A 115,343-nucleotide genomic window follows, 5' to 3' on the forward strand; every position below is an offset into this window, starting at 1 on the left:
CGATCGCCCTGGACCCCGACGCCGACCGGTGCGCGGTGGGCATCCCCGGCGCGACCGGATGGCGAATGCTGTCCGGCGACGAAACCGGTTGGCTGCTAGGTGATTACATCCTGTCTCACGAACGATCGGACAACGCGGTGGTCGCCAGCACCATCGTGTCCTCCCGGATGCTGGCAAGCATCGCCGCCCACCACGGCGCCGCGCACGTCGAGACACTCACCGGGTTCAAATGGCTGGCGCGCGCCGATTCACAGGTGCCCGGCGGCCACCTGGTCTACGCCTACGAGGAAGCGATCGGCCACTGCGTCGACCCGGCCGCGGTGCGGGACAAGGACGGCATCAGCGCCGCGGTGCTGGTGTGCGACATGATGGCCGCACTCAAACAGCAGGGTCGTTCGATACCCGACGCGCTCGACGACCTGGCCCGGCGCTACGGCGTGCACACGGTCGCGGCGGTCCCGCGACGGGTCGCCGACGCGGACGAGGCCGCCGCGCTCATGCGGCGGCTGCGCAACGATCCGCCCAGCCAACTGGCCGGGTTCGCGACAACCGTCACCGACATCGCCGACGCGCTGATCTTCACCGCCGGCGACGCCGACACCTCGATCAGGGTGGTGGTACGGCCTAGCGGGACCGAGCCGAAACTGAAGTGCTACTTGGAGATTCGCCGAGCGACTTCCGACGATCTGACTTCTTCCCGGACTTACTCCGACGCGCTGCGAGCGGAGCTGGTCGCTGCGATGGAACGCTGGTGAATGCGCGGGGCCCGAACTGGCGGTCCCCCGCATCGCCGAGGCCCGGCACGATGAACGCCGCCTTGTTGAGCCCCTTGTCCACCGCGGCGGTGAACACTCGAGCGTCGGGCGCTATTTTCTCCACCGCCGCAAGGCCTTCCGGCGCGGCGACCACGCACAGCACGCTGATGTCCGTCGCGCCGCGGCGCTGCAGCAGTTCGATGGTGTACGTCATCGAGCCACCGGTGGCCAGCATCGGGTCGAGCACCATCACCGGCCGGTGTTTGAGCTTGGGGGGCAGCGACTCCATGTACGGGAAGGGCAGATGGGTTTCCTCGTCGCGGGCGACACCGACGAAGCCGACCTCGGCCTCCGGAATCGCGGCATGCGCCTCGTCGATCATCCCGAGCCCGGCCCGCAACACCGGCACCAGCAGCGGCGGGTCGACCAGCCGTCGCCCGAATGTCTCGGCCAGGGGCGTGCGGATCCTGACCGGCGCGGTCGGCACGTCCCGGGTGGCCTCGTACACCAGCACCAGCGTCAGCGCCCGCAACGCGGCCCGAAAGCCGGCGGCATCGGTGCGTTCGTCGCGCAGCGCCGTCAGCCGGGCCGCGGCCAACGGGTGATCGATTACTCGCACATCCATGCGTTCGAGGGTATATAACGATCGGACCTCGGTTGGCTAAAGTGCCGCTCACACCCATGCGTGCCTGCCGTCGATCCCGCGCGTCGGCTCATATGCTCCCCGGGTGTTTCACGCGATTCGACGTCCCCTGATCTTGGTCGCCGCGGCGGCGCTGACGTGGTTGGCGGCGACCCCGTTGGCTCCCCGCGTGACCGCGGCGGCCGCGCTTCCCCGGCCCGCGCACATCGTAATTGTGGTGGAGGAGAACCGTTCTGAAGGACACATCATCGGCCACCCGCAGAACCCGTTCATCAACGCCCTTGCCAGCCACGGCGCCAATATGGTCGCGTCGTTCGCCGAAACGCATCCGAGCGAACCGAACTACTTGGCGCTCTTTGCCGGCAATACCTTTGGGGTGACCAAGGATTCGTGCCCGATCAACGCCGGCAACGCGCCCAACCTGGGATCCGAATTGCTCGGTGCCGGCTACACGTTCATCGGCTACTCCGAGGACCTACCCGCCGTCGGCTCGCCCGTGTGCAGCGCCGGCAAGTACGCGCGCAAGCATGTGCCGTGGGCCAACTTCACCAACGTGCCGCCCACGAGTTCGGTGCCGTTCTCCGCGTTTCCGCAAGGGAACTACGAAAGCCTGCCGACGGTGTCGTTCGTCATCCCCAACAACGACAACAACATGCACGACGGCTCGATCGCCCAGGGCGACGCCTGGCTGAATCGCCAGCTGTCGGGCTACGCCAACTGGGCGATCGCCAACAACAGCCTGCTGATCGTGACCTGGGATGAGGACGACGGCGGCAAGAACAACCAGATCCCGACGATCATCTACGGCGCGCACGTCCAACCGGGCAACTACAGCGAGCAGATGAGCCACTACAACCTGCTGTCCACGATCGAGCAGATGTACGCGTTGCCCAAGACGGGCAACGCGGCCAACGCTCCGGCGATCGCCAGCATCTGGGCGGGATAGGCCCGCTTCCCCGGCCGTCGCTATTCTGTGCCGCATGGCTGCTGACCTCGTACCCATCCGGCTAAGCGTGTCCGACGGTGACCGCTACACGGTGTGGGCACCGCGCTGGCGCGACTCAGGCGACGAGTGGGAGGCGTTCCTGGGCAACGAGGACGACCTGTACGTCTTCGAGAGCGTCGCCGATCTCGTCGCGTTCGTGCGATCCGGCGCCGAGAACGACCTCACCGACCACCCGGCATGGAAGGAGCTGACCACGGCGCACGCGCACAGCTTCGAACCCGCCGAGGCCAAGCAATTCGACCTGGTCGCGGTCGAGGAGCTGGTGGCCGAGAAGCCGACCGAGGAGTCGGTGGCGGCGCTGGCCGGCGCCCTGGCGATCGTGTCGTCGATCGGATCGGTGTGTGAGCTGACGGCGGTGTCGAAGTTCTTCAACGGCAACCCCAGCCTCGGCACCGTCTCCGGCGGAATCGACCACTTCACCGGCAAAGCCGGCGCCAAGCGCTGGAATTCGATCGGCGAGGTGATCGGGCGCAGCTGGGACGACGTGCTCGGCGCGATCGAGGAGATCATCAGCACTCCCGAGGTCGACGAGGCCGCGTCGGAGAAAGCCGCCGCGGAACTGGCCGAAGAACGCCCCGAAGAATCCGAGGACGAGCTCGACGGTGAGGCCGTCGATGAGTCCGAGGACGAGTCCGACGACGAGGCGACCGAAGCCGAAGACGAGGTCGACGAGGAAGACGACGACGAGGACCGCGCGCCCGGCGACACCGTCGTACTCGGCAGCGACGAGGACTTCTGGGCGGAGGTGGGTATCGACCCGGTTCGCATCATGACGAATTCGGGCACGTTCTACACACTGCGCTGCTACCTGGACGACCGCCCGATCTTCCTAGGCCGCAACGGGCGCATCAGTGTGTTCACCTCCGAGCGGAGCCTGGCTCGCTACCTGGCCGACGAGCACGACCACGACCTATCCGATCTGAGCACCTACGACGACATCCGGACCGCCGCGACCGATGGCTCGCTGGCCGTGGAGGTCACCGACGAGAACATCTACGTGCTGTCCGGGCTGGCCGAAGACTTTGCCGACGGACCCGACGCCGTGGATCGTGAGCAACTCGACCTGGCCGTCGAACTGCTCCGTGATATCGGTGACTACTCCGAGGAAACCACCGTCGACAAGGCTTTGGAACCGGGCAACCCGCTGGGCAAGCTCATCGCTCATGTGTTGGAGCCCGGCTCGGTGAGCAAGCCCGCGTCGCCGTATTCGGCGGCGGTGCGGGAATGGGAGGAACTGGAGAAGTTCGTCGATTCGCGCCTCCGACGTGAATAGGCCGCGATTAGCGTTCGTTTGACGGGTCCGTGCGTCTCCTCTTTACTGGCGTGTGTCGCTTCCCGTGATTGGACCATTGCCGCTCTACGGATTTCAGCGTCCTTGGCTGTTGCTGTTCGGGCTGATCCCGCTGGCCCTGCTGGCCGTGTACGTCGTCGTCCAGGCCCGGCGCCGACACCGCCTGCGCCGCTATACCGACGCCGAGGTGCCGCAGTCGCTGTGGCGGCATCTGCCGATAGCCGTATCGCTGCTCAGCCTGGCGCTGCTGACCATCGCGTTGGCTACCCCCACCCACGACATGCGCATACCGCGCAACCGCGCCGTCGTGATGCTGGTGATCGACATGTCGCAGTCGATGCGGGCGACCGACGTCGAACCCGATCGCCTGCGCGCCGCCGAGCAAGCCGCCGGCAAGTTCGCCGCTCAACTGACGCCAGGCATCAACCTCGGGCTGGTCGGGTTCGCGGGCACGCCGTATCTGCTGGTGCCGCCCACACCCCAGCACCAGGCCACCATCGATGCCCTGCCGAAGCTGCAATTCGGCGACGGCACGGCGACCGGCGAAGCCATCTTCACCGCCCTGCACGCGATCGACGCGAGCAACACGACCGGCGGGGACACCCCGCCGCCGGCCCGCATCGTGCTGCTGTCCGACGGCGGTGAGAACAGGCCGACCGATCCCGGCGATCCGCATGACGGCGTCTACACGGCGTCGCGGCTGGCCAAGGATCAGGGCGTGCCCATCTCGACGATCTCGTTCGGCACCAAGAGCGGCAGCATCACCCTGGACGGGGCTCAGGTGAATGTCCCCGTGTCGACCGACCAGATGAAGAAGATCGCGCAGCTGGCCGGCGGGCAGGCCTACATGGCAACCAACCTCGACGAGCTCGTCAAGGACTACCAGGCCATCCAGCAGGAGATCGGGTATCGCACCGTGCCCGGGCCCGGCGGGGCCGGGTGGTTGCGCCTCGGGGTGCTCACCGCGTTGATCGCCACGGTGCTGGCGCTGGTGATCAACAGGCGTTTGCCTACTTAGCAGCTCAGGCGGGCAGCCTGCGGTTGAGGAACAGGCCGGCGAGTACGGCGCCGGCCATCACGACGGAGCCGAGCAGCATCCAGGCCAGGCTGGCATCGCCCTTGACGGTCTCGTAGCCGATCTGGCGCTGCAGCGTCCCGTAGACCTCCTTCAGCGACGCCAGGCTGTCGGCATGGAAGGCCTGACCGTCGGTGATCTTGGTGATCTCCTGCAGGGTCTGATCGTCGACCGGAACCGGAATCGTCGCGCCCTGATAGACGACGGTGCCGTCGGGCGTCCCGAAGGAGATCGTCGATATCTGGACGCCCTCGGCCTTGGCCGCGCGGGCCGCGGTGAACGCGCCCTGCGGGGCGTTCGGGTCCAGCGGCACGTTCTCGGCGCCGTCGGACTCCAGCACGATGCGCGCCGGCGGCGGGCCGTCGCCGCCGCCCATCACCGCACCGACCGTCGCGATCGCCTGCAGCGCGGTGAAGATGCCCTCGCCGGTGGCGGTTTTCGGCGCCGCTTGCAGGCCGTCGATCGCCGCCTTGACGGCCCCGCGGTTCGTCGTCGGCGAAACCAACAGGGTCGCGTTGGCCGCGAACGCCACCAACCCCAAGTTGATCGCCGGGGTCAACTCGTCGGCGAATTGCTTACCGGCCTCCTGCGCGGCGGCCAGCCGGTTAGGGGCCACGTCGGTGGCGGCCATCGACTCCGAGACGTCGATGACCAACATCACCACCGCGCGGTTGAGCGGAATTCGCACATCGGTCGTCGGCCCCGCCATCGCCGTCGTCAGCAGCACCAGCGACACCGCGAGCAGGATGGTCGGGATGTGGCGCCACCGGGACAGCCGCGCCGGCGCGACGCGCTCCAGCACTTCCATGTTGGCAAACCGCAGCACGCGTCGCCGCCGGGCGAATTGCTGCAGGACGTAAAGCCCTATCACCAGCAGCACGGCCAGCAGCAGCAGGAAGAACCATCCGTGCTGAAAACCCGTGAGCGACACCGGACCCAGCAGCGGCAACTTCATGCCACGTCACATTACGTGGCGGCGCAGCGACCCCGCTCAACCAGCGACTTACCCCGCCACGAGGTCGCGCCGCTGGGTGAATTTGATGTCGAGACTGCGCAGGTGGGTCTGCAGCCCGGCGTCCTGAACGGGAATCAGATGAGCGGGCTGATCGGTCTCGTTGAAGTGGGCGTGCCACATGCCCGGCGGAGTGGTGAACGCCCCGCCGGCCTGCCAGTCCACCCGGATCGGGTCGACGATGTTGCCGCGCTCGTCGAGGCGCGTACCCAGCAGTGAGTGGCAGCCGGCCGGCGGGGCATCGAGAATGAGATCCAATGCGACCGACTGGTGCCGGTGCGGACGCTGCTCCTGGTTGGGGGGCAGCACGCCGAACATGGCCCACAGGACGTGGGTGATGGTCAGCGTCTGCTCCTGGTTCTCGTTGGCCAGCAGCACGCTCACCCGGCTCTTGTCGTTGGCACCGGGACGCGAGGCGATCTCCTCGAGCTTGGCCACCGCGTCGGTGCGGCAGAACTTGGTCGCGGAGAACCTCGGCTCACGCGCCTCGGCGCCCAGGTAGCGCAGTAGCGGCTCGTCGTGCACCCAGTACATGGCCGCCTCGGAGTCGGCGTAGAACACCGAGCGGGCGCCCGCGGGCAGGGTCAAGAAGTCACCCTTCTCCCACTTGACCAGCTGGCCGTTGACCGCGGCGAAGCCGTGCCCGAACAGCACGTAATACAGCTGCGAGGTGGCGTTGGGGCTGGTGTCGATCTGCTCGCCGGCGCGGATGCGCACGAAGTTGGCCAGCAGCGCGGGGCTGGTCGCCGCGCCGGTGATGCCCAGGTCCGGCGACAGATCCAGGGGCACGATGCCGGTCGGCTGATCCATGCAGACGTCGGGTCCGAACTGGGTAACCGGCACCTGCGGCGCATATCCCGACCCGATCGGATTGGCGGCCTTGGAGTACTCGAAATAGCGGGCCTCGTCGGCCCAGTCGGCGAAACGGCCCTCGAATCCGTACTCGGCAACATTGGTCATCGGCGCGGGAATTGTCGGGTCCAAGTTCACGGACATTGCGCATCTCCTTAAAGCTTAAGTACGTCTTGTGTTTGAATCGTATCTATCTTGTATCTCAGTGCCAATTCCGGCTCCGGTATGGTCATGGACACACGTGAGATACGACTGAGCTACAAGGGGGTGCTATGGCGGTAAAGGGCGCACGGCCGGCCAAGGACCGCGCGCTGGAGTATGTCAAGACCCAGGTGCTCACCGGGGCGTTTCCCGGCGGAAAGCTGATCAGCGAGGGCGACATCGCCACCGCGCTGGGGATGTCGCGGACCCCGGTGCGCGAGGCCTTCCTGCGCATGGAGGCCGAGGGCCTGCTGCGGCTGTATCCGCAACGCGGGGCGCTCGTCGTCCCGGTCTCCCCCGACGAGGTCCGCTCGGTCATCGAGGCCCGGCTGGTGCTGGAGCACTACGCGGCCCGCAAGGTGGTCGGTCGTGGGCCCGCCGTGTGTGCGGCCGTGTTCGAGCGGTTGTCGGCCGAGCTGGGCCGGCAACGCGACACCGCGTCCGCGAGCGACTGGCGGGCATTCCTCGACTCCGACCGGGCCTTCCACGCCATCACCCTCGACGAGTCGCAGAACGCGATCTTGTCCGGCTTCTACTCGACGTTGCGCGATCGTCAGATGCGGATGATCGGCGAATCGGCGCAGCGCGAGCCGGATCGGGTCGCGACGATCCTGCACGAACACCTCGCGATCGCCGAGGCACTGCGCGACGGTGATCTGACCCGAGCGCAGCACGCCGTGCAGACCCACCTCGCCAGCACCGTGCGGGCGATTGGTCTCGCCGTCGACGAATCGTTGATCTGACACTCGGTCGACACGTTCTTCTGCACGCCCAAAACCGTCCAAACCCGAGGCCTGGCGTGCTAAAAATCCCTATTGGGTCAACCTCGTCGGGTGGGGGTTCAACCATTAGCTCGTGCTTACTGGGTCCTCGAAAGGCAACGACGCCATGGACTTCGGGTTACTCATGCCGGAAATCAACTCCGGCCGGATGTATGCCGGACCCGGGTCCGGGCCGATGCTGGCCGCCGCGGCGGCCTGGGATGAACTAGCCGCCCAGCTGGAATCGGCTGCCAGCGGCTACTTTTCGGAAGTCTCGGGTTTGACGGGCCAGACCTGGTTCGGCCCGTCGTCGATGCGAATGGCCGCCGCCGCCACACCGTATGTGGCATGGCTGCAGGCATCCGCCGCGCAGGCCGCCGCGACGTCGGCTCAGGCCTATGCGGCGGCCGCGGCCTACGAGGCGGCCTTTGCGATGACGGTGCCTCCGCCGGTGATCGCTGCCAACCGGGCCCAGCTGATGGCGCTCGTCGCGACCAACTTCTTTGGGCAGAACACCCCTGCGATCGCGGCGACCGAAGCCCAGTACGGCGAGATGTGGGTGCAAGACGCCACCGCCATGTACACCTACGCCGCCGACTCGATGACCGTGAGCACCCTGACGCCGTACGACGAGCCGCCGCAGACCACCAACCCGTCCGGGCAGGCCGATCAGGCCCGCGCGATGGCCCAGAGCGCGGGCAATCTCACCAGCGCCCGTACCCAATCCCTGGTGCAGCAGGTTTCGACCGACACCACCGGGCCCGGCGGCATCGACTACACGCCGGTCGGCGACGCCGACCCCCCGATTCCCCCCGGAACGTCGGCCAATGTGCCGCCGCTGAGCATCATCTCCGTCGGGACCAACAGCCACATGATCGTCGACGCCGGCTCGGTCACCATGGCACCCACTGGCGTCGCCGGTTTCGTCGAAGTCACGGCCCAGAGCGGTTCGACCATCACTCTCAACTCCAGCAGCGTCTTTACGGCCGGCGGGGTGGTCCCGCAGTGGGTAAACGTGGCCACCGGCGCCAACGTGAGCGGCGTCGTAAACGTCGGCGTTGGAGAAAGTCTCACTCTTACCCCCAAATTTGCCGCCGGGGCCTTTGGCTTCATCAACTCGGGCTCCGTCACGCTCGGTCCGGGAACCGGCCTAATCACGGTGAACGACACCGCCGTCGGCTTTGCCGGCCTCTCCGGCGCGACCCTCACCAACGCCGCGGGCAGCGTCTCCTACAGCGCCCCGGCACCCGCGTTGGCCACGGCGGCCAGCTCCCCCGGCCTGGCCGGAACCGCCGGAATCCAGCCTCAACTCAACGCCGAGGGCCTTGCGGACTGGGCCCGCCGCGTTGTTGCCCCCGCGGAAGAAGTCGCCGCGGCGGCCGCTTTGGGGTAAGCACGAACCATGAAGCACTGCATCGTCGGCGGATTCGCGGCCATGCTGATGGCCGGCGGGCTGATCGCCGCGGCGCCCCCGGCCAGCGCCGGCTGCCAGTACGGCGGAGCGATCATCAGTAAGTGCGACGGACCCATCCAGCCTGACGGCACCTGGCAGCGTTGCGTGGTCACGAAGAACTTGGTGGCCAACGGCGCCAGTTCCTTCTTCGTGCCCGAGCGGACCTGCAACGTGATGGGCCCCGGAGGATTTGACCCGCACATCGACGACTGAGGTTGTCGGAGTCGCTCGCTATACTCGAACACATGTTCGATGCGTCGCAGTTGCTGAACCGGATCGGGGATGCGGCGCGCGAGGAAGCTCGGGCCGCCGCGGCCCGGCTGCTCGCGATCGGCGAGCTGTTCAGGCTGCGGGAGGCACAGCACGGCGACCGCGCGGAATGGGCGGCCGATACCTCCGACGAGGTGGCCGCGGAGGTCGCCGCCAAGCTTGGCACCAGCGTGGCGATGGGCCACAGCAACCTGCGGTATGCCCGCGCCATGCAGGAACGGCTTCCGGCTGTGGCGGCGGTTTTTCAGAATGGCGACATCGACTTCCGCCTTTTCCGCACCATCGTGTTTCGCACCGACCTGATCGTCGACCCGGAGGCCCTTGCCGCCGTGGATGGCCAGCTGGCCGTCAAAGCGCCGCGCTGGCCGTCGATGACCAGCTGGAAGCTCGCGACTGAGGTCGATCGCGTGGTCGCCAGGATCGACCGCGATGCGGTGCGCCGTGCGCGCGAGTACGCGGCGGACCGCTATTTCAAGGTCAGCCCAATGGAAGCGGGCACGGCGCTGATCAACGGCACAGTTTTCGGGACGACGGGCCAAGCGCTCGATCGCCGGCTCGACGAACTCGCGCGGACAGTTTGCGACGACGATCCACGCACGATCGAGCAGCGCCGTGCCGACGCGTTGGGTGCGCTGGCGGCAGGTCAGGACCGACTGCCGTGCGGATGCGACGGCGCCGACTGCCCGGCCGGTTCCGCGCCCCGCCAACCCAATTCCGTGGTGATTCACGTGGTCGCCGACCGCGCCACCGTGGACGGGTCCGGTGCGGCTCCGGGATTTCTGTACGGCGATAGCATCATTCCTGCCGAGCTTGTCCGCGAGCTGACGAAAATAGCTAAGCTGCAACCGATTACGGTACCGTCTGCACCGGAGCGGGGTTACATTCCTTCTCGAGCGCTGACCGACTTCGTGCGGGCCCGCGACCTCACCTGCCGGGCCCCGGGCTGCGACCGCCCCGCCACCGAATGCGATGTCGACCACACCGTGCCGTACGGCGACGGCGGCGCCACCCACCCGTCGAACCTGAAATGCCTGTGTCGAAAACATCACCTGCTCAAGACTTTTTGGGGCTGGCATGACCAGCAGCTGGCCGACGGCACCGTGATCTGGACACTGCCCGGCGGGCAGACCCACGTCACCACACCCGGCAGCGCACTGCTCTTCCCCGCCCGGTGCGTCAGCGGGGATCCGCCGCCGACCGCGCCGATGCTAGACATTCAGTGCGACAACCGCGAAACGATGATGCCGACCCGTACCCACACTCGCGCGCAGAACCGCGCCGCTCGCATCGCCACCGAACGCCGGCACAACCGAGCCGCCCGGGAATCCCGAAAAACGGTGGGAATACGTCCGCGTCGGCCCGTCCGACGACGACGAACCGCCGCCGTTCTAGCCGATCAGCACCGCGTAGCGCGGCTTGATCACCTCGTCGATGATCGCGAGCCGCTCGTCGAACGGGATGAATGCCGACTTCATCGCGTTGATGGTGAACCGCTCGAGGTCACTCCACCCGTAGCCGAATGCCTCTACCAGCCGGTGCATTTCGAGGCTCATCGTGGTGTCGCTCATCAGGCGGTTGTCGGTGTTGACGGTGACTCGGAACCGTGCGCGGGCCAGCAGATCGAACGGGTGGTCGGCGATGCTCTTGACGGCGCCGGTCTGCACGTTCGAGCTCGGACACAGTTCCAGCGGAATCCGCTTGTCGCGCAAGATCGATGCCAGCCTGCCCAGCTCGACGCCGCCGCCCTCGACGATCTGGATATCGTCGACGATTCGCACCCCGTGGCCGAGCCGGTCGGCGGCACAGAACGCGATCGCCTCGTGGATGGACGGCAGCCCGAACGCCTCTCCCGCATGAATAGTGAATCGCGCATTGTGATCTCGCATGTATTCGAATGCATCCAAGTGACGAGTCGGCGGGTAGCCGGCCTCGGCACCGGCGATGTCGAACCCGACAACTCCCTTGTCCCGGAAGCGAATTGCCAGCTCGGCGATCTCCCGCGACATCGCGGCGTGACGCATCGCGGTGACCAGAAGACGTACCACGATCGGACGCCCGGCCGCGGCGGCGGCCTTCTCCCCCGCGGCGAAGCCCTCCAGCACGGCATCGACGATCTCGTCGAAGGACAGCCCGCGGTCGATGTGCAGCTCGGGCGCGAAACGGATCTCGGCGTACACCACGGAGTCGGCGGCCAGATCCTCGACGCACTCGTAGCCGACGCGGAACAGCGCCTCGGGCGTCTGTATCACCGCCACGGTGTGCGAGAACGGCTCCAGGTAGCGCTCCAACGAACCGCTGTGCGACCGGGTACGAAACCAGGTGGCCAGCTCGTCGGCATCCGTGGCGGGCAGTTCGTCGTAGCCGATCTCGCCCGCGATCTCCAGCACGGTCGACGGGCGCAACCCCCCGTCGAGGTGGTCGTGCAGCAGCGCCTTCGGCGCCTTCTGGATCTGCCCCAATTCCAGTGGGGCACTCACGACGCGACCCCGATGATCAGCGGCCGCGGTGCCGGCGCCGTGTCGCCCACCCTCCAGCCCCGGTCCAACTCGGCCATCGCGGCGACGAAGCGTTCGGGGCTGTCGCTGTAGAGGGTGAACAACGGCTCGCCGGCCGCCACCGGCTCCCCCGGACGCCGGTGAATCCTGACGCCGGCGCCGGGTTGCACCCGCCCACCCGGGCGTGATCGGCCCGCGCCGAGTCGCCAAGCTGCTAGCCCCACTGCCATAGCGTCGATGTTTCCCATTGTGCCGCTCCGCGTCGCGATCACGGTCTCCGAATGCGAACCGATTGCCAACGGTACCGACAAGTCGCCGCCCTGAGCCGCGACCAGCCGGCGAAAGCGGTCCATCGCGGTGCCGTCGCGCAGCGTCTGGATGGGATCGCGGCCGTCGATCCCGGCCAGCTCGAGCATCTCGACGGCCAGCCGCACCGTCAGCTCCACGACGTCGGGTGGCCCGCCACCGGCCAGCACCTCGAGCGCCTCGGCAACCTCGAGCGCATTGCCGACCGTGGCGCCCAGCGGGGAGTCCATACCCGTCAGCACCGCACGCGTCGGCACGCCGTACGCCGCGCCCAACCCGACCATGGTTTCGGCCAATTCGCGACACTGCACCTCTGAGGCCATCAACGCCCCGTCACCGACTTTCACATCGAGCACCAGCGCGCCGATACCCTCGGCCAGTTTCTTGCTCATGATCGAGCTGGCGATCAACGGCAAGGAGTCGACCGTGGCGGTGATGTCGCGCAGTCCATAGAGCTTCTTGTCGGCGGGCGCCAGCTCGCCGGCGGCGAAGATCGCCGCCCCGATATCGCAAAGTTGTTGGCGCACTTGCTGCTTGGAGATTTCCACACTGAAGCCCGCGATCGATTCCAGCTTGTCCAGGGTGCCGCCGGTATGGCCCAGCCCGCGGCCCGAGACCTTGGGCACCGCGCCGCCACAGGCGGCGACGACGGGCACCAACACCAGCGTGGTCTTATCGCCGACCCCGCCGGTCGAATGCTTGTCCACGGTGGCCAACGGCTTACCGTCACGCCGCAGATCGCTGAAATCAAGCCGGTCGCCCGACGCCAGCATCGCCGCCGTCCACCTGACGATCTCGCCGTGATCCATGCCGCGCCAGAAGATCGCCATCAACAGCGCCGCCATCTGTTCCTCGGCCACCCGCCCATCGGTATACGCGTCGATCACCCAGTCGATCGCGGCATCGGACAACCGAGTCCCATCGCGCTTGGTCCTGATGACCGTCGGGGCGTCGAATGCGAAGTCGGTCAACGACGTTCCCGGGCGAGATCATCGGCATCGAAAGGATCGGGCAGCAGTTCCTCGAGGCGGCGGGGACCGGCCGGATGCGCGATCAGCAGGTCGCGCCCGCCGTGCTCGAGCAGGACCTGGCGGCAGCGCCCGCACGGCATCAACAGCGCCCCCTGTGAGTCAACGCACACCAGGGCAACCAACCGGCCCCCACCGGTCGCACGCAGGGCAGACACCACACCGCATTCGGCACAGAGACCAAGGCCATATGAGACATTCTCCACATTGCAGCCGGTGACCACGCGACCGTCGTCCACCAAAGCCGCCGCACCCACCGGGAATCGCGAATATGGGGCATAAGCTCCCGCTGCCGCCTGTATTGCTTTGTCCCGCAGCAAATTCCAATCAATACCCGGCATACCGCAACCCCAATCACCGATGGGCTCAGTCCAAAAAGCCACCCTAACCCCGGCACGAAACCGCCGTTGGTGAATGGTGTCGGCTGGTTCCGGACGCATCGTTGCCGGGCTAAGCTCGGTTGCCCGGCTTTAGTTTCGCGGATCACATAAGGACCGGTTTGAGCACTGAGACCACCGAGCCATCACGCAAGCGGCGGCCACCACGGACCCTGTATCGGGGAGATCCGGGCATGTGGTCGTGGGTGCTGCATCGGATCACCGGCGCGACGATCTTCTTCTTCCTGTTCGTGCACGTCCTCGATACCGCCCTGGTCCGGGTGAGCCCGCAGACCTACAACGAAGTGATCGCGACCTACAAGACGCCGATCGTCGGCCTGATGGAGTTCGGCTTGGTCGCGGCCGTGGGATTCCACGCGCTCAACGGGATCCGGATCATCTTGATCGACTTCTGGTCGGAAGGGCCCCGCCACCAGAAGACGATGTTGTGGGTCATCGCCGTCGTCTATCTGTTGGTCATGGTGCCCGCGGCGGTGACCATCGGCATTCACATGATGGAGCACTTCCGATGAGCAGCCCCGACCTCCAGCTGGGCCGCGGCGACGTCGCGCCGGTTCTGCAGCGCAGCCACGACCGCCCGCCCAGCCTGGACAATCCGCGTTCACCGCGACGGCGCTCCGGCATCCCCAACTTCGAGAAATTCGCGTGGCTGTTCATGCGGTTTTCCGGCGTCGCGTTGGTGTTTCTGGCGATCGGACACCTGTTCATCATGCTGATGTGGGAAAACGGCGTGTACCGCATCGACTTCAACTACGTCGCGCAGCGCTGGGCGTCGCCGTTTTGGCAATTCTGGGACCTATCGCTGCTGTGGCTGGCGCAATTGCACGGCGGCAACGGTTTGCGCACCATCATCGACGACTACAGCCGGAAAAACAGCACCCGGTTCTGGCTGAACAGCCTGCTGCTTTTGTCGATGGGATTCACCTTGGTGCTGGGCACCTATGTGTTGATGACGTTCAACCCCGATGTCGGAGGCTGACGCATGATCCAGCATCACAAATACGACGTCGTGATCGTCGGCGCGGGCGGCGCCGGGATGCGTGCGGCCGTCGAGGCCGGCCCCCGAGTGCGCACCGCGGTGCTGACCAAGCTCTACCCCACCCGCAGCCACACCGGCGCCGCGCAGGGCGGCATGTGCGCCGCGCTGGCCAACGTCGAGGACGACAACTGGGAGTGGCACACCTTCGACACCGTCAAGGGCGGTGACTATCTCGCGGACCAGGACGCCGTCGAGATCATGTGCAAGGAAGCCATCGACGCGGTGCTCGACCTGGAGAAGATGGGGATGCCGTTCAACCGCACCCCCGAGGGCCGAATCGACCAGCGCCGCTTCGGCGGTCACACCCGCGACCACGGCAAGGCCCCGGTGCGCCGGGCCTGCTACGCGGCGGACCGCACCGGCCATATGATCCTGCAGACGCTCTACCAAAACTGCGTCCGCCACGACGTGCAGTTCTTCAACGAGTTCTACGCGCTCGACCTGGTGCTCACCCAGACGCCGAGCGGTCCGGTGGCCACCGGCGTGGTCGCCTACGAGCTGGCCACCGGACGCATCCACGTCTTCCACGCCAAGGCCGTCGTGCTCGCGACCGGCGGCTCGGGCCGCATGTACAAGACCACCTCCAACGCGCACACGCTGACCGGCGACGGCATCGGCATCGTGTTCCGCAAGGGACTTCCGTTGGAGGACATGGAGTTTCACCAGTTCCACCCGACGGGCCTGGCCGGGCTGGGCATCCTGATCTCCGAGGCGGTGCGTGGCGAGGGCGGCCGGTTGCTCAACGGCGAGGGTGAGCGCTTCATGGAGCGCTACGCGCCCACGATCGTCGACCTGGCGCCCCGCGACATCGTCGCCCGCTCGATGGTGCTGGAGGTTCTGGAGGGCCGCGGCGCCGGCCCGCACAAGGATTACGTCTACATCGACGTCCGTCACCTGGGCGAGGACGTGCTGGAATCCAAGCTGCCCGACATCACCGAGTTCGCCCGCACCTATCTGGGCGTGGACCCGGTCAAGGAGCTGGTGCCGGTCTACCCCACCTGTCACTACGTGATGGGCGGCATTCCCACCACGGTCACCGGACAAGTGTTGCGGGACAATACATCTACCGTCCCCGGCCTGTACGCGGCCGGCGAGTGCGCGTGCGTGTCCGTGCACGGCGCGAACCGGCTGGGCACCAACTCGCTGCTGGACATCAACGTCTTCGGCCGCCGCGCCGGCATCGCCGCGTCGGGCTACGCCCAGAGCCACGACTTCGTCGACATGCCACCGGAACCCGAGGCGATGGTGGTCGGCTGGGTGGCCGACATTCTGTCCGAGCACGGCAACGAGCGCGTCGCCGATATCCGCGGCGCCCTGCAGCAGACGATGGACAACAACGCCGCGGTGTTCCGCACCGAGGAAACCCTCAAGCAGGCGCTCACCGACATCCACGCGCTCAAGGAGCGCTACTCCCGAATCACCGTGCACGACAAGGGGAAGCGTTTCAACAGCGACCTGCTGGAAGCCATCGAGCTGGGCTTCCTGCTGGAGCTGGCCGAAGTCACCGTCGTCGGGGCCCTGAATCGCAAGGAGTCTCGCGGCGGCCACGCCCGGGAGGATTACCCGAACCGGGACGACGTCAACTACATGCGCCACACGATGGCCTACAAGCAGGGCAGCGAGCTGCTGAGTGACATCGCGCTCGACTTCAAACCCGTCGTGCAGACGCGCTACGAACCCAAGGAGCGTAAGTACTGATGTCTGAAGAGGTTGGGGAACCGCCCCTGCCGCGGGTCCCGGACGGCGCGGTGATGGTGACGCTCAAGATTGCCCGGTTCAATCCGGACGATCCGGATGCGTTCGCGAAAACCGGTGGCTAGCAAAGCTTTCGGGTCCCCTGCCTGCCGAGCGACCGGTTGCTCAACCTGCTGATCTACATCAAGGGCTACCTGGATGGCACGTTGACGTTCCGGCGATCCTGCGCGCACGGCGTGTGCGGGTCGGACGCGATGCGGATCAACGGTGTCAACCGGCTGGCCTGCAAGGTGCTGATGCGCGACCTGCTGCCAAAAAAACCTGGCAAGTCGCTCACCATCACGGTCGAACCGATCCGCGGGCTGCCGGTGGAGAAGGACCTGGTGGTCGACATGGAGCCCTTCTTCGACGCCTACCGCGCGGTGAAGCCATACCTGATCACCAGCGGCAACCCGCCGACCCGGGAGCGGATCCAAAGCCCGACCGACCGGGCCCGCTACGACGACACCACCAAGTGCATCCTGTGTGCGTGCTGCACCACCAGCTGCCCGGTGTTCTGGAGCGAGGGCACCTACTTCGGCCCCGCCGCGATCGTCAACGCCCATCGCTTCATCTTCGACAGTCGCGACGAGGCCGCCGGCGAGCGCCTCGACATCCTCAACGAGGTCGACGGCGTCTGGCGCTGCCGCACCACGTTCAACTGCACGGAGTCCTGCCCGCGCGGCATTCAGGTCACCAAGGCGATCCAAGAGGTCAAGCGCGCGCTGATGTTCTCGCGTTGATTCCGCGCCCGGCAAGTCATCGGGCCGGGCTCGGCGGAAGCTTCAGCACCCGGTTGTTGCCCGCGTCGGCGACATAGACATTCCCGGCGGTGTCGGCCGCGACGCCATCGGGATGGTTAAGGTCGTTGAACGGCAACGTGATTGACGCGTTCGAGGCATGAACCAACTGCACGACGCGATTGTCGCCGGTGTTGGTCACGTACACGTTGCCGGCGGTGTCGACCGCCACGTAATCCGGACGACCGATCACGTAGGGCAGGACAGTATCGACGGTCGCGGTCCGGGGCAGTTTCAGCACCCGCTCGTTCTCCCGATCGATGACGAAGACGGCACGGTCGCCGCCCACCGCCACCGCCGAGGGGCCGTCTAAGCCCCTGAACGGCAGCTCGGTCTGCTCGGTCGAATGCGCGAGCAGCTCCAGCACCCGGTTGCGCGCGGCGTCCGTGACAAAGACGACGCGGTCGGCGCGGGGGTCGCGCGAATTGAGTGCCACACCCGAGGGGTCCCCGAGGCCGCTGAACGGCAGCGCGGTCGGGTTGCTCGGCCCGGCCCTCAGCTCCAGCACCCGGTGATGCGCGGGCTCGGTGACCACTAGGTCACCCGCGTCGTCGACCGCTATGTCGTCGGGATGGTCCAGGCCGGTGAATGCCACGGTCTGGCTGGTCGACCCCGCGGCCAGCTCCAGCACCCGGCCGTTGCCGCTGTCGACGACGTAGACATCGCCTTTCGAGTCGACCGCTATGCCCGACGGTCGGTTGAGGCCGGTGAGCGGCAGCACGATCTGACCTCGCGCTTGCACCGAATGGAACGGGAAATGGTTGGTGAGCCACAAGGACATGGTGACGGCGATTACCGAAATCGCCGCGGCCGCAGCGATCGTCAGAGCTCGGGCGCGGCGACGCTGGCGTGGTGGGGCGTGCGGTGGCGACGGGGTCGCGGGTCCGGTGTCCTGCACCGCGATGGCGGCGGGGACGTCGGTGAGTGCGGTGCGGGCCGCCGCGGCCAGTTCCTTTGCCGACTGGTAGCGGTCATCGGGTTCCTTGGCCATGCCACGTGCGATCACGGCGTCGAAGCCGACGGGTATCTCGGGGTCGAGGCTGCTGGGTTTCGGAGGCTCTGCCGTGCGATGGGCGGCGGCCAAGCCCTCCACCCCGCCACCGCTGAACGGCAGCCGCCCGGTGAGGCACTCGTAAAGCACGACGGTCAGTGCGTACACATCGCCGCGAGCGTCGGCGGTAGTCGCGGCGTTGAAGCGCTCCGGGGCCATATACGCCGGACTTCCCGGGCAGACGTTGGTCAGGGTAAAGCGAGTGGCGCTGGCCTCGTGCACGAGCTCGAAGTCGATCAAATACACAAAGTCTTCGCCGACCATCAGCAGATTCGACGACTTCACATCGCGGTGCACCAGCCCGGACTTGTGCAGAGCGTCCAGCGCCCCGGCAACCTGTTCGACAACGCGGACCGCCTTCTGCGGCCGCAGCGGTCCATCCCCGCGCAGCACCTTCGTCAGATCGACACCGTCGATGATCGGCATCACCAGATACAGGCGCCCATCGATCTCCCCGGTCTCGTAGATCGGGATGATGTTCGGGTTGGCCAGTCGGCCCGCCGCATAGGCTTCCCGGCGAAACCTCTGCTGAAAGCCGGGCTCGGCAGCAAGTTCCGGCTGCAGCAACTTGACCGCCACATCCCGGCCCAACGCGGTGTCGTGAGCCCGATATACCGCGCCCATGCTGCCCTGACCGAGCTTTTCGAACAGCCGATAGCGACCGAACTCCACTTCTTTTGTCGATGTCGACACCACGATCGAAGCGGTCGCGGCGGGTATGACTGCCTCGTGCGCGGCGATGGCCAACTCGCGGGCCGTTTGATAACGGTCATCGGGGTCTTTGGCCATCCCACGGGCAATCACCTCGTCGAATTCCACCGGAATTCCCGCGTCGATGTCGGTGGGCTTGGGCGGCCCGTGCTCTCCGACAGTGGCGGGTTCAGAGGCAGGGTGACCGGTCAGACACTCGTAGAGCACGGAGGTCAACGCGTAGATGTCAGTGCGGGGATCGACGGCATCGGTGCCGATCGGGCCATCGGGCGTCATGTGGGCGACGGCCCCGAAATCGATCAGGTACACGAACGCGCCGCCCACCAGCAAGTTCGACGGCTTCACATCGCCGTGCACCAGCCCAGCTACGTGGGCGGATTCCAGCGCCGCGGCGGCCTGCACGATTACCCGCGCGGCCACCATCGGGTGCAGTGGCCCGTCGCGGCGGAGCAAATCCGCCAGACTGATGCCGTCGGCCAGCAAGGGCATCGTCAGATAGAGCCGCCCGTCGATCTCACCGGCCTCGTAGACCGGGATGATGTTCGGATTGTTCAGCTGGGCCGCAATGGAGATCTCACGCCGAAACCGCTCCCGGTGGCCGGGCATGGCGGCCAACTCCGCCGAAAGCACCTTGATGGCGACGTCGCGATTCATCGTCGTGTCGCGGGCGTGATACACCGCGCCCGTGCCGCCCTGGCGAAGCAACTCGAGCAGGCGGTAGCGCCCGAAAACCTCGCCTTCCACCTCGTCCACTGCGAAGCCTCCTAGCGCACGAAGTGGTGCCTGGATGCTACCAACGCATGCGGCGTCCATCGAGCGCAAACCTCTAGCTCAGGCCCGCGATCCCCGGCTGCGCGTCAGTCCCCGCGCGCCAGCACGTTTCCGCCGTAGGCCGCGACCAGATCGTCGCCCACGGTCCGCCACAAGGCGTGGTCGATGCAGAGCTGGCTGGCGGTGAGCGCCAGGCGGTCGGGTTCGCCCGGCAGCAGCGAAGCCGCGAACAACCGGCCGGTGTGCATGTCGAAGCTGGCCAAATGCCGCGCGACGACGTCGGTGATGTTTACGCCCGGGGGCTCCACTCCCCACGCCCAGCCGCCGCCCGGACGCGTCATCCAGATCTTCAATTTCGACTCGAACACGGTGCCGAGGTCCGGGTGAGCAGCGAAAACCGCGTCGACCGCGGCGCGCACCCGCGCCTGGTCCAGCCGCCGTTCGGCGACTAGCACCACTGTGTGGGTAGCGGGCTCGATGTCTTCCAGGCGGGGCGGCTCGTCGAAGAAGCAGTAAGTCATCGCCACAGACTTGCCGGGGATCCTTAATGGATTCTTGGGAAATTCTTGGGATCAAGATCACCTCGGTCGGTCACACTTGGCAGAGCTGCGTCGTCTTCAGCGGTATGACACAGAAAACACGGATCGCGCCCCTACCACCCAAGAGCGCCGGCCTGATGACCCGCGCCATGTACCGGATCGCCAAGCGCCGCTACGGCCAGGTTCCCGAACCGTTCGCGGTGGCCGCGCATCATCGGCGGCTGATGATCGCCGGTGCCGTGCACGAAACGTTGATCGACCGGGCGTCGCGCACGCTGCCGGTCAGCGTGCGCGAGCTTGCCGTGTACTGGACCGCCCGCGCGATCGGCTGCGCGTGGTGCGTCGACTTCGGGTCCATGCTGCAGCGCCTCGACGGCCTGGACATCAAGCGGCTCAAGGAGATCGACGACTACGCCACCTCGACGGCGTTCACCGACGACGAGCGCGCCGCGATCGCCTACGCCGGCGCGATCACCACCGACCCGCACACCGTCACCGACGAACAGGTGGCCGACCTGCGGGCCCGTTTCGGCGACGCCGGGGTGATCGAGTTGACCTATCAGATCGGGGCGGAGAACATGCGGGCCCGGATGAACTCCGCGCTGGGCATCACCGAGCAGGGCTTCAATTCCGGTGACAGCTGCCGCATTCCGTGGGCTACCGAAGACGCAGCGGGGACCCGGTGAACTTGTCGGGGTTGGCGATATCCCATAGCGCGCAAACCTTTCCGTCGCGCACCGTGATCGCCGTGATTCGGGGCAACATCTCCCGATAGCCGTCGCCGCCGGGGCAGCCCGGTGTGTACATCCCCAGCTCGCCATTGATCAGCCCGAACTGGTGGACGCTGTACATCGCCGGTCCGTAACGCTGCGCCAGACCCTGAATGAACCGGACCACCTTGTCCGCCCCGCGGATGACATGGATTGCCGTGGGCGCCTTGCCATTCGAATCGCCGATGAACGTCACGTCCGGATGTAACAGCGACACCACCGTTTCCAGGTCGCCCTCGGCCATCGCCGCCAGCAGCTTGCCGACCACCTCGGCATGCGACGGATCGGGTTCCGGCGGCGGCTGGCTCGCGACGGCCTTGCGGGCCCGCGACGCCAGCTGCCGGGCCGCGGGCTCGCTGGTGCCCAGTACCTCGGCCACTTCCGAGAACGGCATCGAGAATCCGTCGTGCAACACGAACGCGACCCGCTGATCCGGGGACAGCCGCTCCAGCACCACCATCGCCGCGAACCGGGCATCCTCGCGGGCCACCACGGCCGACAGCGGATCGGCCCCGTCGAAGCCGGTCACCACCGGCTCGGGCAGCCAGGTGCCGGTGTAGGTCTCCCGGCGGTGTGCGGCCGACCGCAACCGGTCCAGCCCCAGCCGGCTCACCACGGTGGTCAGCCAGGCGCGCAGGTCGGCGATCGTCCCATCTTGCTTGTCCCACCGCAGCCAGGCTTCCTGGACGATGTCTTCCGCGTCGGCCACGGTGTCCGTCACCCGGTAGGCCACCGCCATCAGATGCGGTCGCAGCGCCTCGAAATCGGTGACCTGCGTCGCGGTCATGTCCCGAGCCTATTCGCATCCTGACCAGAACTGTGCGCGCATTGGCTAATGCCTGGACGGTCTTCGACGCGACAGTGAAGGTGGAGGAAACGAGTCGAGTACCCAAGGGGAATCATGACGGGACGTTTGGAAGGCAAGGTCGCATTCATCACGGGTGCCGCGCGCGGGCAGGGCCGCGCGCACGCCGTGCGGTTCGCCGAAGAGGGCGCTGACATCATCGCCGTGGACATCTGCCGCCAGATCGACACCGTCGCCTACCCGCTGGGCTGCCCGGAGGATCTGGACGAAACGGTGAACCTGGTGGAGAAGACCGGGCGCAGCATTGTCGCCGAGCAGGCCGACGTCCGTGACTTCGCCCGTCTCGAGTCGGTCCTGGCCAACGGGGTGGGCGAGCTCGGCCGCCTCGACTTCGTCCTTGCCAACGCCGGCGTGGGGCCGGGCATCGGCCTCGCCGAGCCGACGGTGACTTCGTACCTCGATGCGATCGACATCATGCTCAACGGCGTCTACGGCACGATCGAGGCGGCGCTGCCCCATCTGCTCGCGCACGACGACGGCGGAGCGATCGTCATCACCAGCTCGGCGGCCGGATTCAAATCCGTCTCGCGCGATTTCGACACCCGCAACCCGGGCCTGGCCGGCTACACCGCGGCCAAGCACGGCGTCATCGGGTTGATGCGCTATTACGCCACCACCTTGGCGGAGAAGGAGATTCGAGTGAACTCCGTGCACCCGACCGGGGTGGGGACACCGATGATTACGAACGAGATAATGGACGACTACATGGCGAAGCACCCGACATTGGGTGCGGCCTTCACCAATCTGCTGCCCGTCTCGGTGATCGACGCCGAGGATGTCTCGGAGGCAATGCTCTACCTGTGCGCCAAGTCCGGCCGCTACATCACCGGCACGACGCTGTCGGTGGATGCCGGAATATTGCTCAAGTGATCGCCGGCCGCCGCGTTACGCTCACGGCACGATGACTGACAACCTGTGGCTGCACTTCGCCCGACACGGCGCCGGAATCACGCCGCCGATCATCACTCGCGGTGAGGGCGTCACGATCTACGACGACCGCGGCAAGAGCTACCTGGACGGACTGTCCGGCCTCTTCACCGTCCAGGTCGGCCACGGCCGCACCGAACTGGCCGAGGTCGCGGCCCGGCAAGCGAGCACGCTGGCGGTCTTCCCGCTATGGGGCTACGCCACCCCGACCGCGATCGAGCTGGCCGAGCGCCTGGCGCAGTACGCCCCGGGCGACCTGAACCGGGTCTTCTTCACCACCGGAGGCACCGAGGCCGTCGAGTCCGCGTGGAAAGTGGCCAAGCAGTATTTCAAGCTCACCGGCAAACCCGGGAAGCACAAGGTGATTTCGCGTGCGATCGCCTACCACGGCACCACCCAGGGTGCGCTGGCGATCACCGGGCTGCCGCGCTTCAAGGCGCCGTTCGAACCGGTCACGCCGGGCCGCTTCCGGGTGCCCAACACGAACTTCTACCGCGCCCCCGAACCGTTCCAGAACGACGCAAAAGCCTTCGGGCAGTGGGCAGCCGACCGGGTCGCCGAGGCGATCGAGTTCGAGGGGCCCGAGACCGTGGCGGCAGTGTTCCTGGAACCCGTGCAGAACGCCGGCGGCAGCATCCCCGCTCCCCCAGGCTATTTCGAGCGCGTCCGGGAGATCTGCGACGCCTACGACGTGCTGCTGGTCTCCGACGAGGTGATCTGCGCGTTCGGCCGGATCGGCTCGATGTTCGCCTGCTGCGACATGGGCTATGTGCCCGACATCATCACCTGCGCGAAGGGCATGACGTCGGGCTACTCGCCGATCGGCGCGATGATCGCCAGCGACCGGTTGTTCGAGCCGTTCAACGACGGCGAAATGATGTTCCCGCACGGGTATACCTTTGGCGGCCACCCGGTTTCGGCCGCCGTCGGGCTGGCCAACCTCGACATCTTCGAGCGCGAGGGTCTCAACGACCACGTCAAGACCAACGCGCCCGTCTTCCGCGCCACCCTGGAGAAGCTGAACGACCTGCCGATCGTCGGCGACGTCCGCGGCGAAGGCTTCTTCTACGGCGTCGAGCTGGTCAAGGACAAGGCGACCAAGCAGACCTTCACCGACACCGAGCGCCGGGCGCTGCTGGGTCACGTGGGCTCGGCGCTGTTCGAGGCCGGGTTGTATTGCCGCACCGACGATCGCGGCGATTCCGTTGTCCAGCTGGCGCCGCCGCTGATCAGCGGTCAGGCCGAGTTCGACACGATCGAATCGATTCTGCGCGGCGTGCTCAGCGAGGCTTGGAAGCGGTTCTAGACCCGGCGAAGCCGGGGCGCACAGGCCGCGACCTCAACGACCCACCGCGGCTCTAGCGGTACCGGTGGCCATCACCAGCTGGCGGGCGTGGGCCGCACTCGGGTTGCTCACGAACCGCGACAGCGAGTTGCACAACCAGGCGAGCGCGGACCGCGCCTCGGGATCGACCGTGGCGTCGCGATGCAGCTGCAGCTCGGCCAGCACCTCGTCCAGTCCGGTACGCCGCACCTGGGTCGACTTCTCCACCTGCTTGAGCAGCTGTTCCAGCGAGCGCGGCGAGGCGCCAGGCCCAGAGCCGTCTCGGCGCCGCCACTTTGACCACAATCGCTCGCTTGGAATGGCACACCCTTTTCGACGTCGACGGCTGCTGGCTCCTCACAGCGTAGTGCGTCGACCCGGGCGCCGCCCCGCGGATGAACTTGTCACATACGCCTCAGCAGTCACAGCGCGGCTCCCGCGGATCGGGCGCCCGATCGCCTAGTCTGCACACCAATGTCCCGCTCAAGAACTCTCGTACGTTCCGCATCCTGCCTGGCAGCAGCCGTTTTTATGATGGCCGCCCCGGCCGGCGCGGGAATGCCGGCCGCCCTCGCGGAGCCCAGCCCCGGCCCCAACGCCGGAGCGCCGAACTGCCCGTACAAGGTGAACACCCCGCCGGCGGTGGACTCGTCCGAAGTGCCGCAGGCCGGCGACCCGCCGATCCCGCTGGCGGTGCCCGCCAAGCCGGTCGGCGGCGAAGCGCTGAGCAGCTGCGGCATCGTCGCGGCGCCGGATACCCCCGCGCTGCCGACCGACGTCTCCGCCGATGCTTGGCTGGTCGCGGATCTGGACAGCGGCGCGGTGATCGCGGCCAAGGATCCGCACGCCCGTCACCGCCCGGCCAGCATCATCAAGGTCCTGGTCGCGATGGCGTCGCTCAACGCGCTGCCGCTCAACAAGTCCGTGACCGGGACGGCCGATGACGCTTCGGCCGAGGGCACCAAGGTCGGCGTGGACGACGGCGGCGTCTACACCGTCAACCAACTGCTGCACGGCCTGCTGATGCACTCCGGTAACGACGCCGCGCACGCGCTGGCCATGCAGCTGGGCGGGATGCAGCAGGCGGTGGAGAAGATCAACGTGCTGGCCGCCAAGCTCGGCGGCCAGGACACCCGGGTGGCGACACCGTCCGGACTCGACGGACCCGGCATGAGCACCTCGGCCTACGACATCGGCCTGTTCTACCGATACGCCTGGCAGAACCCGACTTTCGCCGATATCGTCGCCACCCGGACATTCGACTTCCCCGGCCACGGCGACCACCCCGGCTACGAGCTGGAAAACGACAACCAGTTGCTCTACAAATATCCGGGCGCGCTGGGCGGCAAGACCGGCTACACCGACGACGCCGGCCAGACGTTTGTGGGCGCCGCGAACCACGACGGCCGGCGGCTGGTGGCGATATTGCTGCACGGCACCCGGCAGCCGATCGCGCCCTGGGAGCAGGCGGCACACCTGCTGGACTACGGCTTCGCCACCGCACAGGGCACCCAGGTCGGCGCGCTGATCGCCCCCGACCCGTCGCTGGCGCCCAAGCAGGACCCCGCCGCGGACCGGCACGGCAACGGCGCCCAGGCCGCGGGATTGCTGCCGTCGGCCGACGCGTTGCCGGTGCGGGTGGGGGTGGGCATCATCGGAGCCATCGTCGTGTTCTCGCTGATCATGGTCGCGCGTTCGATGAACCGCCGGACCATATAACGATTAGCGGGAAAGTCTCGATGCTTTAGCGCATCGGCGGTAGCGTCTATCTCGCTAACGCAGCCAAACGGGGTAAAGATGATTTCGATTACCCGAGTCGTGAAGCGAATGTTGTTGCCGTTCGCCGCCATCCCCGTCGCCGCGAATTCAGGCCCGCCATTTATGCCCCGGATGATCGCCCGCTTTGCGGTACTGATCATTCTGTTATGGGTGGGACTGACCGCCGTAGTGAATCTCGCCATCCCCCAGCTGGAAGTGGTCGGCAAAGCACACTCGGTGTCGTTGAGCCCGAAAGACGCGACCGCGGTCCAGGCGATCAAACACGTGGGTCAGGTATTCCATGAGTTTGAATCCAACAGCTCGGTGACGATCGTGCTGGAAGGAGACAAGCCACTCGGTAGCGATGCGCACCGCTTCTACGACGAGCTGATGCGCAAGCTTTCGGCGGCACCCAGCACATCGCGCACATCCAGGACTTCTGGAGTGACCCGCTGACGGCGGCGGGATCGCAAAGCGTGGACGACAAGGCCGCCTACGTCGTGGTGTTCCTCGTCGGCGACAACGAAACACAGGCCTATAACTCGGTCCACGCCGTGCAGCACATCATGAACAACACCCCGGCGCCGCCCGGGGTCAAGGCGTATATCACTGGCCCGTAGGCGCTGATCGCCGACCAAACCGAGGCCGGCGACAAGAGCGTCGCGAAGGTCACCCTGATCACCAGCGTGGTGATCGCGGCGATGTTGCTGTTCATCTACCGGTCCGTCGTGACCATGATCCTCGTCCTCGTTCTGGTCGGGATCGAACTCGGGGCGATCCGCGGAACCGTCGCAATTCTCGCTTACCACAACGCTTTTGGTCTTTCGACGTTCGCGACAAACCTGGTCACCCTGCTCGCTATCGCCGCCAGCACGGACTACGCGATATTCATGCTCGGCCGTTACCATGAGGCCCGCTACGCCGGTGAAGACACTGAAACCGCCTTCTACACAATGTTTCGCGGGACCGCGCATGTGATTCTGGGCTCGGGCTTGACCATCGCCGGCGCCATGTATTGCCTGAGCCTTGCCCGGCTTCCGTATTTCAGGACGCTCGGCGCTCCCTGTGCCATCGGCATGTTGGTCGCGGTCCTGGCCGCCCTCACGCTCGGACCGGCGGTGCTGACCGTGGCCAGCTTCTTCAAGCTGTTCGAACCCAAGCGCAGGATGGCCACTCGCCGCTGGCGCCGGGTGGGAACCGCGATCGTCCGCTGGCCCGTCGCCGTGCTCGCCGCAACGTGCGCGGTCGCGTCCGTTGGCCTGATGGCGTTGCCGAATTACGAGACGACTTACGATTTGCGCAAATTCATGTCCGCCAGCATGCCGTCAATTGTCGGGGATGCGGCCGCGGGTCGACACTTTTCCCAGGCCCGGCTGAACCCCGAGGTGCTGTTGATCGAATCCGATCACGACATGCGCGATCCGGTGGACATGCTGGTACTGGACAAGGCCGCTAAAGCTATCTTTCACACCCCCGGAATCGCACAGGTGAAATCGATAACCCGACCCCTGGGAACGTCCATCAAACACACGTCGATTCCGTTCATCCTCAGCATGCGCGACGTGATGAATGCCGAACAAGTGGAATTCATCAGGGGCCGCGTGGACGACATGGTGGTCCAAGAGCAAGCGATGGACGTGTCGATCGAGACGATGCACCGGATGTACGACCTGATGGGTCAGCTCATTGACACCAACGTCGACATGGACCACCTGACACACGACCTGTCGAATATCACCGACACCATCAGGGACAATCTTGCGGACCTGTCGGATTTCCTCCGTCCGATCGGCAGCTACTTCTACTGGGAAAAACACTGTTTCGATATTCCGATCTGCTGGGCGACCAGATCGATATTCGACACGTTCGACAACGTGGATCAGCTGAGCGACAAGCTCGGGCATTTCGCCAAAGACATGGACGTGCTGATCGGGCTATTGCCGCAGATGCGGGCGCAACTCCTCCCGCTGATCTCCACGATGACGACAATGCGGGGCATGCTGGCCATTTCGCACAGCACCCTTGCGTCTCTGTATCAAGAGCAGGAGATGAACAGCAAAGACCCCGGCGCCATGGGCCGTGTCTTCGACGCGGCCCAGGTTGACGACTCGTTCTATCTGCCGCAGGCCGCCTTCGACAACCCGGGTTTCAAGCGAGTCCTGAGCATGTTCTTGTCGCCGGACGGTAAAGCGGCCCGCTTCATCATCGCCCTGGACGGAGCGCCCGCCACGCCCGAGGGCATCTCCCGCGTCGAGCCGATTCAGCAGGCGGCCAGGGAGGCCATCAAGGGAACCCCGTTGCAGGGCGCCGCGATCTCGATGGGCGGTGTCGCCGCGACGTTCAAAGACCTCCAACAGGGCGCCCTCTACGACCTGCTGATCGCCCTGGTGGCCGCGATCAGTCTCATTCTGATCATCATGATGATCGTCACCCGAAGCCCGGTCGCCGCCGTCGTCATCGTGGGGACGGTGCTGCTCTCGCTGGGCTCCTCTTTTGGCCTCTCCGTGCTCGTGTGGCAAGACCTGCTCGGCGTCGATCTGTACTGGCTGGTGTTGGCGATGTCGGTGATGCTGCTGTTGGCCGTGGGTTCGGATTACAACCTGTTGCTGATCTCCCGACTCAAGGAGGAAATCGGCGCCGGGCTCAACACGGGCATCATCCGCGCGATGGCCGGCACCGGAGGGGTCGTCACGGCGGCCGGCATGGTGTTCACCGTCACCATGTCGCTGTTCGTGTTCAGCGACCTGCAAATCATCGGCCAAATCGGCACCACGATCGGCTTGGGCCTGCTGTTCGACACCCTGATCGTGCGCTCGTTCATGACGCCGTCGATCGCCGCGCTGCTCGGACGCTGGTTCTGGTGGCCGCAACGCGTACGCCCCCGCCCGGCCAGCCGGATGCTCAGGTCGTCGGGACCCCGCCGCCTGGTGCGAGCCCTGCTGCTTCCGCCCTAAGCGGGGGCGGCGCGCCCAGTGACGCTACGGCGGCGGCGACGGCCAGGATCAGGACAATAACGATGGGCCAGATCGTGGAATGGTTTTGCGCGAGGCCGCCAAGCGCGCCACCCAGCGCTGTCGTTTCGATGGCAAGCAGCGTCGAGCAAAAGCCGATCAGCATCGCGCGGTGGGGTTCGGCGGCAACGACGCCGATCCACGCTATCGCCGCGGCGAAGACGGCCAGGGCGGCCACCGTCGCCAGCAAGAACACGGTGCCGTAGGCCCATATGTGAAACCACTGACCGCGGGACTCCGCCGCGATCGACAGCACGCCGGCGGCGGCGCTGAGCACTGCGCTGCCCAGCAACATGCCGCGCAGCCCGAACAGCTGATAGATCTTGCGCCACAGCGCGGAACCGATGACAAGCCCGACCGTGGACAGGAACACCAGCACATGCAACGTGCCGCTCTGGTGCGCGGACCGCAGGGCATAGAAGGTCGTGCCGAGGGTGACCGGGGCGAACAACAGGCACGTGATCACATACCGGCGAAACCACGGCTGGGACCGGGCGACCCCGAAGCCCTGCCGGCAGGTGTCGCGCACGGACATCCTCGGGGCGATCGACGTGGACCGCGCCGGGCCGACGAACAGTGCCGCGAAGCCGGCGGCAGCCAGCCCGAATGCGCCGAGACTCAGCAGATCGCGGTGCAACGCCATCCGGTCGGCGGTGGCCAGCACCGGCACGACGAACAGCGCGGCGATGGTGGCCGCCACCGACGCGATGGCGCCCTGCACCGACAGCAGCTTCAACGCGGACAGCCTGCCGGAGGTGATGTCGGGACAGGCGACGTTGGAGATCGCAACGATGACTCCGCCCCCGGCGCTCGTCAGCAGAAACACCGCCGCAGCGAGCAGGCCATTCCAGCGGATCACCGCGTCACACACGATCAGCGCGGCCCCAGTCGCCGCCATCGCCGCCAGCACCAGGTGGCGCATCTGGCCCACGCGCCGCAGCACCGCCGGAGACAGCGAATTTCCCACGATGGAGCCGACGCCGTAGGCCGGAAACAGGAACGCGGCCAACCAGGTGAGGCCCAGGTGCGCGCAGATGAACGGCAGCACCACGGCGCTATTGCTGAATTGCATCCCGGCCGTGTAGAACGCGCCCTGCGAAGGCAGGCGCGGGAACGGGTTGGTGTGTGCTGAAACCTCCGCCGATAATGCGGCCATGACGTAGACATTATGGGCACTGAGCAGGCAAAACTATCCACCGATCGGATACGGCCAGACGAGTTGTTGTCCCCCGGTTGGGGGAACCGCAGACCCATAGCGCAATTACGGAGCCATATGCCATATAACGATTGGCTGAAACGCTCGATGCTTTAGCTCATTGACGGTAGCGTAACCCGCTAACGCATTGACACATCAAATCGTTTTGCGACCCGGTGACAAAGCACGGGGGTAAAGATGGTTTCGGTTACCCGACTCGTGAAACGAATGTGGTTGCTGCTGGCCGTTATCGCGATCGCCAGCGTCGCGGCGCTCGGAATCTATCGCCTACACAGCATGTTCGGCGTTCATGGGCATCCCGTGGTCAGGGTCAAGGCTGATCTCGATGATCCGGTGTTCGACCCGAAGCGAGTGACCTATGAAGTCTTCGGCCCTGCCGTGGTCGCAAACGGTGTCCACGACGCTGACTTCGGTCACCGTCAACCTTTTGGCGCAAAGCAACGGCAGCGTCATCGGCTGCCGAATCAAGGTGAACGGCGCGACTAAGGACGAGCGATCCGAGACCGGACCGAAAGCCTTGACCTTCTGCCAGGTGAACGCCGGATGAGCCGGGCAGCACGGATCATCCGCCGGTTTGCGGTGCCTATCGTCCTGTTATGGCTGGGGCTCACCGCCATTCTCAATATCGCTATCCCGCAGCTGGAAGTGGTCGGCAAAGCACACTCGGTTTTGATGAGCCCCAAGGGCGGTGCATCGGTGCAGGCGCTCAAGCGGGTGGGACAGGTATTCGGCGAATCCGGTTCCGACAACGCGGCGACGATCGTGCTGGAAAGCGACAAACCTCTCGGCGACGACGCTCACCGTTTCTATAGCGAACTGGTGCGGCGGCTTTCGGCCGACACCCAGCACGTCGCGCACATCCAGGACTTCTGGAGTGACCCGCTGACCGCCGGGGGATCGCAAAGTGCGGACGATAAGGCGGCCTACGCGGTGGTCTACCTCGCCGGCAAGACCGAAACTGCGGCATACAACTCGGTTTACGCCGTGCGGCATATCGTGGACACCACTCCGGCGCCGCGCGGGCTCAAGGCGTACGTGACCGGCTCGATGGGGTTGATCGCCGACCAATCCGAGGCCGGCGACAAAAGCATCGAAAGGGTCACCCTGATTACCGGGGTGGTGATCGCGGCGATGTTGCTGTTTATCTACCGCTCCGTCGTGACCATGGTCCTCGTCGTCGTCCTGGTCGGGATCGAGCTGGGGGCAATTCGCGGAGTCGTCAGTTTTCTGGTCGATCACGGCGTTTTCGGCCTCTCGACCTTCGCGGTCAACCTGCTCACCCTGCTGGCCATTGCCGCCAGCACGGACTACGCGATATTCATGCTCGGCCGCTACCACGAGGCCCGTTACGCGGGTAAGGACCGAGAAGCCGCATTCTTTGCCATGTTTCACGGCACCGCCCATGTGATTCTGGGCTCCGGGTTGACCATCGCCGGCGCCATGTATTGCCTCAGTTTTGCCCGACTGCCGTACTTCAAGTCGATGGGCCCGCCGTGCGCGGTGGGCATGTTGGTCGCGGTCCTCGCCGCGCTCACGCTCGGCCCGGCGGTGCTGACCATCGCCAGCCTCTTCAAGTTGTTCGAACCCAAACGGAGGATGGCTACTCGACGCTGGCGCCGGGTGGGAACCGCGATCGTGCGCTGGCCCGGCCCGGTGCTCGCGGCGACCTGCGCGGTGGCCTTCGTCGGGCTGTTGGCCTTGCCGAATTACCGGACGACCTACGATCTGCGCAGGTTTGTGCCGGCCAGCATGCCGGCCGTAGTCGGGGATGCGGCCGCGGGTCGACACTTTTCGCAGTCCTGGCTCAACCCCGATGTGCTATTGCTCGAGACCGATCACGATATGCGTACGCCCGTCGACATGTTGATCCTGGACAAGGTCGCAAAAGCCATCTTCCACAGCCCCGGAATCTCGCAGGTGAAATCGATAACCCGGCCCCTGGGGACGCCCCTCAAACACACGCCGATTCCGTTCATCATGAGCATGCAGGGTGTCGGCCAGGCCGAAAACATGCAATTCATGAAGGACCGCCTGGACGACATGCTGATTCAGGTGCAGGCGATGACTGTCTCGATCGACACGATGAAGCACATGTATCAACTCATGGGCGAAATCGTCGACAACACCGTCGACATGGATCACCTCACGCATGACATGTCGAGCACCACCGACACCATCAGAGATCACCTCGCGGACCTGTCGGATTTCCTTCGTCCGGTTGGCAGTTACTTCTACTGGGAAAAGCACTGTTTCGATATCCCCGCCTGCTGGGCGGTGCGGTCGATATTCGAAACGTTTGACAACATCGATCAGCTCAGCGAGAAATTGGAATCGCTCGTCAAGGATATGGATGTCCTCATCCGGCTCTTACCCGAGATGCGAGCGCAAATGCTACCGATGATTTCGACGATGACCATCATGCGCGACATGATGGTCGTCTGGCACGGCACGCTGTTGTCGTTCTACAAAGAGCAGGAGATGAATACCAAAGACCCCGGCGCCATGGGTCGGGTGTTCGACGCCGCTCAGGTTGACGATTCGTTCTATCTGCCGCAGTCGGCTTTTGAAAATCCGGATTTCAAGCGGGGCCTGAAGATGTTCTTGTCTCCGGATGGCAAAGCGGCCCGCTTCATCATTGCGCTGGACGGAGATCCGTCGACGCCCGAGGGCATCTCCCGCGTCGAGCCGATCCAGCTGGCGGCCAAGGAGGCCATCAAGGGAACCCCGTTGCAGGGCGCCGCGATCTCGATGGGCGGCACCGCGTCGACGTACCGGGACATTCAAGAGGGCGCCTTCTACGACCTGCTGATCGCCGGAGTCGCCGCGATCAGTCTCATCTGATCATCATGATGATCGTCACCCGAAGCGTAATCGCCGCCGCCGTCATCGTCGGGACCGTGCTGGTTTCCTTGGGCTCCTCGTTCGGCCTGTCCGTTCTGCTCTGGCAGGACATTCTCGGCATCGACTTGTACTGGCTGGTGCTGGCGATGTCGGTGATCCTGCTCTTGGCCGTGGGGTCGGATTACAACCTGTTGCTGATCTCCCGACTCAAGGAGGAAATCGGCGCCGGACTGAACACGGGCATCATTCGCGCGATGGCCGGCACCGGAGGGGTCGTCACGGCGGCCGGCATGGTGTTCACCGTCACCATGTCGCTGTTCGTGTTCAGCGACCTGCAAATCATCGGCCAAATCGGCACCACGATCGGCTTGGGCCTGCTGTTCGACACCCTGATCGTGCGCTCGTTCATGACGCCGTCGATCGCCGCGTTACTCGGCCGCTGGTTCTGGTGGCCGCAACGCGTACGCCCCCGCCCGGCCAGCCGGATGCTCAGGTCGTCGGGACCCCGCCGCCTGGTGCGAGCCCTGCTGCTGCCGCCCGCCGAGAAACCGGCGGAGATAGCGCGGCCCTAGACGGCCTGCAGGGCCATGGCCGGTGATGCGGCCGGGAAGGACCGGACGCGAGGAGCGACCGCCCGCCGTGTTTCCGACGGCGGAGCGGTAAGCGACGCCAGCGCGGCACCGATGGCCAGGATCAGCACCACGACGTCGGGCCAAATGGTGGAGTGGTTCTGCGCCATGTTCCCGAGCACCGCCGCCAGTGCCATGGTTTCGACGGCAACCAGCGTCGAACTCAACGCGATCAGTGTGCCGCGGTGCGTCTCCTCGGCGACCACGCTGAGCCACGAGATCGCCTCGCGGCGAAGACGGCCTGGGCTGCCACCGTCGCCAACAGGAACACCGTGCCGTAGGCCCAGACGTGGGTCCATTGGCCGTAGACCTCGGCACCCAAAGTCAGCGTGGCGGCGGTGACACTGAGCAACGCGCTGCCCAGCATCATGCCGCGCACTCCGAACACGCGATAGACCTTGCGCCACAGCGGCGACCCGAAAACCAGGCCGATGCTGGACAGGATCACCAACACATGCAGGCTGCCGCTGTGGTGCGTGGTACGCAGGGCATAAAAGGTGGTCCCCAGGGTGACCGGACCGAACAACAGGCACGCGATCATGTACCGGCGAAACCACGGCTGCGACCGGGCGATCGCGATGCCCTCCCGATAGGTCTCCCGCATCGACATCCGGGGGGTGGTCGAGGTGGACCGCACCGGCCCGACGAACAGCGCCGCGATGGCCGAGCCCGCCAGCCCGACCGCACCCAGCCACAACAGGTCGCGGCGGTACGCCATCTCGTTGCCGTGGGCCAGCATCGGCACGACGAACAGCGTGACAACGGTGGCCAGCACCGACCCGATGGCGCTCTGGAACAAGAACAGCTCGCCGCGCCGCGCCCCGGACAGCTTGCTGGAAACCATATCGGGGTAGGCGACACCGGCGATTCCGAGCAGAACTCCGGCCGCCGCGCAGGTCAGCAGAAACACCACCGCGGTGGGGGCGCCGTGCCAGGGAACCAGTGCGTCGCACAGGGTCAGGGCGGCCACGCTGGCCGCGATCACGGCCAGCAGCCGGTGCCGCATCCGGCCCACTCGCTGCAGCACCAGCGGCGTCACCGAATTTCCGACGATATCGCCGAGGCAGAAGGCCGGAAAGAGCAGCGCGGCCACCCAGGTCAGACCCTGGTGTGCGCAGATCAACGGCAAGATCACGGTGCCATTGCTGAGCTGCATGCCCGCGGTGTAGAAAGTGCCCTGCGAAAGCAGCCGCCCGAACACGCGCGGCTGTGCCGCGGGGGCTGGCAGCAGTGTGACGGGCATAACAACAGAATCTAAGGTCGGTGACGAATGAATAACATCCTCCGATCGGACGCCGCGGGTGGAATTCCTTGTCCCCCCGTCGGAGGACACGCCCCGCGGCGTTGACCGCCAATGCCTGCCTGTGGCACCGTCTTGCGGATGACAGAAGCCCTGCATCGGGTGCCGATCGCTTGAGAGGTCCGCGCATCGGCCTCACCGGCGCCAGCGTGGGCCTCATCTACGGATACGACCTGTCCATCATCGCCGGCGCGCAGCTGTTCATCACCGAAGATTTCGCACTCTCCACCTCCCAACAAGAACTTCTCACGACGATGGCGGTGATCGGCCAGATCGCCGGAGCGCTCGGTGCCGGCGTGCTCGCCAATGCGATCGGCCGAAAACGATCGATCATGCTGATCCTGGGCGCTTACGCGGCGTTCGCGCTGCTGGGCGCATTCTCGGCGTCACTGCCGATGCTGCTGACGGCACGACTGTTGCTGGGTGTGACCATCGGCGTGATGGTGGTGGTCGTCCCGGTATACATAGCGGAATCGGCGCCCGCAGCGGTGCGCGGTGCGCTGCTGACCGCCTACCAACTGACGATCGTCTCCGGGCTCATCGTCGGCTACCTCGTCGGCTACCTGCTGGCCGATACCCACAGCTGGCGCTTGATGCTGGGGCTGGCCGCCGTGCCGGTGATGTTGTTGCTGCCGTTGGTGATTCGGCTGCCCGACACGGCACGGTGGTATTTGCTGAAGGGACGGGTCGACGACGCCCGGCGCGTGTTGCTGCGCGTGGAGCCCGCCGGCAACGCCGACGAGGAGCTCGCCGGGATCGGCCTCGCGTTGAGCGAAGGCTCCCCCGGTTTCAAAGGCGCCATCTCCGAGATGCTGCGACCACCGTACTTGCGGGCCACCATGTTCGTGATCGCGCTCGGCTTCCTGCTGCAGATCACCGGGATCAACGCGATCATCTACTACAGCCCCCGGATATTCGAGGCGATGGGATTCACCGGAAATTTCGCACTGCTGGGCCTGCCGGCCTTGGTTCAGGTAGCCGGCCTGGCAGCCGTGGGCGCCGCGTTGACACTGGTCGACCGGGTCGGCAGACGCCCAATCCTGTTGTGCGGCATCGCCATGATGATCGTGGCCGACATCGTGCTGACGGCGGTGTTCGGCCGGGGCATCGGCGGCGCGGCCCTCGGGTTCGCCGGCATCCTGTTGTACATCGTCGGCTACACCCTCGGTTTCGGTTCCCTGGGCTGGGTCTACGCCAGCGAGAGCTTCCCCACCCGGCTGCGGTCCATCGGGTCGAGCGTCATGCTGACCTCCAACCTGGTTGGTAACGCGATCGTCGCGGCGATTTTCCTGACCATGCTGCATACCCTCGGCGGCGCTGGCACCTTCGCGGTGTTCGGGGTGCTGGCCGTGGTGGCTTTCGGCTTCGTGTATCGGTATGCGCCGGAGACCAAGGGACGCCAGCTCGAGGAGATCCGGCACTTCTGGGAAAACGGCGGCCGCTGTTCGGACCCGTGCCGCTGATCCGCGCGGACGCCATCGTCCTCGATGGCCAGGTCTGCCGGCCGGGATGGCTGGAGATCGCCGGTGCACGGATCGCCGCCTGCGGGTCCGGCGCCCCGCCCGGGCAGCCCGACCGGGATTTCCTGGATTGCCTTGTGGTGCCCGGATTTATCGACATGCACGTACACGGAGGTGGCGGCAACTCGTACCTGGAGGCCGAACAGATCGCCGGAGCGGCGCTGTTCCACCGGCGCCACGGCACCACCACGACGCTGGCCAGTCTGGTCACCGCCGCGCCCGACGAGCTGATCGCGGGGGTGCGGGCGCTGGCCGACGCCACCCGATTCGGCGTCGTCGCCGGCATCCACCTGGAGGGGCCGTGGCTGTCCGTGGCACGCTGCGGGGCACACGATCCGGCCCAGCTGCGCGATCCCGAGCCCGCCGAGGTCGACGACGTCCTGGCCGCCGGCGATGGCACGATCCGGATGGTCACCCTGGCACCGGAGCGACCGGGAAGCAGCGAGGCGATCCGGCGCTTCGTGGACGCGGGTGTCGTTGTCGCCCTGGGACATACCGACGCGACCTATGAGCGGACCCAACAGGCGATCGCCCTGGGCGCCAGGGTCGGCACGCACCTGTTCAACGCGATGCGGCCGCTGCACCATCGCGAGCCCGGACCGGCGCTCGCGCTGCTGGAAAGCCCCGACGTGACCGTCGAGCTGATCCCCGACGGCGTCCACCTACACCCCGCCGCGGTGCACGCGGTGGTCCGGGCGGTCGGGCCCGACCGGGTCGCCGTCATCACCGACGCGATCGCCGCGGCCGGCCGCGAGGACGGCAGCTATCAGCTCGGGGCGGTGCAGGTCGACGTGGCGGCCGGGGTGGCCCGGGTGCATGCGACGTCGACGATCGCGGGCAGCACCGCCACGATGGACCAGCTGTTCCGCACGGTTTCGCGGCTCGGCCCGGACGCCGATGCCGCACTCGCCGCAGCGGTGCAGATGACCTCGACGACCCCGGCGCGGGCGCTGGGCCTGCGGGAGGTGGGCGCCCTGCAGGTCGGCTACGACGCCAATCTTGTTGTGCTGGACCGCGAGTTGCGGGTTACGGCCGTGATGGCGCAGGGCGCCTGGCGCTAACGCCGCCAGCGGGTCAGGCGGGAAAGGGCCAGCGCGCCAACGGCTCCCATCGCCATCGCGGTGAGCGTCTGCCGGGTGCTGATCCCCTCGTCCAGCAGGATCCGCGGCGCGATGATTGCGGGCGCCGGCGGCGGGGCGTACTTACTGCGCGGATCGTTGGAAAGCGTGGCGGCCCAGGCGGTAGCGAAGAGCACGAGATACCCGGTGATGTAGGAGAACACCATCAAGCCCAGCACCGGCCCGAACGTCGCGCCCGCCGGACTGCGCAACACGACCCGCAGGTAGATCGAGGCCACCTGTTTGAACAGCTCGAAGCCGATCGCCGCGAGCAGGCCGGCCCGCGCCGAGTCGGCGAGGCTGACCCGGTGTCGCGGCAGCCGGCCGATCATCCAGGTGAACAGCATCCACGACACCAGCAGCGACACCAATATCGAAAGACCCCGGAAGAGCTCGCCGAAGATCGAGAAATCCGGCACACCAGCCCATTTCAGCACCGCGCGCATCGGCGCCGCGTGCCCGAGTGCGGTGAGCGCGATGGTCGCGACGATGACCACGAACGTCCCCAACATCGCGACCAGATCGGACAGCTTCCCGCGCACGAAGCCCGGCGACTGTGGTGGCTCGTCCCACCACATCTCGGTTACGGCCCCGCGCATATGGGACATCCAGCCGAGACCGGCCCACGCCGAGGCGGCCAGGCCGATCACGCCGACCGACGTGCGCGCGTTGATCGCCGAATTCATCAAGTCGACCAGCTGCCGCCCGAGCTCGCCCGCGACCGCGTCGCGGATGTGGTCGTCGATGCTGGCGAGCAGTCTGGGATCCTGGGCCAGCATGAAGCCGACGACCGCGAAACTGACCATCAGCAAAGGGAATAGCGCGAAGATCGTGTAGTACGTCAGGCCGGCCGCCAAGAAGCCGCCGTTGCGCTCGTCGAAATGTTTGTAGGCGCGTAGCACGTGATCGAGCCATCCGAACCGGGCCCGCAACCGGTCAAGGATCCCTGGCTTGGCCGGCTCGTCCATGGTGAACGCACTACCTCCGTTGCGGTAGAAACCCCAGCCGATCGTAGACCCGCTGGACCGTTTTTCCGGCCACATCGTCGGCGCGCTCCGCGCCGTCCGCCAGCACGGCCTCCAATTCGGCCAGATCCGCGGTCAATTCGTCGACTCGGGCCTTGATCGGCGCGACGAATTCGACGACGGCTTCGGCGGTCTCCTTTTTCAAATCTCCGTATCCGCGTCCGGAGTAGCCGTCGACGAGCTTGTCGATACCGACTCCGGTGACCGCGGACTGGATGGTCAGCAGGTTCGAAACGCCCGGCTTGGCCTCGATGTCGAACCGGATCTCGCGCTCACTGTCAGTGACGGCCGAGCGAATCTTCTTGGCAGACAACGCCGGATCGTCGAGTAGGTTGATCAGGCCGGCATCGGTGGCCGCTGATTTGCTCATCTTCGACGTCGGGTCGGTCAAGTCGTAGATCTTGGCGGTGGCCTTGGGAATGAACATATCGGGGACGACGAACGTGTCCGGGAAGCGGCTGTTGAACCGCTCCGCGATGTCGCGGGCCAGCTCGAGATGCTGGCGCTGGTCCTCGCCCACGGGAACCAGATCGGTGTCGTACGCCAGCACGTCGGCGGCCTGCAACACCGGATAGGTGAACAGCCCGACGGTGGTGGAGTCAGTACCCTGCCGCTGCGACTTGTCCTTGAACTGCGTCATCCGGGCCGCCTGCCCGAAGCCGGTGAAGCAACCCAGCACCCACGCCAACTGCGTATGGGCGGGCACGTGGCTTTGCACGAAGACGGTGCTGCGGGCCGGGTCGATTCCCAGCGCCAGGTACTGCGCGGCGGTGACCAGGGTCCGGCGTCGCAGCGCCTCGGGATCCTGCGCGACGGTGATCGCGTGCAGGTCGACCACGCAGAAAAACGCGTCGCGGTCGTCTTGCAGCGCGACCCACTGGGTGACCGCGCCCAGCGCGTTACCGAGGTGAAGAGAATCAGACGTGGGCTGCACGCCGGAAAAAATCCGGCCGGGTCCGGTAGCGGTGCTCATGATGTTCCGATCTTTTCATGCGGCCCCGGCATCGTTCGACACGCTGTTTCGGTACCGCCGGTACTGGGTAAAGTCGAGGGCATGACGACTCGCACGCCGATCCACCAGGGCTCTGGGGAGCCGGTTCTGCTGCTGCACCCGTTCCTGCTATCCCAGGCGGTGTGGGACGACGTGGCGCGGCGGCTGGCCGACAGCGGCCGCTACGAGGTGTTCGCCCCGACCATGGCCGGTCACAACGGCGGTCGGTACGCCGGCACCTGGCTGCTCAGCTCGGCGGTGCTGGCCGACCACGTCGAGCGCCAGATGGACGAACTGGGCTGGGAGACCGCCCACATCGTGGGCAATTCGCTGGGCGGCTGGGTCGCGTTCGAGCTGGAGCGGCGCGGTCGGGCGCGCAGCATCACCGGCATCGCACCGGCGGGCGGATGGGCACGCTGGACCCCGGGCAAATTCCAGGTGATCTTAAAGTTCATCGCCCTGATGCCGGTCTTGTTGGCGGCCCGGCTGCTCGGACAACGGGCCCTGCGGCTGCCGTTCAGCCGTCAGCTGGCCACCCTGCCGCTGAGCGCGACGTCGGACGGGATCAGCGAGCGCCAGTTGTCCGGCATCATCGACGACGCCGCGCACTGCCCGGCCTACTTCCAGCTGATGGTCAAGGCGCTGCTGCAGCCCGGGCTCCTGGAGTTGGCCGAGACGGCCGTTCCGGCCCACCTGGTGCTGTGCGAGAAGGATCGAATTTTCCCCCCCAGGCGGTTCAGCGGGCATTTCACCGACTTCCTGCCCAAGGGGACGAGGGTGGCGACGCTCGACGGCGTCGGGCACGTCCCGATGCTCGAGGCGCCCGAGCGCCTGGCCGACGTGATCGGCGACTTCCTCGACAAGTGCACCAACGGCGACGCGAGCCACCGGGCGTCCACCGGCTAGCTGGCGAGCGCCTTCTGCAGGTTCTCGGCGATCGAGCCGAGGAACTCCTCGCTCTGCTGCCATTTCTGATCGGGGCCGATCAGAATGGCGAGGTCCTTGGTCATCTTCTCGCTCTCGACGGTGGCGATGACGACGGATTCCAGCGTCTGCGCGAAGTCGATGACCTCGGGCGTGTTGTCCAGCTTGCCGCGGTGCGCCAGACCGCGCGTCCAGGCGAAGATCGAGGCGATCGGGTTCGTCGACGTCGGCTTGCCGGCCTGATACTGCCGGAAGTGCCGGGTGACGGTGCCGTGAGCGGCCTCGGCCTCGACGGTCTTGCCGTCAGCCGTCATCAGCACCGAGGTCATCAGTCCCAGCGAGCCGTAGCCCTGCGCGACGAGGTCCGACTGGACGTCGCCGTCATAGTTCTTGCAGGCCCACACGTAGCCGCCCTCCCACTTCAGGCAGGCGGCCACCATGTCGTCGATCAGCCGGTGCTCGTAGGTCAGGCCCTCCGCCTCGAACTTGTCCTTGAACTCCTCGTCGTAGATGCGCTGGAATTCGTCTTTGAACATGCCGTCGTAGGACTTGAGGATGGTGTTCTTGGTGGACAGGTAGACCGGCCACTTGGCGTTCAAGCCGTACGCCAGCGAGGCGCGGGCGAAATCCCGGATGGAGTCCTTGAAGTTGTACATCCCCATCGCGACACCGCCGTGCTCGGGGATGTCTATCATCTCGTGCACGATCGGCTCACCGCCGTCGGCAGGCGTGAAAGTTATTGCGACAGTGCCGGGTTTGTCGACCTTGAAGTTCGTGGATCGGTACTGATCGCCGAATGCGTGACGGCCGATGACGATCGGCTTGGTCCAGCCCGGAACCAGTCGGGGCACGTTCGAGATCACAATCGGCTCGCGGAAGATGGTGCCGCCCAGGATGTTTCGGATCGTCCCGTTCGGCGAGAGCCACATCTTCTTCAGGTTGAACTCGGAGACGCGCGCCTCGTCGGGGGTGATCGTCGCGCACTTGACGCCCACGCCGTGCTTCTTTATCGCATACGCCGCGTCGATCGTCACCTGGTCGTCGGTGCGGTCGCGGTGCTCGATCCCCAGGTCGTAGTAGTCCAGGTTGATGTCGAGGTGCGGCAGGATCAGCATGTCCTTGATCAGCTTCCAGATGACACGCGTCATCTCGTCACCGTCAAGCTCGACTACGGGGCCCTGAACTTTGATCTTGGACATCGGTGTCCTCCCACGGGCTTAGTCCTGCGAAGCCGCAAGCGCCTCATTGAACGTCTTGCTCGGCCGCATCACTGCAGTCGTTTTCTCGCTGTCCGGCTGATAGTAGCCGCCGATGTCGACCGTTTCGCCCTGCACCTCGGCCATTTCGGCCACGATGGCTTCCTCATTCTCGCTCAACGAATCGGCCAGCGCGGCAAAGCGGTTCCGCAACTCTTCGTCGTCGTTTTGCGCGGCGAGTTCCTGGGCCCAGTACAACGCCAGATAGAACTGGCTGCCGCGGTTGTCGAGTTCACCGGTCTTGCGCGACGGACTCTTGTTGTTGTCCAACAACTTACCGATCGCGGCGTCCAGCGTCTTGGCCAGTATCTTGGCACGCTCATTGTCGGTCTTGATCCCCAGGTCTTCAAAACACGCTCCGAGAGCGAGGAATTCGCCGAGCGAATCCCAGCGCAGGTGGTTCTCCTCGACGAGCTGGTGGACGTGCTTGGGTGCCGAACCGCCCGCGCCGGTTTCGTACATTCCGCCGCCGGCCATCAACGGCACGATGGACAGCATCTTGGCGCTGGTACCCAGCTCCAGGATCGGGAACAGGTCGGTCAGGTAGTCGCGCAGGATGTTTCCGGTAGCCGCGATGGTGTCCTGACCGCGCATCGCTCGCTCGATCGTGTGCCGCATCGCCCGCTCCTGCGACATGATCTGGATGTCGAGGCCCTCGGTGTCGTGGTCGGCCAGGTACGTGTGAACCTTCTTGCGCAATTCGTTCTCGTGCGGACGCTCCTGGTCCAGCCAGAACACCACCGGCATACCCGAGTTGCGCGCCCGGGTCACGGCCAGTTTGACCCAGTCGCGGATCGGTTCGTCCCGAACGATCGGCATGCGCCAGATGTCGCCGGCCTCAACGTTTTGCGTCAGCAGCACGTCGCCGGTGTCGAGGTCGACGATGTTAGCGACGCCGTCCTCCGGGATCTCGAACGTCTTGTCGTGCGAGCCGTACTCTTCGGCCTGCTGCGCCATCAGCCCGACGTTGGGCACGGTACCCATCGTGGTCGGATCGAATTGCCCGTGGGTCTTACAGAAGTTGATGATCTCTTGGTAGATGCGGGCGAAAGTCGACTCCGGGTTGACTGCCTTGGTGTCCTTCTGCCGCCCGTCGGCGCCGTACATCTTGCCGCCGGCCCGGATCATCGCCGGCATCGACGCATCCACGATCACATCGCTGGGCGAGTGAAAGTTGCTGATGCCCTTGGCCGAATCGACCATGGCCAACTCGGGACGGTGTTCGTGGCAGGCGTGCAGATCACGGATGATCTCGTCGTGCTGCGACGCCGGCAGCACCTCGATCTTGTCGTACAGGTCGACCAATCCGTTGTTGACGTTGACGCCGAGTTCGTCGAACAGCGCCTGATGCTTAGCGAAGGCGTCCTTGTAGAAGACCTTCACGGCGTGGCCGAAGACAATCGGGTGGGAGACCTTCATCATCGTCGCCTTGACATGCAGCGAGAACATCACGCCAGTCTTGTAGGCGTCTTCGATCTCTGCTTCGTAGAACTCGCAGAGCGCCTTCTTGCTCATGAACATGCTGTCGATGATGTCGCCGTCGCGCAACGACACCGTGGGCTTGAGCACAATCTTCTTGCCGCTCTTGGTCTCCAGCTCCATCTTCACGCTGCGTCCGCGATCCACCGTCATCGACTTCTCGCCGTGGTAGAAGTCGCCGTGCTTCATGGTCGCGACGTGGGTGCGCGACGCCTGCGACCACTCCCCCATGCTGTGCGGGTGCTTGCGCGCGTACTCCTTGACCGCGTTGGGCGCACGGCGGTCCGAGTTGCCCTGGCGCAGCACCGGGTTGACCGCGCTACCAAGGCATTTCGAATAGCGGTCGCGAATTTCCTTGTCCTCGTCGGTCTTCGGGCTCTGCGGGTAGTCCGGAATCTTGTAGCCCTTGCCTTGCAGCTCCTTGACCGCGGCAACAAGCTGGGGCACCGAGGCGCTGACGTTGGGCAGCTTGATGATGTTGGTGTCGGGGAGCTTGGTCAGCCGGCCCAGCTCGGCCAGGTTGTCGGGCACCCGCTGTTCTTCGGTGAGGTCCTCGGGGAACTCGGCGAGGATGCGAGCGGCCACCGAGATGTCACTGGTCTTGATCTCGATGCCCGCGGGCTCGGCAAACGCCCGCACGATGGGCAGAAACGCGTAGGTCGCCAGCAACGGCGCCTCGTCGGTCAGCGTATAGATGACGGTCGGCTTTTCGGCGCTCACGGACGGTCCCTCTCCCGGTCGATTTTGGGGGGCTCAGCGTTGTCGTTTGCCACGTTATCAAGGGCGTTTAACCAGCTGTCGACCTGGCATTGGCACGGAGTCGGCGCAGTAAGATAGTCTTCGTATTGGTGATGAGCGCCAGCATCAAGCCCCGGCTTGCTGGCCGGCAACCCTCCAACCGCGGTGGGGTGCCCCGGGTGATGACCAGGTTGAGTAGCCAACAGCACCGGCTATCCGGCAAGCGCGGGTCCGCCATGACGGGCCCCTAAGCCAGACAGGGGAAGTTCGCCATGAGCGACGACAACAACACCAGCGACGATCCGTCTACCCACTGGTCTTTCGAAACCAAGCAGATTCACGCCGGTCAGCAGCCCGACGCGGCCACCAACGCGCGTGCCCTGCCCATCTACCAGACCACCTCTTACGTCTTCGACGACACCACCCACGCCGCGGCCTTGTTCGGGCTTGAGGTGCCGGGCAACATCTACACCCGGATCGGCAACCCGACCACCGATGTCGTCGAACAGCGGATCGCCGCGCTCGAGGGCGGCGTCGCGGCACTGTTCCTGAGCTCCGGCCAGGCCGCTGAGACATTCGCCATATTGAATCTCGCGAGTGCTGGAGATCACATCGCCTCCAGCCCGCGGCTGTACGGCGGCACGTACAACCTGCTCCACTATTCGCTGCCCAAGCTCGGCATCGAGGTCAGCTTCGTCGAGGATCCCGACGACCTGGACTCGTGGCAGTCGGCCGTCCGGCCCAACACCAAGGCCTTCTTCGCCGAGACGATCTCCAACCCGCAGATCGACATCCTGGACACCCCGGGGGTCGCCGGGGTTGCCCACGCCAACGGCGTACCGCTGATCGTCGACAACACCATTGCGACGCCGTACCTGATCCAGCCGTTCGCGCAGGGCGCGGACATCGTGGTGCACTCCGCGACCAAGTACCTGGGCGGGCACGGCTCCGCGATCGCCGGGGTCATCGTCGACGGCGGCACGTTCGACTGGACGCAGGGCCGCTTCCCCGGGTTCACCACACCCGACCCCAGCTACCACGGCGTGGTGTTCGCCGAGCTGGGACCGCCCGCGTACGCGCTGAAGGCCCGCGTGCAATTGCTTCGCGATCTCGGATCGGCGGCCTCACCATTCAACGCGTTCCTGGTGGCCCAGGGCCTCGAAACGCTGAGCCTGCGCATCGAACGTCACGTCGCCAATGCGCAACGGGTCGCCGAATTCCTCGAGGGTCACGATGGGGTGGTGTCGGTCAACTACGCGGGGCTGCCCAGCTCGCCGTGGCACGAACGGGCAAAGAAGTTGGCGCCCAAGGGAACCGGCGCCGTGCTGGCGTTCGAGCTGGCCGGCGGAATCGAGGCCGGCAAGGCGTTCGTGAACGCGCTGCAGCTGCACAGCCACGTCGCCAACATCGGCGACGTGCGGTCGCTGGTGATTCACCCGGCGTCGACCACCCACGCCCAGCTATCCCCCGAGGAGCAGCTGAGCACCGGCGTCACGCCGGGACTGGTGCGGCTGGCCGTCGGCATCGAGAACATCGACGACATCCTGGCCGACCTCGAGCTCGGGTTCGCGGCCGTCCCGAAAAGTTCTGACCCGCACTCGGTGGCGGCCTTCTGAGGGACTTGTCATGACGATCTCCGACGTCCCCACCCAAACGCTGCCCGCCGAAGGCGAGGTCGGCCTGGTCGACATCGGCTCGCTGACCACCGAGAGCGGCGCGGTCATCGACAACGTCTGCATCGCCGTGCAGCGCTGGGGCGAACTATCGCCGACGCGCGACAACGTGGTGGTGGTGCTGCACGCGCTCACCGGCGACTCCCACATCACCGGCCCCGCCGGGCCGGGACACCCCACGCCCGGCTGGTGGGACGGCATCGCGGGGCCTGGGGCACCGATCGACACCAACCGCTGGTGCGCGGTCGCCACCAATGTGCTGGGCGGTTGCCGTGGCTCCACCGGGCCGAGTTCGCTTGCCCGAGACGGAAAGCCATGGGGCTCCCGCTTTCCGCTGATCACGGTGCGCGACCAGGTGGAGGCGGACATCGCCGCGCTGGACGCGCTGGGAATAAACCAAGTCGCCGCCGTAGTTGGCGGATCCATGGGCGGCGCACGGGCTTTGGAATGGATGGTGGGACACCCGGAGCGGGTTCGGGCCGGATTGCTGCTGGCGGTCGGGGCGCGTGCCACCGCCGACCAGATCGGCACCCAGACCACCCAGATCGCGGCCATCAAGGCCGACCCGAATTGGCAGGGTGGCGACTACCACGGCACCGGGCGCACGCCGGATGCCGGACTCGCGATCGCGCGGCGCTTTGCCCATCTGACCTATCGCGGCGAGATCGAACTCGACGACAGGTTCGGCAACGACAGCCAGAGCGGCGAGGACCCGTCGGACGGCGGTCGCTACGCCGTGCAGAGCTACCTGGAACACCAGGGCGACAAGATCCTGGCCCGGTTCGACGCCGGCAGTTACGTGATCCTGACGGAGACGCTGAACAGCCACGACGTCGGCCGCGGCCGCGGCGGCGTCGAGAAAGCGCTGCGCCGGTGTCCGGTGCCGGCGGTGGTCGGCGGCATCACCTCCGACCGCCTCTATCCGCTGCGCTTGCAGCATGAGATGGCCGAATTGCTGCCCGGCTGTAACCGCCTCGCGGTTGTCGACTCGCTCTGCGGACATGACGGCTTCCTGGTGGAAACCGAGGCGGTGGGCGAATTGATCCGCGAGACACTGGATTTGGCCTCCGAGACTGTCCCTGCCGAAGGCGCGGGCCGACAGTGACGCGGTCGAGGAGCGAACAATCCCTGTCGTTCGGTTCGGCGGCCGCGGCCTATGAGCGTGGCCGGCCGTCGTATCCGCCCGAAGCCATCGACTGGCTGTTGCCCCGGGGTGCGCGTCAGGTGCTCGATCTGGGCGCGGGTACCGGCAAGCTGACCACCCGGCTGGTAGAACGTGGTCTCGACGTCGTGGCGGTGGACCCGATTCCGGACATGCTCGAAGTGCTGAGCGACTCGCTGCCGGAAACCCGCGCGGTGCTGGGCACCGCCGAGGAGATTCCGTTGGAGGACAACAGCGTCGACGCCGTGCTGGTCGCCCAGGCGTGGCACTGGGTGGACCCGGAACGGGCGATTCCCGAGGTGGCCCGCGTGCTGCGGCCCGGCGGGCGGCTGGGCCTTGTGTGGAACACCCGCGACGAGCGGCTCGGCTGGGTGCGCGAGCTCGGTCAGATCATCGGCAGCGACGGCGACGGCCGCCGTTTCGACGTACTGCTGCCCCCGCCGTTCGCCGAGCCCGAACGCCATCAGGTCGAGTGGACGAATTACATTACGCCACAAGCCTTAATCGATCTGGTGGCCTCGCGCAGCTACTGCATCACGTCGCCGGCCGAGGTCCGCACGCGAACCCTGGACCAGGTGCGCGAACTGCTGGCCACCCATCCGGCGCTGGCCAGTTCGACCGGGTTGGCGATGCCCTACGTCACCGTGTGCATCCGGGCGACACTGGCCGGCTGACGGTCCACGGGGTCGATGCCGTCCGGTGCGATCCGGGCGATCCGCGACTCGATGTCGTAGGGCACGATGATCGCGGTCGCATCCCGGATGCGACTCACCGCGCGGGCCATCTTGTCCGCGGTGCGGTCGTGCAAGAGCCGGCCGAGTAACGGGGCGTAGGTTCGACGCGGCAACAGCACCGTCACCCGGCTGTCCGGATGGTCGGTGAGCACTCGCCAGACCAGCTCGTGCGCGGCCCGGCTCAAGTGCCGATCCGGACAGTTGATCAGCCACAGCGGGGTGTCGTGATCGAAGCGCTCCCAGCGGTCGCGCAGCCGCATCGCACGGTCGGCGTCGATAACGAAGTGCACCGCCGTGAGTTCGTCGGCATGCAGGCCGTATCCCAGGCGCACGGCCTCGACCTCGGCGAGGTCGATGGTGTCCACGAACACCAGCACCTGCAGTCGCGGATGCCGTTCCAGATCGGGGATTTCCGTGTGCGACATCTCCAGGACGGCCGCCTCGTCCCGGTATTTCTGGTTGAGCCGAATCAGCCCCCACACCAGCAGCGGGAAGATGACGACGATCAACCACGCGCCCTCGGTGAACTTGGCCACCGCGAAGATACCCACCACGATCATCGACAAGATCCCCGCCGACAGGTTCACCGCGTACTTGCGCCGCCAGCCGGGCCCACGATGGGTCCGGTGGTGCTTGGCCATGCCGAAGCCGGCCATCGCAAAGCCGGTGAACACCCCGATCGCGAAGAACGGCACCAGCGCGGTCACTTTCGCTTCGGTGATGAGCAGCAGGGTCACCGCCAGCACGGTGAGCGCGATGATGCCGTTGGAGAAGACCAGACGGTGACCGCGCTTGGTCAGCGGGCGCGGCAAAAACCGGTCCTCGGCAACATAACTGGCCAGCGCGGGGAACCCGTTGAAGCTGGTGTTGCAGCCGGTGAACAGAATCGCCGCGGTCGATGCCTGGACCAAGAAGTACAGGATGTTGCCCAACACGCCATGGCCGAACACCGCGCGGGCGATCTCGGACAACATCGACGGGTATTCGTCGAGATACGGGGTGGCGTGGGTGACGTGCGCCAGCCAGGCCACCCCCGCCAGCAGGAACCCGAGGATGCACGTCATCACCGTAAGCACCCGACGGGCGTTGACCCCTTCGGGCTTCTGAAAGACGTCGACGGTATTCGACACGGCCTCGACGCCGGTCAGCGAGGTGCCACCATTGGCGAACGCGCGCAACACAATTAGGATCGTCGCGCCCATCACCAGTCCGCTACCCTGATGCACCGGCACCGCCCCGGCGATGTGTGCTGGATCGTATCTCGGCAATCCCCAAGCAATTTCGCGGATAAACCCGGTCAGGATCGTCGCCGTGATCATGGTGACGAAGGCGTAGGTGGTGATCGCGAACATCCGGCCCGACCGCCGCAGGCCGCGCAGGTTGACCAGTCCGATGAGAACCACTGCGGTCAAGGTGATTTCCAGGTGATAGGGACGTAGCGGAGGAATCGCCGTGACCAGCGCGACCGTCGCGGCAGCGGGCTGCACCGCCACGGTGACGACGTAATCGATCAGCAGCGCCGCCGCGGCGACCTGGGCCACCCGGGGTCCGAAGTTCTCCCGCGCGACCGAGTACGAACCGCCGGCCCGCGTGTAGACCATCACAACCTGACGGTACGACGCCGACACCAGTGCCAGGATGCACAAGATGACCCCGGTAATCGGGAGCAACAGGGCAAACGCGGCCATGCCCGCCGACGGCAGCAGCTCGACCATGATCTGCTCGGGACCATAGGCGGTCGACGAAATGGCGTCGGGCGCAAGTGCGCCGAGCGCGACGGGATTCGACAGCCGTTCGGAATCCAGCTGATCGGTAGTCAGCGGCTTACCGAGAAAGACTTTCTTGCATTTGTCGGTAAACGAGAGCGGTAGTGCGCTCGGGGTCGTCACACGCGGGTCACCTCCGCTATCCGGGACTCGATGTCGTAGGGCAGGATTTGCGCCGCCGCGCCCGGGATCCGGCTGACAGCACGGGCGATCTTGTCCGCCGTGCGGTCGTGCAGCAGCCGGCCCACCAGCGGCGCATAGGTCCGGCGCGGCAACAGCACGGTCACCTGGGTGCCCGGGTGGTCGTCGAGCACCCCAAGAATCAACTCGTGCGCGGCCCGCGCCAGGTGACGGTCGGGGCAATCAACCACGCGCAGCGGGGTGTCGTGCTCGAACCGGTCCCACCGCTGCCGCAATCGCTCGGCACTCGCGACGTCGAGCATGAAATGGACCGCGGTCAGGTCATCGGCATGCAGCCCGTTGCCGTAGCGCAAGGCCTCCACTTCCGCGAGGTCAACCGAATCCACGAACACCAGAACCCGATGCCGGGTGTATCGGTCCAACACGGGCTGCTCCGTGTGCGACATCTCCAGGACGGCGGCCTCGGCGCGGTACTTTGCGTTGAGCCGCATCAGGGCGAAGACCAGCACCGGGAAGACGATGACGATCAGCCACGCGCCCTCGGTGAACTTGGCCACCGCGAAGATGCCCACCACGACCGTCGACAAGATCCCCGCCGACAGGTTGACCAGTACTTTGCCCCGCCAGCCCGGCTCCCGGTGATTCAGATAGTGCTTGGTCATTCCGTAGCCGGCCATCGAGAATCCGGTGAATACCCCGATCGCGTAGAACGGCACCAGCGCGTCGACGGAGCCACCGGTGATGACGAGCAATGCCACCGCGAGTGCGGCCAGGGTGATGATGCCGTTGGAGAAGACCAGACGATGGCCGCGCTTCATCAGCGGACGCGGCAGGAATCGGTCCTCGGCCACGAAGCTGGCCAGCGCGGGGAATCCGTTGAAGCTGGTGTTGCCGCCCGTGTAGAGGATCGCCGCGGTCGACGCCTGCAACACGAAGTACAGGACTTTGCCGACGACCCCGTCGCCGAACACGGCGCGCGCGATCTCGGAGAGCATCGACGGGTATCCGTCCACGTACGGCGTCGCGTGGGTGACATGAGTCAACCAGGCCACACCCGCCAGCAGGAACGCGAGGATGCATGCCATCACCGTCATCACCTTGCGGGCATTGATGCCCTCGGGCGGACGGAGGCTGTTGACCGTGTTGGAGATGGCTTCCACCCCGGTCAGTGAGGAGCCGCCGTTGGCAAAGGCCCGCAGCACGATCAGGATGGTCGCGCCCATGATCAGCCCGTTGCCGTGATGGACCGTCACCGCACCGGCGATGTGTTGGGGGTCGTAGACCGGCAGGTTGCCCAGGAATTCTCGGATCACGCCTACGACGATGGTCAGCGCGACCATGGCCGAGAAGGCGTAGGTGGGCAGCGCGAAACGCACCCCGGCCTCCTTCAACCCACGCAGGTTCATGAAGCACATCACCAAGACGACGCCGACGGTGATCTCGAGGCTGTAGGGGCCCAACATCGGTATCGCCGAGACCACGGCCACCGTCCCGGCCGCGCATTGCACGGCCACGGTCACCACGTAGTCGATGAGCAGCGAGGCGGCAGCAATCTGGGCGACGCGGGGGCCGAAGTTCTCGCGGGCAACCACGTACGACCCGCCGGAGCGCGTGTAGACCATCACGACCTGGCGGTACGACGCGGCCACCAACACCAGGATCAACAGGATGACGCCGGTGATCGGAAGCAACAACGCAAACGCGGCCATGCCAGCCGCCGGCAACAGTTCGATCATGATCTGCTCGGAGCCATAGGCGGTCGAGGAGATCGCGTCCGGCGACAAGACACCGAGCGCAACGGGATTCGACAATCTCTCATGCTGCAGCTCGTCGGTGATCAAGGGCTTTCCGAGAAAGCCGCGCTTACAGACGTCGGAGAACGACGACCATGCTCGCCGTTCGTCAGCCACCGACTCGTCAGCCAAAGACATTGTCACAAGCCATATCCCTTACCCCGGTGCTCCAATTCCGGCAAAAGCCTAACTCGTCCATAACACTCTGTCTCTCCCCCTAAAGCGGCGCAAAACCCGAGAGCCGGGGAAAGCCACAGAATGTTGCCAGCAAAATTGGCAGCACATTCGTAGGTGGTCACGTTGCCGTAACAAAGAAACCCGTGGCCGGCGCCAAAACACCACGTCGGAGGCTGGCAATCCTGTGAATACGCCCCTCTCATCCAAAGCCGTTGTGAATTCAGCCACTTGTCAATCAGCGCGCGTGGCGCAGGCGCGATTGCCGCGCCCGCAACCCGCCGGAGGCCCCGGCGGTCGTCAAATGCACTGCCTTACAGGCATTTTGGCTCCGCATGGGCGCCGAATTAGTCAAGAGCATTGAGTTCAGCTGCAGCTCAGAGCAATTCACAGGCTGTTACGATCGGTCCAAATCATCGCCCGGGCGGGCCAGTGTAATTACAGCTGTCAGCAGGAATCAAGGAGTCGAACCGTATGAGCCAGTGCGTCATCGTCAGCGGCGACGATGCACTGGCGTCGACGATCGTCGAGGAGTTGAAAAGAGCGGGCGCGAGCGTTGCCAGACTCCTCGACGCTGAACTCGCCGGCGCCCGCGTCAAGACCGAACTGAACCGTGCCGGCGTCGCCCACGCGGCGGCGGTGGTGTGCGCGGGTGACGACGATGCGACCAACCTCGAGATCGCCCTGTTGGCGCGAAAAGCCAATCCCGACATCCGCATCGTGGCACGGGTAGCCAACGACGTGCTGCGTGAGGCGGTTGCCGTCGATGAAGGGCCCAGCGCGATACTCGGTGTGGCCGACCTCGCGGCGCCCGCGGTGGTTGAGGCATGCCTGGCACGTACCACGCACCCGTTCGAGGCCGCCGGTATTCACTTCGTCGTCTTCGGCGCCGAGGTGCCCTACGACGCGACGCTGCGCGAAATCCACGGCGACTTGGCGCCGGTTGCGATAGTCAAGGGCGAGAACACCTTCAATCCCGGCGAGGTCGTGGTATGCCCCGGGCGTGACCTGCGCGTCAACGCCGGTGACTGGACGGTGATGATCGGCACCACGGCGGAATTGGCGGCCTGCGGCGTCAAGGCCCCGAGCCAGGAGCGCACGCGGTCACGCCAGTCCCGGCTGCGGCGCCTGCTCGTCGCGGCGCGCGCGCTGGCCAGCGATGTCAACCCCGCGTTCTACCCTATGATCGTCGCGCTGGGCGTACTGATCATCGGCTCAACGATGTTGTTGCACTTCTCTTACACCCACCCGGGGATGTCGTGGGTCGATGCGTTCTACTTCACCAACGAAACGATCACTACGACCGGCTACGGCGACTTCAGTTTCGCAAGTCAGCCCACGTGGCTGCGGATCTATGCCGCCGTGTTGATGTTGGGCGGCGTGACCACCACCGCGCTGCTGGTCGCCTTTGTCGCGGATGTGATGTTGTCCCGACGGTTCGTGTGGTCGTCCGGACGCCCGCGGGCACGACACCTGCGCAATCACGTCATCGTCGTCGGGCTCAGCGCGCTCGGTATCCGGGTCGTCACCGACCTGACAACGGACGGTTACGACGTCGCGGTTATCGAGCGCGACCAGAACAATCCGTTCCTTTCGAGCGCGGCCGAGCTCGACGTGCCAGTTATCTTCGGGGACGCGACGTTACGTCAGACGCTGGAAGCGGCTCGGGTCGATACCGCCCGCGCGGTGGCGGTGCTGACCCGTGACGACATGGTCAACATCGAGAGTGGGATCGTGCTGCGCGAGATGCTGACGTCTCAGCCGGTGCCGGGCGGAAATCGGTGGGGTGAGGTTCCGCTGGTGCTGCGAGTCTACGACCATGACCTCGGATCCGCGGTGGCGCAACGGTTCGGTTTCGAAAACGTGCGTTCGACCGTGGAACTGGCCGCACCGTGGTTCATCGGCGCCGCCATGGGACTGCAAGTGCTGGGCACGTTTTCGGTCGGAAGCCGATCGTTCATGGTCGGCGGAATGCACGTCCAGGCAGGCAGCGAGCTCGACGGCCTGCAGATGTTCGAGGTGTCGACACAGACCCGGGTCATCGCGATCACCCGGGAGGACGCCCCGGTTCAGCTACACCCGCGCCGCGACGCCCGACTAAGCGCCGGCGACACCGTCTATCTCGTCGGCCCGTACCGAGAGCTACTGGCCACACTGCACAAGGGGCAGCCGTCAAGAACCGGCGGCGATCTGCCCGAAGATCAACGCCCGGACGAAGGCTACGAGGTCAAGCGCCAATCCGCATAGGCGCGGAGTCCTTCGATTTCGGGGGAAGTCGAAGGGTCATTTGGCGACGCGATTGCGCAATGCCCGGAATCAGTGAGGGGGACGATCATTGCATTGCACGGCATTTCAGCTAACGATGACGGCGCCCTCCCCCCATTCGAATAGGCGTGGCGCCTAATGGAGTTCGAGACACTTCCGCCGGAAGTCAATTCCGGCCTCATGTATGCCGGGCCTGGATCTGGACCGATGCTCGCCGCCGCCGCGGCCTGGGAAACGCTGGCGGCAGAACTGCATTCGACGGCGAACTCCTATGAATCGGTGGTCTCCGGACTCACCGCGGGTCCGTGGCTGGGGCCTTCATCGGTATCGATGACGGCCGCCGCATCGTCGTATGTAGCGTGGCTGAGCCGCACCGCCGCGCAGGCCGAGCAGACGGCCAGCCAGGCCAGGGCGGTCGCCGCCGCCTACGAGGCGGCGTTCGCCGCGACGGTCCCGCCGCCGGTGGTCGCGGCCAACCGCACCCAGCTGATGTCGTTGGTTGCCACGAACGTGCTGGGGCAGAACACGGCGGCGATCGCGGTCACCGAGGCTCAATACGGCGAGATGTGGGCGCAGGATGCCGCCGCGATGTACGGCTATTCGGGCTCGGCGGCGACGGCCTCGCAGCTCACCCCGTTCAGCCCGGCGCAGCAGAACACCAATCAGGGCGGGTCGGCCAGCCAGGCGGATGTGGTCAGCCAAGCCAGCCGCCTGGCGGCCGGGAACGCGCAGAGCACGGTCTCGAGTGTTTCGGACCCGGCGTCCTCGGTGTCGGACGTGCTGGGCAGCGCGACGAATGCACTCGGTTTGTCGACGCCGAGGGACGCCCTGGATCTAGGTGCCGACGCGATCGCCTACGGAATCGACGCCCCACTGGCACCGCTGGGCGCGATCTCCCTGCCCATCGACCTCGTCGGCGCTCAGACCGGTTTACACACCGACGACATCGTTTCCGGGTGGGATGCGAACGGGGTCCCATCGGCGGCCGTGTCGGAGACCGTGCCATCGTCGGCGCCGGCCGCTGACTTCATGTCGACGAGGGCGGTCGCGGGATTGGGCCAGGCCAATACGATCGGGTCGCTGTCGGTGCCACCCACCTGGGCCGCGGCGACGCCGTCGGTGCGCCCGATCGCCCTGGCATTGCCGGCCGCGCCGGCCGGCCTCGCACCACAGGCAATGGCACCCAGCTTGGAAGGCTCGTTCGGCGAGATGGCGCTGGCCGGTACGGCCGGACGTGCCATCCGTGAGGGCTTTGGGGCTAAAGGCCGTGAGCTGCGGGGCAAGGACCCGATTGGCGTCCGGCCAGTCAGCGCCGCGGCACCCAAGGTTGGGGATGCAGACGCGGTCGCCGAGGGCGAGCCGCGCACCGTGGTGACGGGGATCGCAGCCGAAATCCGTGAGTTCGCCCGGCTGCGCGACGAAGGTCTGCTGACCGACCAACAATTCAACGAGCAGCGAAATCGCCTGCTCGGCCTGTGATGTGAATGCGGTGCCGACCGGCGACATCCAGCAATGGAATTGAATCTTAACGTTGCGCTAGCGGGGCGAATCGCACCGTTCTCGCAGCTAAAGATGCTGTCCCGCAGGGTATCTTGAGCTCGTGCCGACGGCCGCAGAGCACGCCTCCGCGGTACAGGAGTATCCAGCCGCACCGGCCGCCGGCGCCTCGCGTTGGAAGCCAATTGTGCTGCTCGCTTTGGCGGTTGGGCTGCAAAGCGCCGATGCCGGCACCGTCGGCGCACTGGTTGTCCCGCTCAGACAGTCATTGCACATCAACAACATTCAGGTCGGGTTGCTGGTTACCGTATCGACCGGCGTGGGCGCTCTCGCCACGGTATTGGCCGGGCCGCTCGCCGATCGCACCGTGCGGGTTCGCCTCCTGTGGATAGCACTGCTGGTGTGTTCGGTAGCGATGGCGTTGAGCGCGGCCAGCCCCAACTACGGCTGGCTGCTGGCGTGCCGAGTGGCCCTTGGCGCCGGCATCGCGGTCTCCGGCCCCGTAGTGGCCTCGCTGGTCGGTGACTATTTCCGGCCCGCCGAGCGCGGCCGTGTCTACGGGCTCGTCCTCGCCGGCGAAGGGACCTGCACTGCGATTGGGCTGCTGGTCGCGGGCGAACTCGGCGCGGTCGGGTGGCGGTTAGGCTTCGGCTGGCTGGCCGTGATGGGTCTGATTCTCAGCGTCGCGGTGGCGACGTTGCTTCGCGAACCGCTGCGGGGCGGCCGCCGCCCCCGCACCGACAAGACAGCGGATTCTCGGCGCCGCTCGATCTGGCGGGAACTGCGGTGGGTGCTCTCGATCCGCACCAATGTCGTTCTGATAGCGGCATCTTCGTTCGGCTACTTCTTCTCCGCCGGGTTGAGCACCTTCGGGGTTGCGCTGCTGTGCGGCCGGTTCCAGATCGGTCAGTCGGTGGCGACCATGCTGATCGCCGTCCTCGGGGTCGGTGCGCTGACCGGCGTGCTCACCACCGGACGCATCGCTGACTGGCTGACGGACCGAGGTTACATCAACGCACGAATCACGTTGGGCGGAACGGCGTTTCTCGCTGCGGCCGCGTTGATTCTTCCCACGCTGCTCGCCGACAATCTTTTGCTGGCACTGACATTCGCGTTCCTCGCGGGGACCGCAATGGGCGGGGTGAACCCACCGCTCAACGCGGCGAGGCTGGACATCGTGCATTCGCGACTGTGGGGTACGGCGGAGGCGGTGCGCAGCACCCTGGTGTCGATATCGACGGGGCTGGCGCCGCTGGCATTCGGCGCGGTATCCACGGCGTTGGGCGGCACATCACGCTCGTTGGGCGACACCTTCCTGATCATGCTGGTCATGCCAGTCGTCGCAGCCGGGCTGTTGCTGTGCCTTGCCCGCCGCAGCTATCCGCGCGATGTCGCGACGGCATGGCTTCCGAGGTCCTGACTATCGAGCTGGTGCGGGCCCGAACTTGAACCGGCGGCCGGTGATCTCCATGCCGATCACCCGGACGAAGTGAGGCTTCACCGTCGCGGGCCACGGCATCAGCGGCGCTTCCTCGGCGTCGAGGATCTCGGCGGTCGCCGTCAGCAGATGCGCCCTGCCTTGGATGATCACGCTCCACCCCTCGACGTCGGTGTGGCCGTCGGTCTCGAAAGCGATCTGGTCGCTCATGGCGGCTCGGTAAAGCTTGGTACCCGGGGCAGTTCGGAAGAGCAGCGTCCGGCGTTGGGTGACGAAGTTGACCGGAAAGATCTCGGCTCGGCCGTCCGTGACAACGACGAACCGGCCCAACGCCGCGCTCGATAGCAAGTCCCAGCACTCATCTTCGCTGAGCACGGTCACCGGATCGCCTGCAAGCATGATTGAGCCTAACCCGATGGGGATCTGGCGTGGCTAGCTAGCTACTTCTCGTCGTCGTCTGGGTTGTGGAGGAGTTTGTTGGGGTGGTGGTAGGTGTTGGTGCGGGGTTGGCCTTTGTCGAGGTGGGGTGGGGGGATCCATTCGGTGGTGCCGTTGGGGTGTTTGCGGGTGGTCCAGCCGTGGGGTTGTAGGAGTCGGTGGTGGGTGCCGCAGGCCAGGGTGAGGTTGTCGATGTTGGTGGTGTGGCAGGTTGCGTAGTCGGTGATGTGGTGGATTTCGCAGTAGTAGCCGCCGACGGTGCAGCCGCGGTCTTTGGCGTACAGCACGATTCGTTGTCCGGGTGAGGCCAGGCGTTTGGTGTGATACAGCGCGACGGGTTGGCCCTGGTCGAAGATGGCGAGGTAGTGATGCGCGTGGCGGGCCAGGCGGATCACATCGGAGATGGGGAGCCGGGTTCCGCCGCCGGTGAGGCCGTGGCCGGCGGCGGCTTCGAGTTCGGTCAGGGTGGTCGAGACGATGATCGAGGCGGGCAGCCCATTGTGCTGACCCAACTCCCCGCTAGCGAGCACGGCACGGAGGGCGGCGTTGAGGCCGTCGTGATGGCGCTGCGCCGCCGAGCGGGGTCGTGATCGATCGCGTCCTGGGACGGTGCGCCGTCGACGCAGGGGTGTGGTCGTCGGGTTGCATATGCCGGGGCGGCGAATTTGGCCAGCACGGCCTCCAGCGAGGCGCGGGCTTGGGGGGGTGAGCCAACCACTGAGGGCGGACATGCCGTCGGCTTGCTGGTTGCCCAGGGTCACCCCGCGGCGATGTGCCCGGTCGTCGTCGGTGAAGTTGCCGTCCGGGTTCAGGCAATTCATCACGTGCTCGGCGAATCCGATCAGCTGGTCGGGGCGGTATTGGGTGGCTAGGCGGGCGAGGTCGGCTTCGGCGGCGGTGCGGGTCTCGATGTCGATCCAGCCCGGCAGCTGATGGTAGAAGCGCCGAATCACCGCGACATGCTCGCGACCCAGCTTTCCGGCCCTTTGCGCGGTGGCGGTGGCGGCCAACACCGGCGGCAACGGTTCACCGGTCAGGGCGCGTCGCTCCCCGAGGTCGGCGGCTTCGCGGACCCGGCGGCCGGCGTCGGCGCGGCTGATCAGGGTGGCGTCGGCGATCGCATGGGACAGTGTGCCGCCCAACTCCGCCGGGGTGGCGTCCTGGGCGAGCCCGTTGATCAGCGGGTGTTGGCCGGCGGATAGTTGTCGTTGTGCCTGCTCGTAGCGGCGCAGCATGGCCAGTCGCTCGGGGGTGCGTAGCATCTGTTTGTCGAACCCGTTGATGGTCTCGATCGCGGCGGTCAGCACATCGAAGGCCGCCACCATGGCTTCCCCGTCGACGATCACACCCGTACTCATACCGACCAAACTAGATCGACCCACCGACACAAAACCCCGCCCTGTGACCACAGAAACACAAGTGGCACAAGAGATTTTGCCGTGTCGGTGGTCAGAACTTCAGACCGGAGTACATGATCTGGTTGGGGTCGTACTTTTGCCGCACCGACGTCAGCTGCGACAGATTCGACCCGAAATAGCGCGATGCCGCGCTGTTGGGCTCCAGGTAATTGACATATCCGCCAACCGAAAACTGTTGTACCGCTTGGTGAGCTGAACTCAGCCACTGGGTCGCGGCGGCGACCTGGTTGGCAGCGGGCTCGACGTACCACTGCAGCACCGCGGACTGCTTGCGCCACGGAAACGCCGAATCCCCCGGGGCCACATCGGCGACGGCTCCACCCAGCGGATCCACTAGCAGCGAAGCCTGTCCGCCCGATGCGGGCCATTGCCCAATCGCGGTGGCAATGGCATGGGCCGCAGCGGAATTCACCGTGGTGATGACGTCGGACCCGGCCACGAAGCCGCGCGGCGCCGAGGTCGAACTTCCACCGGCCAGATACGTCACGAGGTCCATCCGGTTCATCGTCTTGTTGGTCACCGAAGTTGGCTGCACACCGACCGCGGTCTTGATCGCATCGGTCATCCCGGCCGCACCGCCGGCAGGGCAGATCGCCAGGATGTGACAGTCGGGTTCAGCCGAGCCGACCGCGAGATCGACTCCGGCCCAGGCGTTTCGGTCCGCCCCGTCCAGCCAGTTCTGCCAGCCGATAAGCACCTGGACGGCCGACGACGGGGCGAATTCGAGCCGGACGACGTCGGTGTCGCCGGTCGGGAAGGTCGCGAACGTCATCGACGTCGTCACCCCGATATCGCCGCCGCCACCACCGCGGAGCGCCCAGAATAGGTCCGGATGGTCGTTGGCGGACGCGGTCACCACGTCACCGCCGGGAAGCACCACCGTGGCCGACTGCAGCGCGTCACAGGCCAGGCCCGCATGCCGGGAATCGGCTCCTATCCCGCCGCCGAGTGTCAACCCCGCAGCGCCGACCGTCGGGCAACTACCCGTCGGGACGCCGCGACCGGCGCCGGCGCAGGCCTGATGCACCGCCCACAGGTTCGTGGCCGGGGTGACCGTGACGTTGCCGCCGTCGAGGTGCGCCCCGCCCGGCAGCCCGCGCAGGTCGAGCACCATCGTGCCGTTGGCGCTCGATGCGCCGATGTAGGAATGACCACCGCCGCGCGGTGCGACCTTGAGCTTGTTCGCCGTCGCAAAGGCGACCGCCTTCTGGACGTCGGCCTGCGAGGAAACCGTGACCACCGCGGCCGGGCTGGAGTTGTTGTAGAACGAGTTGAATACCGCTTTGCTCGAAGCGAATTGGGCACCGCTGGCCGGCAACAGCACACTGCCGCCGATGGCCGAGGCCAAGCCATTCCAGCCGGCTACGGCGGCACCGGGATCGGCGGCAGCCCGCGTGGTCCCGAGCACCGCGCGCGTCGCCAACATCGAAACAGCGCCGCGAAGAAACGTCTGTCGTGAGATGCCACGATCCATGATGCGGATTCTCAACCATTTCTCACTCCAGCACACGGCGTCGCCGATCGTGTCGGATCACAGTGTGGCCTCGATTGGCCGGGACGCGATCCTCCTTCGCCCGTAACGCTTTCCGCGCACTAACCGATGTCTCAGAAGCATCGCGCTCATGAAACGCATAGTGTGCAAACCTTGATATTCCCGTGCCGCAAACGTGACCGCCATAGATCAGTCTTCCTAGTGAGATTTGAGTGCCTTCAGAGCGCTCCGCGACAGATGGGGAAGCTGTCAATGAAAGCAGTTGCTGCTGCACATGGTTGGGCCTGGACGTTTCGCCATCAGCCCTTCACTATTCGCTTGCTGACCGCGGTGGCCGGCCTGCTCGCTGTCGCCGCGGCGTTCGGGGCGCCACCGGCCGAGGCGGACGCCAACGCCGACGACAGCTTCATCGACGCGCTGAACCACGCCGGCGTCGACTTCGGCCAGCCCGGAAATGCGATGGCCGTGGGCGAATCCATCTGCCCGATGCTGGCCCAGCCCGGCGGCAGCTTCGCCGGGGCAGTGACAAGCGTCCGACGCCAAGGCATGTCGCCACAGATGGCGCAGATGTTCACCACGATCGCCATTCAGTCGTACTGCCCGCAGGCGATGGCGAACTTGGCCAGCGGCAACATGCCCAACATCCCCGGCGGCATGATGCCGGGGATGCCCAACATGCCGGGCGGCGCGATGCCGGGGATGCCGTACATGCCCGGCGGCGCGATGCCGGGGATGCCGAACATGCCCGGCGGCGCGATGCCCAACCTGCCGCAGATTACCGGTCCGGGGATCTAGCCCGTACCAAGCGGATCGATGGTCCATGCGATATAGACCATCGCGGCCCCGACCGACGCGGTCGTGATGAAGTCAATGCCCTTGCTGCGCACCACCAATAGGCCGGCACGATCATCGGATAGCACCAACCGCAGTATCGCGGCGACGCCGACGGCGATGCCGATCAGCAGCGAACCGCGACGCCAGAAGTTGGCGCCCACCAACGCGAAAGCCGTCACAAAGATCAGCCCGACCAGCAGGATCGGCCACTGAGCTTTGGCTGCGGTCTTCGCCGAACTCATTGCCGCTCGGCCAGCTCGACCACGTTCGTCAGCAGGAACGCCCGCGTCAGCGGGCCGATGCCACCGGGGTTCGGCGACACGTGCCCGGCGACCTCCCACACCTCGGGATGCACGTCGCCGGTGAGCTTGTCATCCACCCGGCTGACGCCGACGTCGAGCACCGCGGCGCCCGGCCGCACCATGTCGGCGGTCAGCAGATGCGGCACGCCGACGGCGGCGACGATGACGTCGGCCTGCTTGGTCAGCGCCGCCAGGTCGCGAGTTCCGGTGTGGCACAACGTCACTGTCGCGTTCTCCGAGCGACGCGTCAGCAGTAGACCCAGGGGACGGCCAACGGTGACCCCGCGGCCGATGACGACCACGTGCGCACCGGCGATCTCGACGTCGTAGCGCCGCAGCAGGTGCACGATGCCGCGCGGGGTGCACGGCAGCGGCGCCGGGTTGTTGAGCACCAGCCGGCCCAGGTTCGTCGGGTGCAGGCCGTCGGCGTCCTTGGCGGGATCGATGCGCTCCAGCGCGGCGTTCTCGTCGAGATGCTTGGGCAGCGGCAACTGCACGATGTAGCCGGTGCACTCGGGGTTGGCGTTCAGCTCGTCGATCGTCTCGTTCAGCTTGGCCGTGGAGATGTCGGCGGGCAAATCGCGACGGATCGAGGTGATGCCCACCTTCGCGCAGTCGGAATGCTTGCCTCGCACGTAGGCCTGGGAGCCGGGATCGTCACCGACCAGGACCGTGGCCAGCCCGGGCGTACGCCCCGCCGCGGTCAGTGCCGCAACTCGTTGCTTGAGGTCGACGAAGATCTCGTCGCGGGTGGCCTTGCCGTCCAGTGTGATTGCGCCCACGCCTCACAGTCTGGCATGTGCCAGGCAATGCCCCATGACGGCGACCCGCTACCACCTGCTTCGCAGGCCTTGCGATCGCCGTTAGGCTCCTCGCATGGCATCTGACCAGCCCCAGATTCCGGACGTATTCAGCCCAGCCAAGCTCGGACCGATCACGCTGCGCAACCGGACCATCAAGTCGGCGACCTTCGAAGCACGCACGCCCGGCGCGCTGGTGAGCGACGACCTGATCGAGTACCACCGGGCGCCGGCCGCCGGCGGGGTGGGCATGACGACCGTCGCCTATTGCGCCGTCTCGCAAGGCGGACGCACCGAGGGCAACGGACTGTGGATGCGCCCCGAGGCGGTGCCGGGGCTGCGCAGGCTCACCGACGCGATCCACGCCGAGGGCGCGGCGATCAGCGCGCAGATCGGTCACGCGGGTCCGGTGGCCAACGCGAAGTCCAACAAGGCCAAGGCGCTGGCACCGGTCCGGTTCTTCAACCCGATCGGAATGCGCTTTGCCAAGAAGGCAACCCGCGACGACATCAACGACGTGATCGAAGCGCACGCCAACGCGGCCCGGTTCGCCATGGAAGCCGGCTTCGACGCGGTCGAAATTCATTTGGGCCACAACTATTTGGCGAGTTCCTTCCTGTCACCGCTGATCAACCGTCGCGACGACGAGTTCGGCGGGTCGCTGGAGAACCGGGCCAAGGTCGCCCGCGGCATGGTGATGGCCGTTCGCCGCGCGGTGGAGAAGGAGGGAACGCCGATCGCGGTCACCGCCAAGCTCAACATGACCGACGGCGTGCGGGGCGCGATCAACACCGATGAGTCGCTGATCACCGCCAAATGGCTGGAAGAAGACGGCGGCCTGGACGCGATCGAACTCACCGCCGGCAGCTCGCTGGTGAACCCGATGTATTTGTTCCGCGGCGATGCCCCACTCAAGGAGTTCGCCGGGGCGTTCAAACCGCCGCTGCGCTGGGGAATGCGCATGACGGGCACCAAGTTCCTGCGCGAATACCCTTACCGCGAGGCGTATCTGCTGCGTGACGCCAAGCTGTTCCGGGCCGAACTCAAGATGCCGCTGATCCTGCTCGGCGGCATCACCAACCGGGAGACGATGGACCTGGCGATGGCCGAGGGATTCGAGTTCGTCGCGATGGCCCGCGCGCTGCTGGCCGAGCCGGATCTGATCAATCGACTCGCGGCCGACGGCGCCCGGCACGGCGTCCACTCGGCGTGCACGCACTGCAATCGGTGCATGCCGACCATCTACACCCGCACCCACTGCGTCGTCACCGGAGCGCCCGACACGGCGTGATCGCGGGGTGACCGCCCGGGCACAACTGGCCCGACGTGCCGCATCGGTGCAGATCGTGAAATAGGTCCACGGGCTAGAGTTGTGGCGATGAATTCACCAGTCGCGCCGGCGCTGACTGTCCGGTATGACGGGTCGGAACGCACCTTTGCAGCAGGTCACGACGTGGTGGTGGGGCGCGATCTCCGGGCCGATCTGCGCATCACGCACCCCCTGATTTCGCGCGCCCATCTGTTGCTGCGTTTCGACCAGGGCCGCTGGCTGGCGATCGACAACGGTTCGCTCAACGGCACTTTCGCCAACGGCCGCAAGGTTCCGGTCATCGACATCCACGACGGCCAGAGCATCAACATCGGAAACCCCGACGGCCCGTTGCTGACCTTCGAGGTCGGGCGCCACCAAGGCATGGCCGGGCGCCCGCCGCGGACCGAGTCGATGGGGCTTCCGGTCGGTGCTCCGGGCGCGTGGCCTTCGTCACAGGCGTCGGGTCAGCCGCTGCCCGCCCCGCCCGGACCGCCACCCGTGCGCCAGACCACCTGGGGCGCGCCACCGCCGCCGCGGCCGCATCCCGGGATGCCACCCCCGCGGCCGGGACCGCCGGGGCCACCGGGGCAGCCCGTATACCCGACGTCGCTCGGGCGACCGACCGCGCCGTATCCCAACAACGCCCCGCCCAACTATCCGCCGCAGCCGCAGATGTCCGCGCCCGTCGGAACCCCGCTGGCTCCGAAGACACAGATGTCGCCTGTCGCCGAGGCCAAGGCGCCCGAAGTGGCGAACCTGGCGACCAAGATGTTCCAGGCGCTGCTGCCGTCTCGATCGGGCGCGATCGAAAAGCCGTCCAATGGGCTCACGATCGGGCGTGCCACCGACAACGACATCGTCATTCAGGACGTCCTGGCCTCGCGCCACCACGCGTTCTTGCTCCAGACGCCGATCGGCACCGAGATCCGCGACGCGCACAGCGTCAACGGAACCTACGTCAATGGCGTCCGCGTCGGCTCGGCGGTGCTGACCGAGGGCGACGTGGTCACGATCGGAAACGTCGACCTGGTCTTCACCCGCGACACGTTGGTCCGCCGCACCGAAGCCGCGACGCGCACCGGCGGCCTCGAGGTCAACTCGGTCTGCTACGAAGTCGACAACGGCAAGCAGCTGCTCGACCACGTCTCGCTGACCGCCCGGCCCGGCACGCTGACCGCGATCATCGGTGGCTCCGGCGCCGGCAAAACCACGCTGTCGCGGTTGATCGCCGGGTACACCAGCCCCAGCTCCGGCACGGTGACATTCGAGGGTCACAACATCCACACCGATTACTCCTCGCTGCGCAGCAGGATCGGCATGGTCCCGCAGGACGACGTCGTACACCGACAGCTGACGGTCAACCAGGCGCTGGGGTACGCCGCCGAGCTGCGCCTGCCGCCGGACACCAGCAAGGCTGAGCGCGCCCAGGTGGTCGCCCAGGTACTCGAAGAGCTGGAGATGACCAAGCACGCCGACACCCGCGTGGACAAATTGTCCGGCGGACAGCGCAAACGCGCCTCCGTCGCGCTGGAGTTGCTGACCCAACCATCGCTGCTGCTGCTGGATGAGCCGACCTCGGGTCTGGACCCGGCGCTGGACCGTCAGGTGATGCTGATGCTGCGCCTGCTCGCCGACGCCGGCCGCGTGGTGCTGGTGGTCACCCACTCGGTGTCCTACCTGGACGTCTGCGACCAAATCCTGCTGATGGCGCCGGGCGGCAAGACCGCGTTCCAGGGCCCGCCCGACCAGGTCGAGGCCGCCATGGGCACCCGCAACTGGGCCGACATCTTCGCCAGCGTCGGCGCCGATCCCGACGAGGCCAACCGCCGCTTCAAGGAGCGCAATCAGCAGTCGTCGCAGCCGCCGGCTCGCGAGAGCCCGGCGGACCTGGGCGACCCGCCGCCGACCAACCTGCGCCGGCAGATATCCACGATCGCCCGGCGTCAGGTGCGCCTGGTCATCTCGGACCGCGGCTACACCATCTTCCTGGCTGTGTTGCCGTTCCTGATCGGCGCGCTGTCGCTGACCGTGAAGGGCCCCAAGCCCGGTCTCGGGCCCGCCGATCCGCTCGGCCTGGCACCAACGCAACCGCAGTACATCATGGTGCTCTTGAACATCGGCGCGATCTTCATGGGCACCGCGCTGACCATTCGCGACCTCATCGGAGAGCGCGCGATCTTCCGTCGAGAACAGGCCGTAGGCCTGTCCACCGGGGCCTACCTGCTGGCCAAGGTCATGGTGTTCTGCATCTTCGCGACCCTGCAGGCCGCGATCGCGGTCTTCATCGTGCGGCTCGGCAAAGGCGCACCCACCCAGCCGGCGCTGTTCTTCGGTGATGCGACGGTGTCGTTGTTCGTCACCGTGGCGGGCGCGTGTGTCGCGTCGGCGATTTTCGGCCTGATGCTGTCCGCCCTCGCGCAGTCGAACGAGCAGATCATGCCGCTGCTGGTGGTGTCGATCATGAGCCAATTGGTGTTGGCCGGCGGAATGATCCAGGTCTATCAGCGCCCGGGCTTAGAGCAGCTGGCCTGGCTGACCCCGGCGCGCTGGGGTTATGCGGCGGCCGCGTCGTCGATCGACTTTCCGGCGCTGGTGAAGGTCAAACAGATCCCGACTAACGACCCGATATGGCAGCACTCGAAACACATCATGCTTTTCGACATGGCCATGCTCGGAGTCCTGTGCATAAGCTATAGCGCGATCGTGTGGTGGAAGATCCGGCTGAAACGACGCTGAACTGATGAATGCGCCTGCGCAATCGGTACTGACTGTTCGGTCCAACCGATCCGAACTCAGTTTCGCCCCCGGCGGGGACGTCATTGTCGGCAGCGACGTGCGCGCCGACCTACGCGTCGCGCATCCGCTGGTCACCCGCGCGCACCTGGTGCTGCGCTTCGATCAGGGCAGATGGGTTGCGGCAGACAATAATTCGCGCAACGGCATCTTCGTCGACGGACGCCAGGTGCCGAGCGCCGAGATCCGGGACGGCCAGGCCATCAGCCTCGGGGCCCCCGACGGTCCGCAGATCACCTTCGCGATTGGACGCCACCGCGGCAACGTCGGCGTGCTGCCGCCGACCTCGCAGACGGTCCCGACCATCCCACCGCCCGGCAGATTCCAGGACCAGCCCACCGACGCGGTGCACACGAGGGCCGTGCCGATCGTGCGGCCGACCGTGACGACCCAGGCCGTCCCGAACGACGCGACCCGGGTGGCGCAGCCGGCGGGCACCGACATGTCGCAGTTCCCGACCCGGGTGATGAAGGTCGTCGGACCCGAATCGGGTGTGCAAGGACGTTCCGGGGGCACCGCTTGGATCGGCCGCGAACTCGACAACGACATCGTCATCCACGACGTGCTGGCGTCGCGCCACCACGCGTTCCTGGAGCCGACACCCGCCGGCATCGAGATCCGCGACGCGAACAGGATCAACGGGACGTTCGTCAACGGGGTACGGGTCGCGCAGGCCCTGCTGGCCGAGGGCGACGTGGTCACGATCGGCAACGTCGACCTGGTGTTCACCGCCGGAATGCTGGCGCGCCGCCAGGAAGCGGCGACGAGCACCGGAGGCCTCGAGGTGCGCGAGGTCGGCTTCGCGATCAACGGCAAGGACCTGCTGCAGCAGATCTCGATGACGGCCCGGCCGGGCACCCTGACCGCCATCATCGGCGGCTCGGGTGCCGGCAAGTCGACCCTGTCGCGGCTGATCGCCGGATACACCACCCCCACCGCCGGCGCGGTCACCTTCGAGGGCCACAACATCCACACCGCCTACGCCACCCTGCGCAGCAGGATCGGGATGGTCCCGCAGGACGACGTCGTGCACCGTCAGCTGACCGTCAACCAGGCGCTGGGCTATGCGGCCGAACTGCGCCTGCCACCCGACACCAGCAAGGACGACCGCGCCCAGGTGGTCGCGCAGGTCCTCGACGAGCTGGGACTGACCGAACATGCCGACACCCGGGTCGACAAGCTCTCCGGCGGCCAGCGCAAGCGCGCGTCGGTGGCCCTGGAACTGTTGACCGGGCCGTCGCTGCTGATCCTCGACGAGCCGACCTCGGGTTTGGACCCGGCGCTGGACCTGCAGGTCATGACGATGCTGCGCCAGCTCGCCGATGCCGGGCGCGTCGTGCTCGTCGTCACACACTCGCTCACCTATCTCGACGTCTGCGATCAGGTGCTGCTGATGGCGCCCGGCGGAAAGATCGCGTTCCTGGGCCCACCCGGTCAAATCGGGGACGCGATGGGCACCACCAACTGGGCCCAGATCTTCGCCAAGGTGGGCGCCGACCCCGACGAGGCCAACCGCCGCTTCCTGGAACGCCAAGACCACGCGCCACCCACCCGGGGCGAGACGCCGGTCGATCTGGGCGCCCCGGCGCGCAGCAGCATGCTGCGCCAGTTCTCCACGATCGCGCGACGCCAGATCCGGTTGATCATCTCGGACCGCGCCTACTTCGCGTTCCTGGCATTGTTGCCGTTCATTCTGGGTGTGCTGTCGCTGACGGTGCCGGGCCACACCGGGTTCGGCGTCGCCGATCCGAACAGTGAGACTCCCGACGAAGCCGCCCAGATCCTGACGCTGATGTCGATCGCCGCCGTCTTCATGGGCACGGCGTTGACGATCCGCGACCTGATCGGCGAACGTCCGATCTTCCAGCGCGAGCAGGCGGTCGGCCTGTCCACCGGGGCCTACCTGGGCGCCAAGATCACGGTGTTCTGCGCGTTCGCCATCGTCCAGGCCGCGATCGCGACCGGCATCGTGCTGATCGGCAAGGGCACACCCAAACAGCCGGCGCTGCTGCTCGGGAATGCCAGCCTGGAGCTGTTCGTCACCGTGGCCGCGACGTGTGTGGCCTCGGCGATTCTCGGGTTGGTGCTGTCGTCGATCGCCCGGTCCAACGAGCAGATCATGCCGCTGTTGGTGGTGTCGCTGATGCTGCAGCTGGTGCTGGCCGGTGGCCTGATCCCGGTGACCGGCCGGCTCTTCCTCGACCAGCTGTCCTGGCTGATGCCGTCGCGCTGGGGCTACGCGGCCTCGGCGTCGACGGTCAATCTGCGGATGCTGGTACCGATCGGCCCCAAGGACAGCCACTGGGCGCACACCGACAGCGCTTGGCTGCTCGACATGGGGATGCTCGGCGCGCTGTCGGTGATCTACTCGGCCATCGTCTGGTGGCGCATCCGGCTGAAGCGCTAGTCAGACTTCGTGTCCAGGCGCAGCCCATGCGCCAGTGCGAACGCCATCGCCTGCGGGACATCCACCCGCACACCGGTCAGTGTGGCGGTGCGCCACAACGCCGGATCCGCCGTCGCGCCGCGCAGGTCGGCGTCGTCGAGCCGGGTGCCGGTGGTCCGGGCGCCGGACAGGTCGGCGCCGCGCAGTACGGCCTTGCGCAGGTCGGTCTCCACCAGGCTGGTCTCCCGCAGCCGGCACCCGCTCAGGTCGACGCCGCGCAGGTCGTTGCCGCCCAGCACCGCGAGCGTGAAGTCCACCTCGTCGAACGTGATCGGCCGCAACCGGCACTGCACGAAGACCGATCCCAGCATGCTGCACTGCGCAAACGTGCTGTGCCACAGCGTTGTTCGCTCGAATTTGCAGTTACGGAAGGCGGAGCCGCGATGTTGGGATTCGGCGAGGTTGACGCCGCTGAAATTACACTCGCTGAACACGACCCGCTCGGTGCACAACCGGCCGAGGTCATCGTCGGTGAAATCGCGGCCGGTGAACTCGCGATCGGCCCACTGCTCCACGTCGGTCAAGCCGACAGGCTCGCGAGGGCGTACTCGCTGATCGCGATCAGCGCATCGGTGGCCGACCGGCGGTCCCTGGCATCGACGTTGATCACCGGAGTGTGCGGCGACAGGGCGAGCGCTTCGCGGATCGCGCCAGCGGGATAGCTTGGCGCACCGTCGAATTGGTTGACCGCGATCAGGAACGGTAGGTTGCGGTGCTCGAAGAAGTCGACCGCGGCGAAGCTGTCCTGCAGCCGGCGGCAGTCGACCAGGACGATCGCGCCGATCGCGCCACGCACCAGGTCGTCCCACATGAACCAGAACCGCCGCTGACCCGGCGTGCCGAACAGGTAGAGCACCAGGTCGCGGTCCAGCGTGATCCGGCCGAAGTCCATCGCCACCGTCGTCGTCCGCTTGTTGGGGGTGGCCTCGAGCATGTCGACGCCGGCCGAGGCGTCGGTGACGATCTCCTCGGTGCGCAACGGCATGATCTCCGAGACCGCCCCGACGAACGTGGTCTTGCCGGCGCCGAACCCACCGGCGACGACGATCTTCGTCGACGCGGTGGCGCCGGAGTCAGAATGCCTTGAGACCACGCAGGGTCCTTCCTATCAGTTCGTGGCGCTCGTCCCGCGTCGACTGCTCGGTCAACGTTCGGTGCACCCGAAGGTAACCGGACAGCACCAGATCACCGACCAGCACCCGCGCGACTCCGATCGGCAGGTCCAGCCGGGCCGAAATCTCGGCGACGGACGGGCTTTGGACGCACAGTCGGATGATCTTGCCTCGCGTATCGTCGGCCGGCCACCGGTGCGCCCGCCCGGCCTGCAACGTCTGAACCGGCGCCTCCAGCGGGAGGTCGACGCCGGTGTTGGTCCGTCCGCCGGTCAGAGTGTACGGACGGACCAGGCTCGCCTCACGTGCGGACGGCCCGGGTTCGCGTTTGTCCATCGCGGCTCACGAGTGGCTTCTGCTGGGCGGCGACGCGGAACGGCGGGTGGACTGCACGACGCCGCCGACCCGTTCGACGAGGATGGCCATCTCGTATCCGATCTGGCCGATGTCACACGACGTCTCGGCCAGCGTCGCCAGGTGCGACCCGTCGCCGACCCGCATCAACAACAGGTAGCCGTTCTGCATCTCGACCACCGACTGCAGCACCTGCCCGCCGTCGAACAGCTGTGCGGCGCCCGTCGCGAGGCTGGCCAGCCCGGACGCCACCGCAGCCAGCTGGTCGGCTCGTTCGCGGGGTAGCCGCTCGCTGGCGGCGATCGGCAGACCGTCGACGGACACCAGCAGCGCATGCGCCACCCCGGGGACCTCGCGGGCGAACTTCGTCACCAGCCAGTCCAGTGAGCTGCCTGCAGATGTCATTGCTCATCGGGTCCTTGACTCGAGTGGCGGGCGTGCGATCGTCCGCTGCGCACCCCGCCGAAGTGGCTACTGAACGAGGTGCGAACCGCCTCGGGGTCGCGCGCCGCGTGCAGTCCGCCGTTCGATCCTACGAGGGATTCTTCGTCGTCTTGCTGCTGATGGGCGGCGCTGACGCCGTTGGCCGCTCCCGGCACCAGCCGGGCTCCGGGCGTGCGCACCGGCAGGCCGTGCTCGGCGGTGCGCTGCTCGACGGGCTTGTCCTCGGCCTCGGCGGCCAGCGACCAGCCGCGGTCCCACACCGACTGCCAATCCAGGTCGGGGCTGTTGACCAGCTCGTGCGGGTCACCCATCATCTCCGAGAGCATCCGCCGGTAGATCACGTCGTCCTTCGACGGCCCGGCGGGCGTAGCGGCCGGTTCGGCAGGGGTGACCGGTGTGGCTGCCGGCGGATTGCCTCGCGGCCGCGCGGCGAAGAACGCCGAGGTGTCCGACACCGACGGGGCCGCCCTGGGGGTCGGCTTCGGGGCCGGCGGCGTTGGTGTCGGTGTCGGCCGGGGCTGGTTACTCCCGTTCTCCCACCACGGGGTGGCCAGCTCACGCCGGCGCTTGGGTAGCGGCGGCTGCGCGGCGGGCGGTGCCGGAACCTCGGTGATGCCGCTGGAGCCGGGGCTGCGGCGGGGCAACAACGAGATCGGCGGAGCCTCGCCGTTGTTGACCGCGCCGGGACGTTGCCGGGTCGCGCCGCTACTCGGGTCCGGCGGCCCGCTGGCCAGCTTGGCGCTCGGCGACGAGACCGCCCGGATCCGCTCGCGCGGCTCCGTCGAGATTTCGGCCGGGGCGCCGTGGAAGCCCTCCAGCACCGCGGGTGGCAGGTAGATCTCGGCGGTGGTGCCACTGCCCGCCTCGTCGCGCGCGGGACCGCGCAGCCCGACCCGGATGCCGTGCCGGGCCGCGATCCGGCCGACCACGAAAAGCCCCATGTGGCGGGCATTGTCGGGAGTGACCTCGCCGCCGGCCTGCAGGCGCATGTTGGCCATCCGCCGGTCGGCGTCGTTCATGCCCAAACCGGAGTCGGCGACCCGCAGCACCACCCCGCCGTCGCCGCCGCGTGCCCCGGAGATCCGGGCGTACGTCGACGGCGGCGAGTAGCGCAGGGCGTTGTCGATCAGCTCGGCGAACAGATGGATGACGCCACCGGCGGCAGCGCCGACCAGCATGCATTCGGGCAGCTCACCCAGTTCGACCCGGCGGTAGTCCTCGACCTCGGAGACGGCCGCGCTGATCACCGTCGACAGCGGAACCGGTTCGCGCTGGTCGCGGGCCAGCTGGGCGCCGGCCAGCACCAGCAGGTTGGCGCTGTTGCGGCGCAGCCGGGCGGCGAGGTGATCCAGCTGGAAGAGGCTGTCGAGGCGTTCGGGATCCTCTTCGTTGCGTTCCAGCCGGTCGATCAGCGACAACTGCTGGTCGACCAGTGAGCGGCTGCGCCGCGACATGGTCTCGAACATGTCGTTGACCAGCAGCCGCAACCGCGCCTCGTCTCCGGCCAGCAGCAGCGCCTGGGTGTGCAGCTCGTCCACCGCGTGCGCAACCTGGCCGATCTCCTCGGTGGTGTACACCGGCAGCGGAGCCGGAATCGGTTCGCCCTCACCGGCTTTGACGCGAGCGATCTCCTCCTCGAGATCGGTGTGGGCGACCTTCAGCGCGCCGTCGCGCAGCAGCCGCAGCGGCACCACCAGCGCACGTGCCATCAGCAAGACGATGATCAGCGCGATCACGATGGCGGCCAGCGCCAGGGCGCCCTCGGCGATCGCGGCGGTGCGCCGGTCGTTGGCCTGGGTTTGCACCGACTTGGTCACCGACGCAGTGGCGTCGGTGATGACCTGTTCGGCGATCGCGTCGGTGGTCTGGATCGAGCGCAGCAGGTCCGGGTTGTCGACGAGCACGCTGGCCGGATCGGACATGATCGTCATCCGGGTCACCATCTGCTGCTGCAACGTCTTGGCTTCGGGCGAACCCACGCCGAGCACCTGGCTCATCCCGAACAGCGTCGACGGCTCGGTGCCGGCCAGGGTGATCATCGAGGTGCGCAACTGCGGCTCGGGCAGGTCGGCGCCGCGGGTCACCAGGATCTCCTGCATCGTCATCTGGCCGCGGGCCCCGACCGCCCGGCTCAAACCCTGCGCCTGCGCGCGGATCCGCTCGTCGTCCACCCGCACCGAGGCGTTGATGACGTCCTCGGCCGTCAGCAGCAGCGGCGCGTAGGTGGTGACCCGGTCCCGCAAACCGATGCTGTTGTCGGCGACCTTGTCCAGCAGCGATTGACCGCCGTTGAGCAGGGTGCCCACTCCCGAAGACACATCCGGTGTGACGTCGGTGTCCGACAGCCGGGTCTGCAGCTCACCCTTGCGGGCGTCATAGTTCTTCTTGGCGCCCTCGACGTCGCGCCCGGTGGAGTTCGCCAACAGCGCCACGTCCAGCGCCGACATGTATTTGGTGAGCGCGGGTAGCAAGTCGGCGCGCGCGGCGGCCAACCGCAAGCCGCTGTAACTCGATACCGCGGTGTTGACGCGCAGCCCACCGAAAATCGCCACCAGGATCAGCGGAACCAGGACGATCGCTGCGACCTTCCAACCGACCGGCCAGTTGCTCGGCGACCAGGCCGGCGGACGTTTGGCGGGGGCCGCCGGCGGCGCGGCGAACTGGGTGCGTGCCGCCTCGACCGGGATGGCCGGGCGGTTGAACATCGTCATGTGGTCGCGACCGCGCGATCGGCCGCTGCGCCCACACCGCGCATCGAAAGAAACGAGAGGCTCATGAACTTCCTGCTTTTATTCCGCTCCCCCCGCGCCAAGACGCGCGAGCGGTAAACGCGTGGCAATGCGATGAGTATGACAGCCCGCGGCCCGGGTCACCAGAATCGTTGCTGAGCAGACAGCTACCCCCAAGGTGGGCCGGAACACGAGCACGCGAGTCTGGCAAACGATCCGCCGCGCGAAATACTTAGGCGGGCCGCAGGATCGCGACGAGGAAGTCGGAGTCGTCGGTGAACGCTCGCAGATCCCAGGTGGACAACAGCACATCGGGCGCGAATCCGGCGGCCGCCGCGTGGTCGAGGAACTCGGCGAACGCGTAGTCGCGGCCGGCGCCGAAGCCGATCACCGCGCGGCCGGCGTCGGCGACATGGGCACGCAGCCTTTCCAGCACCCGGCCCCGGGTGCTCGGGGCGAGAAACGCCATCACGTTGCCGGCGGACACGATCACGTCGAACGGCTCGGCGACGCCGCGCGCGGGCAGGTCGAGTTCGGCGAGGTCGCCGACGAGCCACTGCGGGCCGGGATAGTCGTGCTCGGCCGCCGCGATCAGCGCCGGGTCGACGTCGACCCCGACCACCCGGTGACCGATCGTCGCCAGATACCCGCCCACCCGTCCGGCGCCGCAGCCGGCATCGAGGATGCGGGCACCGCGGACCACCATCGCGTCCACCAGGCGCGCCTCGCCGACAAGATCCTTCCCGTCTCGGGCCATCGAACGGAAGCGCTCGATGTACCAGTCCGAATGTCCGGGATCGGCGGCGACCTTCTGCATCCAGAGGCTCTGCTCGACCATGCCGACCATTATCCCGTCATGGTCATTCGACCACGAAGATCGGGATCGTCCTGGTCGTCCGCGACTGCAACTGGACGTAGACCGGGTAGGCGGCAATCGCGGTCTGCCACCACTCGTCTCGTTCGGCCCCGTGGACTTCGCGTGCTGTCATCTCGAAGACCTTGTCGCCATCCTGCACGGTGACATTCGGGTTGACCTTCACGTTGTGGTACCAGGTCGGGTGCTTGGGGGCTCCCCCGATGGAGCCGACCATCGCGTAGCGGCCGTCCTTTTCCACGCGCATCAGTGGCACGTACCGCTTGAGGCCAGTCTTGGCTCCGGTGACCGTGAACAGGACGACCGGCCGATCCATGATCTCGACGCCGTCGGTGGTGCCCTGCTGCAGAATTTGTTCGGTCTGCTCTCGCACCCAGTCGGTCGCGCTCAGCTGTACTTGATCCGTCATGCAGTGCTCAACACGAAACGGAGTCTGCTCTGTTCCGCCTGATGTTCTACTCGCCGCGCATAGCGCCCAACACGGGCAACGCGATCCGGACGGCCGCGGCCACCGGCGCGGAATTGCATCTGGTTGAGCCGATGGGCTTCGACCTGTCCGAACCGAAGGTGCGCCGGGCGGGATTGGACTATCACGACCTGGCTTCGGTCACGGTGCACGCGACGCTGCGGGACGCCTGGCAGGCGCTGATGCCGGCGCGGGTGTTCGCGTTCACCGCGCATGCTCCGGTGTCGTTCGCCGACGTCGCCTATCAACCCGGCGACGTGTTGATGTTCGGTCCGGAACCCGACGGGCTGGACGCGCAAACCCTGGCCGACGACCACATCACCGGACAGGTGCGCATCCCGATGCTGGCCGGCCGGCGCTCGCTGAACCTGTCGAACGCCGCGGCGATCGCGATCTACGAGGCCTGGCGCCAACAGGGCTACCCCGGCGCGGTGTAGGACTCGGGGTAGCGATGAGTCCCGGGCACGGCCAGAGTCAGCCTTAACATGCCAACTTTCATCACGATCGGTTACGGCGACGAGGCCGGATACCGCCGGTTGAGCGACGAGCGCAAACGGGCCGCGCACGCCCGCGACGACGAACTCAGCGCGTCGGGCGCCCGTATCGGCCGCGCGGGAGACCCGATCCAGGTCCGCAATCCGGACGGCGCGGGGGTCAGGGTCGAGCCGGGACCCTTCCTCCGATCCACGCTGCCGATCGCCGGGTTCGCGGTGATCGAGGCCGAGGATCTCGACACGGCGATCGAGCGGGTGAGCCACACGCCGTGCGCGATGGCGCACGGGGTCGTCGAGGTATGGCCGCTGCTGCCCTGACTACCAGGTGTTCCAGTGCGTCAGGGTCTCCGCGGGCAGCCGCTTGGCCGGGCGAAATCGGTGCCCTTGGTGTAGGCGATCGGGAACAGCCCACCCTGGCTGAACTGCTCGTAGGGGATACCGAGCACCTCGGCGGCCTTGCGCTCGCCGTCGCCGAGCAGGTGCAACGTCGTCCAGCAGGAGCCGAGCCCGCGCGAGCGCAGCGCCAGACAGAAGCTCCAGACCGCCGGGAACAGCGACGCCCAGAACGAGACACCCCCTATCGCCGACTTGTCTTCGCGGCCTTCGAGGCACGGGATCAACAGCACGGGCGCTTCGTGCATGTGCTCGGCCAGATACATCGCCGAATCGACGACCTTGGGCATCCGCTCCCCGCGGGTGTCCCCCTCGCCGTAATCGGGCTTGGGCGCGCTGAGGTAGGGCTGGGCGTGCCCCAGGTAGATGTCGGCGATCGCCTTCTTCTTGTCGGCGTCTTCGACGAACACCCACTGCCAGCCCTGCGCGTTGGAGCCGGTGGGCGCCTGCAACGCCAGGTCGAGGCACTCCATCAGGACCTCGCGAGGCACGGGCTTGTCGAAGTCGAGACGCTTGCGGACCGAGCGGGTGGTGGTGAGAAGTTCGTCGACGGACAAGTTGAGGGTCATGTACCCGAGCCTATCGTCGCAGCGGCCTTGGGTACCGAACGTGCACTCAGGCCGGAGAATTCGCCGCGAAAATCTCGCCCTCAGAGCACGTTCGGCGAAGGGATCAGTCGCCTTCCGACATGTCTCCTGCTTCTTCTCGCCAGCGTGGCTAGATCAGGGCGGCGGGGGCGGTGGGGGCGGCCCGTCGGGCGGGATCGCCCCGCCGCAGCCACCGGGCGGGGGTGGGCCCGGGAGAGGTTCGTCGCCACCGACGCAGTCGTACTAGAACTGCGGTCCAGCCATCCAGGTTTTCATCCACTGGTGCCAAAACGACCCGTCGGGGTACTTCTCTCCGTCGCACACCGCTAAATTGCCGTAACCCCATCGGCCACCCGGGCAGAAGCCCTTTGTAATGTCCGGCTGGTGGGGGTCGGGCGGGTCGGCGCTGGCAGCGGCAGGAGAAAGAACAAACGCCGCAGCACAACTCAATATCGCAGCTCCATGGCGAGCGAGCTTGAATGCCATTCCGACCCCCTTATTACATTTTGGGTTCGAGTAGTTTACGACGCGGTGGGCAACGGCCATGTCGAATTGTTCAACTCCGGGCGCACAGCGTGCAGTCAGCGAAAGTCGCGCGACTTCGATCCGACGGCCAGGGTGATGCGACCCAACCGCTCGGCCACGACGGTGACTGCGCCGCTGGCGTTTTGGACCTGACCGCGGATCAGCAGCGCCGGTGCGGTGTTGGCCAGCTTGCGGTGTCGCGCCCACACCCCCGGCGTACAGAGCACGTTGACCATCCCGGTCTCGTCTTCGAGGTTGATGAACGTCACGCCTTGCGCTGTGGCGGGGCGCTGCCGATGGGTCACCGCGCCGGCGATCAGCACGCGGTCCCCGTCGGGCACGCCGAGCAGTTCCTCGGCGGGTACTACCCCCATCGCGTTCAGATCTGCCCGCAGAAACTGGGTCGGATAGCTGTCCGGGGAGATGCCGGTGGCCCACACGTCGGCGGCCGCCAGCTCCAGTTCGCTCATTCCGGGCAGCGCCGGGATGTGCGACCCATCAGCACCATGGGCCCCCACCCCGGGTAGCCGGTCCGGCCGTTGGGTGGCCGCGGCCCCGGCCGCCCACAGCGCCTCGCGCCGCGACGTCCCGAAGCAGCCCAGCGCCCCGGCCGTCGCCAACGCTTCGGCCTGCGGCACCGAGAGCTGCAGCCGGGTGGTCAGATCCAGCAGAGACACGAACGCGCCGTTAGCCTTTCGCTCCTCGACCAGCTGCTCGGCGAGGTCGTCGCCGATATGCCGGACCGCGCCCAACCCGAGGCGAACCTCGGTGCCGGCGTTCTCGAGTGTGGCGTGCGCCAGGCTGGCGTTGACGTCCGGGCCGTGCACCAGCACGCCGTGCCGGCGCGCATCGGCCACCAGCGACTGCGGTGAATAGAAACCCATCGGCTGCGCACGCAGCAGCGCGGCGCAGAACGCCGCCGGGTGATGCAGCTTGAACCACGACGAGTAGAACACCAGCGACGCGAACGACAGCGCATGGCTTTCCGGAAAACCGAAATTGGCGAAGGCTTCTAGCTTTTCGTAGGTCCGGTCGATCACCTCGTCGGTGGCGCCGTGCAATTCGCGCATGCCCTCGTAGAACCGGCCGCGCAGCCGTTGCATTCGTTCGGTCGAGCGCTTGGAGCCCATGGCGCGGCGCAGCTGGTCGGCCTCGGCGGCGGAGAAGCCGGCGCAGTCGACCGCGAGCTGCATCAGCTGCTCCTGGAAAAGCGGTACCCCCAACGTCTTTCGCAGCGCGGATTCCATGGACGGGTGGTCGTAGACGACCGGATCGATGCCGTTGCGCCGCCGGATGTAAGGGTGCACCGACCCGCCCTGGATGGGCCCGGGGCGGATCAGCGCGACCTCGACCACCAGGTCGTAGAACACCCGCGGCTTCAATCGCGGCAGGGTGGCCATCTGCGCTCGCGACTCCACCTGGAACACTCCGACGGAATCGGCGCGCTGCAGCATCTCGTACACCGCCGGCTCGGAGAGATCGAGGCGGGCCAGGTCGACGTCGAGGCCTTTGTGTTCGGCCACCAAGTCTTTGGCGTAATGCAGCGCCGAGAGCATACCCAGCCCGAGCAGATCGAACTTCACCAAACCGATGGCCGCGCAGTCGTCTTTGTCCCATTGCAGGACGCTGCGATTCTCCATCCGCGCCCATTCCACCGGGCAGACGTCGGCGATCGGGCGATCGCAGATCACCATGCCGCCGGAGTGAATACCCATGTGCCGCGGCAGGTTCCGAATCTGGGTGGCCAAATCGATCACCTGCTCGGGGATGCCCTCGATGTCCGGCGCTGGGTCATCTGAATTGGGGCCAAGCCCGTTCCAGTGGCCGATCTGCTTGCTCCACGCATCCTGCTGGCCCTGCGAGAAACCCAGGGCGCGGGCCATGTCGCGCACCGCGATTCGGCCACGGTAGGTGATGACATTGGCGACCTGGGCGGCGTAGTCGCGGCCGTATTTGTCGTAGACGTACTGGATGACCTTTTCGCGCTGATCCGACTCGATGTCCATGTCGATGTCGGGCGGCCCGTCGCGGGCCGGCGACAAGAAGCGCTCGAACAACAGCTCGTTGACCACCGGATCGACCGCGGTGACACCCAGGGCGAAACAGACCGCGGAGTTGGCCGCCGATCCCCTGCCCTGGCACAAGATGTTGTTCTCCCGGCAAAAGCGGGCGATATCGTGCACCACCAGGAAGTAACCCGGAAACGTCAGTTGGGCAATGACTTTCAACTCGTGCTCGATCTGGGCGTACGCCCGCGGCGCGGCCTCGGGCAGGCCGTAGCGATCGCGCGCTCCCGCCATCACCAACTGCCGCAACCAGCTGTCCTCGGTGTGCCCGGCGGGCACGTCGAACGGCGGAAGCTGCGGCGCGATCAGCGCCAGGCCGAACGCGCACTGCTCGCCGAGTTCGGCGGCGGCGGTCACCGCATTCGGGCCCCCAAAGGGCACCTGCGCGAACAGGCGGGCCATCTCCTCGCCGGACCGCAGATGCGAGCCGCCTAGCGGGGCCAGCCATCCGGCGGCCGACTCCAGCGACTTCCGGGCCCGGATGGCACCCATCGCCATGGCCAGCCTGCTGCGCGACGGATGGGCGAAATGCGCTCCGGTGGTGGCGACGACTCCGACCCCGAAGCGTGCCGCGATCCCGGCCAGCGCAGCGTTGCGTTCGTCGTCGAGGGGCTGCCCGTGATGCGTCAACTCGACGCACACCCTGTGCGCGCCGAATCGATCCACCAGATCGGCCAGCGCCCGCTCCGCCGCGTCCGGTCCGCCTTCGGAAAGCGCTTGGCGGACATGGCCTTTACGGCACCCGGTCAGGATGTGCCAATGCCCGCCCGCGGCCTCGGTCAGCGTGTCGATGTCGAAGCGCAGCTTGCCTTTCTCACCGCCGGCCAGATGCGCCGCGGCCAACTGCCGCGACAGCCGCCGGTAACCCTCCGGACCGCGGGCCAGCACCAGCAGGTGCGGACCGGCGGGGTCCGGCTGCTCGGTCCGGGCCTGCGTACCGAGCGACAGCTCGGCGCCGAACACGGTGCGCACGTCGAGTTCGGCGGCGGCTTCGGCGAACCGCACCGCGCCGTACAGACCGTTGTGGTCGGTTAACGCCAGCGCCCGCAGATCCAGCCGGGCCGCCTCCTCGACCAGCTCCTCGGGCGTGCTGGCTCCGTCCAGAAAGCTGTATGCCGAATGCGCGTGCAGCTCGGCGTAGGCGACAGCGGAGCGGGTGGTACGGCCGCCCTCCGGTGGTCGATAGGCCGGGCGCTTGTGCGAGAAGGGGGCCTCCTCCGCCGGACCGGATAGGGCGGGCGCGCCGGCATGGCGCGGCTTGCCGTCGAGCACCCGCTCCATCTCCGCCCAACTAGGCGGCCCGTTGAACCAGCCCACCCCCCCAGTGTATCGAACAAATGTTCGATTTAGTGCAGAGCTGTTAAAGCGGTTGTTAAACGCGACTTCAACTTCTAAACACAGTCTTAACGGATTGGGATCTACCGCGACGGGGGTGCCGCGGCAGATACTGGCACGGGGCAACTAGGGGCGGGAATTGAATATGGTGCAGCTGACAACAGCATTGGACACGGGCTTCCTCGCCGCAGCGGACCCCGATCGACAGGCGAGCATGGCGACCGGCGCGGTCGCGATCGTCGATGGCGCAGGCGCCCAATCTAGCTCGCCTCAAAACGATTCTGGCAGAACGGATTCTGTCGATACCGCGATGCACCCAGCTGTTACGGACGCATCCGTTGCGCGGTGCCCAGCACTGGGTCGACGATCCGAGTTTCGACCTCACCCATCACCTGCGCCGAGTTGCGGTTCCCCGCCCCGGCGACGAGGCCGACCTGTCGCGGGCGATCGCCCATGCCCTGGAACGCCCCCTGGAATTGGACCGGCCGCTATGGGAGTGCTGGGTCATCGAGGGCATGCCAGGCAAGTGGGCGATCCTGATGAAGGTCCACCACTACCTCGCCGACGCCACCCCCGCGGCCCACTTGCTCACCCGGCTCTGCGACGACGCCGACAGCGAGATGTTCGCCAATCATGTTGAACCCGGCAATGATTCGGTGCCAGACCGCAAGCCGGGGTGGGCCAACGCGCTGTGGCAAGCCTCGGCCGTCGCCAGCACCGTCACCAGCACCCTGGCCGAGACGGTCTGGTCGGCGGCACGCACGTCGTCGACCGGCCCCGCGGTCACGATGCGGCGGTACAGCTCGGTGCGCGTTCCTCTCGCCGCGGTCGACGCGGTGTGCGGGAAGTTCCGGGTAACCACCAACGACGTCGCACTCGCCGCCATCACCGAGGGGTTCCGGGCCGTTCTGCTGCACCGCGGCGAACAACCGCGCGCGGGTTCGTTGCGCACCCTGGAGCAGGCCGACGACATCTCGGACAAGCTGCGGTATCTCCCCGTCGAGCACGACGATCCGGTGCAGCGGCTACGGATCGTGCACAGCAGCCTGAACCAGCCCAAGCCGCAGAACGCCGGCCCGACCATCGTGGACCTGGCGACGAGTTCCATGCCATTTGCATTGTGCGCCAAGGCCGTTCGGCTGGTACTGAGCAGGCTCCCGCAACCGGGCATCGTGACGCTGGCCACCAGCGCCCCCGGGCCGCGGGACCGGCTGGAGCTGATGGGCGCAACCGTGGAACGTCTGCTACCGATCCCGCCGACGGCGTCGCAGCTGTCCAGCGGAGTCGCGGTGCTGAGCTATGGCGACGAGCTGATTTTCGGGATCACCGCCGACTACGACGCCGCACCCGAACTGCAGTAGCTCGCCAGCGGCATCGAGCGGGAAATGGCGCGACTGACGGCGCTCAGCCAGGACTCCGTCCTGTTGTTCACCAAGGATCGGCGCAAGCGCCGGGCCCGCACGCTTCCCAACGGCGTACCGCCCAGCCACCCGACCGCGCGAGCGCGCCACTGACCCGACCCGGACGGCGTTGATCACCGTGAGAGGGTTGATCAGTGCCAGTATCGGAGCCATCGGTCACCATCGACCCGCGCCGTCACGACGCGGTGCTGTTCGACCCAGGCCTGGACGCACCGCAATCGTTGATCGCCCAGCTGCAGGACGCCGGCGTCGGCACCGGCACCTTCGGATCGGCCGGCGACGCCCGGGCGGGACGCTCCGTGGTCGTCGCGACGAACCCGGCGGTGGCGACGGCCGCGCGCGATGGCGGCTTCGCATTGGTCGTCGAGGTCAGGGACCCCGAGGCCTGGAGTGAAATCACCGTACGCACCGGGGACCGACGCATGTCGCAGCTTCCCGACGCGTCCGCGCTACTCGACCAGGACCTCGCCGCCCGGCGGCCCGCGGTGTTCTTCGACTTCGACGGCACGCTGTCCGACATCGTCGACGACCCGGACTCCGCACAGCTTGTCCCCGGCGCGGGCGACGCGTTGCAGCGGTTGGCCGCGCGCTGCCCGGTCGCGATCCTGTCCGGCCGCGACCTCGCCGACGTGTCAACACGCGTCGGCCTGCCCGGCATCTGGTATGCCGGCAGCCACGGCTTCGAACTGACCGCACCCGACGGCACCCACCACCAGAACGACGCCGCGGCCGCGGCCATACCGGTGCTGGGGCGGGCGGCCGCCCAGCTGCGCGAGCGCCTCGGGTCGACGCCGGGTGTCGTGGTGGAGCACAAGCGTTTTGGCGTGGCGGTGCACTATCGCAACGCCGCCCGGGATCGCGTCGGCGAGGTGGCGGCCGCGGTGCGGGCGGCGGGCGAGCGCGACAAGCTGCGGGTGACCACCGGCCGAGAAGTCATCGAGCTGCGCCCGGATATCGACTGGGACAAAGGAAAAACCCTGCACTGGGTGATCGATCACCTGCATGAGCCAGCGGCCCCGACGCCGATTTTTTTCGGTGACGACATCACCGACGAGGACGCGTTCGACGCGGTACACGACAACGGGATACCGATCCTGGTGCGACACTACGACGATGGGGACCGGGCCACCGCCGCGCAGTTCGCGGTGGACAGCCCGGCCCAGGTCGCCGAGTTCGTCGACCGACTAGCGCGGCAGCTGAACCGCTAGCTCGCCACGTATTCGACCGCGCCGTCGTCGAGCACCACCCGCCCCGCCTCGGCGCCTTCGGCGCCGGAAGCCTCGGTGCGAAAGACCGCCTTGCCGTCCTCGGTACGCCAGATCAGCGTCGTCAACGTCTCGCCGGGAAACACCGGCGAGCTGAAGCGCGAATCGATCGAGGTGATGTTCGCCGCGATCCCGTTGCCGAGCTCGGCGACCAGCGCGCGACCCGCCACCCCGTAGCTGCACAGCCCATGCAGGATCGGCTTGGGGAAGCCGGCCAGTTCGCGAGCGAACCACGGGTCGCTGTGCAGGGGATTGCGGTCACCGGAGAGCCGATAGATCAGCGCCTGATCCTCGCGGGTGGGCAGGGCGACCTTGATGTCGGGCTCGCGATCCGGGAATTCCGGGGCGACGGGACGCTGACCCGGCTGCCCGCCGAAACCCCCCGCGCCCCGGATGACGAAGGTGGTCGTCGTTTCGGCGATCAGCTCCTGAGAATCCGGGTCGGTGCCGCGGCCACGCAGCATCACGACCGCGTTCTTGCCCTCACCCTTGTCCTGAATATCGGCGACCTCGGTGACCACCGACAGCTTGCCCGCCGCGGGTAACGGCGCGTGCAGCCGGATGCCTTGCGAGCCGTGTAACAGCATGGCCCAGTTGAACTTTCCGATCTTGGCCGCCGCCCCGAACGCGGGGCAGCAGATCACCGCATAGGTGGGCAGCACCTGCTGAGCGATCTCGTGACTGTTCTCGGTGGTGAACGACAGATCGTCGAGTCCGGCGCCCACGCCGAGGGCGTAGAGCAGCGTGTCCCGGTCGGTCCAGTCGAACAACATCGGCTCGGTCACCGCACCGATCGCACTCGGGTCAATCGCCATACGAGTCTCCTCTCCAGCTGCCAGATTCAGGCTTTTCTGCACTCAACCATTGCAAACCCTTCCCCCTGGGGCTGTCGGCAGGGCAGGCTATTGACATGGCCACGCGAAGCAGGATCGGAAAGGCCTTCTGGAAAACAGGGGCCGTACTCGTCGCAACGCTCATCGTCGGTGCCTGCGGCGGATCGACGCAGGCGCGCGCCATCACTCTGACGTTCATCCGAAACGCCCAGACGCAAGCCGACGCCGACGGCATCATCAACACCGATCCGCCCGGTCTCGGCCTCACCGCCGAGGGCAAGGGCCAGGCCCAGCAGCTTGCGCATCAAAGCGCCCGCAACGACTTCGACGCCGTCTACCCCTCGGCGATGGCCGACGCACAGCAGACCGCCGGGCCGCTAGCCAGCGAACTCGGCAAGCAGGTCGAGGTCCTGCCTGGCGTGCAGGCACTCAACGCCGGCTGGTACAACGGCAAACCCCAATCGATGGCGGCCGCGACGTATCTGTTGGCGCCGACCAACTAGATCAACGGTGACGTCGCGAACAGCATCCCCGGGTCGGTCAGCGGCAAGCAGTTCAACGACGAGTTCACCGCCGCGGTCAACAAGGTCTACAACAGCGGCCACAGCAAGCCGGCCGTGGTCTCCCAGGGCACGGCGATCATGGCGTGGACGCTGATGAACGCCCGCAACGGCAAGAACAGCCTGCTGACCAGCCATCCGCTGCCGAACATCGGCCGCGTGGTGATCACCGGCAACCCGACGGACGGGTGGACGCTGGTCGAGTGGGACGGCATCCGCAACTTCAGCTGATCCCCGATACCATGACTGGATGCGGTATGTCGTTACCGGCGGTACCGGGTTTATCGGTCGCCGCGTCGTAGCTCGCTTGTTGGACGCTCGGCCCGACGCCGAGGTGTGGATTTTGGTCCGGCGCCAGTCGCTGGAACGCTTCGAGCGTCTCGCCACCGGGTGGGGTGAACGCGCCAAACCGCTGGTCGGTGAGCTGCCGGAGCTGGCGCTGAGCGACGAGACGGTCGCCGAGCTGGGCCGGGTGGACCATCTGGTGCACTGCGCGGCGATCTACGACGTCACGGCCGGCGAAGCCGAGCAGCGCGCCGCCAACGTCGAGGGCACCCGCGCCGTCATCGAGCTGGCGCGACGCCTGGACGCGACGCTGCACCATGTGTCGTCGATCGCGGTGGCCGGCGACTTCCCCGGCGAGTACACCGAGGACGACTTCGACGTCGGCCAGCAGCTGCCCACCCCGTACCACCAGACGAAGTTCGAAGCCGAATTGCTGGTGCGGTCCGAGCCCGGGTTGCGCCATCGCATCTACCGTCCCGCGGTCGTGGTCGGCGACTCCCGCACCGGCGAGATGGACAATTTCGACGGCCCGTACTACTTCTTCGGCGTGCTGGCCAAGCTGGCCATCCTGCCGTCGTTGACCCCGATCATGTTGCCCGACACCGGGCGCACCAACATCGTCCCGGTCGACTACGTCGTCGACGCCCTCGTCGCGCTGATGCACACGGACGGAGCCGATGGGCGGACGTTCCATCTGACGTCGCCGAAAACCATTGGGCTGCGCGGCATTTACCGCGGTGTTGCCAAGGCCGCTGGCCTGCCCCCGCTGCGCGGCTCGCTGCCCCGCTCGGTGGCCGCGCCGGTGCTGAAGGCCAGCGGGCGCGCCAAACGGGTGCGCAACATGGCGGCCACCCAGCTCGGGATTCCGGCCGAGGTGCTCGACCTCGTGGACCTGATCCCGACTTTCGTCAGCGACACGACGCAAGACGCGTTGCACGGCACCGGAATCGAGGTCCCCGAGTTCGCCAGCTACGCGCCCAAGCTATGGCGCTACTGGGCCGAGCATCTCGATCCCGATCGCGCCCGCCGCGACGCACCGCAGGGCCCGCTGCAGGGCCGGCACGTGATCATCACCGGCGCATCCAGCGGCATCGGACGGGCCTCGGCGATCGCGGTCGCCGAGCGCGGCGCCACGGTGTTCGCACTGGCCCGCAACGGCTCCGCGCTCGACGAACTGGTGGCCGAGATCCGCGCGAACGGCGGCCAGGCCCACGCCTTTACCTGCGATGTCACCGATTCGGATTCGGTGGAGCACACCATCAAGGACATCCTGGGCCGCTTCGGTCATGTCGACTACCTGGTGAACAACGCGGGCCGTTCGATTCGCCGTTCGGTGGTCAACTCCACCGACCGGCTGCACGACTACGAGCGGGTGATGGCGGTCAACTACTTCGGCGCGGTCCGAATGGTGCTGGCGCTGTTGCCGCATTGGCGGGAGCGCCGATTCGGGCACGTGGTGAACGTCTCGAGCGCGGGTGTGCTGGCCCGCAACCCCAAGTACAGTTCGTATCTGCCGACCAAGGCCGCGCTAGACGCGTTCTCCGACGTGGTCGCCTCCGAGACGTTGTCCGACCACATCACGTTCACCAATATCCATATGCCGCTGGTCAAGACGCCGATGATCGCGCCGTCGCAACGACTCAACCCGGTGCCGCCGATCAGCCCCGAGCGGGCGGCCGCGATGGTGGTGCGCGGGCTGGTCGAGAAGCCGGCCCGCATCGACACTCCGTTGGGCACGTTGGCCGAGGCCGGCAATTACCTGTTGCCCAGGACCTCGCGGCGAATTCTGCACCAGGTCTATCTGGGTTGCCCCGATTCCGCTGCTGCGCTGGGCGTTTCGCCGACTAACGGTGACCACGCATCGGCACCTACCTTGGTTCGAAGGCGGCCCAAACGCCCGGTGCGTGCCGTTGGCCGCATCGGGATGCCGCGACCGGTCCGCAAGGCGATCCGCCTGGTGCCCGGGATTCATTGGTGACGCAATCCGCGCCGGTGTTCGCCGATGTCGACACCGGCGTCGATGATGCGCTGGCCCTGATTTACCTGCTGGCCAGCCCGGACGCCGATCTGGTCGGCATCGCTTCGACCGGGGGAAACGTTGGCGTGCAACAGGTGTGCGCCAATAACTTGGGTCTGCTCGAGCTGTGCCGGGCCACGAGTATCCCGGTGTCGAAGGGCGCCGACGAGACGCTGACCGGCCCGCTGCGCACGCCCTCGAAGGTCCACGGGCCGCGAGGCCTGGGCTATGCCGACCTGCCGCCGAGCGACGTGACGCTGACCGAACACGACTCGGCGACTGCCTGGGTGCGCGCGGCACGGGCGTTTCCCGGCGAGCTGATCGGCGTGGCAACCGGCCCGCTGACCAATCTGGCGCTGGCGCTGCGCGCCGAGCCCGCACTGCCAACTCTGCTGCGCCGGCTGGTCATTATGGGCGGATCCTATGACCACATCGGCAACACCACCGCGGTGGCGGAGTGGAACATCAGCGTGGATCCGGAGGCGGCCGCCGAGGTGTTCGCGGCTTGGTCCGAAGAAAGCCTTGGGTCGCAGCGTCTTCCGATCCTGTGCGGCCTGGATCTGACCCGCAAGGTCGCGATCACGCCGGAAGTCCTGGCAAGATTGGCCGATGCCGCGGGATCGACGTCGACGATGATGAGCGTGGACGACAAACGGGGCACCCCGTCGACCGCGTCCAACCCGGTGATCCGGGTGATCGAAGACGCGATGCGGTTCTACCTCGAGGGCTACTACGACAACGGACACGGATACCTGGCACATCTGCACGACCCCTTGGCCGCCGCGGTGGCGCTGGACCCCGAACTCATCGCGACCCGTTCCGGGCGGGTGGATGTCGAACTCGCCGGAACCCTGACCCGCGGCATGACGGTGACCGACTGGCGCCGGGAACCCAACGCGCGCATCGGCGTTGGCGTCGACCCGGCGGCATTCTTCGACCGGTTCATCGAACGCGTGGGACCATACGCGCACCGGCTCGCCTCGTAGCGAGGTCCCGACCGCGCTCTCGCATTGACAGAATCCGGCCAGCAACGTGGAATAGATGGATATCAGCGCGGGGTTGCGTTAGTCAACACCGGGAGGACCTTCGCGATGACAGAGCTGGTTACGGGGAAGGCGCTAGCAAATGTAGTGGTCACCGGCATTGCCATGACGACTGCATTGGCCACGGACGCCGAGAGCACTTGGAAGTTGTTGCTGGACAGCCAAAGCGGCATCCGGACCCTCGAAGATTCGTTTGTCGAGCACTATGACCTGCCGGTACGCATCGGCGGGCACCTGCTGGAGGATTTCGACCACGGGTTGACGCGCGCCGAGCGGCACCGGATGGGCTGGCTACCGAAGATGACCACCATCTTGAGCCGCCGGGTGTGGGAGAACGCAGGTTCGCCCGACGTCGACCCCAATCGATTGCTGGTGTCGGTCGGCACCGGCCTGGGCTCGGCCGAGCAAATCGTCTTCAGCTACGACGACATCCGCGCCCGCGGCATGAAGGCGGTCTCACCGCTCGCGGTGGCGAAGTACATGCCCAACGCCCCCGCCGCGGCAATCGGGCTGGAACGGCACGCCAGGGCCGGGGTGATCACCCCGGTGTCGGCGTGTGCTTCCGGTTCCGAAGGCATCGCGCAGGCCTGGCGCAATATCGTCCTCGGCGAGGCCGACATCGCCATTTGCGGCGGCGTCGAGGTCAAGATCGAAGCGGTGGCGATCGCGGCATTCGGCCAGATGCGCATCGTGTTGTCCACCCGCAACGACGACCCGGCCGGGGCGTGCCGCCCGTTCGACAAGGACCGGACCGGCATCGTGTTCGGCGAGGCCGGCGCGCTGATGGTCATCGAGACCGAGGAGCACGCCAAGGCCCGGGGCGCCAATATCCTGGCCCGCATCATGGGTGCCGGCATCACGTCGGACGGCTTCCACATGGTGGCGCCGGACCCCGACGGCGCACGTGCCGGGCATGCGATGACCCGCGCGATTCAGCTGGCGGGGCTGACACCGGGCGACATCGACCACATCAACGCCCACGCCACCGGCACCCTGGTCGGTGATCTTGCCGAGGGCAAGGCCATCAACAACGCGATGGGCGGCAACAAACCCGCCGTGTACGCGCCCAAGGCGGCGCTGGGTCACTCGGTGGGCGCGGTCGGCGCGGTCGAGTCGATCCTGACCGTGCTGGCGCTGCGGGATCAGGTGATCCCGGCAACGCTGAACCTGGAAAACCTGGATCCAGAGATCGACCTGGACGTGGTGTCGGGCCAGCCGCGCCCCGGCAATTACCGGTACGCGATCAACAACTCGTTCGGATTCGGCGGCCACAACGTGGCGCTGGCTTTCGGCCGGTACTGACACCCCTTACTCGTAGCTCCCTTCGAGGTACCATCGCCGCTGGCGATAGCACAGCAGCAACGCCCGTTCGCTTTCCAGCAACACCTGGGCGCGGGCGGTGCGGCCCCCCGAACCAGTCGAGTTCGAGTCGGGATCCCACCACCGCTCGTCGACCGGCCATGGTCCGGCCCACCAACGCAACGGGTCGTCCCGGCCGCGGGCGACCAGGCGCGCCGGATCGGCGGAGAACATCCCCCGGCTGGTCACTCGTATCGAATTCCCTTGGGCATCAAGCAATTCCACCGGATCGTCGAGCAGCACCGCCGGCGACGGATCCGGCAGCCGGCCGGGCCACGGCAACTCCGGGTCGGCGTGCGGCACCGGCTCTGGATCTATTAGGCCCAGCGGAGTCAGCGTGATGCGTTCGGCCGGTCCGCGGCCTCCGGACAGCACCGGCACCCGCACCGCTTCCGGGCCGAGCAGGCCCTGCACCCGCACCAGGGCCCGCCGCGCCCGTAACCTGTCCCCTTCGCCGAGGCCGCCCCATAACGGCAGCTGCAGCGCCTCGGCGGACACCACCTCCACCGCCCGCAGCCGCAGCAGGGTCACCGGCGCGGTCGGGCGGGGGTTGCGGGCGGTCCGGTTGCTCAACCACCCGTCCAGTTGCCAGCGCACCCGATCGGCGGTGGCATCCTCGGTCAACGGTTCGGCGCATCGCCACACCCGGTTCAGCTCTTCGCCGTTGGCGGTGACGGCGTGAATGGACAGCCGGGTGCATCCCACTCCAGCGGACATCAACATCTGGTGCAGCGTGCCGGCCAGCGAGCGTCCGGCGAAGGCCGCGGCGTCGACCCGGTCGATCGGCGGATCGCAGTCCAGCACGGCCTCGAGTTCACTCGGCGGTTCCCGCCCGGACGGTCCCCGCTCGGGTTCGCCGCGGGCGAACCGGTGCGCGCTGCGCCCGTCGGCACCGAACCTGGACGCCACGTCGGTCGCCGACAGCGCGGCGAACTGACCGATAGTGCGAATCCCTAACCGCCACAACAGATCCGTGAGTTCCTCTCGCCCCGGACCGGACAGGCTCGGCTCGGTGGCCAGCTGCCGGATCGACAGCACCGACAGAAACTTCGCGTCGCCGCCGGGTTCTACGATCCGACCCGCCCGGGCGGCGAAGACCGCGGTGGACAGCTGGTCGGCGATCCCGACCTGACATTCGGCGCCGGCCACTGAACTCACCGCCACCGCGTCGATCAGCCGCTCGGCGACCTGCTGTTCGGACCCGAAATAGCGCGCCGCTCCGCGCACCGGTAGCACCAGGAGCCCGGGCCGCATCACCTCGGCGCGGGGAACCAGATCGTCGACCGCCGCAATCACCCCTTCGAAAAAGCGGGCGTCGCGGTCGGCGTCGGCGGTGGCGATGTGCAGTTGCGGGCAACGGGCCGCCGCCTCCCGGCGTCGCAACCCGCGCCGCACTCCGGCCGCCCGCGCGGCCGACGAGCAGGCGATCACCCGGTTCGCCAGAGTGACGGCGATCGGGGTCGTCATGGATTGACCCGCTGCTGCTGCCGCCGCGATCGCGGGCCAGTCCATGCACCAAATGGCCAGCACCCGAGAGGACACCGAACTCACCCGGTTCGCGTTCGGCCGATCACCCGCCTCCCCGCGCACACCCCGCTGACCTGCAGCCGCACTCCGCTGATTCGTCCGAATCCGCAGACAGGGGCGCCGCGGTTGCCCGCCGTGATCTCATAGCCGCAGACCCGGGCGACAAGCCGCGTCGGCGCTCCCTGCCAGTCGCCGTCGGTGACCAGCAGGGTGCAGCCCTTGATGCGGGCGCGAGCCACCACTGCCCGCGCCCGGCTCAGCGGGACCCGGCGCCCACCCAGACCCAGCACCACCAGATCCATGCCGTCGACGAGCACCGCGGCCACCTCCACCGGATCGTTCCCGGGATCCGGTATCACCGCGAGCCGGCTCAGATCCGCCCCCATCTCCACCGCGGCCAGCAGTCCGATATCCGGCTGGCCGACGATGGCCGCGTTTCCCCCGGCCGCCGTCACCGCGGCGATGATGCTCAGCAGCAGTGACCGCGCCCCGGACAGCACCGCCACCGACCCCCGGGGCAACTGGGTGGGTAGCGCCTCGGCCAGCCACGGTGGGACCGGCAGTTGGGATTCCGTTTCCGGCAGCAGCTCGTCGGAGCGGGTGACGGGCACCCTCTCGGGCGACTTCCCGGACAACACCGCGATCTGCCGGCGTAGCGATTCGAGCTGTTCCGTACGATCCTGATTGGAGGCGACTGCCGCCGTCATACAAGCCTCCTACCAGCGATTCCTTGACATTTTCGAAAGTATATTCGAAGTAAACACCCACCCACCGACAACCGTCAAGAAACGGGAGAGGCAGCTTTATGCGATCGGTGCTGCTGTGGCTCCTGGTGCTGTTTTGTGGCGCCATCGTGACGCCCGCACCGGCTAAAAGCGACTGCCAACCGGCCGAGTTTTTTCTCGCCGACAATGCCGATCCCCTGTTCGAGCCCCAGGCCGACGTGACGATCGCCCGGGGCGGCGTCGCCGTCACGGGATCGACGCCACTCGACGGGGTGTACTGGTCCAGCGCGCAGCAGCGGATCACTGTTGAGCGCTCCCGCGAATTCCATCTGTGCGGCGCCGGCGAGCCCGCCCTGCACGCCGCCGCCAAGGCACTGCGCCGTCAGTTCGACCAGGAATCGGTGCTGTCCTTCGACTACCTGCCCCAGCACGCGGCGGAGGCGAACGCGATCGTCGTCACCGTGCCGGATGTCGACATCGAACGCCTCGGCGCCGCGCTGGCGGCCGATCTTCCGGCCCGCAACCGGCTGCGCGGCGGATCCGTCACCGCGACCGACCACAGCCTGATCCTGGTCGCCGCAAACGGCGATCGCGATGTCGCTCGCCGGATCGTGACCGAGGCCGGCGGCAACTGGCAAGCGGCCGAAATTGCTTACGGCAGAAGCGAGTTCGTGGAGTAGAGCCGCGAGTGTGAGGCTAGCCGCACGTTGGACCTCGAGTGTGCGGCTGGCCGCACGTTCGGCGCCAGCTATTCCCACTCGATGGTGCCGGGCGGCTTGCTGGTGATATCCAGCACCACGCGGTTGACCTCGCGGACCTCGTTGGTGATCCGGGTCGAGATGCGTTCCAGCACCTCGTAGGGCACCCGGGTCCAGTCGGCGGTCATGGCGTCCTCGCTGGACACCGGCCGCAGCACGATCGGGTGCCCGTAGGTGCGGCCGTCACCCTGCACGCCGACCGAGCGCACGTCGCCCAGCAGCACCACCGGGCACTGCCAGATGATGCCGTCCAGGCCCGCCGCGGTCAGCTCTTCGCGGGCGATCGAGTCGGCACGCCGCAGCGTGTCCAACCGCGACGCGGTGACCTCGCCGACGATCCGGATACCCAGCCCCGGGCCCGGAAATGGCTGGCGTGCAACGATTTCCTCTGGCAGGCCCAGTTCCCGCCCGACGGCGCGCACCTCGTCCTTGAACAGCAACCGCAGCGGCTCGACGAGCTTGAACTTCAGGTCGTCGGGCAGGCCGCCGACGTTGTGGTGGCTCTTGATGTTCGCTGTCCCGCTGCCCCCGCCGGACTCCACCACGTCCGGATACAGGGTGCCCTGCACCAGGAAATCGACGCCGGATCCGTCCTCACCGACTATGTCTCGGACCGCACCCTCGAAGGCCCGGATGAACTGGCGGCCAATGATCTTGCGTTTGCCCTCGGGGTTGGTCACGCCCGACAGCGCCTCGAGGAAGGTATCGGCCGCGTCGACGGTGACCAGGTTGGCGCCGGTGGCGGCGACGAAATCGCGCTGCACCTGCGCGCGCTCACCGGCGCGCAACAGCCCATGATCGACGAAGACACAGGTCAGCCGGTCTCCGATGGCACGCTGTACCAGCGCCGCGGCCACCGCGGAATCCACCCCGCCGGACAGGCCGCAGATCGCATGGCCGTCACCGATCTGGGCCCGCACCTGCTCGGTCAGCGCCTCGGCGATGTTGGCGGGGGTCCATTCCGCACCGAGCCCGGCGAAGTCGTGCAGAAACCGGCTGAGCACCTGCTGCCCGTGCGGGCTGTGCATCACCTCGGGGTGATATTGCACCCCGGCCAGGCGACGGGCCCGGTTCTCGAAGCCGGCGACCGCGGCGCCCGCGCTGCTGGCCACCACGTCGAACCCCTCGGGCGCCGCCGTGACGGCGTCACCATGGCTCATCCAGACCGGCTGCGCCATGGGCAGGCCCGAATGTAGTTCGCCGCCAAGCACTTTCAACTCGGTACGGCCGTATTCACTGGTGCCGGTGTGCGCAACGGTGCCGCCCAGCGCCTGCGCCATCGCCTGAAACCCGTAGCAGATACCGAACACCGGCACGCCGAGGTCGAACACCGCCGGGTCCAGTTGCGGGGCGCCTTCGGCGTACACACTGGCAGGCCCGCCGGAGAGCACCAGCGCGACCGGATCCTTGGCTTTGATCTCGTCGATCGACGCGGTGTGCGGGATGACCTCCGAAAAGACCCGCGCTTCCCGGACGCGACGGGCGATCAACTGCGCATACTGCGCGCCGAAGTCGACCACCAGTACCGGGCGGGTCGGGCGTCCAACCGTGTCGAGGTCAGCAGGTTCAGCCACGGCCACGAGTCTAGTGGGGGCCGGCAACCGTCCTCATTCGTTATCGGTCCGCGCCCCCACATCAGGTACGTCGGTTGGACGATGCCGAATCGGGTGTTGGCGTAGCGCATCAGGGCCGACGGGCTGAAGTACACGTGCTGGCTGATCAAACCCCGGGATTGAGGGCCTACAGCGAAAAGCTGGCGCGCACCGCGTCTACGACCGCCGGATCGCCTGTCACGGTGACGCGCCGCAGCGCCGCCTTCCGTTTAGCCTCGCTCGGGGCCAGCCGGGCGGTTACCAGATCCGCCGCGCCGGCGGTGATGGTCACCGAGGGCTCACCGTGCGCGCCGGCCAGGCGACCCCGCGTGATCGCGAAGTCGAAACGACGGCCGTCGATCTCGGCGCGGCACGTCACCTCTAGCCCCGCGGCTCGCAACCGGTCGAAGCCAAGCAGGATGCCAGCCAGGAACCCGCTGAGCGGCGTCACCGGGCCCTCGTCGATCGGATCAAGCCGGTCCACACCGAACCACGCGAGGCTCTGGATGATCGGCAGCACCCGCTGCCAGCCCACGTCACTGACCGTGTAGACGGTGCGCCCGATCGGAGCCGGCAGGTCGGTTCGGTCGACCAACCCGGCGTCTTGCAGCTCCTTGAGTCGCTCGGCGAGCAGATTGGTTGCGATGCCAGGAAGTTCGGCGCGCAGGTCACCGTAGCGCCGCGCCCCTCCGACCAACTCGCGCAGGATCAGCAACGTCCAGCGCTCACCCAAGACGTCGAGCCCGCGCGCGATCGGGCAGTTCTGGTTGTAGTTGCGTGTCCGCACAAACCCACGCTACCCGCACTAGACATGTTTTTCCATCTTTTACTTGATTTATTTGTCTATCTGATTTACCGTCTTGTCCATGCGTAAGAACCTCGCGCTCACCGTGATCCGCCTGGGCGTCTTCGTCATCAGCGTCGACGCCACCATCGTCAACGTCGCCCTGCCCACGCTGTCGCGCGAACTCGATGCCGACACCTCGCAGCTGCAATGGATCGTCGACGCTTACACCCTGGTGATGTCCGGGCTGCTGCTGTCGGCCGGCAGCTTCAGCGACCGCTACGGCCGACGCGGCTGGCTCAATGCCGGCCTCGCATTGTTCGCGATCACGTCAGGCCTTGCGGCGCAATCGAATTCCGCGGACCAGCTGATCGCGGCGCGGGCCGCCATGGGGGTGGGCGCGGCGGTGATCTTCCCGACCACGCTGGGCCTGATCACCAACATCTTCACCGACCCGGTGCGCCGCGCCAAGGCGATCGGCTTGTGGGCGGCGATGGTCGGTGTCGGGGTGGCGGTAGGACCGATCAGCGGTGGCTGGCTGCTCGAGCACTTCTGGTGGGGTGCCATCTTCATCGTGAACATCCCGATCGCGGCGGTGGCCATCATCGGCGGCATCTTGTTCGTGCCGACCTCCCGCGACCCCGCGGCACCGCGCGTCGACGTGCCGGGGCTGATCCTGTCGGCGGCCGGCATCACCGCGCTGGTCTACACCGTCATCGAGGCGCCGTCGCGGGGCTGGACCAGCACCCGCGCCGCGGTCGGATTCGCCACGGCCGCCGCCCTTCTCGTCGGGTTCGCGCTGTGGGAACGCCGCAGCACCCACCCCATGCTCGACATCACGGTGTTCTCGAACCGCCGGTTCTCCGGTGGCAGCCTCGCGGTGACCGCCGGCTTTCTGACCCTGTTCGGCTTCATCTTCGTGATCACCCAGTACTTCCAATTCATCAAGGAGTACAGCGCATTTGCCAGCGGCGTGCGACTGCTGCCGGTCGCCGCGACGATCGCGCTGGGCAGCATCCTGGGGCCGCGACTGGTGGAGCGGATCGGCACCACCGCGGTCGTCGCCGGCGGACTGACCGTATTCGCGGCCGGCCTGGCCTGGGCATCGACCGCCGACGCCGCGACGAGCTACACCGAGATCGCCGCCCAGATGCTGTTGCTCGGCGGCGGCCTGGGACTGACGTTTTCGCCGTCCACCGAGGCGATCATGGGATCGCTGTCCGCCGACAAGGCCGGGATCGGCTCGGCCGTCAACGACACCACGCGCGAGTTCGGCGGCACCCTGGATGTCGCCATCGTGGGTACCGTGTTCGCTTCGGTCTACTCCGCCCACCTCGGCTCCGTGCCGGCCCTGGCCGCCCTTCCGGCCGAGGCGACCTCGGCGATGCGGAGCTCAATGGCATTGGCGCACAGGGTGATCGAGCAGCTTCCCGCTGAGCACGCCGGCCCGGTGCGCGACGCCGTCAACCGCGCGTTCCTGGACGGCCTGCAGGTGGGTTCGCTGGTCTGCGCGGGAATCGCATTGACGGCGGCGATCGCCGTCGCCGGTCTGCTGCCGGCACGTCAATTGGAAACGGCACCGCAATTGCAAAGGGAAAACGCATGAGTACTCGCGTATTGGTCACCGGCGCGACGGGAAAAATCGGTGGTGCGGTCGCCGCCCAGCTGCTCGAGAAGGGCGTCGCCACCCGGGCCATCGTGCATCGTGAAGACGCACGCAGCGCGCGGCTTCGGCAGTTGGGCGCCGAGGTCGTCGTCACCGATTTGTTTGACATTCAACAGATTACGGCCGCAATGGCCGGGGTGGACCGGCTGTTCTTCAATCCCCCGTACCACCCGCACGCACTCGACAGCGCGGTCACGTTTGCCGTGGCCGCCCAGCGGGCGGGCACCGAAGCGGTAGTGGCGCTTGGGCAATGGCTGGCCAGCCCCCAACATCCCTCGCTGATGACCCGGCATGCCTGGTTGACCGACAAGCTCTTCGAGCTGCTGCCGCATACCGCGCATGTGGCCGTCGACCCGGGATACTTCGCGGACAACTACCTGCAGCTGGTCCCCCTCGCCTCGCAGCTCGGAGTGTTGCCGACGCCGACCGGGGCCGGCCGAAATGCGCCGCCCTCCAACGAAGACATCGCCCGGGTCGCGGTGGGCGCACTGCTCGATCCGCACCGCCACGACGGCCGCGCCTACCGGCCGACAGGACCGGAGCTGTTATCGGGAGCGCAGATCGCCGACGCGGTCGGTGAGGCATTGGGCCGGCGCGTGCGGCACGTCGACGTTCCCGCCTGGATGTTCATGCGCGCGGTGCGCGTCAACAGAAAGTGGCTCGGCGCCGACATGTTCTTCGAATCCAGTGTGCGCCACTACCTGCCCGAGCACGGCCTGGGAACCTGGGAGGTCGGCGGCCCGACCACACATGTCCGCGATGTCGCCGGCGTCGAACCTGAGGACTTCTTGACGATCGCGCGGCGTTACGTTCATGGGCCGGAATCCCGGCTCACCGCAACCAATTTCATACGCCAGATATGGAGTTTCATGCTGATCGGGCTGGTACCGATGCATCGGTTGGAACGATTCGACCGACTCCAGCAGCATCCCCAGCCGGCACAGGCCCGACTGTCGGGACAGTCAGCGCTCTGGCGAAGCGAGCACAACGTGGCATCCCAACTCACCGAGCGTGAATTCGGCTTCACGCTGAAGGCCTGAAAGGCGAGCAGAAATGAACGCAATCGAAACTCAATATTCGACCGGGTTGTCGCAGCACAACATCGAGCGGGCGTTGATCCCCGCCGGCAAAGATCTCGACCACCTGGTGCCCGCCGACCTGGGCCTGCTGGAGGACTTCCACACGATGGGCCGCATCGCGACCGCCCAACTGGTGGACCTCGCCGGGATCACCGAGCAGAGCAAGGTGCTCGACGCCGGCAGCGGGGTCGGTGGCACCGCGCGCTACGTCGCCGACCGCTTCGGCAGCACCGTCAGCGCCGTCGACCTCACCGACGAATACTGCGAAACACACCGCTGGCTCAACCGACTCGTCGGGCTGGACGGCCGGATATCGGTGCACCAGGGTGACGTCACCGCGCTCCCCTTCACCGATGCGAGCTTCGACGTCGCGATCAGTCAGCATGTCCAGATGAATGTGGCCGACAAGGCGGGCTTGTACTCCGAGGCTCGGCGGGTGCTGGTCGATGGGGGTCGTCTTGCCTTGTGGGACATCACCATTGGCGATGGCCGTGAACTCGGCTTTCCCCTGCCGTGGGCCGATCACCCCGCGCATAGCCATCTGGTCAGCCCCGACGACTTGCGCGCGGTGATCGAGTCTTGCGGCTTCGTCGTCGACCAGTGGAACGATCTCACCGACCAGGCGGGCGCGATCATGCAGGCCCTGCTGGCCCAACCCGCCAGCCCGCTGGGCCTGCACGCGTTCGTCGCCGACTTCGCCCGCAAGGCACAGAATCTGACCGCCGCGTTGACCGACGGACGGCTGCGGGTGATCCAGGGCGTCGCCCGAGCGAACGGTTGAATGCCATGAACGTCAACGAGGTTCCGGATCAGCGTTACACAACGACGTGGACCGGCGGACACGGCGACGTCCGGTTCCTGACCCGCTCCGACGGGTCACGGTTGCGGTACTTCACCGCCGGGACCGGGCCGCCGGTGGTGCTGCTGCACACCGTCCGCACCCAACTGGACTACTTCCAGCGGGTCATTCCCGGACTGTGGGACGACTTCACCGTCTACGCCCTGGACCTGCCCGGCATGGGCTGGTCCGACATCGTTCTCGGTGCCCGCTACGGCGAAGTCGAGTTGCTGAGCGCCGTAACAGAATTCGTGACTTTGCTGGACCTGCATGACGCGACGCTGGCCGGCGAATCGATGGGCGCCGCGCTGTCGCTGTTGGCCTCCATCGAGCTGACGGACAACATCAGCACGGTGATCGCGTTCAACGCCTACGACTACCCGAGCGGGCTGGAACGCGGCAACTGGTTTGCCCGGCTGATCGGCACCTCCGTCCGCGCTCCCGGAGTCGGACTCATCTTCGCCCGGCTGGAGAATCGACTGATCCTGAGCGGCGTGCTGCGCGGCGGCTTCGCCGACCCCCGCGCGCTGCCGAAAGACTTTCTGCGCGAGCTACGCCGCAGCGGCCGCCGGAAAGGCTATCCGAGGGTGAACCGCGCCATCATGCGTAACCTCAGCGAGTTCCGAAACGCGCGGAGCCGCTATCCGCTCGTCAGCGTGCCCGTCACACTCGTGTATTCCGAGGATGATTGGTCGCGGGTGCACGAACGCGAGCAGGTTGCCCGCCAGCTGCAGGTCGAGGCCGTCACGCTGCCCGGTGTCGGCCACTTCTCCGCGCTGGAACGCCCGGCCGACATGGTTCGCATCCTGCGGCGCGTAGCAAGAATGTGAGTTCGCTGGCGACCTGCGGGCAAGCATGGTGGAGTGGTATCGCCCAACTACTCCGACAGTGAGGATCCTCTGTGCTGGGTCTGCCAGAGAAGGTGCGTGCCTGCCTGTTCGACCTCGACGGCGTGCTCACCGACACCGCGAGCGTCCACACCAAGGCGTGGAAGGCCATGTTCGACGCTTACCTGTCCCAGCGAGCCGAGCGCACCGGGGAGCCGTTCGTGCCCTTCGACGCCGCCGCGGATTACCGGACTTACGTCGACGGTAAGAAGCGCGAAGACGGGGTCCGGTCGTTCCTGCACAGCCGGGGCATCGAACTGCCCGACGGCGATCACGACGACTCCGGTGACGCCGAAACCGTTTACGGACTGGGCAACCGCAAGAACGAGATGTTCCAGAAGGTGCTTGAGAGAGACGGCGTCGAGGTGTTCGACGGGTCGCGGCGCTACCTGGAGGCGGCGTCGGCCGCGGGCCTGGGCATCGCCGTTGTGTCGTCGAGCGCCAACACGCGCGAGGTGCTCGAGATCACCGGGCTGGAGCGGTTCGTGCAGCAACGCGTGGACGGGGTGACGCTGCGCAAGGAACACATCAAAGGCAAACCCGCGCCCGATTCCTATCTGCGCGGTGCGCAGTTGCTCGATGTCACCCCCGACGCGGCCGCCGTGTTCGAGGACGCCCTGTCGGGGGTGGCGGCCGGTCATGCCGGTAACTTCGGCTACGTGGTGGGCGTTGACCGAGTGGGCCAGGCCGAAGATCTCCGTCGCAGCGGCGCTGACATCGTGGTGACCGACCTCGCGGAATTGCTCGACGCATGATCACTCAAGAAGCCTTCCCGGTCGAACCGTGGGTGATCCGCGAGACGCGGCTCGACCTGAATCTGATCGCCCAGTCCGAATCGCTATTCGCCTTGTCCAACGGGCACATCGGGCTGCGTGGCAACCTCGACGAGGGCGAGCCGTACGGCTTGCCGGGCACCTACCTGAACTCGTTCTACGAGATCCGGCCGCTGCCCTACGCCGAGGCCGGCTACGGCTACCCGGAAGCCGGTCAGACCGTCGTCGACGTGACCAACGGCAAGATCATCCGGCTGTTCGTCGAGGACGAGCCCTTCGACGTCCGGTACGGCGAACTCCTCTCGCACGAGCGCGTCCTGGACATGAAGGCCGGAACCCTGACTCGCAGCGCGCACTGGCGTTCGCCGGTGGGCAAGGAAGTCAGGGTCACCTCCACCCGGCTGGTCTCGCTCGCGCATCGCAGCGTCGCCGCCATCGAATACTGCGTTGAGGCGGTCAACGAGTTCGTCCGCGTCACCGTGCAGTCGGAGCTGGTCACCAACGAGGACCAACCGACGACGTCGGCCGACCCCCGGGTGGCGGCCATCCTGGAAAACCCGCTGGAGGTCGTCGAACACGACGAGACCGACTGCGGCGCGCTGCTGATGCACCGCACCCGCGCGAGCCAGCTGATGATGACCGCGGGAATGGACCACATCGTCGAGGTGCCCGGGCGGGTCGAAGTCACCAGCGACGCCGGTCCCGACCTGGCGCGCACCACCGTGATCTGCGGGCTGCGCCCCGGCCAGAAACTGCGCATCGTCAAGTACCTCGCGTACGGCTGGTCCAGCCAGCGCTCCCGGCCCGCGCTGCGCGACCAGGTCGCCGCCGCGCTGCACAGCGCTCGCTACAGCGGGTGGGACGGGCTGGTGAAGGCGCAGCGGCAGTTCCTCGACGACTTCTGGGCCAACGCGGACGTGGAGGTCGAAGGCGACTCCGAATCCCAGCAGGCCGTGCGGTTCGGGCTGTTCCACCTGGTCCAGGCCAGCGCCCGGGCCGAGCGCCGCGCGATCCCCAGCAAGGGGCTGACCGGAACGGGCTACGACGGCCACGCCTTCTGGGACACCGAGGGTTTCGTGCTCCCGGTGCTGACGTACACGCTGCCGCACGCGGTCGCCGACTCGCTGCGGTGGCGGGCGTCGACGATGGACATGGCCCGGGACCGGGCGAAGGAACTCGGCCTCGAGGGCGTCAGCTTCCCGTGGCGAACCATCCGCGGCCAGGAGTGTTCCGGCTACTGGCCCGCCGGCACCGCGGCGTTCCACATCAATGCCGACATCGCGATGGCCTTCGAGCGCTACCGCGTCGTCACCGGCGATCAGTCACTAGAGGCCGACTGCGGCCTGGCGGTGCTCGTCGAGACGTCCCGGCTGTGGATGTCGCTCGGGCATCACGACCGCCACGGCGTCTGGCACCTCGACGGTGTCACGGGCCCCGACGAGTACACGGCGATCGTGCGCGACAACGTCTTCACGAATTTGATGGCCGCGCACAACCTGGTCGTCGCCGCAGATGCCTGCAACCGTCATCCCGAGGCGGCCGAGGCGCTCGGCGTCACCCACGAGGAGACGGCCTCCTGGCGCGACGCGGCCGACGCCGTCCACATCCCCTACGACGAAGAGCTGGGCGTCCACCAGCAGTGCGAAGGCTTCACCAAGTTCGCGGAGTGGGATTTCGAGAACCGGCACAAATATCCACTGCTGCTGCACGAGCCGTATGTGCGGCTCTACCCGGCGCAGGTGATCAAGCAGGCCGACCTGGTGCTCGCGATGCAGTGGCAGAGCCACGCGTTCACGCCCGAACAGAAGGCTCGCAACGTCGACTACTACGAGCGGCGCACGGTGCGCGACTCGTCGCTGTCGGCGTGCTGCCAGGCCGTGATGTGCGCCGAGGTCGGGCATCTGGAGCTCGCGCATGACTACGCCTACGAGGCCGCGCTGATCGATCTGCGCGACCTGCACTCCACCACCCGCGACGGGTTGCACATGGCATCGCTGGCCGGCGCGTGGATGGCGATCGTCGCGGGCTTCGGCGGCCTGCGCGACGACGACGGCATCCTGGAGATCGATCCCGCGTTGCCCGACGGCATCACGCGGCTGCGATTCCGGGTGCGGTGGCGCGACTTTCGGCTGATCGTCGACGCGAACCACAACGACGTCACCTACACGCTGAGCGACGGAGACAGCGGTGAGCTGGCTATTCGGCACGCCGGCGAGGAACTCGTGCTGAAGACGGATGCGCCGAAGACGATCGCGGTCCGCCAGCGCAAGGCGCTGCTGCCACCGCCGCCACAACCACCCGGCTGCGAGCCCACGCACCGGCGTGCGCAGGCCCATCAGCTCGGGGGCAAGTAGCCGCGGCGGCTACACCACCGGCGCGCCGTCTTCGGTTGCGGCAGAGGCGATCTCGTGGTCCAGCAGCTCGACGATACGCGCCGTGACGGCGGCCGCGGTGGGGTGTTCCCACAGCAGCGTCGGTGGCAGCGCCAGCCCGGTCTGCTTCTCGAGCTGACGCCGCAGCGCGACCGTCATGATCGAGTCCACGCCGATCTCGACCAGCGGCATCCGGGCGTCGACGCTGTCGACGGACAGGCCGAGCTCGGCGGCGACCGCCGTGAGGACCTGCTGTGTCACCCATTCCCCGGTGTCCATGTCGCCGGGCCCGACTTGTTCAAAGTCGTTGGACAGAACGGAATCCGCAGCGACCGCGGCCGCGATGTCGGCAAGGATCGGCACCGACCTGGCATCCGGGAGTATCGGCAACACCACCGGGTTCGCCTCCCGCGAGCGCATCGCGACGTCGAGGGCACGCAGCGCGTCGTCCGCGCCGATGGTGTCCATTCCCAGTGCGTCCAGTTGCGCGGCAATGTATCCGGAATCCGAACCCATACCGAGGCCGCGCCAGGCGGTCCAGGCCACGCTGGTCGTGACGTCGCCCAGCCCGCGCCGGTGCCGGGCCAGCGCGTCCAGGAAGGCGTTGCCGCAGGCGTAGGCGCCCTGCCCGGGAAAGCCGGCCAGGTAACCGCACGAGGAGTACAGCACCAGCCAGTCCAGTTCCCCGGGCGGGAACATCTCGTGCAGGGCAAGCGCCCCGTCGACCTTCGGATGCATGGTCATCGCGATCTCGTCGATCGTCGTATTCGCAAGGAATACACCGGCTTCCACGCCCGCGGCATGAACCACGCCACGCACCGGCGGTAACTCGGCCAGCACCGAACGCAGTTCGTCGACCGCTCCGGGCGCGGCGATGTCCAGGGCGATCGCCTGCACCCAGATGCCGCGCTCCTCGAGCGCGGATACCGTGCGGATCTGGCTTTGATTGCCCGCGGTGGCCCACGCCGAGCGTTCGGGAAGACCGGACCGGGACAACAGCAGCACACGGCGCGCACCCAGATCCGCCAGCCGTTCGGCGATGCGCAGGCCCAGCGCGCCGGTGCCACCGGTGACCAGATAGGTTCCGGACGGGGTGCATTCCATCGTCGGGCCGGTGGCACCGACGATGTTGGCCATCCGGGCCGTCTGTGCGACGCCGTCGCGAACCACCACCACGGCGTGGCCGCCGAGCGTGGCCAGCGCGCCCAGCGGCAGCCGCTCCTCGTCAAGGTCGAGCACGCCACCCCACAGCGTGGGATGTTCGGCGGCGGCCACCCTCGACAACCCCCACAGCGGTGAACGGCTCACGTCGGTGCCCTCGTGCACACCCTGGGTCAGGGTCCACAGTCGAGGTGAGATGCCTTTGTGCAGAACCGCTTTGAGGGTATTCAGCACGGTGTCCACCGCTTCGACCGGACTGTCGCCGGCGCGCGGCAATACCAGCACAGCGGCCGTGGAATCCAGCTCGGCGGGGAGGTCGGCAGGTGTGGCGCACACCCGGTACGCGATATCGGCGGCCTTCAAGTCGTGTTCGCACCACGCCTGGACGGCTGGATCGCCGCCGAGTAGCACCACTTCGGCCGGTGCCGCATCGGCGTCGAAAGGTGTTGGATGCCACTCGATTCGGTGCACCACGCGGGACATGTCGCCGGCGGTGTTCTCGAGTTCCTCGAACGTCATCCCGCTGATCGCCACCAGCGGTCTTCCGGTGAGCGAGGCGATGGTGACGTCGGTGCTGGTGCCCTGATCACGCCGGCGGACGTGTAGTAGCACCGAATCAGAAGGCGTACCAAGGATTCTCACTCGATCGATGCGAGCGGGCATGCGCAGCCGGGGCGGGCCGTCAAACACCGTGGACGCTACCGAGGTGGCCGCATCGATCAGCCCGGCCCACGTCGAGGGGTGCGAACCGTCCGGCTCGGCACGCACCTGCGCCAGGAATTCGCCGGCACCGGCCCAGAGATCGACCACCTCCCAGCCGAAACCCATCTCGGCGACACCGAGGGCGGCCAGCTTGTCCACCACGCTGTTCGGCGGCAGTTGCTCGGTGCACCGGACCCGGATCGCGGTCTCGTCCAGGCGCGGCACCTCGCGATCGTCGGTGGCGGCGGCGATCGCGGTGCAGTGTGTCAGCCAGCCGCCCACCTCGGGGCCCTCGTCATCGACCAGCCGGGTGGCGATGGCCAGCGCCTGATCCTGCAGCACCACCTGCACGTCGCGGGCGCGGGCCGGCGCGACGGGGGTGCGCAGATGCACCTGCGTCACATCGGTTCCGTCCGTTTCAGTGGCCGTCAGGAACGTGTTGAGCAGCACCGCGGCCGGCACGATCTCGGTGCCCTGCACGGGATGGTTGCCGGGATACGGCCGGGTCGCCATGTCCAGCCGGGTCTCCCAGACCCGCGCCGGCACCGCGCCGGTGACCTCGAGCCGGCCACCGAGCAGGGTGTGGCTGTCCGCGTCGTGCACGCCGCGGGCCGCGGGCGGCGCGCTCGGGATGCGCCAGAAGTCGCGGTGCTGCCACTGGGTGCCCGGCAGGTCGCCGGCCCACGGCGTGGCGGTGGTGACGTCGCCGACGGGAGCGCCGTAGCAGTGCAAGGCGGCGACCGCAGCGGCGACCGACCGCCGGGAGGGTTGGTCGCGGCGTAGCACGCCAACGGCTGCGTGCTCGTCAATGTCCAAGTGCAGCAACGTTTCCACGATGGAGTGCGACACCACGGGGTGGGCCGCGACCTCGAGGAAGAGCCGGTGCCCGTCCTCGGCCGCCGCACAGACCGCTTCCGCGAAGCGGACCCGGTCGCGCAGATTGGCGACCCAGTACTCCGGTCCACGCGGCGCGGACGATCGCGGGTCGGACAGCGCGGTGGTGTACAGCGGAATCTGGGCCGGCCGCGGCCTCGGCAGCGCAGCGGTGAGCCGCGCGAGGTCGGCAGTGAGCGCGTCCATCGCGGGGCTGTGGAACGCGACGTCGGTTTTGACGCGGCGGACCACCAGGCCCTCGTCGGCCCAGCGGCCGGCCACCTCGTCGACGGCCGCGACGGTGCCGGACACCACCGTCGAGGTCGCTGACGCGCTGATGGCGGCCACCACGTCGGTGCGGGTACCGAGCCGCTGTTGGGCATCGGCGAACGGCAGCGGCACCAGCGCCATCGCACCCTCGCCCATCACCTTGCGGAAGCCGCGGGCGCGGTAGCACGCCACGGCCGCCCCCTGGGCCAGGTCGAACACGCCCGCGGTCACGCACGCGGCGACCTCGCCCACGGAGTGACCGATCACCGCGGCGGGGCGTACGCCTCGCTCGCACAGCACCGCGGCCAGGCCGACCTGCATCGCGAAGGTCAGCGCCTGCACCTGGTCGGTGCCGCCCAGCTCGCCCGAGGTCAGTGCCTCACGTGCGGAGAAGCCCAGTTCGGCGACGAAGATCGGATCGATCGCGTCGACCACGGCGGCGAACGCCGGTTCGCCCGCCAGCAACTCCTGGCCCATCCGCGGCCAGTGCGAGCCGTGGCCGGAGAACACCCACACGGCACCCTCGGACGCGGCGGGCAGCACGCTGCCGCGCACCAGCGCCGGGTCGCGCCCGTCGGCAGCTAACGTGCCCAACGCGTCGAGAAGTTCCTCGGACCTTTCGGCGACCACTGCCGCGCGCACCGGTTCGTGGCTGCGGCGGGCCCACAGGGTCGCGGCGATCTCCGGCAGCGAGATCTCGCGGCCGTCGAGGTGCTCGGCCAGCGCCGCGGCCTGCGCAGTCAGCCTGCTTTCCGAGCGGCCCGACAGCGGAATCACAGTCGGCACAGCAGTTTTCACGGATCGCGGCGCGGCGCTCGGCGCCGGTGGCGCCTCCTCGAGCAACACGTGCGCGATCGTGCCGCCGTAGCCGTAGCTGCACACCGCCGCTCGGCGGGGGTGGCCGGGCCGGCGCGACCAGGCCAGCGGCTCGGTCGGCACCCGCAGGCCGCTGTTGTCCCAGTCGACGTCGGGGGTGAGTGTGCCGATGCCCGCGGTGGGCGGGATCCTCTGGTGGTGCAGGGCCAGTACGGCCTTGATCAGTCCGACGGCCCCGGCGCCGCCCTCGAGATGGCCGGTGTTCGGTTTCACCGAGCCGACGAGCGCGGGGTCGTCGTCGGGCCGGGCGGCTCCGTACACCTGCGCCAGCGCCGTCACCTCGACGGGATCGCCTGTGGGAGTGCCGGTTCCGTGGGCCTCGATGAAGTCGACGGTGGCCGGGTCGATGTCGCAGGACCGGCAGGCCAGCCGGAAGAGATCCGCCTGGGCGGCGCCGTTGGGCGACATGATGCCGACCGTGCGGCCGTCCTGTGCGACCGCGCCGCCGCGGACCACGGCCAGCACCCGGTCACCGTCGTGCACGGCGTCGGCGAGCCGCTTGAGTACCACCACGGCCGCGCCCTCACCGCGGCCGTAGCCGTCGGCGGACGCGTCGAAGGTCTTGCAGCGACCGTCGGGAGCCGTCGCGCCGGCCTGATCCAGCACGCGGGTCAAGCCGGGCCCGATCAGCGCGCTGACGCCGCCGGCCAGTGCCAGCGCCGTCTCCCCGGAGCGCAGCAACTGGCAGGCCTGATGCACGGCCACCAGCGAGGCCGCGCACGCGGCGTCCAGGGCGACGCTGGGCCCGCGCAGATCGAGCAGGTGTGACACCCGGTTGGCGATGCCGCACAGCGAGGTGCCGATGCCCGTCCAGGCCTCGATGCCGGGCAGGTCTTCCATCAGCAGCTTGCCGTAATCGTCGGAGTTGACGCCCATCAGCACGGCGGTGTCACTGCCGGCCAGCGAGCGCGGCGGCACCCCGGCGTGTTCGAGCGCCTCCCAGCTGACCTCGAGGGCCAGCCGCTGCTGGGGGTCCATCAGTTCGGCCTCGCGGGGCGAGACACCGAAGAACTCGGCGTCGAATCCTGCGAGGTTGTCGATAAAGGTGCCCCAGGGCGTGGTGTCCTTGAGCACCGCGGCGTTGCGCGGATCACGCCACAGATAGGGCTCCCACCGGTCGGCGGGCACCTCGCGCACCGCGCTGCCGCCGGACAGCAGGAAATCCCAAAACGCCTCGGCGGTGGTGACATCACCGGCCAGGCGGCAACCGAGGCCGATGATGGCGATCGGTTCCGGCGTCGCGTTCGGCGTCACGCTTGATGCCGGAAGTTGGTCATTAGTACCACCATTCAATGTCATCTCAGTTGAATTCCAAGTGCGCCAGCGCATTCATTCCTGCGTCAGGCTGACGACGATCTGCTTCTTGTCCACCTTGCCCACCGCGGTTTTCGGCAACGAACGCATGGCTTCCAGCACGTCCGGTTTGGCGTGGACCGAGACCCCGCGGCCGTCCAGGAAGCCATTGAGCTCGGCCAGGCTGACCGGCGCGCCCTTGAAACCGATTGCTGCACAGATCTTTTCACCGAGATACTGATCCGGCAGGGCGACGGCCGCCGCGTCGGCCACGGCGAGGTGGGCGTGCAGGTGCTCCTCGAGGTCGGACGCCGAGACGGTCTCGCCGCCCCGGTGGATGACGTCCTTGATCCGGCCGGTGACCTCGACGTAGCCGGCCCCCGGGCCGTCGGCGAGGATCCGCACCCGGTCGCCGCTGCGGTAAAAGCCGTCGGGGCTGAACGAGCGAGCGTTGGCCTCGTCGGCGCGGTAGTACCCGTTGATCGTGTACAGTCCGCGCACCAACAGCTCGCCCTCTTCGCCGGGGGCCACCTCGTCGCCGTTCTCGTCGACGACCTTCATCTCGTCGTCGGGCGACATCGGCCGGCCCTGCAGGTTGTCCACCACGTCGACGGGGTCGCCGGGCCGGGTGAAGTTCAGCAACCCCTCGGCCATGCCGAAGATTTGCTGTATGCCCGCACTCAGGTTCTCGCGGATGAACCGCGCCTCGTCGGGCAGCAGCCGTGACCCGCCGACCTGGACCACCCGCAGCGAGGTCGGCAGGACCGGCTCCCAATCGCAGGCCTGCGCCCAGAGCTTCGCGAGCGCGTTGACCAGACCGGTCACCGTGATCCGGTGCCGATCGATCAGGGCGAAGAAGGCCTCGGGGCTGGGATCGTCGGTGAAAACCGTCGGGGCGCCCACGGTCATCGCACCCAGCAACCCAGGGCACGCCAGCGGCAAATTGTGCCCGGCCGGCAGGACCACGAGGTAGGCGTCGTCGCCGGTCATCCCGTAGGCCGCCGCGCATGCCGACGCGTTGTAGCGGTAGTCGTCGTGCGTCCGGGCGATCAATTTGGGCAGCCCGGTGGTGCCGCCCGAGACCAGCAGCAGCGCAGGCAGGCCCGGATCCGGCGCCGGGTTTGCGCAGACGTCCCCGCCCGGGTGGTTCACCACGTCGGACCAGGCCTGGAAGTCGCCGGGTTCGCCGTCGACCAGCACCTTTGTCAATTGCGGCCGCTCGCGCACCAGTGCGGTGGCCATCTCGCGGTAATCGAAGCCGCCCACCTTGTCGGTGATCACCATCCCGACCGCGCCGCTGACGTCGGCGAAGTGACTCAGTTCGGCGGTCCGGTGGCCGGGCAGGCACATCACCGGCACCACCCCTGCCCGCAGCAAGCCGAACAGCGCCAGCGCGAACCGGCAGGAGTTGGGTAGCTGGAGCAGGACCCGGTCGCCGGCGGCAAACCCGAGGTTGGTCAGGCCGCCGGCGATGCGGTCGGCCAGTGCGTCGAACTCGGCGAAGGTGTAGCTGGCGTGGGCATCCGCGATGCCGCAGCGGTCCGGCCAGCGTTGCGCGGCCTCGCGCAAAATGGAGTCCAACGGCACCCCCGCCCAATAGCCGGCCCGCCGATAGGCGTCGGCGCGGTCGCTCGGGAACGGGACGAATCCCGTTGCGAGATCAACACTTTCGTTGTGGTTGAGCTCGGCATCGGGATGGAATCCGGTGCGCATCGCGGTTGGTGCCCTTTCAGGGTAATTTAAGTCCGCAAACAAATGTAGGGTAGCCTCCGCATAGTTAGGACAGCCTTCACTAATTGCTGAGAGGTTTCACACAATGGGTGGCGCCGCGACGAGCGCACTGAACGTCCGAGAGCAAGTGGCCGAATTGCTCGGCGTCACCCCCGACGCGCTAGACCCCGACGCCGACCTTATCGCCTCCGGACTGGACTCGATCCGGATGATGTCGCTGTCCGGGCGGTGGCGCCGGCAGGGCATCGACATCGGTTTCGCATCCCTGGCCGAGAACCCGACCGTCTCCGCGTGGACAAGGCTGGTGTCGACGCTGCGCGACGACGCGACCACCGATGAGCAGCCCGAAGCGATCGACGCGCACGACGATGGCGGCGGCGAGACCTTTGCGCTGGCGCCCATCCAGCACGCATTGTGGTTGGGGCGCAACGAAGAGCAGGCGCTCGGCGGCGTGGCCCCGCACCTCTATGTCGAGTTCGACGGCGCGGGCGTCGACCCGGAAAAGCTGCGCACCGCCGCGGCCGCGCTCGCCCGCCGCCATCCGATGCTGCGGGTGGAGATCCTGCCCGACGGCACCCAGCGGATCACCGACCGCACGCTACCGGTCGAGGTGGTCGACCTTCGTGACCTCGACACCGCCGCGGCCGAGCAGCGACTGGCCGAGATCCGGGACGCGAAATCCCATCAGATCCTGCACGGCGAGGTCCTCGAAATCGCGCTGACGCTAATCTCCGACGACCGCACCCGCCTGCACGTCGACATGGACATGTCGGCCGCCGACGCCGTCAGTTACCGCAACTTCATGGCCGACCTCGCCGTGTTCTACCGCGGCGGCGACCTGCCCGAACTGGGCTACACCTACCGGCAGTACCGGGCCGCGCTGACGGCGGCCAACCCGGTGTCCGAGGCGGACCGTCAGTGGTGGGCCGAGCGGATTCCGCACCTGCCCGAACCGCCGTCTCCCCCGCTGGTGCCGCCGTCCGAGCAGGCCAATCCGCGCCGCAACATCCGGCTCTGGCACTACTTCGACGCCGACATCCGCGAGGCGCTGTTGGCCGCGGCGCACAAGCGCGGCGTCACCCCGGCGATGGCGATCGCCGCGTCCTACGCCGGGACGCTGGCGCGTTGGTCGACCAACTCCCGTTTCCTGCTGAACCTGCCGATGTTCGGCCGCGAGCCGTTCCACCCCGACGTCGACAAACTCGTCGGCGACTTCACGACGTCGCTGATGCTCGACGTCGACCTCACCCAGGCGCCGACCGCCGCGGCCCGGGCCCGTGTCCTGCAGGAGTCGCTGCACGCCAGCGCCGCGCACTCCAGCTACTCGGGGCTGTCGATCCTGCGTGACCTGACCCGGCACCGCGGCATGCCGACGCTGGCGCCGTTCGTGTTCACCAGCGGGCTCGGGCTCGGCGACTTGTTCGACGGCGAGGTCACCGAACAGTTCGGCACCTGCGTCTGGCACATCTCGCAGGGGCCGCAGGTGTTGCTGGACTCCCAGGCCACCCCGTTCGACGGTGGCCTGCTGGTCAACTGGGACGTGCGCGCGGAGGCGTTCCGGCCGGGTGTGGCCGAGGCGATGTTCGCCTACCACGTCGCCGAGCTGATCCGGCTGGCCAACGACGACCACGCCTGGGAGGCACTCGACCCGCCCGCGCTGCCGGCCGAACAGCGCGCGCTGCGCGCCACCCGCAACGCCGTGACCACCACACCGAGCTCAGAAGCGTTGCACGACGGCTTCTTTCGATCCGCCGCCGCGCACCCCAAAGCACCCGCGGTATACAGCAGCCTGGGCGACCTCAGCTACGCGCAGTTGCGCGAGAAAGCCCTTGCCGTCGCCGCGACGTTGCGGGCGCGCGGACTGCGACGCGGCGATGCGGTCGCGGTGCTCGGCCCCAAGACCGCCGAGCAGATCCCGGCGCTGCTGGCCATCCATGCCGCCGGTGGCGTGTACCTGCCGGTCGGCGTCGACCAGCCGGCCGACCGCGCAGCCCGCATCCTGGGCGGCGCCGGCATCCACTCGGCACTGGTGTGCGGTCCCCGCACGCCCGGACTCGACGAACTGCCGGTTCCCGCGTTGACCGTGGCGGAAGCCATCGCGCAGGGCCAGCACGGCGCCGCCGGCACCGATCCGGCCGCCACCGATCCGGCCGACGTGGCGTATGTGCTGTTCACCTCGGGCTCCACCGGTGAACCCAAGGGCGTGGAAGTCAGCCACGACGCCGCGATGAACACAGTCGAATTCATCAACTCCCACTTCGAGATCGGCGCCGACGACCGCTGCCTGGCGCTGTCCACCCTGGAATGCGACATCTCGGTGCTGGACATCTTCGGCATGCTGCGCGCGGGCGGCTCGATCGTGGTGGTGGACGAGGAGCAGCGCCGCGATCCCGACGCCTGGGCGCGGCTGATCGAACAACACCAGGTCACCGTGCTGCACTGGTTGCCCGGCTGGCTCGAGATGCTGGTCGCGGTCGACTCGGGACGGATCTCGTCGGTGCGCGTGGTGCCCACCGGCGGCGACTGGGTGCGCACCGAGATGGTGCGCGCGCTGCGAGCCCAGGCGCCGCGGGTGCGCGTCGCCGGTCTGGGCGGCGCCACCGAGACGGCCATTCACAACACCATCTGCGAGCCCGGCGACCTGCCGCCGCATTGGGCTGCGGTGCCGTTCGGCCACCCGCTGCCGAACAACGCTTGCCGCGTGGTGGCGGCCGACGGGTCCGATTGCCCGGACTGGGTTCCCGGCGAGTTCTGGGTCGGCGGACGCGGCATCGCCCGCGGCTATCGCGGCCGCCCGGACCTGACGGACGACAAGTTCGTCGCCCACGACGGCAGGAACTGGTATCGCACCGGCGATTTGGCGCGGTATCTGCCCGACGGGACATTGGAGTTCGTCGGCCGCGCCGACCACCGGGTCAAGATCAGCGGCTATCGGGTCGAACTCGGCGAGGTCGAGGGTGCACTGAACCGGCTGGAATCGGTGGACGGCGCGGTGGCCGCGGTGATCCCGGTCGCCGGGGACGCCAAGCGCGAGCAGCTGGCCGCGTTGGTGCGGGTCGTCGATCCCGCGTTGACGCCGTCGCAACTCACGGCCGCGGTCTCCGGATTCGTTCCCCCCCACACGGTTCCCGACCTCGTCGTGCTGGTCCCCGAGATTCCCTACACGGTCGGCGGCAAGATCGACCGGAAGGTGGCGGGCGAGCTCCTCGCGCGCGCCGTGCGGGAGCGCGCCGCCGAGACCGCGACGGGTCAACGGGCCGCGTCGACGCCGTTGGAACGGGCACTGGCCGAAATCACCGCCGGCCTGCTGCGGGTAGGTTCGGTGAGCGCCGACGACGACTTCTTCGGCCTCGGCGGCGATTCGGTGCTGGCCACGCAACTGGTGGCCCGCGTGCGCGCCTGGCTGGACACCCCCACCGTGATGGTCGCCGACATCTTCGCCGCCCGCACTGTGTCGACACTGGCCGCGTTGCTGGAGGGCCGCGAACCGGGCAGCGACCGACTGGCCCAGGTGGCCGAGGTCTACCTCGAGGTGGCGAAGATGGAGCAAGCCGAGGTGGCCTCCGCACTGGACTCCACGGCGTCCTGACAACAGGTAACTTCACCGAATTCCCGGTCTGAACTGCCGCTTTGCGGCAGGAATCTGTCATGTCATGACCCCTTGCCCAATCTGTAGCCACTCGACTACACTCGCGGTTAGTCAATTGACTACACCCGACGTTTTCAAGCGAGGACGACAGCCATGACAGACCAGATAACCGTCACCAAGCTGGGCAGCCGGATCGGCGCTCGGGTCGACGGGGTGCACCTCGGCGGCGACCTACACCCGGAGGCCGTCGAGGAGATCCGCCGGGCGTTGCTGATCCACAAGGTCATCTTCTTCCGCGGCCAGCACCACCTCGACGACCAGCAGCAGCTGGCATTCGGTGGGTTACTGGGCACGCCCGTCGGCCATCCGGCTGCCGGTGCGCTCGCGGCCACGGGTGCGCCGGTCATCACGCCGATCAACTCGGAGTACGGCAAGGCCAACCGCTGGCACACCGACGTCACGTTCGCCGCGAACTACCCGGCGGCCTCGATCCTGCGGGCGATCACCCTGCCCCGCTACGGCGGATCGACGCTGTGGGCGTCGACGGTCGCGGCCTACGACGACCTGCCAGAACCGTTGAAGTGCCTCGTCGAAAACCTGTGGGCAGTGCACACCAACCGCTACGACTACGTGACCGCCGAAGCCGTCCTCTCGATGAGCGACGCGCAGCGGGCGTTTCGGCAGGCGTTCGAGCAGCACGAATTCCAGACCAAACACCCGGTGGTGCGGGTGCATCCGGAGACCGGTGAGCGCGCACTGATCGCGGGCAACTTCGTGCGCAACTTCGTCGGCCTGGACAGCCACGAGTCAAGCGCGCTGCTGGAACTACTGCAAAAGCGAATCACCAAGCCCGAGAACACGATTCGCTGGCACTGGGAGGCCGGTGACGTCGCCATCTGGGACAACCGCGCGACCCAGCACCGGGCGATCGACGACTACGACGACCAGAAGCGGCTGATGCACCGCGTCACCCTGATGGGCGACGTGCCGGTCAACGTGCACGGTGAGCGCAGCACGGTGGTCAAGGGTGCGCCGCTCGAGGTGATCGCGAGCTAGCCCGCCGTCGAGCTGACCGGGTCGATCGGCAGCCAGCGCAGCGCGCCGGGCGCATCGGCCGGCACCACGGGGTGCTTGGGCGCGATCGGCTCCAGCCGGCGGTAGGAATCGCCCTGCCGCGGCCGAAGGTCGGTCTCGCCCTTGTTCGGCCACAGCGAGGCGGCCCGCTCGGCTTGCGCGGTGATCGACAGCGACGGATTGACACCCAGATTCGCCGAGATCGCGGCGCCGTCCACCACCAGCAGCGACGGATAGCCGTAGACGCGGTGATAGGGGTCGATGACTCCGCTCTCGGGGCTGTCGCCGATCACCGCGCCGCCGAGGAAGTGCGCGGTCAGCGGGATGTTGAACAGTTCACCCCAGGTGCCGCCGGCGACTCCGTCGATCTTGTCCGCGATGCGGCGGGTGACCTCGTTGCCCACCGGGATCCACGACGGGTTCGGCTCGCCGTGCCCCTGCTTGCTGGAATACCACCGGATGCCGAGCTTTCCGCGCTTGGTGAACGTGGTGATCGAGTTGTCCAGGTGTTGCATGACCAGCGCGATCACCGTGCGTTCGCTCCACCGGCTGGGATTGAGCAACCGCAGCATCTTGCCCGGATCCTCGCCCGCGTTGTCCAGCAGCTGCCGCCAGCGCGGCACGTCGGTGCCCTGCGGTCCCGGACCGTCGGTCATCAGGGTCTGCAGCAGCCCCATCGCGTTGGAGCCCTTGCCGTAGCGCACGGGTTCGATGTGGGTGTCGGCGGTCGGGTGAATCGACGAGGTGATCGCCACACCGTGGGTGAGATCCAGGTCCGGCGAGACCTGCAACCGTCCGGCGCCGACGATCGACTCGGAGTTGGTCCGGGTCAGCACGCCCAAACGTGTTGAGAGACGGGGCAATCGGCCCGTATCGCACATCTTGAACAGCAGATGCTGGGTCCCCCAAGTGCCGGCGGCCAGGATCAGGTGGCTCGCGGTATACGTGCGCCGGTCGCGGCGCAGCCAGCTTCCGGTGCGAACGGTGCGGACCTCCCACAACCCGTCGGAGCGTTGCTCAAATCTCTTCACCGTTGTCATCGGAATAACTTGTGCCCCAGCCGATTCCGCCAGACCGAGGTAGTTCTTCAGCAGCGTGTTCTTGGCGCCGAAGCGGCAGCCCGTCATGCAGCAGCCGCATTCCAGGCAGCCGGTGCGGTCCGGGCCCGCGCCGCCGAAGAAGGGATCCGGCACCGTCTTCCCGGGCGTCTTGGTGCCGTCGGGACCGAAGAACACCCCGACCGGGGTGGGCACGAAGGTGTCACCGCAGCCCATTTCGTCGGCGACCTCTTTGACGATCCGGTCGGCGTCGGTGAAGGTTGGGTTCTCGACCACGCCCAGCATTCGCTGCGCCTGCCGGTAGTGCGGCATCAGCTCGCTGCGCCAGTCGGTGATGTGCTTCCACTGCTGGTCGTTGAAGAAGGGATCCGGCGGCACGTAGAGCGTATTGGCGTAGTTCAGCGATCCGCCGCCCACCCCGGCGCCAGCCAGGATCATCACGCTTTTCAGCGGGTGAATCCGCTGAATCCCGTAGCAGCCCAGCCTGGGCGCCCAGAGGAACTTGCGTAGATCCCACGACGTCTTGGCGAACTCGTCGTCGGCGTAGCGGCGACCGGCCTCCAAAACGCCTACGCGGTAACCCTTTTCGGTCAACCGCAGCGCGCTGACACTGCCGCCGAACCCCGAACCAATGATCAGGACGTCATAATCTGGCTTCATCCCCACCAGTATGAACTTACCGGCCAGTAACGAGGAAGCCCCTAAATGCCGAATACCCGGCCTTCGCCGAGCGTGAAGGTAGTTTCACGGTCGGCGCCCAGCGTGAAGTTGAGTTCACGTTCGGCGTCCGCACGGTCAGATCCCGACGGTCAGGCCGACCTTCTGGAATTCCTTGAGGTCGCAGTAGCCGGCCTTGGCCATCGATCGGCGCAGGCCACCGACCAGATTGAGGCTGCCGAACGGTTCGTCGGACGGCCCGTTGAGCACCTGCTCGAGCGGCGGCCGCTCCCCTACGGCAATCTGCAGCAGCGCCCCGCGCGGCAACGACGGGTGCGCCGCCGCGGCCGGCCAGAACCAGCCACCCCCGAGCGCCTCGTCGCTTTCGGCTAACGGGGTGCCCAGCACCACCGCGTCGGCACCGCAGGCGATGGCCTTGGCCAGCTCGCCGGACGTGTGGATATCGCCGTCGGCCAGCACGTGCACGTAGCGGCCGCCGGTCTCGTCGAGGTATTCGCGGCGCGCGGCCGCGGCG

The 115,343-nt window shown here is 67.2% G+C and carries 77 protein-coding genes, 14 pseudogenes and 1 riboswitch (2 of these 92 only partly in view); of the genes and pseudogenes, 49 read left to right on the plus strand and 42 right to left on the minus strand.

What is annotated here, in order from left to right:
• A pseudogene (locus G6N54_RS12655) lies at window positions 1-623 on the plus strand (phospho-sugar mutase); its annotated part reaches 736 nt to the left of the window's first position; the annotation flags it as partial.
• Window position 624: 1 nt separating this feature from the next.
• Here the strand turns inward: G6N54_RS12655 and upp are convergent.
• The gene (gene upp, locus G6N54_RS12660) at window positions 625-1,380 is read right to left on the minus strand and encodes a uracil phosphoribosyltransferase (RefSeq protein WP_163790449.1); all 756 of its coding nucleotides are present in this window, start codon (window positions 1,378-1,380) and stop codon (window positions 625-627) included.
• 133 nt (window positions 1,381-1,513) lie between these two features.
• Here upp and G6N54_RS12665 point away from each other — a divergent pair, with 133 nt between their 5' ends.
• Genes G6N54_RS12665 through G6N54_RS12675 form a run of 3 tightly spaced genes read left to right on the plus strand, consistent with a single transcriptional unit; the run spans window position 1,514 to window position 4,713 of the window.
• Complete coding sequence (locus G6N54_RS12665) at window positions 1,514-2,344, plus strand: alkaline phosphatase family protein (protein WP_163794703.1); 831 nt, start codon at window positions 1,514-1,516, stop codon at window positions 2,342-2,344.
• Window positions 2,345-2,378: 34 nt separating this feature from the next.
• Complete coding sequence (gene satS, locus G6N54_RS12670; protein WP_163790450.1) at window positions 2,379-3,677, plus strand: protein export chaperone SatS; 1,299 nt, start codon at window positions 2,379-2,381, stop codon at window positions 3,675-3,677.
• A gap of 52 nt (window positions 3,678-3,729) precedes the next feature.
• A complete protein-coding gene (locus G6N54_RS12675; RefSeq protein ID WP_163790451.1) occupies window positions 3,730-4,713 on the plus strand; it encodes a VWA domain-containing protein in 984 nt (327 codons plus the stop codon).
• A gap of 4 nt (window positions 4,714-4,717) precedes the next feature.
• Here the strand turns inward: G6N54_RS12675 and G6N54_RS12680 are convergent, their stop codons facing one another.
• Complete coding sequence (locus tag G6N54_RS12680) at window positions 4,718-5,725, minus strand: VWA domain-containing protein (RefSeq protein ID WP_163790452.1); 1,008 nt, start codon at window positions 5,723-5,725, stop codon at window positions 4,718-4,720.
• Between the two features lie 48 nt (window positions 5,726-5,773).
• On the minus strand, window positions 5,774-6,778 hold the full coding sequence (locus G6N54_RS12685; RefSeq protein ID WP_163790453.1) for a cupin domain-containing protein: 1,005 nt from the start codon (window positions 6,776-6,778) through the stop codon (window positions 5,774-5,776).
• A 128-nt stretch (window positions 6,779-6,906) separates the two neighbouring features.
• On the opposite strand from G6N54_RS12685, the gene G6N54_RS12690 reads away from it, so the two are divergent.
• From G6N54_RS12690 to G6N54_RS30505, 4 genes and pseudogenes are all read left to right on the plus strand, one after another.
• Window positions 6,907-7,578 carry a GntR family transcriptional regulator gene (locus G6N54_RS12690; protein WP_163790454.1) on the plus strand — a complete coding sequence of 224 codons (672 nt, stop codon included), beginning with the start codon at window positions 6,907-6,909 and terminating at the stop codon, window positions 7,576-7,578.
• A gap of 145 nt (window positions 7,579-7,723) precedes the next feature.
• Window positions 7,724-8,989: a PPE family protein gene (locus tag G6N54_RS31090; RefSeq protein ID WP_269475888.1), complete on the plus strand. Its 1,266-nt coding sequence runs from the start codon at window positions 7,724-7,726 to the stop codon at window positions 8,987-8,989.
• Between the two features lie 9 nt (window positions 8,990-8,998).
• Complete coding sequence (locus G6N54_RS12700; protein ID WP_163790455.1) at window positions 8,999-9,262, plus strand: CDGP domain-containing protein; 264 nt, start codon at window positions 8,999-9,001, stop codon at window positions 9,260-9,262.
• A gap of 32 nt (window positions 9,263-9,294) precedes the next feature.
• Window positions 9,295-10,182: pseudogene (locus G6N54_RS30505) on the plus strand (13E12 repeat family protein); the annotation flags it as partial.
• A 525-nt stretch (window positions 10,183-10,707) separates the two neighbouring features.
• Here G6N54_RS30505 and G6N54_RS12710 read toward each other — a convergent pair.
• The 3 genes from G6N54_RS12710 to G6N54_RS12720 are packed head-to-tail and all read right to left on the minus strand — an operon-like array spanning window position 10,708 to window position 13,489.
• Window positions 10,708-11,796 carry an adenosine deaminase gene (locus G6N54_RS12710; protein WP_163790456.1) on the minus strand — a complete coding sequence of 363 codons (1,089 nt, stop codon included), beginning with the start codon at window positions 11,794-11,796 and terminating at the stop codon, window positions 10,708-10,710.
• Entirely contained in the window at window positions 11,793-13,091 is a 1,299-nt protein-coding gene (locus tag G6N54_RS12715) for a thymidine phosphorylase (protein ID WP_163790457.1), read from the minus strand. The genes G6N54_RS12710 and G6N54_RS12715 overlap by 4 nt, the downstream gene beginning before the upstream one ends.
• The gene (locus tag G6N54_RS12720) at window positions 13,088-13,489 is read right to left on the minus strand and encodes a cytidine deaminase (RefSeq protein ID WP_163790458.1); all 402 of its coding nucleotides are present in this window, start codon (window positions 13,487-13,489) and stop codon (window positions 13,088-13,090) included. The genes G6N54_RS12715 and G6N54_RS12720 overlap by 4 nt, the downstream gene beginning before the upstream one ends.
• 230 nt (window positions 13,490-13,719) lie before the next feature.
• Here G6N54_RS12720 and sdhC point away from each other — a divergent pair, with 230 nt between their 5' ends.
• The 4 genes and pseudogenes from sdhC to G6N54_RS12740 all read left to right on the plus strand — a co-directional run bounded on the left by sdhC (window position 13,720) and on the right by G6N54_RS12740 (window position 17,062).
• Window positions 13,720-14,058 (plus strand): succinate dehydrogenase, cytochrome b556 subunit, encoded by a 339-nt coding sequence (gene sdhC / locus G6N54_RS12725; RefSeq protein WP_232073771.1) that lies wholly within the window; start codon window positions 13,720-13,722, stop codon window positions 14,056-14,058.
• Window positions 14,055-14,525: a succinate dehydrogenase hydrophobic membrane anchor subunit gene (locus tag G6N54_RS12730; protein WP_163790460.1), complete on the plus strand. Its 471-nt coding sequence runs from the start codon at window positions 14,055-14,057 to the stop codon at window positions 14,523-14,525. Before sdhC ends, G6N54_RS12730 begins: the two co-directional genes overlap by 4 nt.
• Before the next feature lie 3 nt (window positions 14,526-14,528).
• Complete coding sequence (gene sdhA / locus G6N54_RS12735) at window positions 14,529-16,283, plus strand: succinate dehydrogenase flavoprotein subunit (protein WP_163790461.1); 1,755 nt, start codon at window positions 14,529-14,531, stop codon at window positions 16,281-16,283.
• Window positions 16,283-17,062, plus strand: a pseudogene (locus tag G6N54_RS12740) (succinate dehydrogenase iron-sulfur subunit). The gene sdhA and the pseudogene G6N54_RS12740 overlap by 1 nt, the downstream one beginning before the upstream one ends.
• 16 nt (window positions 17,063-17,078) lie before the next feature.
• On the opposite strand, the gene G6N54_RS12745 reads toward G6N54_RS12740, so the two are convergent.
• Window positions 17,079-19,634: a serine/threonine-protein kinase PknD gene (locus G6N54_RS12745; RefSeq protein WP_163790462.1), complete on the minus strand. Its 2,556-nt coding sequence runs from the start codon at window positions 19,632-19,634 to the stop codon at window positions 17,079-17,081.
• Between the two features lie 104 nt (window positions 19,635-19,738).
• On the minus strand, window positions 19,739-20,173 hold the full coding sequence (locus G6N54_RS12750) for a condensation domain-containing protein (protein WP_163790463.1): 435 nt from the start codon (window positions 20,171-20,173) through the stop codon (window positions 19,739-19,741).
• Between the two features lie 70 nt (window positions 20,174-20,243).
• On the opposite strand from G6N54_RS12750, the pseudogene G6N54_RS12755 reads away from it, so the two are divergent.
• Window positions 20,244-20,877 (plus strand): annotated as a pseudogene (locus tag G6N54_RS12755) (carboxymuconolactone decarboxylase family protein); the annotation flags it as partial.
• On the opposite strand, the gene G6N54_RS12760 reads toward G6N54_RS12755, so the two are convergent.
• Window positions 20,849-21,748 carry a sigma-70 family RNA polymerase sigma factor gene (locus G6N54_RS12760; RefSeq protein WP_163790464.1) on the minus strand — a complete coding sequence of 300 codons (900 nt, stop codon included), beginning with the start codon at window positions 21,746-21,748 and terminating at the stop codon, window positions 20,849-20,851. The pseudogene G6N54_RS12755 and the gene G6N54_RS12760 overlap by 29 nt on opposite strands.
• 114 nt (window positions 21,749-21,862) lie before the next feature.
• Between G6N54_RS12760 and G6N54_RS12765 the strand changes: the two genes are divergently transcribed.
• Window positions 21,863-22,696 (plus strand): mycofactocin-coupled SDR family oxidoreductase, encoded by an 834-nt coding sequence (locus G6N54_RS12765; RefSeq protein ID WP_163790465.1) that lies wholly within the window; start codon window positions 21,863-21,865, stop codon window positions 22,694-22,696.
• A gap of 31 nt (window positions 22,697-22,727) precedes the next feature.
• Window positions 22,728-24,059: an aspartate aminotransferase family protein gene (locus tag G6N54_RS12770; RefSeq protein WP_163790466.1), complete on the plus strand. Its 1,332-nt coding sequence runs from the start codon at window positions 22,728-22,730 to the stop codon at window positions 24,057-24,059.
• Between the two features lie 33 nt (window positions 24,060-24,092).
• Here G6N54_RS12770 and G6N54_RS12775 read toward each other — a convergent pair whose 3' ends face one another.
• Window positions 24,093-24,326, minus strand: a complete 234-nt coding sequence (locus G6N54_RS12775; RefSeq protein ID WP_179969233.1) for a hypothetical protein — start codon at window positions 24,324-24,326, stop codon at window positions 24,093-24,095.
• 225 nt (window positions 24,327-24,551) lie between these two features.
• Between G6N54_RS12775 and G6N54_RS12780 the strand changes: the two genes are divergently transcribed.
• Together G6N54_RS12780 and G6N54_RS12785 are read left to right on the plus strand one after the other, a co-directional pair.
• Complete coding sequence (locus G6N54_RS12780; protein ID WP_163790468.1) at window positions 24,552-25,796, plus strand: D-alanyl-D-alanine carboxypeptidase family protein; 1,245 nt, start codon at window positions 24,552-24,554, stop codon at window positions 25,794-25,796.
• Window positions 25,797-25,904: 108 nt separating this feature from the next.
• Window positions 25,905-28,789: pseudogene (locus G6N54_RS12785) on the plus strand (MMPL/RND family transporter).
• Here the strand turns inward: G6N54_RS12785 and G6N54_RS12790 are convergent.
• A complete protein-coding gene (locus G6N54_RS12790) occupies window positions 28,737-30,002 on the minus strand; it encodes an MFS transporter (RefSeq protein WP_163790469.1) in 1,266 nt (421 codons plus the stop codon). The pseudogene G6N54_RS12785 and the gene G6N54_RS12790 sit on opposite strands and share 53 nt — an antisense overlap.
• A gap of 237 nt (window positions 30,003-30,239) precedes the next feature.
• Here G6N54_RS12790 and G6N54_RS12795 point away from each other — a divergent pair.
• Window positions 30,240-30,609: pseudogene (locus G6N54_RS12795) on the plus strand (MmpS family transport accessory protein).
• A pseudogene (locus tag G6N54_RS12800) lies at window positions 30,606-33,475 on the plus strand (MMPL/RND family transporter). Before G6N54_RS12795 ends, G6N54_RS12800 begins: the two co-directional pseudogenes overlap by 4 nt.
• A gap of 17 nt (window positions 33,476-33,492) precedes the next feature.
• On the opposite strand, the pseudogene G6N54_RS12810 reads toward G6N54_RS12800, so the two are convergent.
• Window positions 33,493-34,775: pseudogene (locus G6N54_RS12810) on the minus strand (MFS transporter); the annotation flags it as partial.
• Between the two features lie 170 nt (window positions 34,776-34,945).
• On the opposite strand from G6N54_RS12810, the gene G6N54_RS12815 reads away from it, so the two are divergent.
• Both G6N54_RS12815 and nagA read left to right on the plus strand, forming a co-directional pair.
• Window positions 34,946-36,295: a sugar porter family MFS transporter gene (locus G6N54_RS12815; RefSeq protein ID WP_163790472.1), complete on the plus strand. Its 1,350-nt coding sequence runs from the start codon at window positions 34,946-34,948 to the stop codon at window positions 36,293-36,295.
• On the plus strand, window positions 36,286-37,413 hold the full coding sequence (nagA, locus tag G6N54_RS12820) for an N-acetylglucosamine-6-phosphate deacetylase (RefSeq protein ID WP_163790473.1): 1,128 nt from the start codon (window positions 36,286-36,288) through the stop codon (window positions 37,411-37,413). Before G6N54_RS12815 ends, nagA begins: the two co-directional genes overlap by 10 nt.
• On the opposite strand, the gene yhjD is transcribed toward nagA, so the two are convergent.
• Both yhjD and trpS read right to left on the minus strand, forming a co-directional pair.
• Window positions 37,410-38,438, minus strand: a complete 1,029-nt coding sequence (yhjD, locus tag G6N54_RS12825; protein ID WP_163790474.1) for an inner membrane protein YhjD — start codon at window positions 38,436-38,438, stop codon at window positions 37,410-37,412. The genes nagA and yhjD overlap by 4 nt on opposite strands.
• A gap of 10 nt (window positions 38,439-38,448) precedes the next feature.
• Entirely contained in the window at window positions 38,449-39,468 is a 1,020-nt protein-coding gene (gene trpS, locus G6N54_RS12830) for a tryptophan--tRNA ligase (RefSeq protein ID WP_163790475.1), read from the minus strand.
• Between the two features lie 126 nt (window positions 39,469-39,594).
• Here trpS and G6N54_RS12835 point away from each other — a divergent pair, with 126 nt between their 5' ends.
• Complete coding sequence (locus tag G6N54_RS12835) at window positions 39,595-40,392, plus strand: alpha/beta fold hydrolase (RefSeq protein WP_163794705.1); 798 nt, start codon at window positions 39,595-39,597, stop codon at window positions 40,390-40,392.
• Here the strand turns inward: G6N54_RS12835 and G6N54_RS12840 are convergent.
• Together G6N54_RS12840 and G6N54_RS12845 are read right to left on the minus strand one after the other, a co-directional pair.
• A complete protein-coding gene (locus G6N54_RS12840) occupies window positions 40,389-41,609 on the minus strand; it encodes an NADP-dependent isocitrate dehydrogenase (protein ID WP_163790476.1) in 1,221 nt (406 codons plus the stop codon). The genes G6N54_RS12835 and G6N54_RS12840 overlap by 4 nt on opposite strands.
• A gap of 18 nt (window positions 41,610-41,627) precedes the next feature.
• A complete protein-coding gene (locus tag G6N54_RS12845) occupies window positions 41,628-43,865 on the minus strand; it encodes an NADP-dependent isocitrate dehydrogenase (RefSeq protein ID WP_163790477.1) in 2,238 nt (745 codons plus the stop codon).
• Between the two features lie 127 nt (window positions 43,866-43,992).
• Window positions 43,993-44,115: riboswitch (SAM riboswitch) on the plus strand.
• A 40-nt stretch (window positions 44,116-44,155) separates the two neighbouring features.
• On the opposite strand from G6N54_RS12845, the gene G6N54_RS12850 reads away from it, so the two are divergent.
• Genes G6N54_RS12850 through G6N54_RS12860 form a run of 3 tightly spaced genes read left to right on the plus strand, consistent with a single transcriptional unit; the run spans window position 44,156 to window position 47,392 of the window.
• On the plus strand, window positions 44,156-45,499 hold the full coding sequence (locus G6N54_RS12850) for a bifunctional o-acetylhomoserine/o-acetylserine sulfhydrylase (RefSeq protein ID WP_163790478.1): 1,344 nt from the start codon (window positions 44,156-44,158) through the stop codon (window positions 45,497-45,499).
• Window positions 45,500-45,509: 10 nt separating this feature from the next.
• A complete protein-coding gene (gene metX, locus G6N54_RS12855) occupies window positions 45,510-46,661 on the plus strand; it encodes a homoserine O-acetyltransferase MetX (protein WP_163790479.1) in 1,152 nt (383 codons plus the stop codon).
• Window positions 46,658-47,392, plus strand: coding sequence for a class I SAM-dependent methyltransferase (locus tag G6N54_RS12860; RefSeq protein WP_163790480.1), 735 nt, complete (start codon window positions 46,658-46,660; stop codon window positions 47,390-47,392). Before metX ends, G6N54_RS12860 begins: the two co-directional genes overlap by 4 nt.
• 20 nt (window positions 47,393-47,412) lie before the next feature.
• Here the strand turns inward: G6N54_RS12860 and G6N54_RS12865 are convergent.
• A pseudogene (locus tag G6N54_RS12865) lies at window positions 47,413-49,341 on the minus strand (APC family permease); the annotation flags it as partial.
• 11 nt (window positions 49,342-49,352) lie between these two features.
• Window positions 49,353-51,290, minus strand: a pseudogene (locus tag G6N54_RS12870) (APC family permease); the annotation flags it as partial.
• Between the two features lie 510 nt (window positions 51,291-51,800).
• On the opposite strand from G6N54_RS12870, the gene G6N54_RS12875 reads away from it, so the two are divergent.
• The 3 genes from G6N54_RS12875 to G6N54_RS12885 all read left to right on the plus strand — a co-directional run bounded on the left by G6N54_RS12875 (window position 51,801) and on the right by G6N54_RS12885 (window position 56,508).
• The gene (locus tag G6N54_RS12875) at window positions 51,801-53,573 is read left to right on the plus strand and encodes an NAD-binding protein (protein ID WP_163790483.1); all 1,773 of its coding nucleotides are present in this window, start codon (window positions 51,801-51,803) and stop codon (window positions 53,571-53,573) included.
• A gap of 156 nt (window positions 53,574-53,729) precedes the next feature.
• Window positions 53,730-55,070 (plus strand): PPE family protein, encoded by a 1,341-nt coding sequence (locus tag G6N54_RS12880; RefSeq protein ID WP_163790484.1) that lies wholly within the window; start codon window positions 53,730-53,732, stop codon window positions 55,068-55,070.
• A 121-nt stretch (window positions 55,071-55,191) separates the two neighbouring features.
• Window positions 55,192-56,508 (plus strand): MFS transporter, encoded by a 1,317-nt coding sequence (locus tag G6N54_RS12885; RefSeq protein ID WP_163790485.1) that lies wholly within the window; start codon window positions 55,192-55,194, stop codon window positions 56,506-56,508.
• Here G6N54_RS12885 and G6N54_RS12890 read toward each other — a convergent pair whose 3' ends face one another.
• From G6N54_RS12890 to G6N54_RS12900, 3 genes are all read right to left on the minus strand, one after another.
• On the minus strand, window positions 56,509-56,925 hold the full coding sequence (locus G6N54_RS12890; protein WP_163790486.1) for a pyridoxamine 5'-phosphate oxidase family protein: 417 nt from the start codon (window positions 56,923-56,925) through the stop codon (window positions 56,509-56,511).
• Between the two features lie 41 nt (window positions 56,926-56,966).
• Window positions 56,967-58,322 carry an HNH endonuclease signature motif containing protein gene (locus G6N54_RS12895; RefSeq protein ID WP_163790487.1) on the minus strand — a complete coding sequence of 452 codons (1,356 nt, stop codon included), beginning with the start codon at window positions 58,320-58,322 and terminating at the stop codon, window positions 56,967-56,969.
• A 91-nt stretch (window positions 58,323-58,413) separates the two neighbouring features.
• On the minus strand, window positions 58,414-59,856 hold the full coding sequence (locus G6N54_RS12900; protein WP_163790488.1) for an FAD-dependent oxidoreductase: 1,443 nt from the start codon (window positions 59,854-59,856) through the stop codon (window positions 58,414-58,416).
• Window positions 59,857-60,126: 270 nt separating this feature from the next.
• Here G6N54_RS12900 and G6N54_RS12905 point away from each other — a divergent pair, with 270 nt between their 5' ends.
• Window positions 60,127-60,669: a DUF732 domain-containing protein gene (locus G6N54_RS12905; protein WP_163790489.1), complete on the plus strand. Its 543-nt coding sequence runs from the start codon at window positions 60,127-60,129 to the stop codon at window positions 60,667-60,669.
• Here G6N54_RS12905 and G6N54_RS12910 read toward each other — a convergent pair.
• Together G6N54_RS12910 and G6N54_RS12915 are read right to left on the minus strand one after the other, a co-directional pair.
• Window positions 60,666-60,950 (minus strand): DUF3017 domain-containing protein, encoded by a 285-nt coding sequence (locus G6N54_RS12910; RefSeq protein ID WP_163790490.1) that lies wholly within the window; start codon window positions 60,948-60,950, stop codon window positions 60,666-60,668. The two genes, G6N54_RS12905 and G6N54_RS12910, sit on opposite strands and share 4 nt — an antisense overlap.
• Complete coding sequence (locus tag G6N54_RS12915; protein WP_163790491.1) at window positions 60,947-61,792, minus strand: bifunctional methylenetetrahydrofolate dehydrogenase/methenyltetrahydrofolate cyclohydrolase; 846 nt, start codon at window positions 61,790-61,792, stop codon at window positions 60,947-60,949. Before G6N54_RS12915 ends, G6N54_RS12910 begins: the two co-directional genes overlap by 4 nt.
• Before the next feature lie 94 nt (window positions 61,793-61,886).
• Between G6N54_RS12915 and G6N54_RS12920 the strand changes: the two genes are divergently transcribed.
• The 3 genes from G6N54_RS12920 to G6N54_RS12930 all read left to right on the plus strand — a co-directional run bounded on the left by G6N54_RS12920 (window position 61,887) and on the right by G6N54_RS12930 (window position 68,322).
• On the plus strand, window positions 61,887-63,101 hold the full coding sequence (locus G6N54_RS12920; RefSeq protein ID WP_163790492.1) for an NADH:flavin oxidoreductase: 1,215 nt from the start codon (window positions 61,887-61,889) through the stop codon (window positions 63,099-63,101).
• 87 nt (window positions 63,102-63,188) lie between these two features.
• Entirely contained in the window at window positions 63,189-65,858 is a 2,670-nt protein-coding gene (locus tag G6N54_RS12925) for an ATP-binding cassette domain-containing protein (RefSeq protein ID WP_179969200.1), read from the plus strand.
• A gap of 4 nt (window positions 65,859-65,862) precedes the next feature.
• Window positions 65,863-68,322 carry an ATP-binding cassette domain-containing protein gene (locus G6N54_RS12930; protein WP_163790493.1) on the plus strand — a complete coding sequence of 820 codons (2,460 nt, stop codon included), beginning with the start codon at window positions 65,863-65,865 and terminating at the stop codon, window positions 68,320-68,322.
• On the opposite strand, the gene G6N54_RS12935 is transcribed toward G6N54_RS12930, so the two are convergent.
• The 7 genes from G6N54_RS12935 to G6N54_RS12965 form a co-directional block, all read right to left on the minus strand.
• On the minus strand, window positions 68,319-68,876 hold the full coding sequence (locus G6N54_RS12935) for a pentapeptide repeat-containing protein (RefSeq protein ID WP_163794707.1): 558 nt from the start codon (window positions 68,874-68,876) through the stop codon (window positions 68,319-68,321). The two genes, G6N54_RS12930 and G6N54_RS12935, sit on opposite strands and share 4 nt — an antisense overlap.
• A 5-nt stretch (window positions 68,877-68,881) precedes the next feature.
• Window positions 68,882-69,454, minus strand: a complete 573-nt coding sequence (locus G6N54_RS12940; RefSeq protein ID WP_163790494.1) for a GTP-binding protein — start codon at window positions 69,452-69,454, stop codon at window positions 68,882-68,884.
• Window positions 69,435-69,809 (minus strand): DUF742 domain-containing protein, encoded by a 375-nt coding sequence (locus G6N54_RS12945; RefSeq protein ID WP_163790495.1) that lies wholly within the window; start codon window positions 69,807-69,809, stop codon window positions 69,435-69,437. Before G6N54_RS12945 ends, G6N54_RS12940 begins: the two co-directional genes overlap by 20 nt.
• Before the next feature lie 6 nt (window positions 69,810-69,815).
• Window positions 69,816-70,232, minus strand: coding sequence for a roadblock/LC7 domain-containing protein (locus tag G6N54_RS12950; RefSeq protein WP_163790496.1), 417 nt, complete (start codon window positions 70,230-70,232; stop codon window positions 69,816-69,818).
• Window positions 70,229-72,982 (minus strand): sensor histidine kinase, encoded by a 2,754-nt coding sequence (locus G6N54_RS12955; protein ID WP_163790497.1) that lies wholly within the window; start codon window positions 72,980-72,982, stop codon window positions 70,229-70,231. The genes G6N54_RS12950 and G6N54_RS12955 overlap by 4 nt, the downstream gene beginning before the upstream one ends.
• A 250-nt stretch (window positions 72,983-73,232) precedes the next feature.
• A complete protein-coding gene (locus G6N54_RS12960) occupies window positions 73,233-73,838 on the minus strand; it encodes a class I SAM-dependent methyltransferase (RefSeq protein ID WP_163790498.1) in 606 nt (201 codons plus the stop codon).
• Between the two features lie 22 nt (window positions 73,839-73,860).
• Window positions 73,861-74,283, minus strand: a complete 423-nt coding sequence (locus G6N54_RS12965; protein ID WP_163790499.1) for a nitroreductase family deazaflavin-dependent oxidoreductase — start codon at window positions 74,281-74,283, stop codon at window positions 73,861-73,863.
• Window positions 74,284-74,312: 29 nt separating this feature from the next.
• Between G6N54_RS12965 and G6N54_RS12970 the strand changes: the two genes are divergently transcribed.
• The gene (locus tag G6N54_RS12970; protein WP_163794708.1) at window positions 74,313-74,777 is read left to right on the plus strand and encodes a tRNA (cytidine(34)-2'-O)-methyltransferase; all 465 of its coding nucleotides are present in this window, start codon (window positions 74,313-74,315) and stop codon (window positions 74,775-74,777) included.
• Between the two features lie 48 nt (window positions 74,778-74,825).
• Window positions 74,826-75,152 (plus strand): YciI family protein, encoded by a 327-nt coding sequence (locus G6N54_RS12975; protein ID WP_163790500.1) that lies wholly within the window; start codon window positions 74,826-74,828, stop codon window positions 75,150-75,152.
• Here the strand turns inward: G6N54_RS12975 and G6N54_RS12980 are convergent.
• The 3 genes and pseudogenes from G6N54_RS12980 to G6N54_RS12990 all read right to left on the minus strand — a co-directional run bounded on the left by G6N54_RS12980 (window position 75,153) and on the right by G6N54_RS12990 (window position 79,722).
• Window positions 75,153-75,796: pseudogene (locus G6N54_RS12980) on the minus strand (nitroreductase family protein).
• Window positions 75,797-76,057: 261 nt separating this feature from the next.
• Window positions 76,058-76,300, minus strand: coding sequence for a hypothetical protein (locus G6N54_RS12985; RefSeq protein ID WP_408632592.1), 243 nt, complete (start codon window positions 76,298-76,300; stop codon window positions 76,058-76,060).
• Window positions 76,301-76,395: 95 nt separating this feature from the next.
• A complete protein-coding gene (locus tag G6N54_RS12990) occupies window positions 76,396-79,722 on the minus strand; it encodes an error-prone DNA polymerase (protein ID WP_179969201.1) in 3,327 nt (1,108 codons plus the stop codon).
• 163 nt (window positions 79,723-79,885) lie between these two features.
• Here G6N54_RS12990 and G6N54_RS12995 point away from each other — a divergent pair.
• Both G6N54_RS12995 and otsB read left to right on the plus strand, forming a co-directional pair.
• A pseudogene (locus tag G6N54_RS12995) lies at window positions 79,886-81,254 on the plus strand (wax ester/triacylglycerol synthase domain-containing protein).
• A gap of 41 nt (window positions 81,255-81,295) precedes the next feature.
• On the plus strand, window positions 81,296-82,369 hold the full coding sequence (otsB, locus tag G6N54_RS13000) for a trehalose-phosphatase (RefSeq protein ID WP_163790501.1): 1,074 nt from the start codon (window positions 81,296-81,298) through the stop codon (window positions 82,367-82,369).
• Here the strand turns inward: otsB and G6N54_RS13005 are convergent.
• Entirely contained in the window at window positions 82,366-83,241 is an 876-nt protein-coding gene (locus tag G6N54_RS13005; protein ID WP_163790502.1) for a MaoC family dehydratase, read from the minus strand. The genes otsB and G6N54_RS13005 overlap by 4 nt on opposite strands.
• A gap of 95 nt (window positions 83,242-83,336) precedes the next feature.
• Between G6N54_RS13005 and G6N54_RS13010 the strand changes: the two are divergent.
• The 4 genes and pseudogenes from G6N54_RS13010 to kasB all read left to right on the plus strand — a co-directional run bounded on the left by G6N54_RS13010 (window position 83,337) and on the right by kasB (window position 88,466).
• Window positions 83,337-84,050, plus strand: a pseudogene (locus G6N54_RS13010) (histidine phosphatase family protein).
• 19 nt (window positions 84,051-84,069) lie between these two features.
• A complete protein-coding gene (locus G6N54_RS13015; protein ID WP_163790503.1) occupies window positions 84,070-86,082 on the plus strand; it encodes an SDR family oxidoreductase in 2,013 nt (670 codons plus the stop codon).
• The gene (locus G6N54_RS13020) at window positions 86,079-87,107 is read left to right on the plus strand and encodes a nucleoside hydrolase (RefSeq protein ID WP_163790504.1); all 1,029 of its coding nucleotides are present in this window, start codon (window positions 86,079-86,081) and stop codon (window positions 87,105-87,107) included. The genes G6N54_RS13015 and G6N54_RS13020 overlap by 4 nt, the downstream gene beginning before the upstream one ends.
• Window positions 87,108-87,212: 105 nt before the next feature.
• The gene (kasB, locus tag G6N54_RS13025) at window positions 87,213-88,466 is read left to right on the plus strand and encodes a 3-oxoacyl-ACP synthase KasB (protein ID WP_163790505.1); all 1,254 of its coding nucleotides are present in this window, start codon (window positions 87,213-87,215) and stop codon (window positions 88,464-88,466) included.
• 6 nt (window positions 88,467-88,472) lie between these two features.
• Here kasB and G6N54_RS13030 read toward each other — a convergent pair whose 3' ends face one another.
• Window positions 88,473-90,035 carry a DNA polymerase Y family protein gene (locus G6N54_RS13030; protein ID WP_163794710.1) on the minus strand — a complete coding sequence of 521 codons (1,563 nt, stop codon included), beginning with the start codon at window positions 90,033-90,035 and terminating at the stop codon, window positions 88,473-88,475.
• A gap of 35 nt (window positions 90,036-90,070) precedes the next feature.
• Window positions 90,071-90,757, minus strand: coding sequence for a hypothetical protein (locus G6N54_RS13035; RefSeq protein WP_163790506.1), 687 nt, complete (start codon window positions 90,755-90,757; stop codon window positions 90,071-90,073).
• 98 nt (window positions 90,758-90,855) lie between these two features.
• On the opposite strand from G6N54_RS13035, the gene G6N54_RS13040 reads away from it, so the two are divergent.
• Complete coding sequence (locus G6N54_RS13040) at window positions 90,856-91,455, plus strand: hypothetical protein (RefSeq protein ID WP_163790507.1); 600 nt, start codon at window positions 90,856-90,858, stop codon at window positions 91,453-91,455.
• 68 nt (window positions 91,456-91,523) lie between these two features.
• Here G6N54_RS13040 and guaA read toward each other — a convergent pair whose 3' ends face one another.
• A complete protein-coding gene (guaA, locus tag G6N54_RS13045) occupies window positions 91,524-93,107 on the minus strand; it encodes a glutamine-hydrolyzing GMP synthase (protein WP_163790508.1) in 1,584 nt (527 codons plus the stop codon).
• A gap of 166 nt (window positions 93,108-93,273) precedes the next feature.
• Window positions 93,274-93,912 (minus strand): winged helix-turn-helix transcriptional regulator, encoded by a 639-nt coding sequence (locus G6N54_RS13050; RefSeq protein ID WP_163790509.1) that lies wholly within the window; start codon window positions 93,910-93,912, stop codon window positions 93,274-93,276.
• A gap of 79 nt (window positions 93,913-93,991) precedes the next feature.
• On the opposite strand from G6N54_RS13050, the gene G6N54_RS13055 reads away from it, so the two are divergent.
• The 6 genes and pseudogenes from G6N54_RS13055 to G6N54_RS13080 all read left to right on the plus strand — a co-directional run bounded on the left by G6N54_RS13055 (window position 93,992) and on the right by G6N54_RS13080 (window position 101,506).
• Complete coding sequence (locus G6N54_RS13055; RefSeq protein ID WP_163790510.1) at window positions 93,992-95,515, plus strand: MFS transporter; 1,524 nt, start codon at window positions 93,992-93,994, stop codon at window positions 95,513-95,515.
• The gene (locus G6N54_RS13060) at window positions 95,512-96,615 is read left to right on the plus strand and encodes an NmrA family NAD(P)-binding protein (RefSeq protein WP_163790511.1); all 1,104 of its coding nucleotides are present in this window, start codon (window positions 95,512-95,514) and stop codon (window positions 96,613-96,615) included. The genes G6N54_RS13055 and G6N54_RS13060 overlap by 4 nt, the downstream gene beginning before the upstream one ends.
• Before the next feature lie 13 nt (window positions 96,616-96,628).
• Complete coding sequence (locus G6N54_RS13065) at window positions 96,629-97,435, plus strand: class I SAM-dependent methyltransferase (protein WP_163790512.1); 807 nt, start codon at window positions 96,629-96,631, stop codon at window positions 97,433-97,435.
• A gap of 5 nt (window positions 97,436-97,440) precedes the next feature.
• Window positions 97,441-98,322, plus strand: coding sequence for an alpha/beta fold hydrolase (locus tag G6N54_RS13070; protein ID WP_163790513.1), 882 nt, complete (start codon window positions 97,441-97,443; stop codon window positions 98,320-98,322).
• A gap of 25 nt (window positions 98,323-98,347) precedes the next feature.
• Window positions 98,348-99,134: pseudogene (locus G6N54_RS13075) on the plus strand (beta-phosphoglucomutase family hydrolase).
• A complete protein-coding gene (locus G6N54_RS13080) occupies window positions 99,131-101,506 on the plus strand; it encodes a glycoside hydrolase family 65 protein (protein ID WP_163790515.1) in 2,376 nt (791 codons plus the stop codon). Before G6N54_RS13075 ends, G6N54_RS13080 begins: the two are co-directional and overlap by 4 nt.
• Before the next feature lie 9 nt (window positions 101,507-101,515).
• Here G6N54_RS13080 and G6N54_RS13085 read toward each other — a convergent pair whose 3' ends face one another.
• On the minus strand, window positions 101,516-106,705 hold the full coding sequence (locus tag G6N54_RS13085; RefSeq protein WP_163790516.1) for a type I polyketide synthase: 5,190 nt from the start codon (window positions 106,703-106,705) through the stop codon (window positions 101,516-101,518).
• Between the two features lie 30 nt (window positions 106,706-106,735).
• Window positions 106,736-108,412, minus strand: coding sequence for a (2,3-dihydroxybenzoyl)adenylate synthase (locus G6N54_RS13090; RefSeq protein WP_163790517.1), 1,677 nt, complete (start codon window positions 108,410-108,412; stop codon window positions 106,736-106,738).
• A 103-nt stretch (window positions 108,413-108,515) separates the two neighbouring features.
• Between G6N54_RS13090 and G6N54_RS13095 the strand changes: the two genes are divergently transcribed.
• Window positions 108,516-112,019, plus strand: a complete 3,504-nt coding sequence (locus G6N54_RS13095; protein WP_163790518.1) for a non-ribosomal peptide synthetase — start codon at window positions 108,516-108,518, stop codon at window positions 112,017-112,019.
• 153 nt (window positions 112,020-112,172) lie between these two features.
• Window positions 112,173-113,075, plus strand: a complete 903-nt coding sequence (locus G6N54_RS13100; protein WP_163790519.1) for a TauD/TfdA dioxygenase family protein — start codon at window positions 112,173-112,175, stop codon at window positions 113,073-113,075.
• On the opposite strand, the gene G6N54_RS13105 is transcribed toward G6N54_RS13100, so the two are convergent.
• Together G6N54_RS13105 and G6N54_RS13110 are read right to left on the minus strand one after the other, a co-directional pair.
• Window positions 113,072-114,811, minus strand: a complete 1,740-nt coding sequence (locus G6N54_RS13105; protein WP_163790520.1) for a GMC family oxidoreductase N-terminal domain-containing protein — start codon at window positions 114,809-114,811, stop codon at window positions 113,072-113,074. The two genes, G6N54_RS13100 and G6N54_RS13105, sit on opposite strands and share 4 nt — an antisense overlap.
• 135 nt (window positions 114,812-114,946) lie before the next feature.
• A protein-coding gene (locus tag G6N54_RS13110; protein ID WP_163794711.1) for a GuaB3 family IMP dehydrogenase-related protein crosses the window boundary here: on the minus strand, window positions 114,947-115,343 show its 3' end. It continues 731 nt past the right edge of the window; 397 of the gene's 1,128 nt are visible here — the last part of the coding sequence; its start codon lies beyond the right edge, outside the window; its stop codon occupies window positions 114,947-114,949.

It is taken from the genome of Mycobacterium stomatepiae (assembly GCF_010731715.1).
GTDB lineage: Bacteria > Actinomycetota > Actinomycetes > Mycobacteriales > Mycobacteriaceae > Mycobacterium > Mycobacterium stomatepiae.

Coding starts and splice junctions, on each gene's coding strand:
- sdhA (WP_163790461.1), top strand. CDS start 14,529: ATGATCCAGCATCACAAATACGACGTCGTGATCGTCGGCGCGGGCGGC.
- G6N54_RS12770 (WP_163790466.1), top strand. CDS start 22,728: ATGACTGACAACCTGTGGCTGCACTTCGCCCGACACGGCGCCGGAATC.
- G6N54_RS12880 (WP_163790484.1), top strand. CDS start 53,730: ATGGAGTTCGAGACACTTCCGCCGGAAGTCAATTCCGGCCTCATGTAT.
- G6N54_RS12895 (WP_163790487.1), bottom strand. CDS start 58,322: ATGAGTACGGGTGTGATCGTCGACGGGGAAGCCATGGTGGCGGCCTTC.
- G6N54_RS13060 (WP_163790511.1), top strand. CDS start 95,512: ATGAGTACTCGCGTATTGGTCACCGGCGCGACGGGAAAAATCGGTGGT.
- G6N54_RS12700 (WP_163790455.1), top strand. CDS start 8,999: ATGAAGCACTGCATCGTCGGCGGATTCGCGGCCATGCTGATGGCCGGC.
- G6N54_RS13080 (WP_163790515.1), top strand. CDS start 99,131: ATGATCACTCAAGAAGCCTTCCCGGTCGAACCGTGGGTGATCCGCGAG.
- G6N54_RS12930 (WP_163790493.1), top strand. CDS start 65,863: ATGAATGCGCCTGCGCAATCGGTACTGACTGTTCGGTCCAACCGATCC.
- G6N54_RS12680 (WP_163790452.1), bottom strand. CDS start 5,725: ATGAAGTTGCCGCTGCTGGGTCCGGTGTCGCTCACGGGTTTTCAGCAC.
- G6N54_RS12920 (WP_163790492.1), top strand. CDS start 61,887: ATGGCATCTGACCAGCCCCAGATTCCGGACGTATTCAGCCCAGCCAAG.
- G6N54_RS13040 (WP_163790507.1), top strand. CDS start 90,856: ATGCGATCGGTGCTGCTGTGGCTCCTGGTGCTGTTTTGTGGCGCCATC.
- G6N54_RS12945 (WP_163790495.1), bottom strand. CDS start 69,809: ATGGACAAACGCGAACCCGGGCCGTCCGCACGTGAGGCGAGCCTGGTC.
- G6N54_RS12910 (WP_163790490.1), bottom strand. CDS start 60,950: ATGAGTTCGGCGAAGACCGCAGCCAAAGCTCAGTGGCCGATCCTGCTG.
- G6N54_RS12765 (WP_163790465.1), top strand. CDS start 21,863: ATGACGGGACGTTTGGAAGGCAAGGTCGCATTCATCACGGGTGCCGCG.
- G6N54_RS12760 (WP_163790464.1), bottom strand. CDS start 21,748: ATGACCGCGACGCAGGTCACCGATTTCGAGGCGCTGCGACCGCATCTG.
- G6N54_RS12955 (WP_163790497.1), bottom strand. CDS start 72,982: ATGACGATGTTCAACCGCCCGGCCATCCCGGTCGAGGCGGCACGCACC.
- G6N54_RS12925 (WP_179969200.1), top strand. CDS start 63,189: ATGAATTCACCAGTCGCGCCGGCGCTGACTGTCCGGTATGACGGGTCG.
- G6N54_RS13100 (WP_163790519.1), top strand. CDS start 112,173: ATGACAGACCAGATAACCGTCACCAAGCTGGGCAGCCGGATCGGCGCT.
- G6N54_RS13095 (WP_163790518.1), top strand. CDS start 108,516: ATGGGTGGCGCCGCGACGAGCGCACTGAACGTCCGAGAGCAAGTGGCC.
- G6N54_RS12730 (WP_163790460.1), top strand. CDS start 14,055: ATGAGCAGCCCCGACCTCCAGCTGGGCCGCGGCGACGTCGCGCCGGTT.
- G6N54_RS13070 (WP_163790513.1), top strand. CDS start 97,441: ATGAACGTCAACGAGGTTCCGGATCAGCGTTACACAACGACGTGGACC.
- G6N54_RS13055 (WP_163790510.1), top strand. CDS start 93,992: ATGCGTAAGAACCTCGCGCTCACCGTGATCCGCCTGGGCGTCTTCGTC.
- G6N54_RS12905 (WP_163790489.1), top strand. CDS start 60,127: ATGAAAGCAGTTGCTGCTGCACATGGTTGGGCCTGGACGTTTCGCCAT.
- kasB (WP_163790505.1), top strand. CDS start 87,213: ATGACAGAGCTGGTTACGGGGAAGGCGCTAGCAAATGTAGTGGTCACC.
- metX (WP_163790479.1), top strand. CDS start 45,510: ATGACGATCTCCGACGTCCCCACCCAAACGCTGCCCGCCGAAGGCGAG.
- G6N54_RS12850 (WP_163790478.1), top strand. CDS start 44,156: ATGAGCGACGACAACAACACCAGCGACGATCCGTCTACCCACTGGTCT.
- G6N54_RS13085 (WP_163790516.1), bottom strand. CDS start 106,705: ATGACATTGAATGGTGGTACTAATGACCAACTTCCGGCATCAAGCGTG.
- G6N54_RS12975 (WP_163790500.1), top strand. CDS start 74,826: ATGCCAACTTTCATCACGATCGGTTACGGCGACGAGGCCGGATACCGC.
- G6N54_RS12965 (WP_163790499.1), bottom strand. CDS start 74,283: ATGACGGATCAAGTACAGCTGAGCGCGACCGACTGGGTGCGAGAGCAG.
- trpS (WP_163790475.1), bottom strand. CDS start 39,468: ATGAGCACCGCTACCGGACCCGGCCGGATTTTTTCCGGCGTGCAGCCC.
- G6N54_RS13005 (WP_163790502.1), bottom strand. CDS start 83,241: ATGGCGATTGACCCGAGTGCGATCGGTGCGGTGACCGAGCCGATGTTG.
- G6N54_RS12685 (WP_163790453.1), bottom strand. CDS start 6,778: ATGTCCGTGAACTTGGACCCGACAATTCCCGCGCCGATGACCAATGTT.
- satS (WP_163790450.1), top strand. CDS start 2,379: ATGGCTGCTGACCTCGTACCCATCCGGCTAAGCGTGTCCGACGGTGAC.
- G6N54_RS12875 (WP_163790483.1), top strand. CDS start 51,801: ATGAGCCAGTGCGTCATCGTCAGCGGCGACGATGCACTGGCGTCGACG.
- G6N54_RS31090 (WP_269475888.1), top strand. CDS start 7,724: ATGGACTTCGGGTTACTCATGCCGGAAATCAACTCCGGCCGGATGTAT.
- G6N54_RS12900 (WP_163790488.1), bottom strand. CDS start 59,856: ATGGATCGTGGCATCTCACGACAGACGTTTCTTCGCGGCGCTGTTTCG.
- G6N54_RS13105 (WP_163790520.1), bottom strand. CDS start 114,811: ATGAAGCCAGATTATGACGTCCTGATCATTGGTTCGGGGTTCGGCGGC.
- G6N54_RS12840 (WP_163790476.1), bottom strand. CDS start 41,609: ATGTCCAAGATCAAAGTTCAGGGCCCCGTAGTCGAGCTTGACGGTGAC.
- upp (WP_163790449.1), bottom strand. CDS start 1,380: ATGGATGTGCGAGTAATCGATCACCCGTTGGCCGCGGCCCGGCTGACG.
- sdhC (WP_232073771.1), top strand. CDS start 13,720: ATGTGGTCGTGGGTGCTGCATCGGATCACCGGCGCGACGATCTTCTTC.
- G6N54_RS12790 (WP_163790469.1), bottom strand. CDS start 30,002: ATGGCCGCATTATCGGCGGAGGTTTCAGCACACACCAACCCGTTCCCG.
- G6N54_RS12960 (WP_163790498.1), bottom strand. CDS start 73,838: ATGGTCGAGCAGAGCCTCTGGATGCAGAAGGTCGCCGCCGATCCCGGA.
- G6N54_RS13015 (WP_163790503.1), top strand. CDS start 84,070: ATGCGGTATGTCGTTACCGGCGGTACCGGGTTTATCGGTCGCCGCGTC.
- G6N54_RS12950 (WP_163790496.1), bottom strand. CDS start 70,232: ATGACATCTGCAGGCAGCTCACTGGACTGGCTGGTGACGAAGTTCGCC.
- G6N54_RS12720 (WP_163790458.1), bottom strand. CDS start 13,489: ATGCCGGGTATTGATTGGAATTTGCTGCGGGACAAAGCAATACAGGCG.
- yhjD (WP_163790474.1), bottom strand. CDS start 38,438: ATGGACGAGCCGGCCAAGCCAGGGATCCTTGACCGGTTGCGGGCCCGG.
- G6N54_RS13090 (WP_163790517.1), bottom strand. CDS start 108,412: ATGCGCACCGGATTCCATCCCGATGCCGAGCTCAACCACAACGAAAGT.
- G6N54_RS12750 (WP_163790463.1), bottom strand. CDS start 20,173: ATGACTTACTGCTTCTTCGACGAGCCGCCCCGCCTGGAAGACATCGAG.
- G6N54_RS13065 (WP_163790512.1), top strand. CDS start 96,629: ATGAACGCAATCGAAACTCAATATTCGACCGGGTTGTCGCAGCACAAC.
- G6N54_RS12985 (WP_408632592.1), bottom strand. CDS start 76,300: ATGGCATTCAAGCTCGCTCGCCATGGAGCTGCGATATTGAGTTGTGCT.
- G6N54_RS13030 (WP_163794710.1), bottom strand. CDS start 90,035: ATGGACTGGCCCGCGATCGCGGCGGCAGCAGCAGCGGGTCAATCCATG.
- G6N54_RS12780 (WP_163790468.1), top strand. CDS start 24,552: ATGTCCCGCTCAAGAACTCTCGTACGTTCCGCATCCTGCCTGGCAGCA.
- G6N54_RS12890 (WP_163790486.1), bottom strand. CDS start 56,925: ATGCTTGCAGGCGATCCGGTGACCGTGCTCAGCGAAGATGAGTGCTGG.
- G6N54_RS13035 (WP_163790506.1), bottom strand. CDS start 90,757: ATGACGGCGGCAGTCGCCTCCAATCAGGATCGTACGGAACAGCTCGAA.
- G6N54_RS12690 (WP_163790454.1), top strand. CDS start 6,907: ATGGCGGTAAAGGGCGCACGGCCGGCCAAGGACCGCGCGCTGGAGTAT.